General features: G+C 64.1%; 97 protein-coding genes and 1 pseudogene (2 of these 98 running past the window's edge). 63 read left to right on the top strand and 35 right to left on the bottom strand.

What is annotated here, in order from left to right; all coding sequences use genetic code 11:
* From fis to dsbD, 6 genes are all read right to left on the bottom strand, one after another.
* Positions 1-120, bottom strand: the 5' end (the start) of a protein-coding gene (gene fis, locus OCT48_RS11675; protein ID WP_263589326.1) for a DNA-binding transcriptional regulator Fis. 216 nt of this gene lie to the left of the window's left edge; the window shows 120 of its 336 coding nt (coding positions 1-120); the start codon lies at positions 118-120; the stop codon falls past the left edge of the window.
* Positions 117-1175 carry a tRNA dihydrouridine synthase DusB gene (gene dusB / locus OCT48_RS11670; RefSeq protein ID WP_263589325.1) on the bottom strand — a complete coding sequence of 353 codons (1059 nt, stop codon included), beginning with the start codon at positions 1173-1175 and terminating at the stop codon, positions 117-119. Before dusB ends, fis begins: the two co-directional genes overlap by 4 nt.
* Before the next feature lie 85 nt (positions 1176-1260).
* Positions 1261-2190, bottom strand: coding sequence for a 50S ribosomal protein L11 methyltransferase (gene prmA / locus OCT48_RS11665; RefSeq protein ID WP_263589324.1), 930 nt, complete (start codon positions 2188-2190; stop codon positions 1261-1263).
* Positions 2191-2271: 81 nt separating this feature from the next.
* Complete coding sequence (gene accC, locus OCT48_RS11660) at positions 2272-3612, bottom strand: acetyl-CoA carboxylase biotin carboxylase subunit (protein ID WP_263589323.1); 1341 nt, start codon at positions 3610-3612, stop codon at positions 2272-2274.
* Between the two features lie 28 nt (positions 3613-3640).
* A complete protein-coding gene (gene accB / locus OCT48_RS11655) occupies positions 3641-4114 on the bottom strand; it encodes an acetyl-CoA carboxylase biotin carboxyl carrier protein (protein ID WP_263589322.1) in 474 nt (157 codons plus the stop codon).
* A gap of 204 nt (positions 4115-4318) precedes the next feature.
* Entirely contained in the window at positions 4319-6151 is a 1833-nt protein-coding gene (dsbD, locus tag OCT48_RS11650) for a protein-disulfide reductase DsbD (protein WP_263589321.1), read from the bottom strand.
* Between the two features lie 192 nt (positions 6152-6343).
* Here dsbD and OCT48_RS11645 point away from each other — a divergent pair, with 192 nt between their 5' ends.
* The gene (locus OCT48_RS11645; RefSeq protein ID WP_263589320.1) at positions 6344-7654 is read left to right on the top strand and encodes a DUF2333 family protein; all 1311 of its coding nucleotides are present in this window, start codon (positions 6344-6346) and stop codon (positions 7652-7654) included.
* Between the two features lie 66 nt (positions 7655-7720).
* Here the strand turns inward: OCT48_RS11645 and ppa are convergent, their stop codons facing one another.
* Positions 7721-8251, bottom strand: a complete 531-nt coding sequence (ppa, locus tag OCT48_RS11640) for an inorganic diphosphatase (protein WP_183382008.1) — start codon at positions 8249-8251, stop codon at positions 7721-7723.
* A 222-nt stretch (positions 8252-8473) separates the two neighbouring features.
* Between ppa and OCT48_RS11635 the strand changes: the two genes are divergently transcribed.
* Complete coding sequence (locus tag OCT48_RS11635) at positions 8474-10189, top strand: bifunctional protein-serine/threonine kinase/phosphatase (RefSeq protein WP_263589319.1); 1716 nt, start codon at positions 8474-8476, stop codon at positions 10187-10189.
* Positions 10190-10300: 111 nt separating this feature from the next.
* On the opposite strand, the gene OCT48_RS11630 is transcribed toward OCT48_RS11635, so the two are convergent.
* Entirely contained in the window at positions 10301-11560 is a 1260-nt protein-coding gene (locus OCT48_RS11630; RefSeq protein ID WP_263589318.1) for a 6-phosphofructokinase, read from the bottom strand.
* Between the two features lie 244 nt (positions 11561-11804).
* Here OCT48_RS11630 and mpl point away from each other — a divergent pair, with 244 nt between their 5' ends.
* The 3 genes from mpl (at position 11805) to OCT48_RS11615 (ending at position 14504) form a co-directional block, all read left to right on the top strand.
* Positions 11805-13184 carry a UDP-N-acetylmuramate:L-alanyl-gamma-D-glutamyl-meso-diaminopimelate ligase gene (gene mpl / locus OCT48_RS11625; protein WP_263589317.1) on the top strand — a complete coding sequence of 460 codons (1380 nt, stop codon included), beginning with the start codon at positions 11805-11807 and terminating at the stop codon, positions 13182-13184.
* A complete protein-coding gene (locus tag OCT48_RS11620) occupies positions 13177-13791 on the top strand; it encodes a flavin prenyltransferase UbiX (protein WP_263589316.1) in 615 nt (204 codons plus the stop codon). The genes mpl and OCT48_RS11620 overlap by 8 nt, the downstream gene beginning before the upstream one ends.
* An 89-nt stretch (positions 13792-13880) precedes the next feature.
* Positions 13881-14504, top strand: a complete 624-nt coding sequence (locus OCT48_RS11615; protein WP_263589315.1) for a LysE family translocator — start codon at positions 13881-13883, stop codon at positions 14502-14504.
* A gap of 190 nt (positions 14505-14694) precedes the next feature.
* Here the strand turns inward: OCT48_RS11615 and OCT48_RS11610 are convergent, their stop codons facing one another.
* The 3 genes from OCT48_RS11610 to OCT48_RS11600 are packed head-to-tail and all read right to left on the bottom strand — an operon-like array spanning position 14695 to position 17932.
* On the bottom strand, positions 14695-16098 hold the full coding sequence (locus OCT48_RS11610) for a bifunctional DedA family/phosphatase PAP2 family protein (protein ID WP_263589314.1): 1404 nt from the start codon (positions 16096-16098) through the stop codon (positions 14695-14697).
* Positions 16099-16134: 36 nt separating this feature from the next.
* On the bottom strand, positions 16135-17070 hold the full coding sequence (locus OCT48_RS11605) for a diguanylate cyclase domain-containing protein (protein WP_263589313.1): 936 nt from the start codon (positions 17068-17070) through the stop codon (positions 16135-16137).
* Positions 17063-17932 carry a hypothetical protein gene (locus tag OCT48_RS11600; protein WP_263589312.1) on the bottom strand — a complete coding sequence of 290 codons (870 nt, stop codon included), beginning with the start codon at positions 17930-17932 and terminating at the stop codon, positions 17063-17065. The genes OCT48_RS11605 and OCT48_RS11600 overlap by 8 nt, the downstream gene beginning before the upstream one ends.
* A 94-nt stretch (positions 17933-18026) precedes the next feature.
* Between OCT48_RS11600 and OCT48_RS11595 the strand changes: the two genes are divergently transcribed.
* The 11 genes from OCT48_RS11595 to lipB all read left to right on the top strand — a co-directional run bounded on the left by OCT48_RS11595 (position 18027) and on the right by lipB (position 28569).
* Positions 18027-19325, top strand: coding sequence for a glutamate-5-semialdehyde dehydrogenase (locus OCT48_RS11595; protein WP_263589311.1), 1299 nt, complete (start codon positions 18027-18029; stop codon positions 19323-19325).
* A gap of 29 nt (positions 19326-19354) precedes the next feature.
* Positions 19355-19981, top strand: a complete 627-nt coding sequence (gene nadD / locus OCT48_RS11590) for a nicotinate-nucleotide adenylyltransferase (RefSeq protein WP_263592617.1) — start codon at positions 19355-19357, stop codon at positions 19979-19981.
* Between the two features lie 76 nt (positions 19982-20057).
* Positions 20058-20426: a ribosome silencing factor gene (rsfS, locus tag OCT48_RS11585; RefSeq protein ID WP_263589310.1), complete on the top strand. Its 369-nt coding sequence runs from the start codon at positions 20058-20060 to the stop codon at positions 20424-20426.
* Positions 20423-20890, top strand: a complete 468-nt coding sequence (rlmH, locus tag OCT48_RS11580) for a 23S rRNA (pseudouridine(1915)-N(3))-methyltransferase RlmH (protein ID WP_263589309.1) — start codon at positions 20423-20425, stop codon at positions 20888-20890. Before rsfS ends, rlmH begins: the two co-directional genes overlap by 4 nt.
* 33 nt (positions 20891-20923) lie before the next feature.
* Complete coding sequence (gene mrdA / locus OCT48_RS11575) at positions 20924-22849, top strand: penicillin-binding protein 2 (protein WP_263589308.1); 1926 nt, start codon at positions 20924-20926, stop codon at positions 22847-22849.
* The gene (gene rodA, locus OCT48_RS11570) at positions 22842-23996 is read left to right on the top strand and encodes a rod shape-determining protein RodA (RefSeq protein WP_412031046.1); all 1155 of its coding nucleotides are present in this window, start codon (positions 22842-22844) and stop codon (positions 23994-23996) included. Before mrdA ends, rodA begins: the two co-directional genes overlap by 8 nt.
* Before the next feature lie 46 nt (positions 23997-24042).
* Complete coding sequence (gene mltB, locus OCT48_RS11565) at positions 24043-25107, top strand: lytic murein transglycosylase B (RefSeq protein ID WP_263589306.1); 1065 nt, start codon at positions 24043-24045, stop codon at positions 25105-25107.
* Positions 25104-26078 carry a septal ring lytic transglycosylase RlpA family protein gene (locus OCT48_RS11560; protein ID WP_263589305.1) on the top strand — a complete coding sequence of 325 codons (975 nt, stop codon included), beginning with the start codon at positions 25104-25106 and terminating at the stop codon, positions 26076-26078. The genes mltB and OCT48_RS11560 overlap by 4 nt, the downstream gene beginning before the upstream one ends.
* Positions 26079-26137: 59 nt before the next feature.
* Positions 26138-27355: a D-alanyl-D-alanine carboxypeptidase family protein gene (locus OCT48_RS11555; RefSeq protein WP_263589304.1), complete on the top strand. Its 1218-nt coding sequence runs from the start codon at positions 26138-26140 to the stop codon at positions 27353-27355.
* Between the two features lie 259 nt (positions 27356-27614).
* Positions 27615-27929 (top strand): YbeD family protein, encoded by a 315-nt coding sequence (locus OCT48_RS11550; RefSeq protein ID WP_263589303.1) that lies wholly within the window; start codon positions 27615-27617, stop codon positions 27927-27929.
* A gap of 1 nt (position 27930) precedes the next feature.
* Positions 27931-28569 carry a lipoyl(octanoyl) transferase LipB gene (gene lipB / locus OCT48_RS11545; protein WP_263589302.1) on the top strand — a complete coding sequence of 213 codons (639 nt, stop codon included), beginning with the start codon at positions 27931-27933 and terminating at the stop codon, positions 28567-28569.
* A 130-nt stretch (positions 28570-28699) separates the two neighbouring features.
* Here the strand turns inward: lipB and lipA are convergent, their stop codons facing one another.
* Together lipA and OCT48_RS11535 are read right to left on the bottom strand one after the other, a co-directional pair.
* A complete protein-coding gene (gene lipA / locus OCT48_RS11540; protein ID WP_263589301.1) occupies positions 28700-29758 on the bottom strand; it encodes a lipoyl synthase in 1059 nt (352 codons plus the stop codon).
* 155 nt (positions 29759-29913) lie between these two features.
* Complete coding sequence (locus tag OCT48_RS11535) at positions 29914-30900, bottom strand: LysR family transcriptional regulator (protein ID WP_263589300.1); 987 nt, start codon at positions 30898-30900, stop codon at positions 29914-29916.
* Between the two features lie 94 nt (positions 30901-30994).
* Between OCT48_RS11535 and OCT48_RS11530 the strand changes: the two genes are divergently transcribed.
* The 5 genes from OCT48_RS11530 to OCT48_RS11510 all read left to right on the top strand — a co-directional run bounded on the left by OCT48_RS11530 (position 30995) and on the right by OCT48_RS11510 (position 39682).
* Complete coding sequence (locus OCT48_RS11530) at positions 30995-31900, top strand: biotin carboxylase N-terminal domain-containing protein (protein WP_263589299.1); 906 nt, start codon at positions 30995-30997, stop codon at positions 31898-31900.
* A 124-nt stretch (positions 31901-32024) separates the two neighbouring features.
* Positions 32025-34649 carry a DUF3141 domain-containing protein gene (locus tag OCT48_RS11525; RefSeq protein WP_263589298.1) on the top strand — a complete coding sequence of 875 codons (2625 nt, stop codon included), beginning with the start codon at positions 32025-32027 and terminating at the stop codon, positions 34647-34649.
* A gap of 240 nt (positions 34650-34889) precedes the next feature.
* Positions 34890-37529: a type I DNA topoisomerase gene (gene topA / locus OCT48_RS11520; RefSeq protein WP_263589297.1), complete on the top strand. Its 2640-nt coding sequence runs from the start codon at positions 34890-34892 to the stop codon at positions 37527-37529.
* A complete protein-coding gene (locus tag OCT48_RS11515; protein WP_263589296.1) occupies positions 37526-37990 on the top strand; it encodes a DUF6586 family protein in 465 nt (154 codons plus the stop codon). The genes topA and OCT48_RS11515 overlap by 4 nt, the downstream gene beginning before the upstream one ends.
* A gap of 105 nt (positions 37991-38095) precedes the next feature.
* Positions 38096-39682, top strand: coding sequence for an ABC-F family ATPase (locus OCT48_RS11510; RefSeq protein ID WP_263589295.1), 1587 nt, complete (start codon positions 38096-38098; stop codon positions 39680-39682).
* Between the two features lie 107 nt (positions 39683-39789).
* Here OCT48_RS11510 and OCT48_RS11505 read toward each other — a convergent pair whose 3' ends face one another.
* Positions 39790-40242 carry an ion channel gene (locus OCT48_RS11505; protein WP_263589294.1) on the bottom strand — a complete coding sequence of 151 codons (453 nt, stop codon included), beginning with the start codon at positions 40240-40242 and terminating at the stop codon, positions 39790-39792.
* 332 nt (positions 40243-40574) lie between these two features.
* Here OCT48_RS11505 and OCT48_RS11500 point away from each other — a divergent pair, with 332 nt between their 5' ends.
* The 3 genes from OCT48_RS11500 (at position 40575) to OCT48_RS11490 (ending at position 43186) form a co-directional block, all read left to right on the top strand.
* On the top strand, positions 40575-41843 hold the full coding sequence (locus OCT48_RS11500) for a GspE/PulE family protein (RefSeq protein WP_263589293.1): 1269 nt from the start codon (positions 40575-40577) through the stop codon (positions 41841-41843).
* A gap of 288 nt (positions 41844-42131) precedes the next feature.
* Positions 42132-42746 (top strand): L,D-transpeptidase family protein, encoded by a 615-nt coding sequence (locus tag OCT48_RS11495; RefSeq protein ID WP_263592616.1) that lies wholly within the window; start codon positions 42132-42134, stop codon positions 42744-42746.
* Between the two features lie 176 nt (positions 42747-42922).
* Complete coding sequence (locus tag OCT48_RS11490) at positions 42923-43186, top strand: Lpp/OprI family alanine-zipper lipoprotein (RefSeq protein ID WP_263589292.1); 264 nt, start codon at positions 42923-42925, stop codon at positions 43184-43186.
* Between the two features lie 255 nt (positions 43187-43441).
* On the opposite strand, the gene OCT48_RS11485 is transcribed toward OCT48_RS11490, so the two are convergent.
* The gene (locus OCT48_RS11485) at positions 43442-44500 is read right to left on the bottom strand and encodes a L,D-transpeptidase family protein (RefSeq protein WP_318152496.1); all 1059 of its coding nucleotides are present in this window, start codon (positions 44498-44500) and stop codon (positions 43442-43444) included.
* A gap of 192 nt (positions 44501-44692) precedes the next feature.
* Positions 44693-48142, bottom strand: coding sequence for a transcription-repair coupling factor (gene mfd, locus OCT48_RS11480; protein WP_263589290.1), 3450 nt, complete (start codon positions 48140-48142; stop codon positions 44693-44695).
* 309 nt (positions 48143-48451) lie between these two features.
* Between mfd and OCT48_RS11475 the strand changes: the two genes are divergently transcribed.
* The 27 genes from OCT48_RS11475 (at position 48452) to OCT48_RS11345 (ending at position 81134) form a co-directional block, all read left to right on the top strand.
* A complete protein-coding gene (locus OCT48_RS11475) occupies positions 48452-49915 on the top strand; it encodes a glyceraldehyde-3-phosphate dehydrogenase (RefSeq protein ID WP_263589289.1) in 1464 nt (487 codons plus the stop codon).
* A gap of 294 nt (positions 49916-50209) precedes the next feature.
* Positions 50210-51559 carry a Na(+)-translocating NADH-quinone reductase subunit A gene (locus tag OCT48_RS11470; RefSeq protein WP_263589288.1) on the top strand — a complete coding sequence of 450 codons (1350 nt, stop codon included), beginning with the start codon at positions 50210-50212 and terminating at the stop codon, positions 51557-51559.
* Entirely contained in the window at positions 51559-52785 is a 1227-nt protein-coding gene (locus tag OCT48_RS11465) for an NADH:ubiquinone reductase (Na(+)-transporting) subunit B (RefSeq protein WP_263589287.1), read from the top strand. The genes OCT48_RS11470 and OCT48_RS11465 overlap by 1 nt, the downstream gene beginning before the upstream one ends.
* The gene (locus OCT48_RS11460; RefSeq protein WP_263589286.1) at positions 52785-53606 is read left to right on the top strand and encodes a Na(+)-translocating NADH-quinone reductase subunit C; all 822 of its coding nucleotides are present in this window, start codon (positions 52785-52787) and stop codon (positions 53604-53606) included. Before OCT48_RS11465 ends, OCT48_RS11460 begins: the two co-directional genes overlap by 1 nt.
* A 2-nt stretch (positions 53607-53608) precedes the next feature.
* On the top strand, positions 53609-54277 hold the full coding sequence (locus OCT48_RS11455) for an NADH:ubiquinone reductase (Na(+)-transporting) subunit D (protein WP_263589285.1): 669 nt from the start codon (positions 53609-53611) through the stop codon (positions 54275-54277).
* Between the two features lies 1 nt (position 54278).
* Entirely contained in the window at positions 54279-54896 is a 618-nt protein-coding gene (nqrE, locus tag OCT48_RS11450) for an NADH:ubiquinone reductase (Na(+)-transporting) subunit E (protein WP_263589284.1), read from the top strand.
* A 62-nt stretch (positions 54897-54958) separates the two neighbouring features.
* Positions 54959-56191: an NADH:ubiquinone reductase (Na(+)-transporting) subunit F gene (gene nqrF / locus OCT48_RS11445; protein ID WP_263589283.1), complete on the top strand. Its 1233-nt coding sequence runs from the start codon at positions 54959-54961 to the stop codon at positions 56189-56191.
* A 171-nt stretch (positions 56192-56362) separates the two neighbouring features.
* Entirely contained in the window at positions 56363-56620 is a 258-nt protein-coding gene (gene nqrM, locus OCT48_RS11440; RefSeq protein ID WP_126482440.1) for a (Na+)-NQR maturation NqrM, read from the top strand.
* Positions 56621-56762: 142 nt separating this feature from the next.
* A complete protein-coding gene (gene sthA / locus OCT48_RS11435; RefSeq protein WP_263589282.1) occupies positions 56763-58154 on the top strand; it encodes a Si-specific NAD(P)(+) transhydrogenase in 1392 nt (463 codons plus the stop codon).
* A gap of 492 nt (positions 58155-58646) precedes the next feature.
* A complete protein-coding gene (locus OCT48_RS11430; protein WP_263592615.1) occupies positions 58647-59660 on the top strand; it encodes an IS30 family transposase in 1014 nt (337 codons plus the stop codon).
* A gap of 816 nt (positions 59661-60476) precedes the next feature.
* A complete protein-coding gene (gene rfbB, locus OCT48_RS11425) occupies positions 60477-61541 on the top strand; it encodes a dTDP-glucose 4,6-dehydratase (RefSeq protein ID WP_263589281.1) in 1065 nt (354 codons plus the stop codon).
* A 266-nt stretch (positions 61542-61807) separates the two neighbouring features.
* Positions 61808-62869, top strand: coding sequence for a TDP-N-acetylfucosamine:lipid II N-acetylfucosaminyltransferase (locus tag OCT48_RS11420; RefSeq protein ID WP_263589280.1), 1062 nt, complete (start codon positions 61808-61810; stop codon positions 62867-62869).
* Positions 62870-62906: 37 nt separating this feature from the next.
* Entirely contained in the window at positions 62907-64100 is a 1194-nt protein-coding gene (gene rffA / locus OCT48_RS11415; RefSeq protein WP_318152495.1) for a dTDP-4-amino-4,6-dideoxygalactose transaminase, read from the top strand.
* A gap of 70 nt (positions 64101-64170) precedes the next feature.
* Positions 64171-65358 carry an ATP-grasp domain-containing protein gene (locus tag OCT48_RS11410; RefSeq protein WP_263589278.1) on the top strand — a complete coding sequence of 396 codons (1188 nt, stop codon included), beginning with the start codon at positions 64171-64173 and terminating at the stop codon, positions 65356-65358.
* A 1-nt stretch (position 65359) separates the two neighbouring features.
* Complete coding sequence (locus OCT48_RS11405; RefSeq protein ID WP_263589277.1) at positions 65360-66157, top strand: amidohydrolase family protein; 798 nt, start codon at positions 65360-65362, stop codon at positions 66155-66157.
* A 32-nt stretch (positions 66158-66189) separates the two neighbouring features.
* Positions 66190-66963, top strand: coding sequence for a hypothetical protein (locus OCT48_RS11400; protein ID WP_263589276.1), 774 nt, complete (start codon positions 66190-66192; stop codon positions 66961-66963).
* Between the two features lie 44 nt (positions 66964-67007).
* The gene (locus tag OCT48_RS11395) at positions 67008-67997 is read left to right on the top strand and encodes a hypothetical protein (RefSeq protein WP_263589275.1); all 990 of its coding nucleotides are present in this window, start codon (positions 67008-67010) and stop codon (positions 67995-67997) included.
* Positions 67981-68769 carry a hypothetical protein gene (locus OCT48_RS11390; protein ID WP_263589274.1) on the top strand — a complete coding sequence of 263 codons (789 nt, stop codon included), beginning with the start codon at positions 67981-67983 and terminating at the stop codon, positions 68767-68769. The genes OCT48_RS11395 and OCT48_RS11390 overlap by 17 nt, the downstream gene beginning before the upstream one ends.
* Before the next feature lie 179 nt (positions 68770-68948).
* A protein-coding gene (locus OCT48_RS11385; protein WP_263589241.1) for an IS5 family transposase occupies positions 68949-69802 on the top strand; the annotation gives its coding sequence in 2 pieces (ribosomal slippage) (positions 68949-69291 and positions 69291-69802; 855 coding nt in all).
* Positions 69803-70315: 513 nt separating this feature from the next.
* Entirely contained in the window at positions 70316-71014 is a 699-nt protein-coding gene (locus OCT48_RS11380; RefSeq protein WP_263589273.1) for a hypothetical protein, read from the top strand.
* Between the two features lie 179 nt (positions 71015-71193).
* A complete protein-coding gene (locus OCT48_RS11375; protein ID WP_263589272.1) occupies positions 71194-72492 on the top strand; it encodes a hypothetical protein in 1299 nt (432 codons plus the stop codon).
* On the top strand, positions 72476-73360 hold the full coding sequence (locus OCT48_RS11370) for a hypothetical protein (RefSeq protein WP_263589271.1): 885 nt from the start codon (positions 72476-72478) through the stop codon (positions 73358-73360). The genes OCT48_RS11375 and OCT48_RS11370 overlap by 17 nt, the downstream gene beginning before the upstream one ends.
* A 7-nt stretch (positions 73361-73367) precedes the next feature.
* Complete coding sequence (locus tag OCT48_RS11365) at positions 73368-74084, top strand: hypothetical protein (protein WP_263589270.1); 717 nt, start codon at positions 73368-73370, stop codon at positions 74082-74084.
* Positions 74047-75189: a glycosyltransferase gene (locus OCT48_RS11360; protein WP_263589269.1), complete on the top strand. Its 1143-nt coding sequence runs from the start codon at positions 74047-74049 to the stop codon at positions 75187-75189. The genes OCT48_RS11365 and OCT48_RS11360 overlap by 38 nt, the downstream gene beginning before the upstream one ends.
* Positions 75190-75683: 494 nt before the next feature.
* A complete protein-coding gene (gene rfbA, locus OCT48_RS11355; protein ID WP_263592614.1) occupies positions 75684-76553 on the top strand; it encodes a glucose-1-phosphate thymidylyltransferase RfbA in 870 nt (289 codons plus the stop codon).
* 441 nt (positions 76554-76994) lie between these two features.
* Entirely contained in the window at positions 76995-79280 is a 2286-nt protein-coding gene (locus OCT48_RS11350; RefSeq protein WP_263589268.1) for a polysaccharide biosynthesis tyrosine autokinase, read from the top strand.
* A gap of 201 nt (positions 79281-79481) precedes the next feature.
* Positions 79482-81134 carry an ABC transporter ATP-binding protein gene (locus OCT48_RS11345; RefSeq protein WP_263589267.1) on the top strand — a complete coding sequence of 551 codons (1653 nt, stop codon included), beginning with the start codon at positions 79482-79484 and terminating at the stop codon, positions 81132-81134.
* A gap of 277 nt (positions 81135-81411) precedes the next feature.
* On the opposite strand, the gene OCT48_RS11340 is transcribed toward OCT48_RS11345, so the two are convergent.
* Positions 81412-81582, bottom strand: a complete 171-nt coding sequence (locus OCT48_RS11340) for a hypothetical protein (protein ID WP_263589266.1) — start codon at positions 81580-81582, stop codon at positions 81412-81414.
* 818 nt (positions 81583-82400) lie between these two features.
* Here OCT48_RS11340 and OCT48_RS11335 point away from each other — a divergent pair.
* The 5 genes and pseudogenes from OCT48_RS11335 to OCT48_RS11315 all read left to right on the top strand — a co-directional run bounded on the left by OCT48_RS11335 (position 82401) and on the right by OCT48_RS11315 (position 89189).
* Positions 82401-83072: a class I SAM-dependent methyltransferase gene (locus OCT48_RS11335; RefSeq protein WP_263589265.1), complete on the top strand. Its 672-nt coding sequence runs from the start codon at positions 82401-82403 to the stop codon at positions 83070-83072.
* A 102-nt stretch (positions 83073-83174) separates the two neighbouring features.
* Positions 83175-84617, top strand: a pseudogene (locus OCT48_RS11330) (IS1380 family transposase).
* A gap of 428 nt (positions 84618-85045) precedes the next feature.
* The gene (locus tag OCT48_RS11325; RefSeq protein ID WP_263589264.1) at positions 85046-86248 is read left to right on the top strand and encodes an ATP-grasp domain-containing protein; all 1203 of its coding nucleotides are present in this window, start codon (positions 85046-85048) and stop codon (positions 86246-86248) included.
* A 1-nt stretch (position 86249) separates the two neighbouring features.
* The gene (locus tag OCT48_RS11320) at positions 86250-86909 is read left to right on the top strand and encodes a sugar transferase (RefSeq protein WP_263589263.1); all 660 of its coding nucleotides are present in this window, start codon (positions 86250-86252) and stop codon (positions 86907-86909) included.
* Positions 86910-87833: 924 nt separating this feature from the next.
* Positions 87834-89189, top strand: coding sequence for an O-antigen ligase family protein (locus OCT48_RS11315; RefSeq protein ID WP_263589262.1), 1356 nt, complete (start codon positions 87834-87836; stop codon positions 89187-89189).
* A 7-nt stretch (positions 89190-89196) separates the two neighbouring features.
* Here the strand turns inward: OCT48_RS11315 and OCT48_RS19600 are convergent, their stop codons facing one another.
* From OCT48_RS19600 to leuS, 7 genes are all read right to left on the bottom strand, one after another.
* The gene (locus OCT48_RS19600; protein ID WP_412031045.1) at positions 89197-89625 is read right to left on the bottom strand and encodes a transposase; all 429 of its coding nucleotides are present in this window, start codon (positions 89623-89625) and stop codon (positions 89197-89199) included.
* Positions 89549-89989 (bottom strand): DUF488 domain-containing protein, encoded by a 441-nt coding sequence (locus OCT48_RS11310; protein ID WP_263589261.1) that lies wholly within the window; start codon positions 89987-89989, stop codon positions 89549-89551. Before OCT48_RS11310 ends, OCT48_RS19600 begins: the two co-directional genes overlap by 77 nt.
* The gene (locus tag OCT48_RS11305) at positions 89986-90957 is read right to left on the bottom strand and encodes a PA2778 family cysteine peptidase (protein ID WP_263589260.1); all 972 of its coding nucleotides are present in this window, start codon (positions 90955-90957) and stop codon (positions 89986-89988) included. Before OCT48_RS11305 ends, OCT48_RS11310 begins: the two co-directional genes overlap by 4 nt.
* 15 nt (positions 90958-90972) lie before the next feature.
* Positions 90973-91368 (bottom strand): PA2779 family protein, encoded by a 396-nt coding sequence (locus tag OCT48_RS11300; protein ID WP_263589259.1) that lies wholly within the window; start codon positions 91366-91368, stop codon positions 90973-90975.
* Between the two features lie 280 nt (positions 91369-91648).
* On the bottom strand, positions 91649-92707 hold the full coding sequence (gene holA / locus OCT48_RS11295) for a DNA polymerase III subunit delta (protein WP_263589258.1): 1059 nt from the start codon (positions 92705-92707) through the stop codon (positions 91649-91651).
* A gap of 10 nt (positions 92708-92717) precedes the next feature.
* The gene (gene lptE, locus OCT48_RS11290; protein ID WP_263589257.1) at positions 92718-93209 is read right to left on the bottom strand and encodes an LPS assembly lipoprotein LptE; all 492 of its coding nucleotides are present in this window, start codon (positions 93207-93209) and stop codon (positions 92718-92720) included.
* 19 nt (positions 93210-93228) lie between these two features.
* Positions 93229-95811 carry a leucine--tRNA ligase gene (leuS, locus tag OCT48_RS11285; RefSeq protein WP_263589256.1) on the bottom strand — a complete coding sequence of 861 codons (2583 nt, stop codon included), beginning with the start codon at positions 95809-95811 and terminating at the stop codon, positions 93229-93231.
* Positions 95812-96042: 231 nt separating this feature from the next.
* Here leuS and OCT48_RS11280 point away from each other — a divergent pair, with 231 nt between their 5' ends.
* Positions 96043-96564, top strand: coding sequence for a zinc ribbon-containing protein (locus OCT48_RS11280; protein WP_263589255.1), 522 nt, complete (start codon positions 96043-96045; stop codon positions 96562-96564).
* 42 nt (positions 96565-96606) lie between these two features.
* Here OCT48_RS11280 and OCT48_RS11275 read toward each other — a convergent pair whose 3' ends face one another.
* The 10 genes from OCT48_RS11275 to OCT48_RS11230 form a co-directional block, all read right to left on the bottom strand.
* On the bottom strand, positions 96607-97944 hold the full coding sequence (locus OCT48_RS11275) for a hypothetical protein (protein ID WP_263589254.1): 1338 nt from the start codon (positions 97942-97944) through the stop codon (positions 96607-96609).
* Positions 97945-98074: 130 nt separating this feature from the next.
* Positions 98075-99082 (bottom strand): GlxA family transcriptional regulator, encoded by a 1008-nt coding sequence (locus tag OCT48_RS11270; protein WP_263589253.1) that lies wholly within the window; start codon positions 99080-99082, stop codon positions 98075-98077.
* A gap of 9 nt (positions 99083-99091) precedes the next feature.
* Positions 99092-99826 (bottom strand): class II aldolase/adducin family protein, encoded by a 735-nt coding sequence (locus OCT48_RS11265; protein ID WP_263589252.1) that lies wholly within the window; start codon positions 99824-99826, stop codon positions 99092-99094.
* Positions 99827-99985: 159 nt separating this feature from the next.
* Positions 99986-101470, bottom strand: a complete 1485-nt coding sequence (locus tag OCT48_RS11260) for an aldehyde dehydrogenase family protein (protein ID WP_263589251.1) — start codon at positions 101468-101470, stop codon at positions 99986-99988.
* A gap of 31 nt (positions 101471-101501) precedes the next feature.
* Positions 101502-102452, bottom strand: a complete 951-nt coding sequence (locus OCT48_RS11255) for a PDR/VanB family oxidoreductase (RefSeq protein ID WP_263589250.1) — start codon at positions 102450-102452, stop codon at positions 101502-101504.
* 10 nt (positions 102453-102462) lie between these two features.
* Positions 102463-104127 carry a choline dehydrogenase gene (locus OCT48_RS11250; protein ID WP_263589249.1) on the bottom strand — a complete coding sequence of 555 codons (1665 nt, stop codon included), beginning with the start codon at positions 104125-104127 and terminating at the stop codon, positions 102463-102465.
* A 207-nt stretch (positions 104128-104334) separates the two neighbouring features.
* Positions 104335-105273: an ABC transporter substrate-binding protein gene (locus OCT48_RS11245; RefSeq protein WP_263589248.1), complete on the bottom strand. Its 939-nt coding sequence runs from the start codon at positions 105271-105273 to the stop codon at positions 104335-104337.
* A 35-nt stretch (positions 105274-105308) separates the two neighbouring features.
* Positions 105309-106076 (bottom strand): SDR family NAD(P)-dependent oxidoreductase, encoded by a 768-nt coding sequence (locus tag OCT48_RS11240; protein ID WP_263589247.1) that lies wholly within the window; start codon positions 106074-106076, stop codon positions 105309-105311.
* The gene (locus OCT48_RS11235) at positions 106073-107230 is read right to left on the bottom strand and encodes an aromatic ring-hydroxylating oxygenase subunit alpha (RefSeq protein ID WP_263589246.1); all 1158 of its coding nucleotides are present in this window, start codon (positions 107228-107230) and stop codon (positions 106073-106075) included. Before OCT48_RS11235 ends, OCT48_RS11240 begins: the two co-directional genes overlap by 4 nt.
* A gap of 188 nt (positions 107231-107418) precedes the next feature.
* On the bottom strand, positions 107419-108315 hold the full coding sequence (locus OCT48_RS11230) for a LysR family transcriptional regulator (protein WP_263589245.1): 897 nt from the start codon (positions 108313-108315) through the stop codon (positions 107419-107421).
* Positions 108316-108760: 445 nt separating this feature from the next.
* Between OCT48_RS11230 and leuC the strand changes: the two genes are divergently transcribed.
* The 3 genes from leuC to leuB all read left to right on the top strand — a co-directional run bounded on the left by leuC (position 108761) and on the right by leuB (position 112127).
* The gene (gene leuC / locus OCT48_RS11225) at positions 108761-110218 is read left to right on the top strand and encodes a 3-isopropylmalate dehydratase large subunit (protein ID WP_263589244.1); all 1458 of its coding nucleotides are present in this window, start codon (positions 108761-108763) and stop codon (positions 110216-110218) included.
* Positions 110219-110221: 3 nt separating this feature from the next.
* On the top strand, positions 110222-110866 hold the full coding sequence (leuD, locus tag OCT48_RS11220) for a 3-isopropylmalate dehydratase small subunit (protein ID WP_263589243.1): 645 nt from the start codon (positions 110222-110224) through the stop codon (positions 110864-110866).
* Between the two features lie 181 nt (positions 110867-111047).
* A complete protein-coding gene (gene leuB / locus OCT48_RS11215; protein WP_263589242.1) occupies positions 111048-112127 on the top strand; it encodes a 3-isopropylmalate dehydrogenase in 1080 nt (359 codons plus the stop codon).
* 129 nt (positions 112128-112256) lie between these two features.
* Here leuB and OCT48_RS11210 read toward each other — a convergent pair.
* A protein-coding gene (locus OCT48_RS11210; RefSeq protein ID WP_263589241.1) for an IS5 family transposase occupies positions 112257-113110 on the bottom strand; the annotation gives its coding sequence in 2 pieces (ribosomal slippage) (positions 112257-112768 and positions 112768-113110; 855 coding nt in all).
* Positions 113111-113363: 253 nt separating this feature from the next.
* Here OCT48_RS11210 and asd point away from each other — a divergent pair.
* The 3 genes from asd to OCT48_RS11195 all read left to right on the top strand — a co-directional run.
* Positions 113364-114476: an aspartate-semialdehyde dehydrogenase gene (asd, locus tag OCT48_RS11205; protein ID WP_263589240.1), complete on the top strand. Its 1113-nt coding sequence runs from the start codon at positions 113364-113366 to the stop codon at positions 114474-114476.
* A gap of 254 nt (positions 114477-114730) precedes the next feature.
* A complete protein-coding gene (locus OCT48_RS11200) occupies positions 114731-115003 on the top strand; it encodes a hypothetical protein (protein ID WP_263589239.1) in 273 nt (90 codons plus the stop codon).
* Positions 115003-115343, top strand: partial view of a sulfotransferase gene (locus OCT48_RS11195; protein WP_263589238.1) — the beginning only. The gene runs 1129 nt beyond the window's last position; the window shows 341 of its 1470 coding nt (coding positions 1-341); it begins with the start codon at positions 115003-115005; its stop codon lies beyond the right edge, outside the window. The genes OCT48_RS11200 and OCT48_RS11195 overlap by 1 nt, the downstream gene beginning before the upstream one ends.

Here is a 115343-nt window from a genome sequence, read left to right as displayed (position 1 = left end):
CAGGGGCATGTCGTCCCGCGGCAGGCTGCCGCCTTCGGTGACCTCGGCGAGATCACCGGAGGCCCGGGCATCAAGCTCGGACAGCGCGGGATTCTGGTCAAAGGCTTGGCTGCTGGTCATGCGGCACAGGTTCCATACGACGTCACGGCCTGGGCGACACGGCTGGGGGCCATGTCCGGCTCATGACGAAACAGTTCGTCAATGAAGTGGCACTGGGCATCGGCGCTGTCCAGGCCATTGAAGGTGGCACGCAGGGCGCGGCGGCCGGTGTCGTCGAAGCGGGCATCTCCGGCCAGGTACCAGCCGAGGTGCTTGCGGGCGATACGCACGCCCATGTGCTCACCGTAGAAGTCGTGCAAGGCCACCAGGTGGCCGCGCAACACCCGGGCACGCTCGTCGTCGTCGGGGGGCGGCAGCGGGCGGCCATGGCGGAGGTAGTGGTCGATCTCGCGGAAGATCCAGGGGTTGCCCTGGGCCCCGCGCCCGATCATCACCGCATCCGCCCCAGTATAGTCGAGGACCCGGCGGGCCTTCTCGGCAGAATCGATATCGCCGTTGGCGAACACCGGGATGTCCACGGCCGCCTTGATCGCGGCGATGGTGTCGTACTCCGCCTGGCCCGCGTAGCGCTGCTGGCGATGGCGGCCATGCACGGCCAGGGCCTGGATGCCCGCGTCCTCGGCCAGCCGGGCGACACGAACGCCGTTGTTGCTCTCGGCACTCCAGCCGGTGCGGATCTTCAGCGTCACCGGCACCGCCACCGCGGCGACCACCGCCGCGAGGATCTCGGCGACCAGGGTCTCGTCGCGCAGCAGCGCGGAGCCGGCGGCCTTGTTGCAGACCTTCTTGGCCGGGCAGCCCATGTTGATGTCGATGATCTCGGCGCCCATCTCGGCGTTGAGCCGCGCCGCCTCGGCGAGCATCTCGGCGTCGCCGCCGGCGATCTGCACGGCACGGGGGCCGGGTTCGCCGCGGTGGTCCATGCGCAGGCGCGACTTGCGCGTGTGCCACAGGCTGGGGTCCGAGGTCACCATCTCGCCCACCACCAGCCCCGCCCCCAGGCGCTGGCACAGCGCGCGGAAGGGGCGGTCGGTGACGCCGGCCATGGGCGCGAGCACTACCCGGTTGGGCAGGGTGTGGCGGCCGATGCGGGGTAGGGGACGGGATTCGGGCATGGTCACGGTCGGTGGCTCGAAGGGGGACACATCATACGCCCCCGGGCATCCTGGGTGAAGGCGCCGTTCGTCGGTCGCGGTGCGTTCAGGCGGTGTGCCGCCCGACGGAGCGCCGCCCGGTCAGCAGCACCCAGCCCTCACGCGCCTCCGGCTCGTCCATGGCCAGGCCCTGGGCCGCATAGGCGGCACGCACCTCCTCGGCCTGGGCCTCGAGGATCCCGGACAGCGCCAGGCGCCCGCCCGGCGCGACGCGCCCGGCGATCTCCGCGGCCAGCTCGACCAGCGGGCCGGCCAGGATATTGGCGATCACGAGCGGAAAGCTCGCCGAGGCGTCCAGTTGCTCGGGATAGCAGAGCCCGAAGGCGGTGTCGGGGATCGCGTTGCGCTGGGCGTTGTCGCGGCTGGCGGACAGGGCCTGGGGGTCGATGTCGGTGCCCGTGGCCTGCCTGGCACCCAGCTTGAGGGCGGCGATGGCCAGGATGCCGGAGCCGCAGCCGACGTCGAGCACCTCGAGGCCCGTCAGTTCGCCGGCCACGGTCAGGCCGTCCAGCCACCCCAGGCACAGCGCCGTGGTGGGGTGGGTGCCGGTACCGAAGGCCAGTCCCGGGTCCAGGTGGAGGTTGACCGCCGCCGGATCCGGCGCCGCGTGCCAGCTGGGCACGATCCACAGGCGCTCGCCCATCCGCAAGGGCTGGAAGTCTTCCATCCAGGCCCGTTCCCAGTCCCGGTCGTCGAGCAGTTCGTGCTCGATCTCGGGGCAGGGTTCCCCGGGCACGGCCTCGGCCCAGGCGGCCGCCAGGCGCTCGAGCATCGCCGAGAGGCCCTCGAGGTCGTCATAGAGGCCGGTGAGCACCGTCTCGTCCCATAGCGGGGTGGTGCCGCGCTCTGGTTCGAAGAGCGGGGCGTCCTGGGCGTCCTGGAGGGTGATGGCGGTGGCGCCTTCGGCCAGCAGCAGCTCCTCGAGCAGTTCGGCCTGTTCCGGGGCGATGCGCGCCTTGAGTTGCAGCCAGGGCATGGTGGGGCTCCCGGGGATCGGAGTGGGAAAACGACGACGGGGCGGCGTCGACCGCCCCGTGGGGGAGGATCGACGCCGCGACTAGAGTCCCAGCTTCTTCTCCAGGTAGTGGATGTTCACGCCACCCTGCTGGAAGTAGCCGTCACGGACCAGATCCTTGTGCAGGTCGATGTTGGTCTTGATGCCTTCGACCAGTAGCTCGTCGAGGGCGTTGCGCATGCGGGTCAGCGCGGTGTCACGGTCGACGCCCCAGGTGATCAGCTTGCCGATCAGGGAGTCGTAGTGCGGCGGGACCGTGTAGCCGGTGTAGATGTGGGAGTCCATGCGCACGCCGAGCCCGCCCGGCGGGTGGTAGAGGGTCACCTTGCCGGGGGACGGCATGAAGGTCCTGGCGTCCTCGGCGTTGATCCGGCACTCGAAGGCGTGGCCGGCCAGCTTGACGTCCTCCTGGCGGATCGACAGCGGCAGGCCGGAAGCGATGCGCAGCTGCTCGCGGACGATGTCGACGCCGGTGACCATCTCGGTCACGGGGTGCTCGACCTGGACACGGGTGTTCATCTCGATGAAGAAGAACTGGCCGTCCTCGTAGAGGAACTCGAAGGTGCCGGCGCCGCGGTAGCCGATGGTGATGCAGGCCTCGCGACAGGCCTCGAAGACCTCGGCGCGGGCCGCCGGGTCGAGCCCCGGCGCGGGGGCCTCCTCCAGCACCTTCTGGTGACGGCGCTGCAGGGAGCAGTCGCGATCGAAGAGGTGGATGGCATTGCCCTGGCCGTCGGCGAGCACCTGGACTTCCACGTGGCGCGGCTTCTCGAGGAACTTCTCCATGTAGACGGTGCCGTCGCCGAAGGCCGAATGGGCCTCGGTACGGGTCACGGTCACCGCGGAGAGCAGGTGGGCCTCGGTGTGCACCACGCGCATGCCCCGGCCACCGCCACCGGCGGCGGCCTTGATGATCACCGGGTAGCCGATGCGCCGCGCGGTCGCCACGATCTCGCCCTCGTCGTCGCCCAGGGGGCCATCGGAGCCGGGAACGGTGGGCACGCCGGCCTTCTTCATCGACTCGATGGCGCTGACCTTGTCGCCCATCAGGCGAATGGTCTCGGCGCGGGGGCCGATGAAGGTGAAGCCGGAGCGCTCGACCTGCTCGGCGAAGTCGGCGTTCTCCGAGAGGAAGCCATAGCCGGGATGGATGGCGCTGGAGTCCGTGACCTCGGCGGCACTGATCAGCGCCGGGATGTTCAGGTAGGACTGCGCGGAGGAGGCCGGGCCGATGCACACGGCCTCGTCGGCCAGGCGTACGTGCATCAGCTCGCGGTCGGCCTTGGAGTGGACCGCGACCGTACGAATGCCCAGCTCCTTGCAGGCGCGCAGGATGCGCAGGGCGATCTCGCCGCGATTGGCGATGAGAACCTTGTCCAGCATGAGGGAGTCCGCCAGGTTGGTGGGAAGATCAGGAGATGACGACCATCGGCTGCTCGAACTCGACCGGCTCGCCGTCCTCGACCAGGATGGCCTCGATCACGCCGTCACGGTCGGCCTCGATCTGGTTCATCATCTTCATGGCCTCGACGATGCACACGGTCTCACCCTTCTTGACGCTCTGGCCGAGTTCGACGAAGGCCTTGGCGCCGGGCGCGGGAGAGCGGTAGAAGGTGCCCACCATGGGCGACAGCACGGCCTGGCCCTGGTAGCCGGGGCCTTCCTCGGCCGCCGGTTCGGCCGAGGCGGCCGGCTGGGGCGCGGCGGGGGCCGGCTGGGCCGGCTGGGCCGGTGCCGGCCAGGCGGGGGCCTGGGGCTGGGGATAGGCGCTGCCGTTGGGGTGACGGCTGATGCGCACCGATTCTTCGCCTTCCTGGATCTCGATCTCGCTGATGTTCGACTCTTCCAGCAGCTCGATCAGTTTCTTGACCTTGCGGATGTCCATGACGATGTCTCGCTCGGGTGGATTCGGGGGTCGCCCGGCGCTGTCAACCGGGGCCAACTTGCAATAGATCGCGGCAAGATGCCGGCTCTTGGCGTCTCTATTGGCCTTGAATAGCGCTGTCGGCGGAGTTTGCCGAAAATCGGCGGCGATGTCCAGCGGAGCTCGAACGGCGTTCGCTGGCGGCCGCCGCGGCCGGGCGGTCGGTCAGCCGCGCCGGCCCGACAGCCAGTCGCGGACGCTCTCGAGGTGGCCGGCCAGCTCGGCCGCGTCGACCTCGCCCTGGATCCGGGCCTCGCGCAATTCCCGGTCGCCGTCGAAGAATAGCAGGCTCGGCGGACCGAACAGGGCGAGGTGGTCGAGCAGGGCGCGACTCTCGGCATCGGTGTCGGTGACGTCGACGTCGATGCGGCGGAAGCCCGACAGCGCCGCGACCACCGACGGCGCCGGGAAGACCTCGCGTTCCATGATCTTGCAGGAGATGCACCAGTCGGCCGTGACATTGACCAGGGCGGGCCGCGTGCCCTCGGCCAGCGCCGTCTCGAGCGCGTCCAGGCTCTCCACCACGGTGACCCGGCTCGCCGGCGCGCCGGTCTCGGTGCCGGTTGCCGGCAGGGCCGCCAGCGGGCGCAAGGGATCATGGGCGCCCCGGGAGGCGCCGATCACTAGGGTCACCCCCCAGACCAGCAGCAGGATGCCGGCGGCCTGGCGGACCCGCGGCCACCCCTGGGCCTGCTGCGGGCTCAGGGCGCCCAGGGCCAGCGCCGTGCCCACGGCCAGGGCCGCCCACAGCAGCAGGGTGACCGGCGGCGGCAGCAGGCGCTCGACCAGCCACACGCTGATGCCCAGCAGGAGAATGCCGAAGGCGACCTTGACGCCGGTCATCCAGGTCCCGGTCCGCGGCAGCAGGGTAGTGCCGAAGGTGCCGACCAGCAGCAGTGGCCCCCCCATGCCGAGGGCCAGGGCGAGCAGGGCGGCGCCGCCCATCAGGGCATCGCCGGTGGAGGAGATGAAGACCAGGGCCCCGGCCAGCGGTGCCGATACGCAGGGGGAGACCACCAGCACCGACAGGGCGCCGGCCAGGGCCAGGCCGGCAGGGCCGCTCTTCTGGGCGCGGGCCTGGAGGGCATCGATGCGTCCGGCCAGGCGCGGCGAGAGGCGCAGGTCGATGGCACCGAACATGGCCAGCGCGAACAGGGCGAAGAGCACGGCGAAGGTGATCAGCACCGGCGCCGACTGCAGGCGGGCCTGGAGGTTCAGGCCGGCGCCGAACAGCCCCATCAGCACCCCCACCCCGGCGTAGGTCAGCGCCATGCCGGCCACGTAGCTGGCCGAGAGGGCGAAGGCGCGGAGGCGGCTGGGGTGCTGGCCGACGATGATCGAGGAGAGGATCGGCACCATGGGCAGCACGCAGGGCGTGAAGGTCAGCCCCAGGCCGGCGAGGAAGAACAGTCCCAGCACCAGCGGCAGGCTGGCGTCGCGAATCAGGGCGCGGAAGTGGCCGTCCTCGCTGCGGGGTACGCCGGACCCGGCGACCGACGGCGCGTCGCCCGCCGCGGCGGCGGGCGACGCGGTCTCGGCGAAGGTCGCCGGCGCCGGCCCCTGGGGCGCCTGCAGGGTCACCCGCTCCGGCGGGTAGCAGAGCCCGGCATCGGCGCAGCCCTGGAAGGTCAGGGCCACCTCCAGGGGGCCCGAGGCGGGCGTGGTCAGGGGGACCTCGAACACCACCCGGTCGTAGAAGACGTTGACGTCGCCGAGGAACTCGTCGGTCTTGGCCTGGCCGGGCGGCAGTACCGGCTCGCCCAGGCGAACGCCCTCCTCGAGGGATGCCACCTCGAAGCGGTGACGGTAGAGGTAGTAACCCTCGGCGTTGTCGATGCCGATCGTAAGGGTCTCGCCGTCATGCCAGGCCTGGGGCTGGAAGGCCTCCCTCACCGGCAGGAAGTCCGCCTCGTCGCGGTCGGCAAACCACTGGGCCTGGGCGGCCAGGGGGATCAGCAGCAGGAGCAGGGCGGTGGCGAGGCGGCGGGCGTTGAGCACGGGGGTTCCTTCATCCGAACGGCAATGGCGCGGTTGTGACTCGTGGGGTGTCCTGGGGTTCCGCCACGGGCACCGCTATGATCAGATGCTAGGATATCGCAGCGACGTGGGGATTGTGGATGACCGCCGTCGCGCGAGGCCGCGCCGAATCGTCGCGCACTCGACTCATCAGCAGCTAGGGAAACAGGGATCATGGCTTTGACGCGAAAGGCGGCGGACAGGCGCCGCAGCAAGGTCGAGGCGCTGGAGCGCCCGCAGTATGGCTGGATCTGGAAGCCGCTTCTGGCGGTACTGGTCATCTATCTGCTGGTGGCGCTGGGACTGGGAATCTGGTGGAGCCGCACGCCGGCCCCCTTCGCCCTGGAGCCTGCCGTGGCCGAGCAGCGCGAGGCGACCCCGGCGGCCCGGGGGGCGGTGACCACGGCCGGCCTGAGGGCGGTGATCGAGACGCTGCTCGACAAGCCCGGCGGCTATCTGCGCAACGACCTCGCCCCGCCGGGGCTATGGCTCGACAACATGCCGGCCTGGGAGCTCGGGGTGCTCAGCCAGAGTCGCCGCCTCGCGCGCGCGCTACCGGCCATGGCCCGGGGCGAGGCGGGGGAGCTCGAGCGGGTCGAGGCGCAGCTGCAGCGCGATAGTCGCGACTGGTTCTATCCCTCCACCGAGCACCGTCTCGAGCTGGCGCTGAGCGGTCTCGGCGCCTACCTCGAGCGCCTGGGGGAGGGCGGTGAGGTCGCCTTCGCCGATGGCGGGCGAGGCCTGGCGCCCTGGCTGGCCGAGGTGGCCGCCGGCCTCGATGACCTGGGGGGGCGGCTGTCGGCCAGCGTCGCCCGTCCCGCGGTCCTGGCCGATCTGGACATCGAGGCCGAGGGATTGCCCGGTGAAACGCCCTGGTACCGGGTCGACAACGTCTTCTTCGAGGCCCGGGGGCAGGCCTGGGCGCTGCTCCACCTGCTCGATGCGGTGCGCCATGACCAGGCCGACGTGCTGGAGGCGGCCGGCCTGACGGGGCGCTGGGAGATGCTGGTCGCCGAGCTCCAGCGCAGCCAGCGGCGACTGTGGAGCCCGGTGGTGCTCAACGGCTCCGGGTTCGGCATCTTCGCCAATCACTCCCTGGTGATGGCCAACCATGTGGTGCGGGCCCGGGACCTGACCCGGGAACTGGCCAGGACGCTGGAGCAGGCCGTGCCGGTGAGCGTTCCCGAGGCCACCGCGCCGGCCGAGCCGACGGCGACCTCACCGGATGCGCCGGCCACTGAGACCGCGGAAGACACCGCGCCGGCCGAGCCGACGGCGACCTCCTCGAACGCGTCGGCCAGCGAGGCCGCGGAAGACGCCGCCGCGACCCCGGAGGAGGGGGCGAGCCCCGCGGCGGCCCCCTCGCAGGACGGCGCGGCGGAACCGGAGGGCGAGGCCCCGGCGGCCGGCGACGAGTCCGGGGCGCCGGCCGACGAGGCCGAGACCGAGGGGGGCGAGGCGCCGGCAACCGAGGCGTCGCCCTGACCCCCTCGACGAGAACGGGCCGCCCGAGGGCGGCCCGTTGGGTGAGCGCGACGCTGCCGCCGGCGATCAGGCCTTCTGGTAGGCGGCCACGGACTTCTCGATGGCCTTGCGGGCGGCCTCGACGCCTTCCCAGGACTCCACCTTGACCCACTTGCCCTTCTCGAGATCCTTGTAGTTCTCGAAGAAGTGGGCGATCTGCTGGCGCAGCAGCTCCGGCAGGTCGGTGACTTCCTGGATGTCATCGTACAGGCTGGACAGCTTGGGGTGCGGCACGCACACCAGCTTGGCGTCCTCGCCGGCCTCGTCGGTCATGTTGAGGATGCCGACCGGACGCGCCCGGATCACGCTGCCCGGGGCGACCGGGTAGGGGGTCACGACCAGGGCGTCGAGAGGGTCGCCGTCGTCGGCCAGGGTGTGCGGGATGAAGCCGTAGTTGGCCGGGTAGAACATCGGCGTGGCCATGAAGCGGTCGACCAGCAGCGCTCCCATGTCCTTGTCGATCTCGTACTTGACCGGAGCGTGGTTGGCCGGGATCTCGATCGCCACGTAGATGTCGTCGGGCAGATCCTTGCCGGCGGGGATGTTGTCGAAGTTCATGATCGCGTCCTTCTTGGCGGATGGCCGGGTCGAGTGGAGAAAAATCCGGCGAATTATACGAAGCCAGGTCGGCGATTACCAATCCGACATAGGTGCCGGGTCGGTCGGTGCCCGCAGCGGCGTTGCGGGACGAGCCAGTGGCGGGGGCGGCGGTGTATCATGAGGGACCGATGGAAGGGCCGGCCCGGCCGGCGAGATGCGCGACCGCAAGGAGACTTGTTCTTGGCACCCGTACAGTTGTCACTGAGTTACGGCCAGGCCTTCGTGGCGCCGGAGCGCCGCCGGCATCGCAGCTCCATGTCCGTGCGCCTCCCCGAGGCGCCGCTGCTGACGGCGAAGGGTGCCTGTGCCCTGATCAGTGACTCCACCTCCCGCAACCCCCTGGCCAAGCAGGCCGGTGACATCAGCGTGCGGGGGTTTCTGGCCGACTACTTCTCCACTCCCGACCACTGGGAGGTGAAGACCGCGGCCACCCGGGTGCTGCGCGCGCTCAACGCCTGGTGTTTCGGCCAGAGCCGCCAGGTCAGCGACGGCGGCTTCGTCAGTTCGCTCTCGGCCATGGTCTTTCGCGGCCGCGAGGCGCACCTGTTCCACGTCGGTGACACCCTGGTATTCCGGTTGCGTGGCGCCGAGTTCGAGCAGTTGTCCCGGGATCACGTGACCGATCTCGGCGGCTATCGCTACCCGTCCCGCGCGATCGGCATGGATGCCAGCGTCGACATCGACTACGCCCGGCTGCCCCTCAAGCAGGGCGACATCTTCCTGTTCACCACCCAGGGCGTGCAGGGCACCCTGATGCCTTCCGACTATGTGCGGCTGATCCGCGAGGATGCCAGCGACCTGGACGCCGCCTGCGAGCGGCTGGCGCAGACCGCCCGGGAGCGTGCCCGGGAGCGCGGCTACGGCAGCGACCAGTTCTGCTTCCAGCTGGTGCGCATCGATGCCCTGCCCGATGAGGAGCAGGACCACCCCGGCAAGGTCTACGGTGACTTGCCGATCCCGCCGGAACTGGCCGTGGGCGATCGGCTCGACGGCCTCGAGGTGCGCGAGGTCCTGTCGCGCACCGCCCAGTCCCGGGTCTATCGAGTCCGCGACGTGCGCACCGACCGCGACCTGGTGATGAAGGCCCCGAGCCCGGAGCTTTCCAACCGCAACGCCTACCTCGAGCACTTCCTGCTCCAGCAGTGGGTGGTGGAACGGGTGCATTCGCCCTTCGTGGTGCGGGTGATGGAGCCCTCCCGACCGCGGCGTTTCCTCTATTACCTGATGGCCTACGTGGAGGGCGAGACGCTCACCGAATGGGCGCGTCGCCACCCCCAGGCGGGGCTCGACCAGCGGCTCGATATCGCCGTCCAGCTGGGCAAGGCCATCCAGGCGCTGCATCATCGCGACCTGCTCCATCAGCGGGTACATCCCGACAACGTGCTGATCGACCCCCACGGCCAGGTGGTGCTGGCCGACTTCAGCGCCTGCCACCTGCGCGATGTGGACGGCCACCGCCGCTCCCGGGGGGTGCTGCGCCAGGTGGGGATCACCGAGCACAGTGCCCCGGAATATGCCCTGGACGACGAGGTGGGACGCCGCAGCGACCAGTTCTCGCTGGCCTCCACCGTCTACTGGCTGCTCACCGGGGCGCTGCCCTACGAGCTGCCGCTCAAGGAGCTGCTGCGCCATACCGATCTGGAGCGCATGGCCTACCGCAGCGCCCGGAGCCTCAACCCGGAGATCTCCCCGGCCCTGGACGATGCCCTGCGCCGGGCCCTGTCGCCGCAGCGGGCCCTGCGCTTCCGCCGGCTGTCGGAGTTCCTGCACGCCCTGCGCGTGACCGGCGAGCCGCGACGTGGGACGGCCGGCGCGCTGGGCGAGCCGACCCGGTTCTGGCGGGGCGTGGCGGGGATCCTGCTGTTGCTGCTGGTGCTCTCCTGGCTGCTTCGTTAGCTACGAGCTACGAGCTACGAGCTACGAGCTACGAGCTACGAGCTACGAGCTACGAGCTACGAGCTACGAGCTGGAAATTGGCCCGCAGCTCGTAGCCCGGCACCTCGCAGCTCAGATCTTGAACTCGGGCAGCTTGCGCTCGACCCGGTGCTTGGCCAGGCGCGCCACGGCGGGCAGGCCGTTGACGAACGGCGGGAAGTCCTCGCCCTGGATCAGCGGCGACAGGTAGCGGCGGCAGGCCTCGGTGATGCCGAAGCCGTCCTCGCGGATGAAGTCGCGGGGCATGAACTTCTCGCGGTTGGCGACCTCGGCCAGCGGGGCGGCCTCGACGGTCCAGCCGTAGGGGGCATCGCCGGTGCGCTTGATGGCCGGCATCTGGGCGTTCTGCCCGGCGACCGCCAGCTCCACGGCCTTCTCGCCCACCGCATAGGCCTGGTCGACGTCGGTCTTGGAGGCCAGGTGACGGGCGGCGCGCTGCAGGTAGTCGGCCACCGCCCAGTGGTACTTGTAGCCCAGGTCCTGCTTGATCATGCCGGCCAGCGTGGGCGCCACACCGCCCAGCTGGCGGTGGCCGAAGGCGTCGGTGTTGCCGGAGTCGGCCAGGAAGGTGCCGTCCTCGTAGCGGGCGCCCTCGGAGACCACGATCACGCAGTAGCCGTACTGCTTGACGGATTCCTCGACCCGGGCCATGACCGCGGCCCGATCGAAGGCCACCTCGGGGAAGATCACCAGGTGCGGCGGCTCGCCCTCGCCCTCGCCGGCCAGGGCGCCGGCGGCGGCGATCCAGCCGGCATGGCGGCCCATCACCTCGAGGACGAAGACCTTGGTGGAGGTGGCGCACATCGAGGCGATGTCCAGGGAGGCCTCCAGGGTGGAGGTGGCGATGTACTTGGCCACGCTGCCGAAGCCGGGGGAGTTGTCGGTGATCGGCAGGTCGTTGTCCACGGTCTTGGGGACGTGGATGGCGGTGAGCGGATAGCCGAGCTTCTCGGACAGCTGCGAGACCTTCAGGCAGGTGTCGGCGCTGTCGCCACCGCCGTTGTAGAAGAAATAGCGGATGTCGTGAGCCTTGAAGACCTCGATCAGGCGCTCGTACTGGGCGCGGTGGGTCTCGATGTCCTTGAGCTTGTAGCGGCAGGAGCCGAAGGCGCCGGCAGGAGTGTGGCGCAGCGCCGCGATGGTCTCGTCGCTCTCGCGGCTGACGTCGATCAGGTCCTCGGTCAGGGCGCCGATGATGCCGTTGTGGCCGGCGTAGACCTTGCCGATCTGCTCGGGGTGGCGGCGGCAGGCCTCGATGACGCCGCAGGCGCTGGCGTTGATCACGGCGGTGACGCCGCCGGACTGGGCGTAGAAGGCGTTGTGCTGAGCCATGGGGCTATCCTGTTGCTGGTCGCATCAAGGGAAGCGCGCGGCGGCCGTCTCGCCAGGCGTGTCGGGCGCTTCCGGTTCGGGTCCGGACAAGGCCGCCGATTCTAGCCTATCGGCCCTGCGGCTGCATCCCGTCGGCGATCCGCGACGCCCGTGGCGGGCCGCTGGAGGGTGCGCGGGGGCCATGCTAGTCTGCCGCTTTCCACCGGCCGGGCCGCCGGCACGATATTTCGGCAGCGGAGACTCCATGCATCTTCACATCCTCGGCATCTGCGGCACCTTCATGGGCAGCCTGGCCCTGCTGGCCCGGGAACAGGGGCATCAGGTCAGCGGCGCCGATGCCAACGTCTACCCCCCCATGAGCACCCAGCTCGAGGAGGCGGGGATCGCGCTGATGGAGGGCTACTCGGCCGACCATCTCACGCCGCGGCCCGACCTGGTGATCATCGGCAATGCGCTGTCCCGTGGCAATCCCGAGGTCGAGGCCGTGCTCGACGCCGGCCTGCCCTACGTCTCCGGGCCCCAGTGGCTGGCCGAGCGGGTGCTGCCGGGGCGGCGGGTCATCGCCGTGGCCGGTACCCACGGCAAGACCACCACCGCCAGCCTGGCCGCCTGGTTGCTCGAGTCGGCGGGCCTGTCGCCGGGTTTCCTGATCGGCGGCGTGCCCCGCAACTTCGGCGTCTCGGCGCGGCTCGGGGCCCCCGAGGCGCCCTTCGTGGTGGAGGCCGACGAGTACGACACCGCCTTCTTCGACAAGCGCTCCAAGTTCGTCCACTACCGGCCCGAGATCGCCATCCTGGGCAACCTCGAGTTCGACCATGCCGATATCTTCCCGGACCTCGCGGCCATCGAGCGGCAGTTCCATCACCTGGTGCGCACCGTGCCGGGCAAGGGACAGCTGCTGGTGGCCGACGGGGAGGCGGCCCTGGAGCGGGTGCTCGCCCAGGGCTGCTGGACGCCGGTATCGCGCTTCGGCGAGGCGGCCGACAGCCCCTGGCGCTTCGCCCTGGAACGCGAGGATGCCAGCCGCTTCCGGGTCATCCATCGGGAGGGCGAGGTCGAGGAGGACGCCGTGGTCGACTGGGGGCTGACCGGCGATTACAACGCGCGCAATGCCCTGGCGGCGCTGGCCGCCGCCCACGCCTGCGGCGTCGACCTGGCCCGGGGCTGTGCCGCCCTGGCGCGCTTCGAGACGCCTCGGCGGCGCCAGGAGGTCCGCGGGGAGGTGGCCGGCATCCAGGTCATCGACGACTTCGCCCACCACCCCACGGCCATCGCCGCCACCCTGGCGGGCCTGCGGGCGGCCACCACCAGGGGGCGGCTGCTGGCGGTGATCGAGCCGCGGTCCAACACCATGCGCCTGGGCACCCTGCGCGACCGGCTCGCCGACAGCGTGGCCCGTGCCGATGCGGCCTATTGGTACCAGCCCGCGGGGCTCGACTGGTCGCTGGCGCCGCTGATCGAGGCCGGCCCGGTGCCGGGTCGGAAGTACGACGACCTGGAGGCCCTGGTCGCCGCCCTGGTCGCCGAGGCCAGGCCCCATGACCGCATCGTGGTGATGTCCAATGGCGGCTTCGGGGGCATCCACGAGCGGCTGCTCGCCGCCCTGGAGGTCGCCCATGGCTGATGCCTTCCGGGCGCCCGTCACCGTGGCCATCACCGGGGCCTCCGGGGCCCAGTACGGGCTGCGCCTGATCGATGCCCTGGTGGCGGCGGACCACGAGGTCTGGGTGATGATCTCCAAGGCCGCGCACCTGGTCATCGCCACCGAGACGGAGGTCGAGCTGCCCGCCCGTCCCGATCGCCTCGCCGCGGTGCTCGGCCAGCGCAGCGGGGCGCGGCCCGGGCAGATCCGCTGCTTCGGCCGCGAGGACTGGATGGCGCCGGTGGCCTCGGGCTCGGGGGCCAGCTCGGCGATGGTGATCTGTCCCTGTTCCACCGGGACCCTCTCGGCGGTGGCCTGCGGGGCCAGCAACAACCTGATCGAGCGGGCCGCCGACGTGGCCCTCAAGGAACGCCGCCGGCTGATCCTGGTCCCCCGGGAGACGCCGCTCTCGGCGATCCACCTGCAGCACATGCTCGACCTGAGCCGTCTCGGTGCCGTGGTACTGCCGGCGGCGCCGGGGTTCTACCACCGGCCGGCCTCGGTCGACGAGCTGATCGATTTCATCGTTGCGCGCATCCTCAACCAGCTGGGTATCGAGCACAGCCTGATGCCGCGCTGGGGAGAGTAGAGGGGGAAATGGTCAGCTTTCCTGAATCATCAAGGGGTCACGTCTGACCGCCACACTAGGCGTACCGTGACGACAAGGATGTCATTTTCATGATCACGCTTTCGGTGCTCTCGGTCTTCGTGCCGACCTTCCTGCTCGTCTCGCTGACCCCGGGGATGTGCATGACCCTGGCCATGGTGCTGGGGATGACCCAGGGCGTGCGACGCACCCTGTGGATGATGGCCGGCGAGCTGGTCGGCGTGGGCCTGGTGGCGGTCGCCGCGGGGGCCGGCGTGGCCGCGCTGATGCTGCGCCTGCCGGAACTCTTCGCGGTCTTCAAGTGGGTGGGCGGTGCCTACCTGGGCTATCTGGGGGTCATGATGTGGCGTTCGCGGGGGCGCATGGCGATTCCCGAGACGCTGGATGCCCAAGTGACGGCGGGGCGTCGCGAGCTGGCCGTACAGGGGTTCGTCACGGCGGTAGCCAACCCCAAGGGCTGGGCGTTCTTCGTGGCTCTGCTGCCGCCCTTCCTCGCAGCCTCGCGGCCCCTGGCGGGCCAGCTCGCCGGGCTGGTCGCCATCATCCTGACCATTGAGTTCCTGGCGCTGGTGATCTACGCCACCGGGGGGCAGACCCTGCGTCATCTGCTGGGCAGGAGTCGTAACGTGCGGCTGCTCAACCGGCTCGCCGGCACCCTGATGGTGGGGGTAGGGCTCTGGCTGGCGCTGGGCTGACCCCTGGCGGTGCCGGGTTCAAGCTGGAAGAGTCCGGACTGCGTCCGGGAGCTTGAAGCTGGAAGTCCCCGGCTTCGCCGGGAGCCGGAAGATCGTCCGCTGCGCGGACGTAAGCTTGAAGCTGGAAGAAAACGCTTTACACCTTTGGTGGCGCATTCAAGCTGCCTTCCAGCTCCGGGCGAAGCCCGGTCTAGGCCGGGCCCAGCCAGGCCACCCGGGCGACGCTCAGTCCCAGGGAGGCCACCGCCAGCAGCGGCCAGGGGCAGGGGGCCAGGGGCGCGCGGGGATGGCGCTGCCAGGCCAGTTGCACCAAGGCGCAGACCACGAGTCCCAGCAGGGCGCCGCCGACCAGGTCGCTCAGCCAGTGAACGCCGATCACCAGTCGCGACAGCGCCATGGGCACCACCACGGCAATGGCCCCCCAGTAGACCCAGAAGCGCCGCCCCAACGGCAGCTCCTGGGCCGTGAAGGCGGCCGCCAGGCCGAACACCACCACGGCGGTGGAGGTGTGGGCGCTGGGGTAGGCCAGCGAGTCGGCCAGGTAGTCCGGCACGCTGGGCCGGGCGCGGCCGAGTGCCGCCTTGCCCAGGGTGTTCAGCAGCGAGATGCCGAGCAGGCCGGCGGCGACATGGCCGAAGGCCGCCCGATGTCCCCGCCACAGTAGCCACAGGCCCCAGGGCAGGGTCAGGGCGATCACGCCATAGAGGTCGCCGATCTCGGCCATCCGCTCGGCCAGCCATGCCAGGCCGGGGATCGCCAGCGCCGCCATGGCGGCGTCGAGACGTTCATCCATCGGCAGCGGGCCGTCGTGATGCAGCACCACCAGGGTCCAGGCCGACAGCGCCGTCAGCGAGGCCACCAGCAGCAGCCAGGTGCCCAGCGGCGGCTCCCGGTCATGGGGGCGCGCCAGCAGGCGCCAGGCCAACCGGCCACGGGGGTGGTGTCGGGACAGGCGTGCCAGTCCCCGGTAGACCAGGCCATGGCGATGGGTCTGGTGGCGCAGCCAGGAGAAGATCAGCGCCAGTACCACCACCATCACGCCGAGCCCCACCAGCCACGGCCGCAGTGCATCGGGAAAGCCCGGCAGGCGCTGCCAGGCGCGCCCCAGGAGGTAGCCCGGCAGGACATAGGCCGGTGCCCACAGCAGCGCCGAGCCGAGGTTCGCCCAGGTGAAGGTGCGCGGCGGCATGTGCATCATGCCGGCGATCAGCGGCACCACGGGGCGCACCGGGCCGACGAAGCGCCCCAGCAGCACCGAGAGCGGGCCGTGGCGCTGGAAGAAGCGGGCGCCCCGGGCGAGCCATTCCGGATACCGCGACAGGGGCCACAGGGTGGTGACGCGCTCACGCTGGGTGTAGCCGATCCAGAAGCTGAGGCCATCGCCGACCACGGCGCCGAGAAAGGCCGCGGCCAGCACCGTGCCGACGGCCACCTCCTGGTGGCCGGCCATGGAGGCGGCGGCGGTGATCAATACCACACCCGGTACCAGCAGGCCCACCAGGGCGAGGGATTCGATCAGCGCGATGGTGGCGATGAGGGCGACCAGCAGCGGCGGCGAGGGCGTCAGTTGGTAGAGGGTGTCGGCAAGGTTCACGTGACTCTCCGTTGTCGTGATCCGCTGCGGCGGGGGTCAGCCGTCGGCCAGGCTGTGGCTCAAGGCCTGCAGGCGCTGCTCGAAATGCGGCCAGGTCTCGTCTGGGCGGGGAAAGGCGAGCCGGGTGCGCAGCTGCAAGGGGCCGGTCTCCACCAGCACCACCTGGCTCAGGGCCTGGGTGAGGCGATGGCGAACCAGCAGGGCGCCGCTCTCGGTGGTGTCCGGCAGCAGCAGCCAGAAGGCGGCGTCGCCCTCCCGCCCCAGCACGTCATGCTCCCGGCAGCGGCTGATGACGCCTCGGCAGAGTCCCTCGAGCAGTGCCGTACGGGCCTTGGCGCCGAACTGCTCGCCGGCCATGTCGACCTGGGGCAGGTGGATCAGCAGTACCGCCAGGGGGCATTCGAGGAATTCGGCCCGCTCGAACTCGCCGGCCAGGCGCTCGTGCAGGCTGTCACGGGTGACGGCCCGGCACTCGCGCTCCCAGGGATCGGTGGCGCGCAGCAGCGCCTGCTGGCGGAGTCGCTCCCAGGGCACCAGGGCGGCCACCGCCACCAGGGCCAGGTAGACGAGCAGCAGATCCCGCTCCGGCTCCCCGTTGCCCAGCAGGGCCAGCCAGATCGGCGTCAATGCCAGGTTGAGCAGCATGGCCGGGCCCAGCGGCAGCAGCAACAGCGCCAGTACCGGCGGCAGGCCCACCCACAAGGCGGGCAGGCCGGCCTGGCGAGGCAGCTCCACGGCGGTCAGCAGAAAGCCGCAGATCAGCACCAGGTAGGCCGACGCCCGGGAGGGGGAGTGAGCCCCCGCCGCCAGCAGGGTCGCCACCAGCATCACCGGTGACAGCAGGGCCGGCAGCAGGATGCGGCCATAGTCGCCCATCAGGTAGAACCACAGGGCCTGTACCAGCAGCAGCAGGGTGGCAACGGCCAGGACGACGGGGAAGAGTCGCGAGGCGTGCGGGCGATGCTCATCCATGATGGACGACCTCCTTGACCTCGAGGGGCGTGTCCTGGTGCGCCAGGGCGCGCCGCTCCCTGACCAGCGAGCCCAGCCGGGGGAGGGCGACGACCCGGGCCGTGACCGGTTCCTCGATGGCGGCGAGCAGCTGACGGCGGCGTGCGGCGGCCTGTTCGGTGTCGCGGTTGATCAGCAGCACCCCCAGGGTGCGCCTGTCGAGCCGATAGCAGTGCTCGAAACGTCGGGTCAGGCGGCACAGGCGCTCGGCCAGGGGCCACAACCGCCAGCGCGACGTCCTCAGCAGCAGCAGCTCGGCATGCACGCGTTCCTGGGTGGTGCGCCGGCGCTCCCGCTGGAGATCGTGATGGAGCTGGTGGCCGGGCCAGATCGGCAGGCCCGGCACCAGGCGGGCGCGTTCGCGCATGCGGCTGCGCAGGGCCTGTAGCTCCAGCGAGCGCGACAGCCCCAGGAGCATCATGCCGGCCAGCAGCAGCCCCGCCAGGACCCATTGCTCGGTGCCCAGCAGGTCGGCCAGCAGTGCCCAGCTCAGGGTTGCCAGCAGGGCGTTGAGCAGCAGCATCCAGCGGGGTTGGGGCAGCATCAGCAGGACCGCCCAGGCCCATAGCCAGGTGAGGTGACGCTCGGGGGCCACCCACAGCACGGCCGTCAGCAAGAGGCCCGGCAGCAGCTGCCAGGGCACGGTCGCCGGGTGTCGATGACTGAACTCGAGCTGGGTCGCGGTGACACCCAGCCAGATCGTGGTCAGCCACAGCAGCAGCGCATCCTCGAGGGCGCCGGCACTGGCCGCCAGCACGGCCGTGAGGCCGGCCGCCGCCACCAGGTTGATCCGCAACAGGCCGATTTTGTACTTGCTCTGCATGGTGACTTAGTATGGTCCCTTTCCCCGGTTCGACTCGACCCCCGGTCGCGGCCGCCGATGCTGCGGCCCCCCATTCCAGGAGACACTCTACGGCATGACAGCTCACGCCACCCACTCCAATCACGCCGAGGGCGTCGGCGACGTCGACGCCTACATGCAGCGCCTGGGACAGCAGGCCCGCGAGGCGGCGACCCGCATGCGGCGGGTCGACACCGCCGCCAAGAACGCCGCCCTGCTGGCCATGGCCGAGCGCCTGGGCGAGGCGCGGGCCGAGGTGCTGGCGGCCAACGCCCGCGACCTGGCGCGGGGGCGCGACAGCGGCCTGGATGACGCCCTGCTCGACCGCCTGGCCCTGGACGATGCGCGCCTGGACGCCATGATCGAGGGGCTCGGACAGGTGGCGACCCTGCCCGACCCGGTGGGCGAGATCGACGGCCTGCGGGCGCGCCCCAGCGGTATCCAGGTCGGCCAGATGCGCGTGCCGCTGGGGGTGATCGGCATCATCTACGAATCCCGGCCCAACGTCACCATGGAAGCGGCCAGCCTGTGCCTGAAGTCGGGCAACGCCTGTATCCTGCGCGGTGGCTCGGAGGCGCGGGAATCCAATGCGGTGATCGCCGCATGCATCCGGGCAGGGCTCGAGCGGGCCGGGCTGCCCGAGGGGGCCGTCCAGGTGGTGGCCACCACCGATCGGGCCGCCGTCGGGAAGCTGATCAGCATGCCGGAGTTCGTCGACGTGATCATCCCCCGGGGCGGGAAGTCGCTGATCGAGCGTATCACCCGGGAGGCCAGCGTGCCGGTGATCAAGCACCTCGACGGCGTCTGCCACGTCTACCTCGACGCCACCGCGGACCCGGAAAAGGCGCTGGCCATCGCCGTCAACGCCAAGACCCAGCGCTACGGCACCTGCAACACCATGGAGACGCTGCTGGTGGATGCCCCCCTGGCCGAGTCGCTGTTGCCGCGCCTGGCGGCCGCCTATGACGAGCATGGCGTCGAACTGCGCGGCTGCGAGCGGACCCGGGCGATCCTCGAGGCGGTCGCCGTGGCCACCGAGGACGACTGGGCGGCCGAGTACCTGGCGCCGGTGCTGGCGATTCGCGTGGTCGACGGCATCGACGCGGCCATGGCGCATATCGAGCGCTACAGCTCGCGGCATACCGACGCCATCGTCACCGAGAACTACACCCTGGCCCGTCGCTTCCTGGCCGAGGTGGACTCCAGTTCGGTGATGGTCAATGCCTCCACGCGCTTCGCCGACGGCTTCGAGTACGGGCTGGGCGCCGAGATCGGCATCTCCACCGATCGCCTGCATGCCCGCGGGCCGGTGGGCCTCGAGGGGCTGACCACGCGCAAGTACGTGGTGCTCGGCGACGGCCAGGTCCGGCAGTGAGCGCGGTGCCCCATCCGCCCCGCGTCGCCATGCTGGGGGGCACCTTCGATCCGGTCCACCTGGGTCACCTGCGCAGCGCCGTCGAGCTCCACGAGGCGCTGGCGCTCGATCGTGTGCACATGGTACCGGCGGCCACGCCGCCGCTGCGCGACACCCCCCGGGTGGCGTCCGAGGAGCGCCTGACCCTGCTGCGGCTGGGGATCGGTGACACCCCGGGGCTGGTCGCCGACCCCCGGGAACTGCGCCGCGAGGGGCCCTCCTACAGTGTCGATACCCTGGCCGAGCTGCGCGCGGAGTACGGCCGCGAGGCCCGACTGGTGATGGCGCTGGGCCATGATGCCTTCCTGCGCCTGGCCGACTGGCATGCGCCCGAGCGGCTCTTCGATCTGGCCCACGTGGTGGTGATCGATCGTCCCGACCACGCGGCGCGCCTGCCGGCGGCGCTGACGGCGCTGATCGGCCAGCGCGAGGTCGCGTCCACGGCGGCCCTGATGGCCGCGCCCGCGGGAGGGCTGCTGCGCCTCTCGCTGCCCTCGCGGATGGCGATTTCCGCCACCGAGGTGCGTCATCGCCTGGCCACCGGCGCCAGCGTGCGCTACCTGCTGCCCGAGGCGGTGGAAGCGCACCTGCTGGCCCGGGGGTTGTATCGTCACTAGGAACTGCCACCTCGCGCTCAAGTCGGTACAATATAGATACGACGACTTCCCGCTGAGAGGGGCTGACAAGAAGGGTATGCACATCGACGCACTCAAGACTCTGGTGATAGACGCGCTGGAGGAACTCAAGGCCAGGGACATCGCGGTCCTGGACGTGTCCCGGCTGACCAGCGTGACCGAACTGATGGTGGTGGCCAGCGGCACGTCCAGCCGCCACCTGGCAGCACTTTCCGACAAGGTGATCCAGGCCGCCAAGGAGCAGGGCATGCCCCCGCTCGGCGTCGAGGGCGAGAGCGGTGCCGACTGGGTGCTGGTCGACCTCGGCGACGTGGTGGTGCACCTCATGCTGCCCGAGACCCGCGAACTCTATGACCTCGAGCGACTCTGGGCGGACCTGCCCAGTGACGGGGTCGCCCTGGAGGAAGAGGCACACGGCACCTCATGAGGGTACGCCTGTTGGCGGTGGGCACGAAGATGCCCGACTGGGTGACCCGCGGTGTCGAGGAGTATCGCAAGCGCCTGCCCCGGGACTTCGCCCTCGAGCTCGAGGAGATCGCGCCCGGGCCGCGCGGCAAGAACGCCGATACCCGCCGCGCGGTGTCGCAGGAGGCCGAGCGCCTCCGCGCCCGGCTGCGGGGCGACGAGCACCTGGTGGCCCTGGAGGTCGGCGGCAAGCCCTGGAGCACCGAGCAGCTGGCGCGCCAGGCCGAGGGCTGGCGCCTCGAGGGCCGCGACGTGGCCCTGCTGGTCGGCGGCCCCGACGGCCTCGACCCGGCGCTGTCGGCAAGCGCCGATCAGCGCTGGTCGCTGTCCCCCCTGACCCTGCCCCATCCGCTGGTACGCATCCTGCTCGCCGAGCAGCTCTATCGGGCCTGGACCCTGATGGTCGGCCACCCCTACCACCGCTGAACGGCCCTGGCTTCTCCAAGGATATCGTCCCGCATGCGTCAGCAACGCGACACCCTGAAGAACACCGAACAGGAGCTGCGCGTCTTCCGCTGGCGGGCGCTGCTGGCGGTCCTGGTGGTGATCATCCTGACGGGCCTGCTCACCGGCCGGCTGTTCTACCTGCAGGTCGTGCAGCACGAGGTCTACAGCACCCGCTCGGAGAAGAACCGGGTCCGGGTGGAGCCGTTGCCGCCGACCCGTGGCCTGATCTACGACCGCAACGGGGAGCTGCTGGCCGAGAACCGTCCCACCTACAACCTCACCCTGGTCCGCGAGCGGGTCGACGACCTGGACGAGACCCTGTCGCTGCTGGTCGAGCTGCTCGAGTTGCCCGAGGAGGAGGTCGAGGCCTTTCGCCAGCGTTCGCGCCAGCGCCAGCGCCCCTTCCAGCCGGCGCTGCTGATGAGCGACCTGGACGAGGAGCAGATCGCCCGGCTGGCGGTGAATCGCCACCGCCTGCCCGGGGTGGAGGTCGAGGCCCAACTGCTGCGCTACTACCCCGATGCCGAGGACCTGTCCCACGTGCTGGGCTATGTCGGTCGCATCAACGCCGAGGAGCTGCAGCGCCTCGATACCGGCGACTATGCCGGCACCCACTTCATCGGCAAGACCGGGGTCGAGCGCTTCTACGAGGACGAGCTGCACGGCCAGGCGGGCCTGCGCAAGGTGGAGACCAATGCCCGGGGGCGGGTGCTCCGGGAACTGGGCCGCACCGATCCGGTGCCCGGCGAGACGCTCACCCTGACCCTCGACAAGCCCCTCCAGCGGCTGGCCGTCGACCTGCTCGACGGTCGCCGCGGGGCCATCGTGGCGATCGCCCCCCAGAGCGGCGAGATCCTGGCCATGGCCTCGGTGCCCGGCTTCGACAGCAACCAGTTCGTCACCGGCATCGACGTGGCGTCCTACCGGGCCCTGCAGCAGGACCTCGATCTGCCGCTGTTCAACCGCGCGATCCGCGGCAACTACCCGGCGGGGTCGACGATCAAGCCGTTCATGGCCATCACCGGCCTCAAGGAGGGCGTGATCACGCCCGACACGACCATCTACGATCCCGGCTACTACCAGCTGCCCAACGACGACCGCCGTTATCGCAACTGGCTGCGCTGGGGGCATGGGCGGGTCGACCTGGAGCGGGCGCTGGCGGTGTCCAACAACACCTACTTCTATTCGCTGGCCCATGAGCTGGGCATCGACCGCATCCACGACAGTCTGGCGCAGTTCGGCTTCGGTCGGCGGGTCGCCGCGGATGTCGCCGGCGAGAGCCAGGCGCTGCTGCCGTCGCGCGACTGGAAGAGGGCGCGCTACAACCAGCCCTGGTACCCCGGCGAGACGCTGTCGGTGGGCATCGGTCAGGGGTATCTGCAGATCACGCCCCTGCAGCTCGCCACCGCCACGGCGGTGCTGGCCAATCGCGGCGACTGGGTGCAGCCCCGCCTGGCCCTTGAAATCGACGGCGAGCCGGTGCCCACCGCGCTGCCGGACACGCCCCCCGACATCGATCTGGCCAACGAGGCCTGGTGGGATCGCGTCTACTCGGGCATGGAGAAGGTGCTCTCGGGCGGTGAGGGCACCGCCCGGCGCTCGGGGGTCGGCCTGGAATACCGCATGGCCGGCAAGTCCGGTACCGCCCAGGTGTTCTCGCTGGGCCAGGATCAGCGTTACAATGCCGCCGAGCTCGAGGAGCGGCTACGCGACCATGCCCTCTTCATGGCCTTCGCACCGGTGGAGGACCCGCAGATTGCCGTCTCGGTGATCGTCGAGAATGCCGGGGGCGGCAGCAGCCATGCCGCGGGCCTGGCCCGCGAGATGGCCGACTTCTGGCTGCTCGAGCGCCAGGCCGGTAAGGCCCCGGTCGGTGCGGACCAGGCCGGCGATCCCGAGGATTCCGCCAGGGAGGACGGCCGAGATGGCGATGGTTGAGCTGACCCGAGGGCTGCGCGGGCGGCCCGTCAAGCCCCCCCTGAGCGGCATGTCGCGGCGGCGTAGCCTCTGGGAGCGTATCCACCTGGACCCCTGGCTGCTGGCCATGCTGCTGGTGCTGATGCTCTCCGGGCTGGTGGTGATGTACAGCGCCAGCGGCCAGCGGCTCGACGTGGTGATCGCCCAGGGCATACGCTTCGGGGTTGCCCTGACGGGCATGGTGATCATCGCCCAGTTCACGCCCGCGACCCTGCTGCGCTGGGCCCTGCCGGCCTACCTGGCGGGGCTGGCCATGCTGGTGGCGGTGGAGGTCATGGGCGACATGGGCATGGGCGCCCAGCGCTGGCTAGTGATCCCCGGGGTGGTGCGCTTCCAGCCTTCCGAGATGATGAAGCTCGCCGTGCCGATGATGGTGGCGGCCTGGCTGAGTCGACGGGAACTGCCGCCGCGCTGGCAGGACCTGGTGGTCTGCGCCTTGCTGATCGGCGCCCCGGTGCTGCTGATTGCCCGCCAGCCCGATCTCGGTACCTCGCTGCTGGTGGCCCTGGCGGCGGTGTTCGTGATCCTGCTGGCGGGGCTGTCGTGGCGCGTCATCCTGTTGCTCGGCGGGCTGGCGGCCGCGGCGCTGCCGCTGCTGTGGATGAGCATGCACGACTACCAGCGCCAGCGGGTGCTGACCTTCCTCGACCCCGAGAGCGACCCACTGGGGGCCGGCTGGAACATCATCCAGTCGACCACCGCCATCGGCAGCGGCGGGCTCTGGGGCAAGGGCTGGCTGCAGGGCACCCAATCCCAGCTGGAGTTTCTGCCGGAGCGCCACACCGACTTCATCGTCGCCGTGCTCGGCGAGGAGTTCGGCCTGGTCGGCATGCTCGCCTTCCTGGCCCTGTACCTGCTGATCGTCTGCCGGGGCCTGTGGCTGGCCGGCGTCGCCCAGGAGACCTTCGGTCGCCTGCTGGCGGGGAGCATCATCCTGACCTTCTTCATCTACGTGTTCGTCAATGTGGGAATGGTCAGCGGCATCCTGCCGGTGGTCGGGGTGCCCCTGCCGCTGGTCAGTTACGGCGGTACCTCCAGCGTGACCTTGCTGGCCGGTTTCGGTATTCTCATGGCCATTCATTCGCACCGCCGCCTGCTGCCGCGCTAGGCCGCTCCGGGCCGGTAGCAGGCAAGATGATTCAGGGAGAGACGGGATGACGGTGACGACCCTTTCACGGGGACGTAGGACGCTGGCCCTGGCGCTGGGTGGGCTGCTGGCCCTGGCGGTCACGGGCGCATCGGCGGGGGACTTCGACCCCCATCGCGGGGAGGTCCAGGCGCTGGTGGACGAGGTGGCCGAGCGTGGCGTGGCCCGTGACTGGCTCGAAGCGGCGCTGGCGCAGGCCGATTTCCGCCAGGAGGTGCTGGATGCCATGTCCGGGGCGGCCGAATACCACCTGGTCTGGCACGAGTACCGCGACATCTTCCTGGGCGAGCAGCGCATCGCCAAGGGCGCGGCCTTCATCGACGCCCATCGCGAGGCCATCGAACGCGCCCAGGCCGAGTATGGGGTGCCGGCGGAGATCATCGCCGCCATCCTCGGCGTCGAGACCCGCTACGGGGAAGTGACCGGCGATCATCGGGTGCTGGACTCGCTGTCCACCCTGGCCTTCCATCACCCCCGGCGTGGTGACTTCTTCCGCGGCGAACTGGCCGCCTTCCTGGAGATCGCCTACCGCCAGGGGGTCGCGCCGGACAGCGTCGAGGGCTCCTACGCCGGCGCCATGGGCTATCCCCAGTTCATTCCCACCAGCTATCGCGCCTATGCGGTGGACTTCGACGGCGACGGCAAGCGCAACCTCTGGACCGACCCGGTGGATGCCATCGGCAGCATCGCCAACTACTTCGCCGAGCATCGCTGGCGGCCCGGCGCCCCCGTCTACCATGAGGCCGAGGGGCCGGCGACCCCGCCCGAGGGGGTCGACTTCAACCAGGCGAAGCCACCGTCCATGAGCGTGGCCGAGCTTCGCGAGCGGGGCATCACGCCCCGCGGCGAGCTGTCCGGCGACACCCGCGTGGTGCCCCTGGCGCTGGCCATGGCCGACGGCTCGACCCGCTATCGGCTCGGGCGCGACAACTTCTACGTCATCACCCGCTACAACCACAGCTACCTCTATGCCATGGCCGTGACCGAGCTCGCCGAGGCGATCGCCGAGGCCCGGGGCCGGCCGTCCGGCTGGTTCGAGTCGACCCTCGCCGATCGGGAGGCCTCGCGATGAGGGCCTGGTGGTTGGCCGCGCTGGCGGTCCTGTGGCTGGGCGGCTGTGCCGCGGGCGGCGGCAGCCGCCCCGTCGACGTCGGTGGCCCCGCCGAGGCGCCGGCGACCACCGGTGACGGCGAGCGCTATGCCATGAGCAGCGATGCCTACCCCGAGGAGCCGCCGGACGTCAGCCGGGTGCCCGATGCCGTGCCGCGGGTGGAGGCCCCCTCCCGGGCGGGCAATCGGGCCACCTACGAGGTATGGGGCAAGACCTATCACGTGCTGCCCGACGCCAGCGGCTACGAGCGGCGGGGCACCGCCTCCTGGTACGGCAAGAAGTTCCACGGCTACGCGACCTCCAACGGCGAGATCTACGACATGTACAAGATGAGCGCCGCCCATCGCTCGCTGCCGTTGCCCACCTATGCGCGGGTCACCAACCTGGACAACGACCGCTCGGTGATCGTGCGGGTCAACGACCGTGGCCCCTTCCACAGCGAGCGGGAGATCGACCTCTCCTATGCCGCCGCGGCGCGGCTGGACATCCTCGATCGCGGCACCGGCCGGGTGCGGGTCGAGGCCATCGATGCCCGCGACTGGCTGGCCCGCCACGGCGAGCCGGCCTCGCCCGAGCGGACGACCGTGGCGACGGCGCCGGCCGCCGATCCCCGGCCGGCCGACGCCGTGCGCGGCGCGGATGACCGCGCCGCGCCGTCGAAGCCCGGGGACGCTCGCTCCGTGGAGCGCCGCTCCGCCACCAGTCGCGCCATCTACCTGCAGGTGGCCGCCCTGGGCTCGGCCGACAATGCTCGCGCCCTCAAGGCCAGGCTCCAGGCCTCGCTGGATCGCCCGGTGCGCGTGGCCAGTGCGGCCGGCATGCACCGTGTCCAGGTCGGCCCCCTCGAGAGCGCGGCGCAGCTCGACCCGCTGCGCGGCGAGCTGCGTCGTGCCGGCTTCGATACGGCCTTTGTCGTCGACGGTACCGAGTGAGCTCGGCGTTCCGTCATCGTCAATCGATCACCCTGATGCACCCGAAGAGACCACCATTCATGAAAGTCCTGCGTTCGTCCCGTTTCCGCCGGCTCGTGCCGGTCCTGTTGGCCTGCCTGTCGCTGGTGGCCTCACCGCTGCTGGCCCAGACGCCGCAGCCCCAGCAGCTTCCCCAGACCCAGACCATGATCCCGGCACCGCCGCAGCTGGCCGCGACCTCCTGGATCCTGATGGATGCCGACAGCGGTCGCGTGCTCGCGCAGCACAATCCGGACGAGCGCCTGCCGCCGGCCAGCCTGACCAAGCTGATGACCGCCTACCTGGTGGAGCGCGAGCTGAACAGCGGCAATATCGCCCCCGATGACCCGGTGCCGGTCAGCGAGAAGGCCTGGCGCACCGGTGGCTCGAAGATGTTCATCGAGGTCGGCGAGCAGGTGCCGGTCAGCGAACTGCTGCACGGCATCGTCATCGTCTCCGGCAACGACGCCAGTGTGGCCATCGCCGAATACCTGGCGGGGGGCACCGAACCCTTCGCCGACATCATGAACCAGCATGCCGCGCGGCTGGGGCTGACCAACACCCATTTCGTCAACCCGACCGGGCTGCCCGACGAGAACCACTACTCCTCGGCTCGCGACCTGGCGCTGCTGGCCCAGCACATCATCAACGACTACCCCCAGCACTATCGCATCTACCGCCAGAAGCAGTTCACCTACGGCGGGATCGAGCAGCCCAACCGCAACCGCCTGCTGTGGCGGGATGCCAGCGTCGACGGCCTGAAGACCGGCTGGACCGAGGAGGCCGGCTACTGCCTGGTGTCCTCCGCCGAGCGCGACGAGATGCGCCTGATCTCGGTGGTCATGGGCACCGCCTCCGAGGAGGCCCGCGCCCAGGAGACCCAGAAGCTGCTGAGCTACGGGTTCCGCTACTACGAGACCCTCAAGCTGTATGACCAGGGCGCCGTACTCAACACGCCGCGCGTCTGGGGCGGTGACAAGAACGAGCTGCGCGTCGGCGTCGACCGCAACGTCTTCATGACCGTGCCTCGCGACCGCAACCAGGAGCTTGCCGCCAAGCTCGACCTCCAGGCGGACCTCACCGCGCCCATCGCCGCCGGCGAGACGGTCGGGCGCATGGAAGTGCGCCTGGGCGACGAAGTGGTCGGCGAGCGCCCGCTGCTGGCCCTGGAGGCCATCGAGGAGGGCGGCTTCTTCAAGCGCCTGTTCGACAAGGTACAGCGCTTCTTCACCAACCTGCTGGGCGGTTTCCTCGACTGAGCCGGGCCGGCGCCCACAGGGCTATCGCAGTTGAGTCAGACGATGGGCGCCGGGGACAAGCCGAAGAGGAGGTCCTACGCCAGGGAAGGCGTCGGTAGCTTACATGGAGGTATTCACAGCGCCTCCTCGCAGGCTTGTCGACGGATCAGCCCCGAGAGATACCGCTATCTGCGATAGCCCTGCCGGCGCCCACCCGCGCCCTTGGTGGCAGGGCGCGGGTTGAGTAGAATGGTCGGGTATTCTTCCTGACGGGTGTGGAATGACCGACAAGACCCTGCGTGATCTTCGCCAGCCGTCCACCGGCCGTCGTGCCGGCAAGTCGCCGAAGATCACCTTTCCCTGCGATTATCCGATCAAGGTCGTGGGCGATGCCGCCGATGACTTCGCCGCCATGGTGTGTCAGGTGGTCACGCGCCACGCTCCCGACTTCGACGCACGGTGCATCCAGGTGGTGCCGAGTCGCAACGGCCGCTTCCAGTCCGTGCGGCTGACCCTGCGGGCCACCGGCGAGGTGCAGCTGAAGGCGCTGTTCACCGAGCTCAAGGCCAGCGGTCGCGTGCACATGGTGGTCTGAGGTGGAGCCGCTGCAGGTGCATCGCCTGGGCCGCCGCCCCTACGAGCCCGTGTGGCGGGCCATGCGCGATCTCACCGACGGCCGCGACCCCGCCACCCCCGATCAGCTGTGGCTGGTCGAGCATGATCCGGTGTTCACCCAGGGGCAGGCCGGCAAGCCCGAGCACCTGCTGATGCCCGGTGACATTCCGGTCGTGCAGACCGACCGCGGTGGACAGGTGACCTATCACGGGCCCGGCCAGGTGGTGCTCTACCCGCTGCTCGACGTGCGCCGCGCCCGGCTGGGCGTGCGCGACCTGGTGAGTGCCCTGGAGAACGCGGCCATCGCGCTGCTCGCCGACCATGGAGTCGAGGCCCATGCCCGCCCGGATGCGCCCGGCGTCTATGTGGGCGAGGCCAAGATCGCCTCCCTGGGCCTGCGGATCCGGCGCGGGGCGAGCTTCCACGGCATCGCCCTGAACGTCGACGGCGACCTCTCGCCCTTCGATCGCATCAATCCCTGCGGCTATGCCGGCATGGCCATGACGCGCCTGGCCGACGTGGCGCCGTCCTCGCCGGGGGTGGCGGCGGTCGCCGAGCGCCTCGCCGAACGCCTGGCGCGGGAGCTGGGGCGCGAACTCGTCGACGCAGCAAAAAGCTAGGGCTGCTCCCGAAGCACAAAAAAATCCCGAGGTCCTGGCCTCGGGATTTTTTTGTGCCTTGCCGATCCGTGGTTAGCCCCGAGACAAGCGCTGAAGCCTGCTTGGCTCTCGGCTCTCGGCCCTAACCCCCTCAGCCCACGTTGCGTGCGGGGATGAGGTTGGGGTCGGGCGCCTGGCCCGGCACCTCGGCGGGGGAGGCGAGCTCCAGGCCCAGGTTGTTGTTCTCGAACACCCGGTCGGCACGGTAGCTGGAGCGCACCAGGGGGCCGGACGGCACCTCCATGAAGCCCTTCTCCAGGCCCAGCCGGCGATAACGCTCGAACTCCTCCGGGGTGACCCAGCGTTCCACCGGCAGGTGGTTGCGGGTGGGACGCAGGTACTGGCCGAGGGTGACGATGTCGACGCCGATGGCGCGCAGGTCGTCGAAGGTCTGGAGGATCTCGTCCTCGGTCTCGCCGAGGCCCAGCATCAGGCTGGTCTTGGTGATGACGTCGGGGCGATGGCGCTTGGCGTGGGCCAGAACATCCAGGGTCTTGCGGTAGCCGGCGCGGGGGTCGCGCACGCGACGGGTCAGGCGCTCGACGGTCTCGACGTTCTGGGCGAAGACCTCGAGGCCGGAATCGACGACTCGTTCGATGGCGCTGGGCGCGCCGTCGAAGTCGGGCGTCAGGGCCTCCACCGCGACCTCGGGGGTGCGGGCCTTGATGGCGCGGATGCAGTCGGCATAGTGGCCGGCACCGCCGTCGGGCAGGTCGTCACGGTCCACCGAGGTCAGCACGATGTAGCGCAGGCCCATCAGCTCCACGGACTTGGCGGTATTCTCCGGTTCCTCGGCATCCAGCCAACCCTTGGGATTGCCGGTGTCCACCGCGCAGAAGCGACAGGCCCGGGTGCACACCGAGCCCATCAGCATGATGGTGGCGGTGCCGTTGCTCCAGCACTCGCCCATGTTGGGGCAGTGGGACTCGGCACAGACGGTGCTGAGCCGGTGCTCGGCCACGTTCTTCTTCACGGCGTCGAAGCGCTCGCCGCCGGGGATCTGGGCCCGCAGCCACTTCGGCTTGCGGCCGAGGGCCGGGCTCTCCTCGGCCTGCTGGCGTTGCTTCATGCCATCCTTGATGGCAGTCGCGCCGTGTTCGTTGCGATATTTCTCACCGCTGGACACATGCTTGGAGGTGTTGTTGCTCATGAGCTGGAAGCCTCTCCACTCGGCGGCTGGTCGCCAGGCGTGTGCGTTGCGGGTCGTCCGGTGACGGCAAGCGGGGGACGGCCGGCGACAGGCGTGGCGTGTATCGGTCTTGGCGCGCTAAGTTATCATATTCGCGGCTTGGCTGGACAGGCGGCTCAGTCCGCGGCCTTGGGCAGGCAGGCCACGTCGTGGCTGGGCAGCGGGGCAGGGACGGCACTGAAGTGGCTCTGCAGCTCGTCCAGGTGATCGCGCACGAAGCGCAGGAAGAGCTCGGTCACCGGGGTGGGGTAGCGTTCCCGATGGTAGACGGTGCACCAGGAATGGCGCAGCGGGAAGCCGGGCAGATCGAGCGGCGCGAGCAGCCCGGCCTCGAGTTCCAGGCGTACCGCCAGGCGCGGCAGCACGGCGACCCCGAGCTGGGCCATGACGCCCTGCTTGACCGCCTCGTTGGTGCCCATCTCGATGGCATGGGCCAGATCGACGTCCTGCTCGGCGGCGAGTTCCTCCAGGGCGCCCCGCACCCCGGAGCCGGGCTCGCGCATCAGTACGTAGTGACGGGCCAGGTCCTCCAGGGTCGGCCGCTCGGCCGCCAGCAGGGGGTGGCCCGGCCAGACCACCGGAATCATCTCGTTGTCGAGGATCGGCATGAACACCAGGTCCTCGTCCGGGGGCACCCTGGCCATGATCACCAGGTCATCGCGCTGCTCGGCCAGGCGCTCCAGGGCCCGGCCGCGATTGCACACGCGCAGGCGGATCTGGACATTGGGGTAGTGGGCACGGAAGCGAGCCAGCAGGTGCGGCACCACATACTGGGCGGTGGACACCGCCGCCAGGTTGAGTTCGCCGCTGATGGTGCCGTCGAGGTCCGACAGGCTCATCTGCAGCCGGGCGACCTGGCCGAAGATGGCCCGCACCGAGGCCGCCAGGGCATCCGCGGCGGGCAGGATGTGCAGGGTGCGCCCGGCATAGCGGAACAGCGGCTGGCCGAGGACCTGCTCGAGCTGGCGGATCTGGGCGCTGACTGCCGGCTGGGTCAGTCCCAGGGCCTCGGCGGCCCGGGAATAGGACTGGCGTTCATGGACGGCGCGGAAGACCTGGAGCTGGCGGAAGGTCAGACGATTGAGCAGTCGGGGTGTGGTCATGGCGTCGTCCAGTGGGGCGGGGCGCGGTAGCGTCCGGGCATGCCGTGCCGTCATGCTAGCATCGGCTTTGTCCTGCAAGCCATCCGGAGTCACCATGTCAGCATCCCCGCCTGCCGTTTCCCGCCTGCTGGTCGCCGCCGGCGGTCCCGGCGGCCTGCGCCTGCGCCAGGCCTGTGCCGAGCTCGGCCTGACGGCCATCCTGGCCGAGGGCAGCGCCGAGGCACTGGTGGCACAGGCCCGGGAGGCGGGCTGCGAGGCGCTTCACCCCGGCGAGGGGCGGGCCGTCGAGCAGCTGGCGCTGGCCGAGGCCTGCCGGCGTGCCGACCTGCGCTTCCTCGGCCCGCCGACCGAGCTGCTGGCGGCCATGGCCGAGGGCGGCGGCATGTGCCAGCGGATGCGCGAGGCCGGCCTGCCGGTGATCCGTGGGGCGGCGGGGCGGGAGGTGCGGATGTCCCTGCTGGCCGACGGCCAGGGCCGAGTGATCTACCTGGCCCCCCGCCAGCGCCTGCACGAGGCTCTCTCGGTGGCGCCGCTTGGCTGGCTGACCGCCGAGCGCAGCACCTATCTGGGGCGGCTGGCGGGCCAGGGCATTGCCGCCCTGGGGCTGACGGGCCTGGTGGAGGTACGGTTTCGCGTCGAGGGCAATCGCCTGGGTTTCGCCGCCATGGCACCGGGGCTCACCGGCGAGGAGGCCCTGGACGAGGCCCTGACCGGCCTGGATCCGGTGGTCGAGCAGCTGCGGGTGCTGCTCGGCGGGCGACTGCGGGAGCGCCAGCCGCGACTCGTGCCGCAGGGTCATGCCCGGCTGTGGCAGCTGTCATTGCCCCCGGCGGCCCTGCTGAGTGGCGGACCGGGGCTTCGCCTGGACCGGGCGCGCGGCGAGGGCGGCGCCCGCCTGCTGGCCTGGGGGCGCCTGGCCGAGGAGGCTCGATACCGGGCACGGCGGGGGCTGGTCGAGCTGCTGGGCGAGGCGGACGCGAAACACCTGGCCACGCTCTGAGGCCGGCGTGCCGAGACCGCTTCTCGCCTGGAGCCGATTTTTTCGCTATATTGCACTGCAGCAAAGACGAGTCTCACGCGGCGAATGTCCTTCGCCTTCCCATGGCCACCCATGGAGTCCAACGATGAATGCCCTGATGCCGACCCTGCCGCCAGCCGCGCTGTCCTTCATGGATCCCTTCGGTTTCGGTCGCGCCGCCTTCGACTACTGGCGCGACACTCTGGAGCGCAGCACGCTCTACCTGGATGTCATGCGCCAGCGCGGCAACCAGTATCTCGAGCATATCGAGCAGACCAAGCCCAATGTGCTGGGCTTCGAGGCCGAGGTGCTGCTGGACGGGCGTGACTTGCCGCGCCCGGTGAACTACGAGTTGCTGCGGATCCTGCCGCCCCAGGCGATGGAGACCGACCCGCAGATGCGGCCCTTCGTGGTCGTCGATCCCCGCGCCGGTCACGGGCCGGGGATCGGCGGCTTCAAGCCCGACAGCGAACTCGGCGTGGCCCTGCGCGCCGGGCATCCCTGCTACTTCATCGGCTTCCTGCCGTACCCCGAGCCCGGCCAGACCGTCGAGGACGTGGTCGAGGCGGAGGTTGCCTTCCTGCGCCATGTCATCGACCTCCACGCCGAGACCGCGGAGAAGCCGATGGTCGTCGGCAACTGCCAGGCGGGCTGGCAGATCATGATGGCGGCGGCCCTGGAGCCCGAGGTGTTCGGCCCGATCCTGATCGCCGGCGCGCCGCTGTCCTACTGGGCGGGCGAGCATGGCCGTGCGCCGATGCGCTATACCGGCGGGATGACCGGCGGCACCTGGGTGACCGCGCTGCTCGGTGACCTGGGGGCTGGACACTTCGACGGGGCCTGGCTGGTCCAGAACTTCGAGCGCCTCAATCCGGCCAATACCTGGTGGAACAAGCAGTATCGGCTCTACGCCAATGTCGATACCGAGGCCGACCGCTATCTGGAGTTCGAGCGCTGGTGGGGCGGGCATGTGGTGCTGGGCGCCCAGGAGATCCAGTACATCGTCGACAACCTGTTCGTCGGCAACCGTCTCTCCACCGCCCAGCTGGTCACCTCGGACGGTCGTCGCATCGACCTGCGCAACCTGCGCTCGCCGGTGGTGGTGTTCTGCTCCCGGGGCGATGACATCACGCCGCCGCCCCAGGCGCTGGGCTGGATCCGCGACCTCTACGAGGACACCGACGACATCATCGCCAACGAGCAGACCCTGGTGTACTGCGTCCATGACACCACGGGCCACCTGGGGATCTTCGTGTCGGGCAGCGTGTCCCGCAAGGAGCACGCCGAGTTCACCGCCAACATGGACTACATCGACGTGCTCCCGCCGGGGCTCTACGAGACCTCGATCTCGCGGGCCGAGGATCGCCCCGATGCCGAGCTGATCGAACGCGACTACCTGCTCGAGTTCGAGCGCCGCAGCATCGAGGAACTCGACCGGGAGGTCCAGCACCGCCCGGAGGACGACCGACGCTTCGCCACGGTGGCGCGCATCTCCGAGATCAACCTGGGGCTGTATCGTTTCTTCGTGCAGCCCTGGGTCCAGGCGCTGGCGACCCCGGAGGCCGCCCACTGGATGCGGCTGTTGCACCCCAACCGCATGGCCTACCGGTTGCTGTCGGATCGCAACCCGCTGATGGTACCGGTGCCGGTGATGGCCGAGACGATTCGCCGCGAACGCCACGAGGTGGGCCAGGACAACGTCTACCGGGCGGTGGAGGGCATCCTCTCCAGCCAGATCACCCATGTCCTCGACGCCTGGCGCAACCTGCGTGACCGGACCAGCGAGCGGGTCTTCCTGGACCTCTATGGCCAGCCGCTGCTGCAGGCCCTGGTCGGCCTCGGCGGTGACGCCCATGTGCCTCGCCGTCGCCCCGGCGCCGAGCCGGAGCACCGTCGCTTCGTCCAGCGCCGCCGGGAGGAGATCCATGCCCGGGTCGCCGAGGGCGGCAGCCACGAGGCGGTCATGCGCTCGGTCATCCATGTGCTGGGCGGCGCGCCCGCCAGTGACGAGCGCAACTTCAAGCGCCTGCGGGCCTCCCGGGCGGAACTCGAGCCGGGGATCCGCCTGGCCGACTTCAAGCACTTGGTGCGCGAGCAGTTCTTCATCCTCAACCAGGATCACCAGGCGGCGCTGGCGGCGATCCCGACGCTGCTGGCGGGGCAGAGCGCCGAGCAGATCGAAGGGCATCTGGCGCATATCGATCACGTGCTGGCTGCCAGCGGTGAGCTCAGCGAGCACGCCGCCGAGCGCTTCGCCCGTATCCAGTCGCTGTTCCGCCAGGCCAAGCCGGCCGAGCCCCCGAAGGAGGCCGCCCAGTCGGCCAAGACGTCGAAGACCACCCCTCGCTCGGCCAAGCCCCCGCAGGAGGCCGCCCAGCCGGCCGAGGCTTCGCAGCCCGCTGCCACGCCGGCCGAGCCCCCGAAGGAGGCCGCCCAGTCGGCCAAGACGTCGAAGACCACCCCTCGCTCGGCCAAGCCCCCGCAGGAGGCCGCCCAGCCAGCCAAGACGTCGAAGACCACCGCTCGCTCGGCCAAGCCCGCGCAGGCGGCTGACCAGCCGGCCGAGCCCCTGCAGGAGACCGCCCAGCCGGCCGAGGAGGCGGGCGAGGCCGATCCGGCGGCAGATAGTGCGGCATCGGCCGCCAGCGACAAGCCGGCCTCCAGCCGGCGTCGCAGTGCCAGCCGCAAGGCCGCCCCGCGTCGCCGCAAGCCGGGCAAGCCAGACGACTGATACGCGTTCGCCCGGTCGTCATCCCGCCCCCGCCGGCCTGCCGGCGGGGGCGTTGCGTTATTATCCCGGGCTTGTCGCCGTGGAATCAGCGGTCTAGGGTCATAGGCCCGGCCCCGTCGTGACTGGCGCGATGGCCGGCGCTGGGGTAGGGTAAGCGCATTTTTCACCCGTCGAGACTGGGCGGGCCGAAGCCGTCCGGCGCGAGCCCGCAGGCTCGCGCCTACAGAATTGTGGAGCACTATGGGCAAGTCACTGGTCATCGTCGAGTCGCCGGCCAAGGCCAAGACGATCAACAAGTATCTCGGCAACGACTTCATCGTGAAGTCGAGCGTGGGGCACATTCGTGACCTGCCGACCAGCGGCTCGGGCAAGGCAGCCTCGGACCCCAAGGAACGTGCGCGCCAGGCCGCGGCGACCCGCAAGATGTCCGCCGAGGAGAAGGCCGAGTACCGCCAGCGCAAGGCCCACGACCAGCTGATCCGGCGCATGGGCATCGACCCCGACCATGGCTGGGAGGCCAACTACGAGATCCTGCCCGGCAAGGAGAAGGTGGTCGCCGAGCTCAAGAAGCTCGCCGACAAGGCGGATACCGTCTATCTCGCCACCGACCTTGACCGCGAGGGGGAGGCCATCGCCTGGCACCTGCGCGAGACCATCGGGGGCGACGAGGCGCGCTATCGGCGCGTGGTGTTCAACGAGATCACCAGGAACGCCATCCAGGAGGCGTTCGAGGACCCCGGCCAGCTGAACATGCCGCGGGTCGAGGCCCAGCAGGCCCGCCGCTTCCTCGACCGGGTGGTGGGCTTCATGCTCTCGCCGCTGCTGTGGGCCAAGATCGCCCGTGGCCTGTCCGCGGGCCGGGTGCAGTCGGTGGCCATGCGCCTGATCGTCGAGCGCGAGCGCGAGATCCGCGCCTTCGTCCCCGAGGAATTCTGGGACGTGCACGCCGACCTGAAGCCGGCCGACGACGCCGAGGCCTCGCCGGTGCGCTTCGAGCTCACGCGCCAGGACGGCAAGGCCTTCCGGCCGACCTCCGAGGCCGAGACCCTGGAGCGCATCGCCGCGCTGCGCCAGGCTGCGCTTTCGATCACCTCGCGGGAGGACAAGCCGACCCGCTCGAAGCCCAACGCCCCCTTCATCACCTCCACGCTGCAGCAGGCCGCCAGCGGCCGGCTGGGCTTCTCGGTGAAGAAGACCATGACGCTGGCCCAGCGCCTCTACGAGGCCGGCTACATCACCTACATGCGGACCGACTCCACCAATCTCTCCGGGGAGGCGGTGGCCAGCGTGCGCGACTTCATCGGCGAGGAGTACGGGGCGCGCTACCTGCCCGAGGCACCCAACCGCTATTCCAGCAAGGAAGGCGCCCAGGAGGCCCACGAGGCCATCCGCCCCTCCGAGGTGGCCCGCCGGGCCAGCGACCTGGCCGGCATGGAACGCGATGCCGAACGCCTCTACGAGTTGATCTGGCGCCAGTTCGTGGCCTGCCAGATGACGCCCGCCGAGTACCTCTCCACCACGCTGACGGTGGAAGCCGACGGCTACGAGCTCAAGGCCAGGGGCCGCGTGCTCAAGTTCGACGGCTATACCCGGGTCATGAAGCCCATGGGCCGCAAGGACGAGGACCAGTCCCTGCCGGACCTGGCCGAGGGCACGCCCCTGCACCTCGAGGCCCTGGACCCCCAGCAGCACTTCACCAAGCCGCCGGCCCGCTACACCGAGGCGAGCCTGGTCAAGGAACTGGAGAAGAAGGGCATCGGCCGGCCGTCCACCTACGCCGCCATCATCTCCACCATCCAGGACCGCGGCTACGTCAAGCTGGAGAACCGGCGCTTCTACGCCGAGAAGCTCGGCGACATCGTCACCGAGCGCCTCAAGGAATCCTTCCCCGACCTGATGGACTACTCCTTCACGGCGCGCATGGAGGATAGCCTGGATGAGGTGGCCGAGGGCGAGCGCCGCTGGCGCGAGCTGCTCGATGCCTTCTACGCGGAATTCCGTGAGGAGCTGGCCCAGGCCGAGAGCGAGGAGGGCATGCGGCCCAACCAGCCGGTGCCCACCGACATCGACTGCCCGAGCTGCGGACGCAAGATGCAGATCCGCACCGCCTCCACCGGGGTCTTCCTGGGCTGCTCCGGCTACAACCTGCCACCCAAGGAGCGCTGCAAGACCACCATCGACCTGCTGCCCGGCGACGAGGCGGTGGCGGCCGATGCCGGCGAGGATGCCGAGACCGACGCCCTGCGGGCCAAGCATCGTTGCCCGAAGTGCGGCACCGCCATGGACAGCTACCTGATCGACGAGACCCGCAAGCTGCATATCTGCGGCAACAGCCCGGACTGTGACGGCTACGAGGTCGAGCCGGGCAAGTTCCGCATCAAGGGCTACGACGGCCCGACGATCGAGTGCGACAAGTGCGGCAGCGAGATGCAGCTCAAGTCCGGGCGGTTCGGCAAGTACTTCGGCTGCACCAACGAGGCCTGCAAGAACACCCGCAAGCTGCTGCGCAGCGGCGAGGTGGCGCCGCCCAAGATGGATCCGATCCCGATGCCGGAGCTGGCCTGCCAGAAGGTCGAGGACCACTATGTGCTGCGCGACGGAGCGAGCGGCCTGTTCCTGGCGGCGAGCAAGTTCCCCAAGAACCGCGAGACCCGTCCGCCGCTGGTCGCCGAGCTCAAGGCCCACGCCGAGGAGCTGCCCGAGAAGTATCGCTACCTGCTCGATGCGCCGAGCGAGGATCCCGACGGGCGGCCCGCCCAGATCCGCTTCTCGCGCAAGCTCAAGGAGCAGTTCGTGATGACCGACGACAACGGCAAGGCCACCGGCTGGAAGGCGACCTACGCCGATGGCCGCTGGCAAGTGGAGGACAAGCGCAAGTGACGCCCCGTTCGCGTACCAATCAGCTGCTCTATCAGGCCGAACTGCTGCTGGCGGTGCCGCCCGGCGACGACGAGCACCGCGAGGCCCGGCGCATGGCCGGCGAGGAAGGGGCCCTGGCCCTGCTGGAACTGGCCCTCGAGTCGCTGCTGCGCGAGGTCACCGAGCATGCCGCCCTCGAGCGCCACGACTGGCGCGAGCTGCTCGACCCCGAGGGGACGCCGCTGGCCGAGCTCGAGCGCCTGCGCAGCCTGGCGGCCCGGCCCGAGAGCTGGCTGGCCAGGCTGCTCGGCCGCCTGGAAGCCCTGCACGGAAGCGAGGGCGCGGCACGCCGGGCCAGCGGCGCCGCCCAGGGGCTGATCGCCGTGGGCAGCGCCGCCGCCCTGCACGAGGAGCTCCGCGACTGCCTGGCCGAGGCCAAGCGCGAGATCGCCGCGCTGCGCGAGACCAGCGAGGAGTGGTAGCGGGGCCGGCGGCGGCCAGTGCCGCTGCCCGGCTTCGCCAGGGGGTGAGAGATGCCGCCATAACCGGTACACTCTCGCCCCTTTTCCCCTTACCGGACCCCTCCCTTGATCGCTACCGCCAACGTCACCATGCAGTTCGGGGCCAGGCCCCTGTTCGAGAACGTCTCCATCAAGTTCGGCCGCGGCCACCGTTACGGCCTGATCGGCGCCAACGGCTGCGGCAAGTCCACCTTCATGAAGATCCTCGGCGGCGACCTCGAGCCCTCGGCCGGCCAGGTGATGGTCGAGCCGGGGGCCCGGCTCGGCCGGCTGCGCCAGGACCAGTTCGCCTTCGAGGACGAGCGGGTCATCGACACCGTGATCATGGGCAACCGGGAACTCTGGGAGGTCGCGGCGGAGCGCGAGCGCATCTACTCGCTGCCGGAGATGAGCGAGGCGGACGGCATGGCGGTGGCCGACCTGGAAGTGCGCTTCGCCGAACTCGATGGCTACACGGCCGAGGCCCGGGCCGGCGAGCTGCTGCTGGGGCTGGGCATCCCGCTGGCCCGGCACGGCGGGCCGATGAGCGAGGTATCGCCGGGCTGGAAGCTGCGCGTGCTACTGGCCCAGGCGCTGTTCGCCGACCCCGACGTGATGCTGCTCGACGAGCCCACCAACCACCTGGACATCAATACCATCCGCTGGCTGGAGGGGGTGCTGACGGCGCGCAACAGCACCATGATCATCATTTCCCACGACCGCCACTTCCTCAACAGCGTCTGCACGCACATGGCGGACCTGGACTACGGCGAGATCACGCTGTTCCCCGGCAACTATGACGACTACATGACCGCCGCCACCGCGGCGCGCGAGCGCCAGCACGCCGACAACGCCAAGAAGAAGGCCCAGATCGCCGAGCTGCAGGCCTTCGTCAGCCGCTTCTCGGCCAATGCCTCCAAGGCCAAGCAGGCCACCTCGCGGGCGCGTCAGATCGACAAGATCAAGCTCGAGGACATCAAGCCCTCCAGCCGGGTGAGTCCCTTCATCCGCTTCGAGCAGGGCCGCAAGATCCACCGCAACGCGGTCAACGTCGAGGCGATCACCAAGGGCTACGAGACGGCCGCCCCACTGTTCGAGCGCCTCTCGCTGACCGTCGAGGCCGGCGAGCGCATCGCCATCATCGGTCCCAACGGCATCGGCAAGACCACCTTGCTGAAGACCCTCGGCGGCGAGCTGGCGCCCGACGCCGGCGAGGTCCGCTGGACCGACAGCGCCGAGCTCGGGGTCTTCGCCCAGGATCACGGCGACGACTTCGCCAACGACGCGACCCTGTTCGAATGGATGGCCCAGTGGACCGATGGCGGCGAACAGGTGGTGCGTGGCGCCCTGGGCCGCATGCTGTTTTCCAGCGACGACATCGACAAGTCGGTGAAGGTCATCTCCGGTGGCGAGGCGGGGCGCATGCTGTTCGGCAAGCTGACCCTGACCCGGCCCAACGTGCTGCTGATGGACGAGCCCACCAACCACCTGGACATGGAATCCATCGAGGCCCTCAACCTGGCGCTGGCGAACTATCCGGGCACCCTGATCTTCGTCAGCCATGACCGCGAGTTCGTCGCCTCGCTGGCCACGCGTATCATCGACATGGGCGAGGAGGGCATCAGCGACTTCACCGGCAGCTACGACGACTACCTGAGGAGCCAGGGGCTCTAGCGAACGCGCCTGGCGGAGAGGGATACCTCGGGCGCCTGACGGCGCCATCGTGCTCTATCGAGCGCTCCCACAGGGTTGGGAGATGCCTCGGGCGCCTCACCCCGGCGTCAGCGGCGGTCGTTCCAGTGGCGCTGCATCTCGAGGAAGGTCAGCGATGCCGACCAGGTGATCAGCATGAAGCCGGTCAGCGATTCGGTGCCCATCAGGAAGCGCAGCGGCCCCACCGGGTACACGTCCCCGTAGCCCAGGGTGGTGTAGGTGATGGCCGAGAGGTAGATGTAGTCGAGGCCATTGACGATCGTGGTCCCGGCGATGCTGGCCGAGGTGGTCGCCTCCAGCCACCAGGCCGTCAGGCCGAACAGCCAGATCTCCACCACATGGGCGCCGAGCAGGCCGAACATCAGGCCCAGGAAGCGCCGCCGCCGGGTCGGGGAGGTCCGCCGCATCAGGCCGCTGAGCACGCTCGACACCTCGTAGTGCAGCAGAACGCAGATCATCACCACGATGACGGTGGCAGCCACCGCGGTCAGGTGACTGATATCGAGCAGGGCATCGGTCAAGGGCGCCTCCTTGGCGGTGGAATCGGGACGGGGGCGGCCGGCTTCCGTGGCCTCTCTCGGCTAGGGTATCAGCAGCAGTCCCGATCGGGCACGGCGAGGGGCTGCCGGGCGCGCTCGGCGTCATCGGGGTCGCGGATGTGCGGGCCAAACGGGCCGGCGGCCGGGAGGAGCGCGAATGCTTCATGGCCCTCGCCGAGGGCCAGGATGCCGAGGTCCGTCGACTGTCCCGGGACATGCAGCGCCTCGAGGACTACTGAGCAGGCGACGCCCGGCGCCGGGCTGGCTAGGCTGGGGACAGGTTCTGTCCATTCGCCCCGCTGCCAGGAGTGCCCATGCGCCAGTTCTCGCCCCCTTTTCCGTCACCGACCCCCGCGACCCTGCTGCCCAACCTCGCCACACTCATCGACAGCCCGCCCACCGACGATGAGGTGCTCGAGGCCCATGTCCTCCTCGACGACGCCCTCCGGGCCCGGGCCAGCGATGTCCACCTGGATCCCTTCGAGGGAGGGCTGCGCCTGCGCCTGCGTATCGACGGCCGTGTCGTCGATGCGGCCACCGTCGAGACTGGCCTTGGCCAGCGACTCATCAACCAGCTCAAGGTTCTCGCGGGGCTCAATCCGGTGCCGTCGTTGTCCACCGCCGAGAGCAGTTTCGGCTGGACATCGAGCGGGGAGGGCGGGGTCGCCGCCGAGGAGCGGTTCCTGCGGGTCACGGCGGTGAAGTGCGTGGCCGGCGAGAAGCTGGCGGTGCGCTTCCTGTCACCGCCTCCCGCCTTCACCGACCCCGCGGCCCTGGGCCTTGGCGAGCACGGGGTGCAGGGGCTGAGGCGCTGGCTGGATGCCACGGGCGGCATGCTGCTGGTCGCCGGGCCCACCGGTGCCGGCAAGACCACGACCCTCTACACCCTCCTCGAGCAGCTGCGCCTCACCGACAGCCAGGTGGTCACGCTGGAAGACCCGGTCGAGTACGAGCTGGCGGGCATCAATCAGGTACAGGTCGACCCGGACCACGGACACGATTTCGCCTCGGGCACCCGCTCCATGCTGCGCCTGGATCCCGACTATGTGCTGATCGGCGAGCTGCGCGATCCGGGGTCCGCCCAGGCGGCGGTCAGTGTCGCCAATGGCGGCCGCTCGCTGATGGCCACCCTGCATAGCCGCGATGCCGTGGGCGTGGTGTCCACGTTGCGCCAGCTGGGGCTCGACGATGCCGAGATCGGGGCCAGTCTCGGCCTGGTGATCGCCCAGCGGCTGGTGCGCCGGCTGTGTACGGCCTGCCGCCGGCTGGAGGCCGTGGAGCCCGAGGATGCCGACTGGCTCTCGGCGGTGGGGGCGCCGGTGCCTCGGCGCGCCTGGTCGGCGGTGGGCTGTGAACGCTGCCAGGGTCTGGGCTATCACGGCCGCACCGGGGTCTTCGAGGTCTGGCAGCCGTCCGGCGACGACCATGGCCGCTTGTTGCGTCACGCCGACGAGACCGAGCTGCGCCGCGGCCTGGTCGAGCGGGGCGTGCCCCTGATGCTGGACGACGGCCTGGCCAAGGCGGAGCGTGGCGTCACGACCCTGCGCGAGGTGTTGCGAATGGGCGCCATCCTGGCGGCCTGACCCGGCGCATCTCGTCCGGCCCCGGCCGGACGAATCACGCGCTGCCCCGGGCCCAGCGTTCGAAGGGGAGGTGTCGGGACTGTCGGTGAATGGAGACGCTGGCGGAGGTTGCGGCATGGCGGTGTCGGTTCTGAGCGACGGTGACATGCGCTCGGGATGGCTCCCGGCCGGGGTGTCTGCCGCCCCAGGGCAAGATGCATCCAACGTCCCCTGACAGGGACAGCGGAATACGCTATAAAGGCGCTCATGTTTCCCTGTCACGATGCTTCCATGACGAAGAAGGTGGAGATGCCGGTTCTTTCCCGTCGCCGATTCGGCCTGCTGGCCCTGAGTGCCTCCCTCTGGCCATGGGCGACCGCCCAGGCCAGTCCGGCCTTGATGAACGATCTGCTGGCGCAGGCCACGTCGCCGCGGTATCCCGACGAACTCTGGGTGCTGGTCGACGACCGCGAGGCGTCGCTCAGCCTCTACCGCGGCGAGGCGCGGCTGGAGCACTATGCGCCGATCTCGCTGGGGCGCGGTGGCGCCAAGCCCCAGCGGGTGCGCGGCGACCGGGCCACGCCCCTGGGCGAGTTCCGGGTAAACCGGTTCAACCGTCACAGCAAGTTCCACATCTTCGTCGGCCTGGACTATCCCACGCCGACCCATGCCCGGCTGGCGTTGGCGTCGGGGCTCTACAGCCAGCAGGACTATGACGACTATTTCTCGTACTACCGTCGCCACGGTTCGCCTCCCCAGGACACGGTGCTGGGCGGCTACATCGGCATCCACGGGGTCGGCGTCGGCGATCCCGAGATCCACCGTCGCTTCCACTGGACCGATGGCTGCGTGGCCGTCACCGATGGCCAGGTGGAGCGACTGTCGTCGATCATCGACATTGGCACGCGAGTCGTGATCCGCTAGGCTTTACATGCGCTAGGGACGTTCTAGTCAGTAGACAAGCGTTGTGTCTTGCTATAGAACAGCGTTTGACTCCCGTGACACGCAGCAGACATTGCTGCAGGAAGACCTGCCTTTGCAGGAAGCCTGTTCTGCAGGCATCACCAACGCAGTACCAAGGAAGACCCAAGGAGAACACCATGACTATGAAGACCACTCTGAAGCTGACTGCCGCTGCTGCCTCTCTCGCCGTTCTGGCCGGCTGTGCCTCTTCCAGCGCCCTGGAAGAAGTTCGCATGACTGCCGAGTCCGCTCAGGCCGACGCCGCCGAAGCTCGCAGCATCGCCACCCAGGCACAGAACACCGCCAACCAGGCACAGCGTGACGCTCAGGCCGCTCTGCAGATGTCCCAGCAGAACCGTGAAGAGATGAACCGCATGTTCGAGAGTTCCATGCGCAAGTAAGCCCGGATCACCACGCCAGGCACGCTGCCTGGCGATGTGGTATCAGAGACCACCCCTCCTGCGAGGGGTGGTTTTTTATATTGCATCGCACACCAGCGGAAGCTGGGCAGTCCTGTGGGAGCGCTCGTAGAGCGCGATGGCGCCGCGAGGCGCCTGAGGCATCTTCCACCGCCGCTGCGCGGCGGATCGCGCAGCGCGCTGCGCTCCCACGAAGAGCCTCAACACCTGCCATCTTCTGTGGGAGCGCCGGTGCCGTCAGCCCTGCGGCGGCAGCTGTTCGTACAGGCTCGGCCGGGCGGCGATCAGCTCCAGGCGGTCATACAGGGTTTCCGGGGCCGGGGCCGGTTCGGCGGGCTCGGGGGAGGACTCCAGCGCCACCGGCATGCCGCCGGGGATCTCCACCACCTCGCGCAGCCGCGAGTAGTCGACCGGGTATTCGAGCCCCTCGATGCTGGAATCGACCTGGCCCAGCGCCTTGGTGACGCGCTGGATGCTGGTACCCTGTTTCTCGTCCAGGTAGGGGTAGGCCTGGACATAGAGGGTGCCGTCGGACCAGCCCAGCTTGAAGCTCTCGTTGATCAGCCGCACCTGGGTGCCCACCGCGATCTGGTCGAACAGGTGCTCCACATCCTGCGGGAGCATCCGCACGCAACCGTGGGAGACGCGCATGCCGACACCCTCCGGCTTGTTGGTGCCGTGGATCAGGTAGCCGGGAATGCCCAGGCGCATCTTGCGGGTGCCCAGCGGGTTGTCCGGGCCGGCAGGCACCACGCCGGGCAGCGGATCGCCGGCCTCGGCGTGTTCGCGGCGGATGGATTCCGGCGGGTACCAGGCCGGGTTCTCGACCTTCTCGGTGATGGTGGTATTGCCCAGCGGCGTCTCCCAGTCCTGGCGGCCCACCCCGAGAGGGTAGGTCTGGACGATGCGCGGCTCGCCTTCCTCGGCCGGGGGATAGTAGTAGAGGCGCATCTCGGCGACATTGATCACGATGCCGGTACGCGGCGCGTCGGGCAGGATGAACTGGCCGGGAATCGTCACCTCGGTGCCTTCGCCGGGATACCAGACGCTGACGTCCGGGTTGGCGCGCACCATGGCCCGGTAGCCGATACCGTGCTCATGGCCGATATCGATCAGGGTGTCCTCCTTGTCGGCCTCGACGGTGTAGACCTCGCCGACGAGGTCGCCCTCCTCGGGCAGCAGATAGTAGCCGCGAGGCAGGTCCTCGTTGGCCTGCAGCGGGGCGGCGAGGACGGTGCTTAGCCCGAGCAGCAGGGTGGTGCGGGCCAGGGCGCCGCGTAAAGAGGGTGCGGTCATGGTGGTCATGGTCTCGGATCGGGTTTGTCATCGGGGCCGACCCCATCCGTGGGGATCGGCATTGGCGTTAGAGTGCCCCAGCCGGTGTCGGTTCGCCAGTAGGACGCTCAGTGAAAGCGAGGGGAGGAGTGAGAGGGAGGCCGTGAGGTGGCTTTCACCTCCCCCCCTTTCTCCTTGCCCCTCACCCCTGGGTCATGCCGCTTCGGCCTTGCGGTTGAGGGCATCGAGCAGCTGCTCCACGACGGCGAAGCGGGCCGCCTCGTCGGCCATGTCGGCCTCGAAGCGCAGGGTGTCGGCGCCCTCCAGGCGATAGCGCTGCGGTTCCCGCTGGATCAGCTCGACCAGGATCAACGGGTCGACCCGGGTATGGCCGGCGAAGATCACCCGGCCCCGCTCGGGGCCGGCCTCGAGGCGCGCGATGCCCAGGCGCTCGGCGCGCTGGCGCAACCGGGTCTGGCGCAGCAGGGTCTTCACCGGCGCCGGCAGCAGGCCGAAGCGATCGATCATCTCCACCTGGAGCTCCTTGAGCTCGGCCTCGCTCTCGGCGCTGGCGATGCGCTTGTACATCACCAGGCGCTGCTGGACATCATGCAGGTAGTCGTCGGGGATCAGCGCCGGCAGGTTGAGGCCGATCTCCACGCCCTGGTCCAGGGGCGCCTCGATGTTGGGCGTCTTGCCCTCGCGGATCGCCTTCACGGCGCGGTCGAGCATCTGCATGTAGAGGCTGTAGCCGATCGCCTCCATCTGGCCGCTCTGCTCGTCGCCGAGCAGCTCGCCGGCGCCGCGGATCTCCATGTCGTGGCTGGCCAGGGTGAAGCCGGCGCCGAGGTCCTCGGCCTGGCCGATGGCCTCCAGGCGCTTGACGGCGTCCCGGGTCATCGCCCGCGGGGGCGGGGCCAGCAGGTAGGCATAGGCCTGGTGGTGGCTGCGGCCCACCCGGCCGCGCAGCTGGTGGAGCTGGGCGAGGCCGAACTTGTCGGCGCGCTCGATGATGATGGTGTTGGCGCTCGGCACGTCGATGCCGGTCTCGATGATGGTCGAGCAGACCAGCACGTTGAAGCGCTTGTGGTAGAAGTCGGACATCACCCGCTCCAGGGAGCGTTCCGGCAGCTGGCCGTGGGCCACGGCCACCCGGGCCTCGGGCACCAGGCCGCGCACCGTCTCGGCGGCGGTCTCGATGGTCTTGACCTCGTTGTGCAGGAAGTAGACCTGGCCGCCGCGCAGGATCTCGCGCAGCAGCGCCTCCTTGATCACCGCCTCGTCGCGCTGCTGGACGAAGGTCTTCACCGACAGCCGGCGGGCCGGCGGGGTGGCGATGATCGACAGGTCGCGGATCCCGCTCATGGCCATGTTCAGGGTGCGCGGGATCGGCGTGGCGGTCAGCGTCAGGATGTCCACCTCGGCGCGCAGGCTCTTCAGGCGCTCCTTCTGGGCGACCCCGAAGCGGTGTTCCTCGTCGATGATCAGCAGGCCCATGTTGGGGAAGCGCATCGACTTGGAGAGCAGCTTGTGGGTGCCGATGACGATGTCGGCCTGGCCCGCCTCGATGCGCTTCAAGGCGGCGCTCTGGCCCTGGCCGGCGGTGAAGCGCGAGATCAGCTCGATGTTCACCGCGGTGTCGGCGAAGCGGTCGCGGAAGTTCTCGTAGTGCTGACGGGCCAGCAGGGTGGTGGGCACCAGGACCACCACCTGGCGGTCCGAGTGCACGGCGAGGAAGGCCGCCCGCATGGCCACCTCGGTCTTGCCGAAGCCGACGTCGCCGCACACCACCCGGTCCATGGGGCGGGGCGCGGTCATGTCGCCCAGCACCGCCTGGATGGCCGCGCGCTGGTCGGGGGTCTCCTCGAAGGGGAAGCTGCCGGCGAAGCGGGCGTACTCGGCGTCGGGCGGCGCGCAGGCGAAGCCCTCCCGGGCCTCGCGGCGGGCATAGACGTCGAGCAGTTCGGCGGCGGTGTCGCGGATCTTCTCCGCGGCCTTGCGCTTGGCCTTCTCCCACTGCTCGGAGCCCAGCCGGTGCAGCGGCGCCAGTTCCTCGTCGGCGCCGGCATAGCGCGAGATCAGGTGCAGGCTGTCCACCGGCACGTAGAGCTTGGCGCCGTCGGCGTATTCCAGCGACACGAACTCGGCGGCCTGGCCGCCGGCCTCGAGGGTCTCGAGGCCCCGGTAGCGCCCGACGCCGTGGGCCTGGTGGACGACCGGCGCGCCGGGCTTGAGCTCGGAGAGGTGGCGGACGGCCAGCTCGCTGTCGTCGGTGGCCTTCTCGCGGCGACGGCTCTGGCGCACCACCTCGCCGAACAGCTCGGTCTCGCTGATCACCGCCAGGTTCGGCGATTCCAGCCACAACCCGGCCTCGATGGCGCCCTCGGTGATGGCGGTGCGCTCGCCGGCGGCGAGGAAGGCGGCGAAGTCATCGACATGGGGCAGGGCGAGCCCCAGGGGTGCCAGCGTCTCCTCGAGGGCCTCGCGTCGGCCGCGTGACTCGGCGACGAACAGGACCCGGGTCTCGGGCCGCGCGTCGAGGAAGGCCGTCAGGGCGGCCAGGGGCTGCTTGCCGCGGGCGTTGACCGTGACCTCGGGGGGCGTCCGGGCGGCCGGCACCCGGGCATGGCGATGGGTCGGGTCGTCGGTGAGCTCGACCCGTGGGTGGCGCTTGATGGCGCCGAAGGCCTCGGCCACCGGCACGAAGGCCCGGTGGGGCGGCAGCAGCGGTCGGGTGGGGTCGACGCCGAGGTTCTCGTAGCGACTCTCGATGGCCGCCCAGTGGTGTTCGGCGGCCGCGAAGGTGCCCGGCAGCAGGGCGACCCGGGTCCCCTCGGCGAGGTGCTCGAACAGCGTGGCCGTCTCGTCGAAGAACAGCGGCAGGTACTGCTCGAGCCCGGGGGAGGGGATGCCCTTGAGGGCATCGACATACAGCGGACACTGGCGGGGGTCGACGTCGAACAGCGTCTCGAAGCCCTCCCGGAAGCAGGCCACGGCCGAGCGCGACAGCGAGTACTCGTGGGCGGGCAGCAGCTCGACGCCCGCCACCTTGTCCTGGCTGCGCTGGGTGTCCGGGTCGAAATGGCGCAGGGTGTCGATCTCGTCGTCGAACAGGTCGATGCGCAGGGGCGACTCGCTGCCCATGGGGAAGAGATCGATCAGCGCGCCGCGCAGGGCGTACTCGCCGGGCTCGAAGACCGTCTCCACGGCCCGGTAGCCGGCCCGCGACAGGCTCTCCCGGAACTTCTCCCGGTCCAGGGTCATGCCCACCTCGAGGGTCATCACCCGGCCGGCGATGTAGTCCACCGGCGGCAGGCGCTGCATCAGCGTATTGATCGCCACCAGCACGATGCCGTGCTCGCCGTCCTGGAGGCGGCGCAGGGTGCGCAACCGGGCCGAGACGATGTCCTGGTGCGGCGAGAAGCTGTCGTAGGGCAGGGTCTCCCAGTCGGGGAAGGGCAGCACCGGCAGGCGCGAGTAGAAGCCCAGCTCGCCCTCCAGGCGCTGGGCCTGGGCGGTGTCGGCGGTCACCACCAGCAGCGGCGCGTCCTCGGCCAGGTGGGCCAGGGACAAGGCCGTGGCGCTGCCGGGAGGCGTCTGCCAGTAGAGAGTGTCGCGCAGTCCCCGGGGACGCGCGGGATCGAGAGGCGAGAAAGTCGGCATGGCGTCGCTTGCACGTGTCGAATGGATGACTGGGCGCATCATACCAGCCCGACACCCTCGTGTAGTGAAGCCCCGTACTGTCGCAATCAGCCTCGTCGCGCGGGGCTGATCCGTCGACAGACTCGCAGGACCCCCTCTTCGACCTGTCCCCGGCGCCCCTCGTCATGCTCAATGGAGGTTGTCCAATCGTGTAGTGAGCGGCGGATTCCTGTAAAACCCCTACAGCGCCTGCGACCATCCCGTGATTGCCCTGGCGAACGGGGGGCCGGATAATACGATCGTTTTCCAATTCCCATAGAGAGGCCTCCCGTGAGTCAGCAACCCCTCGATACCGTCTTCCAGGAATGGCACGACAACCAGGCGATCGCCGAGCAGATGATCCCGCTGATCGGCAGCCTCTATCGTCACCACAACGTCGTGACCACCCTGTATGGTCGCTCGCTGTTCAACCGCAGCGTCATCCGGATCCTCAAGGACCATCGCTACGTTCGCAAGATCGAGGGGACCGAGCTCTCCGTCAAGGACACCTTCCCGCTCGTCAAGGCCATGTCCGAGCTCAACCTGGGCCCGGCCCACGTGGACGTCGGCAAGCTGGGCGTGGCCTACAAGAAGCGCGGCGGCGGCGACGCCGTGGCCTTTCTGCGCGAGGAGCTGGCCGAGATCGTCGACGCCCACGACCCGGATGCCGGCAACGGTGAGCCCAAGGACGTGGTGCTCTACGGCTTCGGCCGCATCGGCCGCATCCTGGCCCGAGTGCTGGTCGAGAAGGCCGGCGGCGGCAACCTGCTGCGCCTGCGCGCCATCGTGGTGCGCGGCCGCGGCGACATCGCCAAGGACCTGGAGAAGCGCGCCAGCCTGCTGCGTCGCGACAGCGTCCATGGGCCCTTCGAGGGCACCATCAGCGTCGATGCCGAGGCCCGCACCCTGACCGCCAACGGCAACGTCATCAAGGTGATCTACGCCGACTCGCCGGCCGAGATCGACTACACCGCCTACGGCATCGACCACGCCGTGGTGGTCGACAACACCGGCATCTGGCGCGACGAGGACGGCCTCGGTCAGCACCTCGCCTGCAAGGGCGTGGCCAAGGCGCTGCTGACCGCGCCGGGCAAGGGCGACGTCAAGAACATCGTCTACGGCATCAACCACCAGGACATCACCGCCGAGGATCGCATCATCTCCGCGGCGTCCTGTACCACCAATGCCATCGTGCCGGCGCTCAAGGTGCTCAACGACGAGTACGGCATCGCCCACGGCCACGTCGAGACGGTGCACTCCTACACCAACGACCAGAACCTGATCGACAACTACCACAAGGGTGACCGTCGCGGCCGCAGTGCGCCGCTGAACATGGTGCTGACCGAGACCGGGGCGGCCAAGGCCGTGGCCAAGGCGCTGCCGGAGCTGGGCGGCAAGCTGACCGGCAACGCCATCCGCGTGCCGACCCCCAACGTCTCCATGGCCATCCTCAACCTGACCCTGGAGCGGGAGACCGACGTCGAGTCCCTCAACGACTACCTGCGCCGGATGTCCGTCGACTCCCAGTACCAGAAGCAGATCGACTACGTCGACTCGCCGGAAGTGGTCTCCACCGACTTCGTGGGCAACCGCCATGCCGGCATCGTCGATGCCCAGGCGACCATCGCCAACGGCAAGCACGCCGTCCTCTATGTCTGGTACGACAACGAGTTCGGCTACAGCTGCCAGGTCATCCGTATCCTGCAGCACATCTCCAACGTCAGCTTCCTGAAGCTGCCGCGCACCCAGGGCTGATCCCCGGCCGCCCCCGCCGCCCGGCGGGGGCGCCTCTTCCTCGTCCCGGCCCCAAGCTCGCCTTTCTCAACGCTTTTTTCACCCTCTGCGACACTTCGCCCCTTGTCGCGGTGACCCCTTTGCGACCTTATGGCAGGTGGTCATCGCATTGGCTTCTCTTTATAATACCGAAGATTTTTCGGGGTGGTTCGAGCTCGCCTCGGGCCCGACTGGTAACATTCTGACAAGCAATAGAATTCTAATCCATTCGCACCCCTTTCCTTCGTATATCCGATCCATCAACTGGGCGAGACTATGATCGAAGTCAAGAAAGGCCTGGATCTCCCCATCACGGGAGCCCCGGAGCAGCGCATCGAGGATGCGCGCCCGGTGCGCCACGTGGCCGTCCTGGGTACCGACTATATCGGCATGAAGCCGACCATGGAGGTCCGGGAAGGGGACAAGGTCAAGCTGGGCCAGCTGCTCTTCACCGACAAGAAGATCGACGGCGTGCGTTTCACCGCGCCGGCCGCCGGCGAGGTCGTCGCGATTCACCGCGGCGAGAAGCGCAAGCTGCTGTCGGTGGTGATCAAGGTCGACGAGACCGAGGACGCCCTGGAGTTCACCGCCCACGGCCGTGACAAGCTGGAAACCCTGGAGCGCCAGACCGTGGTCGATCAGCTGGTCGAATCCGGGCTGTGGACGGCGCTGCGTACCCGTCCCTACTCGCGCACCCCCGCCATCGATGGAACGCCGGAGAACATCTTTGTCACCGCCATCGATACCCACCCGCTGGCCGCCGATCCCGCCGGGATCATCAACGAGCAGCCCGAGGCCTTCGAGGATGGCCTCAAGGTGCTCGCCAGGCTAACCGAGGGCAAGGTCTTCCTGTGTAGCGCCCCCGACACCCGGTTGCCCGGCGGCGACGTCAAGGGCGTGCAGGTCGAGACCTTCGCCGGCCCGCACCCGGCCGGCCTGGTCGGCACCCATATCCACCACCTCTCGCCCGTGGCCCTGCACAAGCGGGTCTGGCACATCGGCTACCAGGACGTCATCGCCTTCGGCAAGCTGTTCGCCCAGGGCCAGCTCGACGTCAGCCGGGTCGTGGCCGTCGGCGGCCCGCGCGCCGAGACGCCGCGCCTGCTGCGGACCCGCCTCGGGGCCAGCACCGAGGAGCTGCTGGCCGGCGAGGTCATCGAGCCCGAGGAGACCCGGGTGATCTCCGGGTCGGTGTTCTCCGGGTTCACCGCCGAGGGCAGCCTGCGTTACGTGGGCCGCTTCCACAGCCAGCTCAGCCTGCTCGAGGAAGGCAACAAGCGGATCTTCATGGGCTGGATGTCGCTCGGTTCCAACCGTCACTCGGTGCTCGGCATCTACCTCTCGAAACTCAAGGGCCTGCGCAACTATGCGCCGACCACGTCCACCAACGGCTCCGAGCGGGCCATGGTGCCGGTGGGAACCTACGAGGAGGTGATGCCGCTGGACATCCTGCCCACCCAGCTGCTGCGCTCGCTGATCGTCGGCGACATCGAGGCGGCGATGCAGCTCGGCTGTCTGGAGCTGGATGAGGAGGACCTGGCGCTGTGCACCTACGTGTGTCCCGGCAAGTACGAATACGGTCCCATCCTGCGTGACAACCTCACCATGATCGAGAAAGAGGCCTGATGATGGGTATCCGACAGACACTCGACAATCTCGAGCCGCACTTTCACAAGGGCGGCAAGTACGAGAAGTTCTACCCGCTCTATGAAGCGGTCGACACCATCTTCTACACCCCGCCGAGCGTGGCCAAGACCACCGCCCACGTGCGCGATGGCATCGACCTCAAGCGGATCATGATCACGGTCTGGCTGTGCACCTTCCCGGCCATGTTCTTCGGCATGTGGAACGCCGGCTGGCAGGCCAACCTGGCCATCGCCGACGGCTTCAGTGCCATGGGCGGCTGGCGCGAGGCCATCGTCATGACGCTCGCCGGCGGCCACGATCCGGGCAGCGTCTGGGCGAACTTCGTGCTCGGCGCCACCTACTTCCTGCCCATCTATCTGGTGACCTTCGTGGTGGGCGGCTTCTGGGAGGTGCTGTTCGCCATCAAGCGCGGCCACGAGGTCAACGAGGGCTTCTTCGTCACCTCCGTGCTCTATGCCCTGATCCTCCCGGCCACCATCCCGCTGTGGCAGGTGGCGCTGGGCATCACCTTCGGCGTGGTGATCGGCAAGGAGATCTTCGGCGGTACCGGCAAGAACTTCCTCAACCCGGCGCTGACCGGCCGTGCCTTCCTGTACTTCGCCTACCCCGCGCAGATCTCCGGTGACGCGGTGTGGGTGGCCGCGGACGGCTTCACCGGCGCCACGCCGCTGTCCACAGCCTTCCAGAGCGGGATGAGCGTGCTGAGCGAGCAGTACAGCTGGTGGGACGCCTTCCTCGGCTTCATCCCGGGCTCGGTGGGCGAGACCTCGACGCTGGCGATCCTGATCGGCGCCGTGGTGCTGCTGTGGACCAAGATCGCCTCCTGGCGCATCATGCTGGGCACCTTCCTGGGCATGGTGGCGACCAGCGCGCTGTTCAACCTGGTCGGCTCCGACACCAACCCGATGTTCGCCATGTCCTGGTACTGGCACCTGGTGGTGGGCGGCTTCGCCTTCGGCATGGTGTTCATGGCCACCGATCCGGTGTCCGCCTCCATGACCAACCCCGGCCGGCTGATCTTCGGCATCCTGATCGGCGTCATGACCGTGCTGATCCGCGTGGTCAACCCGGCGTTCCCGGAAGGCATCATGCTGGCGATCCTGTTCGCCAACCTGTTCGCCCCGCTGATCGACCACTTCTTTGTTCAGGCCAACATCAAGCGTCGGATGCAGCGTACCGGCGTGCCGGCCGAGGAGACCGCCTGATGGCACAGAGCAACAACTCCATCAAGAAGATCCTGACGGTGGCCTTCGCACTTTGCATCGTGTGTTCGGTCATCGTCTCCACCGCCGCGGTCGGCCTGCGCGCCAAGCAGCAGCTCAACCAGGAGCTGGATCGCAAGTCGAACATCCTCAGCGTGGCCAACCTCTACGAGTCGGGCATGGATGTCGAGGCCGCGTTCGAGTCCCAAGTCACCCCGCGGGTGGTCGACCTGCGCACCGGCGAGTACTCCGACGAGATCGATCCGTCCACCTACGACAACTTCCAGGCGGCCCGGGATCCGGCGTCCTCGCGCACCCTGTCGGGCGATCGTGATATCGCCGGCCTCTCTCGCCAGGAGCACTACAGCACCGTCTACCTGGTGGGCGACCTGGAGGATCCCGAGCAGATCATCCTGCCGATCCGCGGCCAGGGCCTGTGGGGGCTGATGCGCGGTTACATCTCGCTGGAGGGTGACGGCAACACCTTCGTCGGGATCACCTACTACGATCACAGCGAAACGCCGGGGCTGGGGGCCGAGGTCAACAACCCGCGCTGGAAGGCGCAGTGGGAGGGCAAGCAGATCTTCGCCGACGGCGACGACGTCCAGCCGGACATCGCCCTGGTCAAGGGCGGCGCCAGCGGCGAGACCGAGGTCGACGCCCTGTCCGGTGCCACCCTGACCAGCAAGGGGGTGACCAACATGCTGCAGTTCTGGCTCAGCCCCGAGGGCTTCGGCGAGTACCTCGCCCGGTTCCGCAGCGGCGTCGCCCCGGACGAGGTACAGGGCGCTGCCACCGACCTCGACGACACTGAAGGAGCCTGATCATGTCTGCCGCAACCCCCAAGGGCGTCCTGACGACGCCGATCTTCAAGAACAACCCCATCGCGCTGCAGATCCTGGGGATCTGCTCCGCGCTGGCGGTGACCACCAGCATGAGCGTGTCGCTGGTGATGTCGCTGGCGGTGATCTTCGTCACGGCCTTCTCGAACCTGTTCGTGTCGCTGATTCGCCACCACATCCCGTCCTCGATCCGCATCATCGTGCAGATGACCATCATCGCCTCCCTGGTGATCGTGGTGGACCAGATCCTCAAGGCCTATGCCTACGAGATGTCCAAGCAGCTGTCGGTGTTCGTCGGCCTGATCATCACCAACTGCATCGTGATGGGGCGCGCCGAGGGCTTCGCCATGACGAACCCTCCCGGGCTCGCCTTCCTGGACGGCGTCGGCAACGGCCTGGGCTACGGCTTCATCCTGATGGTCGTGGGCTTCGTGCGCGAGCTGCTGGGCGCCGGCTCGGTGTTCGGGTTCACCGTGCTCACTCCGGTGCAGGATGGCGGCTGGTACGTGCCCAACGGCCTGCTGCTGCTGCCGCCGTCCGCGTTCTTCATCATCGGCCTGATCATCTGGGTGCTGCGTAGCGTCAACCCGGAGCAGATCGAGGAGAACGAGTTCAAGATGAAGGAAAACACCCAGCCGAAGGAGGCCGTGTAACATGGAACACTATCTGAGCCTGTTCGTCGCCTCGGTCTTCGTCGAGAACATGGCCCTGGCGTTCTTCCTGGGGATGTGCACCTTCCTGGCCGTGTCCAAGAAGGTTGCCTCGGCGTTCGGCCTGGGCATCGCCGTCATCGTGGTGCTGACCATCACCGTGCCGGTGAACAACCTGATCCTGGAATTCCTCCTCGCCGAAGGGGCCTTGACCTGGACGGGCATTCCCGGCGCCGAGAACATCGACCTGTCGTTCCTCGGCTACCTGAGCTACATCGGCGTCATCGCCGCCATCGTGCAGATCCTGGAGATGTTCCTCGACAAGTACGTGCCGGCGCTCTACAACGCCCTGGGCGTCTTCCTGCCGCTGATCACGGTGAACTGCGCGATCCTCGGCGCGACCCTGTTCATGGCCGAGCGCAGCTACCACTTCGGCGAATCCGTGGTCTACGGCTTCGGCGCCGGCGTGGGCTGGGCCCTGGCCATCACCGCCCTGGCCGGCATCCGCGAGAAGCTCAAGTACAGTGACGTGCCCGGCTCCCTGCAGGGCCTCGGCATCACCTTCATCACGGTGGGCCTGATGTCGCTGGGCTTCATGTCCTTCTCCGGCATCCAGCTCTGAGACGGCTTCCCGGCGGCGCCGCGCCGCCGGTGACCAGGCAACGCTAGCAATAGGAAACCGACATGGTTGATACAACAGTCATCTTGCTCGGTGTGGTCATGTTCACCGTGATCATCATCGGTCTGACGGCGGTGATCCTGGCCGCCCGCAGCAGGCTCGTCAGCACCGGGGACGTGACCATCGAGGTCAACGACGACCCCGAGCACACCCTGACCACCCAGGCCGGCGGCAAGCTGCTCAACACCCTGGCCGCCAACGGCATCTTCCTGTCCTCCGCCTGCGGCGGCGGCGGCTCCTGCGCCCAGTGCAAGTGCCGCGTGGAGGAGGGTGGCGGCGCCATCCTGCCCACCGAGGAATCGCACTTCACCCTGCGCGAGAAGAAGGAAGGCTGGCGCCTGTCCTGCCAGGTGCCGGTCAAGCAGGACATGAAGATCGAGGTCCCCGAGGAGGTCTTCGGCGTCCAGAAGTGGGAATGCGAGGTCATCGAGAACCCCAACGTCGCCACCTTCATCAAGGAGCTCAACCTGCGCCTGCCCGAGGGCGAGGAAGTGGCCTTCCGCGCCGGCGGCTACGTGCAGCTGGTGGCGCCGCCCTACGATATCAAGTTCTCCGACTTCGACATCGAGGAGGAGTACCGGGGCGACTGGGAGAAGTTCGGCCTGTTCGACGTCTCCCACAAGAACACCGAGGAAGTCATCCGCGCCTATTCCATGGCGAACTACCCGGAAGAGAAGGGCATCCTCAAGTTCAACATCCGTATCGCCACCCCGCCGCCCAACACCAGCCATCCGCCCGGCCTGATGTCCACCTATGTCTTCAACCTGAAGCCGGGTGACAAGGTCACGGTGATGGGGCCCTTCGGCGAGTTCTTCGCCAAGGACACCGATGCCGAGATGGTGTTCGTCGGCGGGGGCGCCGGCATGGCGCCGATGCGCAGCCACATCTTCGACCAGCTCAAGCGCCTCGACACCAAGCGCAAGATCAGCTTCTGGTACGGTGCGCGCTCCTGGCGCGAGACCTTCTACAACGAGGAGTACGACAAGCTGGCCGAGGAGCACGACAACTTCGAGTGGCACCTGGCGCTGTCCGATCCGCAGCCCGAGGACAACTGGGAGGGCCCCACCGGCTTCATCCACAACGTCCTCTACGAGAACTACCTCAAGGACCATCCGGCCCCCGAGGACTGCGAGTACTACATGTGCGGGCCGCCCATGATGAACGCCTCCGTGATCAAGCTGCTGCTGGATCTCGGCGTCGAGCCGGAGAACATCATGCTCGACGACTTCGGCGGCTGATCGGCCCCGGCGACCTGCAGGGCTGGCCCACGGGCCAGCCCTGCTTGGTTCCGCCGCCCGATATGCCGCCTTTGGGGCGTCATATCAGGCGACGGTACCTTGGGGAGCAGGACGGCAACCGCCGTTGTCCCAAGGATGGCACCTTCTCAGCGATAGCGACGGAGCATTCCAATGAGCACCTTTCTCGTGGTACTGGCCTTCATGCTGGTCATCATGGCCGCCATGGCGATCGGCGTCATCCTCGGTCAGAAGCCCATCGCCGGCAGCTGCGGCGGCCTCAACAAGCTCGGCCTCAAGGAAGGCTGCGAGGTCTGCGGCGGCAAGGATGAGGTGTGCGAAGAAGAGAACCGCAAGCGCAGCGGTGGGGCGCGGCGCCGCAGCGACGAGAGCCGGGGGGCCGACCTGGGGTACGACGCCACCAAGCGCTGAGGCGAAGTTCGAGGTGTCAGGGACGAGCTTCGAGGTGGCGGGAGAGCCGCTTGCCGCGCGATGAGAGGTGTCGCGCCTGACGCCTCGCTCCTTGCCCCCAGCTTGTCCTCGTATCCATGGCTAACGGGAGATGGCAGGATTCATGGCAGTCCACAATTACGACGTGGTGGTGATCGGCACCGGCCCGGCCGGCGAGAGCGCCGCCATCAACGCCGCCAAGCATGGCAAGCGCGTGGCGGTGGTCGAGAAGCAGCCCATGGTGGGTGGCAACTGCACATACTGGGGCACTATCCCCTCCAAGGCCCTGCGCCACCAGGTCAAGCAGATCCTCTCCTTCAACACCAACCGCTTGTTCCGGGACATCGGCGAGCCCCGCTGGTTTTCCTTCCCCAAGGTCATGGAGCGCTCCCGGGTCACCATCGACCAGCAGGTGGCGATGCGCACCAACTTCTATGCCCGCAACCGCATCGACCTCTACGGCGGCGTGGCACGCTTCAAGGATCCCCATACGCTGGTCGTCAGGGGGGAGGGCGAGAGCCTGGAGGAGCTGGTCGCCGGCAAGGTCATCATCGCCACCGGGTCCCGGCCGTACCGACCTGCGGACATCGACTTCCGCCATCCGCGCATCTACTGTTCCGATACCATCCTCAGTCTGTCGCACACGCCACGTACCCTGATCATCTTCGGCGCAGGAGTGATCGGCTGCGAGTACGCCTCGATCTTCTCCGGGCTCGGGGTCAAGGTAGACCTGATCAACAATCGCGGCAGCCTGCTGTCCTTCCTCGACGACGAGATCAGCGACGCGCTCTCCTACCACCTGCGCAAGCATGGCGTGCTGATCCGTCACAACGAGGAGTACGAGCGCGTCGAGGGCGACGAGTCCGGCGTTACGGTGTACCTGAAGTCCGGCAAGCGGCTGCGCGCCGATGCCTTCCTGTGGGCCAACGGTCGCACCGGCAACACCGACGAGCTGGGGCTGGAGACCATCGGCCTCGAGGCCAACGGGCGCGGCCAGCTGCAGGTCGACGACCACTACCGCACCGCCATCCCGCACATCTACGCCGCCGGCGACGTCATTGGCTGGCCGAGCCTCGCCAGTGCCGCCTACGACCAGGGACTCAATGCCTGTGACGAGCTGCTCGACCGTGACTATCGCTATGTCAGCGACGTGCCCACCGGCATCTATACCATCCCCGAGATCAGCTCCTTCGGCCGCAACGAGTGGGAGCTGACCGAGGCCCGCGTGCCCTACGAGGTGGCCCAGGCGTTCTTCAAGGACACCGCCCGGGCGCAGATCACCGGCGACACCGTGGGCATGCTCAAGATCCTCTTCGACCAGGACACCCTGGAGATCTACGGCATCCACTGCTTCGGCGACCAGGCCTCGGAGATCGTCCATATCGGCCAGGCGATCATGCAGCAGGAAGGGGCGGCCAACACCCTCCAGTACTTCGTCAGCACCACCTTCAAATACCCGACCATGGCCGAGGCCTACCGGGTGGCGGCGCAGAACGGGCTGAACCGGGTTTTCTAACACCCGCCGCTATCCACAGCATGAGATGTAATCATGCTTAAAGTACCAGGTTGTTTCAGTCCAACGCTGATCAGTAGATCAGCGTTTTTTTTATATGTCTCATCTACTGAGATTAATTTTTGCATGTCCCAGCTTGCATAATGATGCAAGTTATTGATGAATTGGGCTTTTTTTTCCTCGCCGGCTCGCGATATGTATGAAAAAAACCATATGGGCAGAGATACTGTTGTCTTTGTAACCTTATGTATGTCTCGTAGGCATTATTGTATCGGGAAGGTGACAGGAACATGACGGGGATTCCCCGTCATGGATGATATTTGTTATTTACACGAAGAATTCTATTCTTCATGGCGGTAGCGTGGTGAAGAATAAAAAAGTATGGCATATCCGATGGAAGGGGCATGCCATGTTAATACCCGGTTGGTTTTGGTAACGGCGGTCTCAATGAGCAAGTGCAACACGTGACCCATCAGGTACGGTGTTGCCATGACCATTTGCTACCGCCACCTCACCGCCGAAGACCGAGCCGCCATTATGATGATGTGCGCCACGCACTCGATCCGGGCCATCGCCACTCACTTGGGCCGTGCACCGAGCACAGTGTCGCGAGAAATCGCTCGTCACACGGTCGATCCCATCAAGGGCTATGATGCCGGCCTGGCGCGTTACCGGGCCCGTCTGACGCGACATCGGTCACGTCAGCGCCCCAAGCTGCATCCCGACGGGGAGCTCTTCGAGGTGGTGGTCTATCTGTTGCGCAAGTACTGGTCACCGGAGCAGATCGCCCGCACACTGAAGCGCATGTCTCCCAACGATTCACGTCGCCAGGTCTCGCATGAGGCCATCTACAACGCGCTCTATGTGATGCCTCGCGGCAGCCTCAAGAAGGAACTCATCGCCTGCTTACGGCAGGGCAACGGCAAGCGTCGTCCACGCAGTCGTGGCAAGGATCGACGCCAGCAGATCCCCGAGCTGGTCAGCATCCATATGCGGCCGCCGGAGATCGAAGATCGCCTGATGCCTGGCCATTGGGAAGGCGATCTCATCATTGGCGCCAACAATCGCTCCGCCGTCGGTACGCTGGTGGAGCGGACCACACGGTTGGTGATCCTGGCGAAAGTGGACGGCACCACGGCGACGGCGGCGGCCGTCGGCTTCAGTGACAAGCTCAATGAAGTGCCGCGCTCTCTGCGCCTGTCCATGACGTACGACCAGGGCAGAGAGATGATGAAGCATGCCGAGATCACTCAGAAGACCGGTACGGCGATCTACTTCGCTGATCCGCATAGCCCATGGCAGCGGGGCTCCAATGAGAACACCAACGGGCTGTTGCGGCAGTACCTGCCAAAGGGCACGGATGTGTCGGTCTACAGCCAGGAAGAGCTCGATGAGATCGCTGATTCACTGAACACCCGGCCGCGCAAGACACTGGACTGGCGAACGCCGCTGGAAGTTTACGCCGAGGTGCTCAAGAAATCCGTCGGTGGACCGAGCACCCTTCAATAGCGTTGCGCTTGGAACTTGAGACCGCCCAGCCATCCGATGATTACGACCGAACCGCCCTTGCTACCCTGCCTTGAAAGATGACGAATGGAAACTTACAGATTCGTTATCCTGGAAAGAAAAAGCTTGCGCTGTCTGACATGATCCTATGCCTTCCGTCCCACCGCATTATGAGGATTGCTGGTGCATGAAGGGGAAGCCGGTCTGCTGAGGCGGTGGATAACGCCTGGGCAAGGCAGTATCGAGGTAGCCAATGTGCGATCAGGTGTCGCGCGATATACATGCGATGGCATAACACCATCAGTCATATTCCACAAAATATCTGCCTGATCAAGACGATTGTCCGTGTACATACAATCCCTTTGTCAAGCGCCTCCCCAGCGAGGTAGACAAAAGCTAGCCGTGTGTGTAGTGCATTGCGCATCGACCAGTTCGAGACACTCTTGATGCCGAGCCTGCCGGATGGAATTTGAATCCAGGGTGGCTTGAAGAGAGTACATCATCTGGGATAGGCCTGGCACATCGGATTCCCCAGGGACCCTGAAACTGGATAAGGCCAACAGCGCACTGAGACAGAAAGACAAGTGGTTGAGGCCATTGCTGTCTCACGCCGATAAGATCATGATCATTGCCCATAGCCAGTCCACAATGGATATGACGACTCCAGCTACTTAATCAGTAATGATCCGTCGACCCCATATGCAAGCATTGATGATATCGCGATGGACAAATTGATGCTTTGGAAAAGTGTTTAGTATGCGTGACAACGAGGAAGATGTTTGTACACAGGGTTGAAATAAATTGTCGCCGGAGGGAAATATGAGAATAGCAATTACAGGAGGGGCGGGGTTCATTGGTAGCAATCTAATACGGTTTATCGTTAATGCCACGGAAGACTCTGTGATAAATATCGACAAGTTGACTTATGCTGGTAATCTTGACTCATTGAAGGATGTGGAGCGCGATTCCAGATATAAATTCGAGAAAGTTGATATACTAGATAATGCCAGTCTAGAGTCGGTGTTTGAAAAATATCAACCCGATGCTGTAATTCATTTGGCGGCAGAGAGTCATGTGGATCGCTCTATAGATGGCCCGGCGGACTTCATTAATACCAATATCGTAGGGACCTACAATATTTTGGAAGTCAGCCGAGCGTACTGGAAAAATATGGAAAGGACGAGAAGGGATATCTTCCGATTCATACATGTATCAACAGACGAAGTGTTTGGGGATCTGGAAAACAGTAAATTGCTATTCACAGAAGATACGGCTTATTCACCAAGCTCACCGTATGCGGCCAGTAAGGCAAGCTCAGATCATCTAGTCAGTGCCTGGCGAAGAACCTATGACTTCCCGGCGTTGATAACGAATTGTTCAAATAATTACGGCCCGTTTCAATTTCCGGAAAAATTGATACCCCTGATGATACTGAACGCGTTAGATAATTTGCCGCTACCCATTTATGGAAAAGGACTGCATGTTAGGGATTGGTTGTACGTTGAGGATCATGCAAAAGCAATATATACAGTAATGAAGAATGGCCGTTTAGGAGAGACTTACAATGTAGGTGGTAATAATGAAAAAACAAATATAGAGGTAGTTGAAGCAATATGCTCTGCTTTGGGAGAGCTGGTTCCTAGATGCGGAGACTGTCAAGGGTTAATTACCTATGTTCCTGACCGACCGGGGCATGACCGCCGATATGCTATCGATTCCACAAAGATAAAGACAGAATTGGGATGGGAGCCAAGCGAAGACTTCAATAGTGGAATTCACAAGACAGTTCGCTGGTATCTTGACAATCTTGGGTGGTGCAGGAACGTCCTGGATGGCTCCTATCAGCGTCAACGGCTAGGACTGCAGGGTAAGGAAGTTGCATGAAGTCGAATCATAAATACGGCCGTACTAGAAACCAGCTATGCACCAAAGCACTTAATATTCACAAGCACTTCCCTCCTGTTCACGATGACCAGTTAGACTGCTTGCCGCTGCAAAGTCATGGTTGCACGCGTATATATGTTGTGATTGTTAAGTGAATAATCGTTCAAGGTTGGTCGAATAAATAACTAACCTGGAAAGGCGCATTACATCTGCGAAAGCTGCTCGCAGAAAATTGTGGGATTGGCGTGACTAGCTAAGGTATCAATATGAGAGACAGTATTATCAATCTCCATGTGTGTAGCGAAGACAAGTTCATGCCACCGTTTATTGACTTTGTGAAGGAGAACTTCCCTGATGCCAGTAATGTATACTTTATAAAAGGGAGGAGCAAACGGTCACTTTATGATCCTTTGACGCCTCAGGGAGAAAATAAAGTCACGAGAGTTCAGAAGATCCAAGAGCTGGCGATAATAATCAGATTGCTATATGTATCGAAAAGAGTCGTTCTCCATGGATTTACTAACAAGTATGTGATCATATTCTTGGCCGTGAACCCTTGGTTGCATGCTAAGTGCTATTGGTCCATATGGGGGGGCGAGCTGTATGCCTTCAATAAGAAAAAAAACCTACCGAGAACGGTGTACGACGTGTTCAAGTCCTCGGTGATCAGACGGGTGGGGCATATATTGACCTATATACCAGGTGATGTGGAACTGGCGAGGAAGTGGTACGGCGCCAAGGGCAAGCATATTGAATGCCTGATGTATACCAGTAATGTGATTACAGATAATGTTCCTGAGCCGGAGAAAGACAGCATAAAGAAATCAGAACCTCTCAAGGTCATGGTTGGTAATTCAGCAGCCATATCTAACCGTCATCTATTTGTATTCGAAAGACTGAAAAGTATGCAGGGGACGGGCTACACCGTACTGTCACCACTTTCATATGGTGACAAGCAATATGCACTCGAGGTCTGTGAGAAAGGCAAGGAAATTTTTGGAGAGCGTTTCTGTGCAATAACAGAATTTATGCAATACAAGGAATATTTGAAATTATTGAACGATGTGGATGTTGCCATATTTGCACATGAACGTCAGCAGGCGATGGGTAATATAATAATGTTGCTGGCATTGGGGAAAAAGGTATACATGAACAAGTCTTCAACCTTGGCAGGTCGGCTTGGTGATATTGGCTTGGTGGTGTTCGATGTCAATGAACTCAATCTCGATCCTATCGGTAAAGAAGAAAGTGTGAGCAATAGCCGTATCATCAGGGAAAAGTTCAATGCAACGGTCCTGAAAGAGCAGCTGCGTGCCATCTGTGATTAAAAACACCCCGTAGTAGAGATTCAATTAATCATTAAGAATGATGGTGGACTTGATGACAATACAATTCAATAAGCCTCTATATACGGGGCAAGAAGATGCACATATCTTGTCTGTCATACACGGAGGAAGACTTGCGGGCAATGGAGACTATACAAGGATGTGTCAGGAATGGTTCGAGCGAAGATTCGGGTTCACAAGAGCACTGATGACACCATCATGCACGCACGCTCTTGAAATGGCGGCCTTGTTGATTGACGTCGAGGCGGGCGATGAAATCATCATGCCGAGCTTTACATTTTCAAGCACTGCCAACTCGTTTGCACTGCGAGGTGCCAAGATTGTATTCGTGGACATACGCCAAGATACGATGAATATAGATGAAAATCTGATTGAAGAGGCGATAACCGAAAAAACTAAGGCAATCGTGCCTGTTCATTATGCGGGTGTATCATGCGAGATGGATGACATAATGGATGTGGCAGATAAGCATGGAATCTATGTGATTGAGGACGCAGCGCAAGGCATGATGGCCTCCTACAAAAGCAAGGCGCTGGGATCAATAGGTCATATGGGGGCATACAGCTTCCATGAAACTAAAAACTATACCAGTGGTGGTGAAGGAGGACTACTGATCATTAATGAAGAGTCACTTATAGAGAGGGCTGAAATACTCAGGGAGAAAGGAACCAACAGAAGCCAGTTCATGAAAGGAGAAGTTGACAAATACAGCTGGTGTGATGTTGGAAGCAGCTTTGTCTTGTCTGAGATTCAGTCCGCCTATCTATGGGGACAACTTGGCCAGGTAGAGAAAATCAATGAAAGCCGTCGTCAGTTATGGTCGTTGTATGCTAATCGCTTGTCCAAGCTGGAAAAGGAAGGGATGATTTTTCTTCCGACCGTACCTCAAGAATGCAGTCATAATGCACATATTTTCTATATAAAGACCATCGATGACTCTGTTGCCAACTTCTTGATGCAACACTTGAGCAATGCTGGTATATCAGCGGTTTCTCATTACGTACCCTTACATACCGCTTCTGCCTCAAGAGGAATAAGTCGATTCGTTGGGTGCCATGACTACACAACGTCGGAAAGCTCGAAACTGATAAGACTTCCGATGTGGTATGGGATGAACGAAGTCGATGTCGATCATATATCCGACATGATTGTGCAGTATTTTGAGAAAAATAATGATCTGAGGCCTATCACCTCAATGCCAGTACACGAATAGCCGTGATTTGATTTATACGACAATGGGCCTCATTTTTTATGCCTCGTGCAAGGATTTCAGGATGACAGGCATGGTAATTATGATCCTAGGTGGTGGCCAGATGCAGCGGCCTGCCTACCTTGAAGCCAAGAAGCGTGGCCTTGAAGTTGTCGGTGTCGATCCGAGTCGTAATGCACCATGTATTGAATTGGCCGATCATTTTTACTTTCATGACCTTCAGGATGTTTCCGGGTTGGGAAATATTGTGGAAAAACACCAGATAGATGGAGTTATGACGCTATCTGCTGATTACCCTGTGAAGGCGGTGGGAATTCTGAATTCCAGGTATCAACTTCCCGGGATTACTGAGGAGGTGGTGAGCATCGTCAGCGACAAGGGGGTGCTACGACAGCACTGCCACGGTAGTGGCATCACCTCCCCATCTTGGCTGGTTCAATATGAGTCTACGGGATTCGATATAGATAAAATTATGGCCATGATTCCCGTGGTCGTGAAACCCACCTGCAGCTCTGGTGGGCGCGGCGTTACCTGTATAAGAAAGGGAGATAGCGTTTCGCAGTTGAATGATGCACTGGCTCATGCATGTAAATTCAGCAAGAACGGAGGAGTAATAATAGAATCATACATATCAGGTAAGGAATACTCGGCAGAAACCATAACATCTCGTGGTATAACACAAGTGATTGCGATAACTGAGAAGATTACATCCGGACACCCCTTTTATATGGAAGTGGGCCACAATATTCCTTATATATTTGATGACCAGGAATGGTCGGAAGTCAAGCAGTTTCTCTACTCCGTAATCAATGGCATTGGCATCGACAATAGTCCGGCACACATTGAATTCAAGGTCGATGAAGGCGTCCCTGTTCTTGTCGAAGTGGGGGCACGGTTGGGTGGAGGCTTCATTACGACGGACCTTATCCCACTTGCTAGTGGAATAAACATGGTTTCTGCAGCCATCAGCCTTTGCATGGGGACCGAACCTCAAACGCAACGAACGCATAGTCATGCGGCGGCTATCAGATACTTGATTCCTCCGGCCGGTTTAATGAAGGGAATCAAAGGGATCGACAAAATTGCCAAGCTGAATGAAGTAGTGAAAATAAATTGTGAATATCTGCCGGATTGCCATATACCTGTGATTCGAGATGCTGACGGAAGGAAAGCATTCGTGATCGGTAAAGCCGAGAATATTGAAAGGCTAGAAGCAGTCATGAAGGTTGCTTGCGATTATGTAGAATATGAGATGAGCTAACATGAACAGCCCTTTCTTCGACTCCTTGACACACGTTTCTCCTGATGGAACCTGGTTAGGTAGAAATCATTTTGATGCCAGCCTTGATCGTCTATTGAAAGAAGCCGGCAAAATCTCCGGCTATCGTGCATGCCTGGTCAATATCCATGGCTATCAGGACAATGCTTATCTAGAAGAGGTCGCGAAAGAGTATCCTGAACTATTTGTACCCATCGCAGGTTTCGATCCATCTACTCATGAAACTCCGCACTCCATCAGGAAAGAACTATCCGAACTTTACGAAAGAAACTTTGCCGGCATAAAGCTTCACCCAAGACTGAACGGGTACGACCCGCTCGACAATAGAGCTTTATATGCAATACAGGAAGCGGCCAGATTTAATCTGGTTGTCTTTGTTGACACGCTTTTTAGGCAGCTCAGTATCACGACAAAGCATACGCCAGATGTCATCGACAAGATTGCACAAGCTTGCCCCGATACGAAGATTATATTATTGCATGGCGGTGGCACAAGCATGCTGGACGTCTATGAGATAGTTCGAATGAGAAGCAACCTGATGCTGGATCTCTCTTTTTCCATGATGAGGTACAGAGGAAGTTCGCTGGATATGGATATCAGATTCATATGCCGTACGCTGGATCAGCGTATGACATTAGGCTCTGATTTTCCCGAATATACGCCACGGGAATGTTTGGAAGTTGCACTTGGTATAGTTGACGGACTTCCAGAAGAAAAGATAAATAACATACTCCATAATAATCTTCACAACATGCTGCATGATTGGCTCTCTCGAAATTAGTTGATTAACAAAGTATTATAAATGGAGGGTTTATGAACATTCCTAAAGACATCGTCAAGATGGGGGGGATAGATGAAGCGCTGATCAGGCCTGAGATCATAAAGTATGTCAGAGAAGGGGTTCGTAAGGGAGATGTTTTTATATTCGATAGTGGTATAGACCGTAAACTTCTGGAGCGGATAAGAAATTACTTGATATCAGTCGGAAAACATTCTCTACCTGCCTATCATCCGATTGATGAAGGTTGCCCCAATTTTCACAGAGTGAATAATTGGGATGCGAGATCCTATGTAAAAGGGTGCTTTCATCAGTTTTCTTTTTTTCCATGGAATGATGACTTGTTTGGACTCTTTGAAGTATTCAAGAAGGTTTATTTGTTAAAAAATCTCATCAGCGGACTTCCTGCCGATAGTTTTCTTTCCGTAAAACCGGAACTTGGGTGTACGTCAAGATTATCGTTCCAATATTATCCATCTGGTGGAGGTGCGATGAACAAACACATGGATCCAGTTGATCGCCATCAGCTTGCAGTACCTACCATGCTTCTCTGCCGTAAGGGAGAAGACTTCTGCGTTGGCGGTGCCTTTTTTGTCAATAATGATGGTGAGATCGTGCAGATCGATGAGTACAGTGATTGGGGAGAGGTTACTTTTTTCAATGCCCAGATGGTACACGGTGTTGCCCCTGTCGATCCGCATCTCGAAAAAAAATGGGAAGACTTCAACGGACGATGGATAGCTTTGTTCGCTGTTAATAAACTGACCAGTACACAGGGGATATCCGATTCAGTAGACCTTGGATTATAATTGTTGAGTCGTCGATCGGCACCATTTATGTTTCAGGTGATCAAATGAATGAAGTACTAAATATTGATTGGCAACCTCTCGGTTTATTGATCAAACCTTCGTTATCACACCCGAAATGGTTGAGACACTATACAGGGGCATCATCAATTGTCGAGGGGCCCAGGGCTGGACTCTTCTGGTGCTACATAACAGGCAGAGATGACAAGAACCGCTCGCTTATCGGAAGGATACTGGTGGACCTGGAGGGAAAGGCATCCGTCATCGACATTGCACACAGACCCTGTCTGTCACATGGTAGTCTGGGTTCTTTTGATGAGGATGGGGTGTCATATCCCTGTGTTGTTTCAGATGGAGAGGTACTGCACCTCTTTTATACAGGCTGGGTAGCAACTTGCTCCACAGGGTTTCAGAATCATTTGGGAAGAGCTATAAGCCATGATGGTGGACAAAACTTTATTCGGATATCCAGGGCACCCGTCATGCATCGGACCGATGATGAGCCCTTTTCTATCGGCTCGACATTCGTAACACTGGAGGGTAGAAAATGGAGAATGTGGTACACAAGTTTTATCGAGTGGTACAGGAAGACAGATAGCGTTTCGGCCGGACATCGGTACTTGATTCGGTATGCGGAGTCCGAGGATGGAGAGCGTTGGCATCGTGACTATGTCGACCGCATCGGTTTCGGGCCCGAGGAGCATTCGGTCTGTCACCCGTCAGTACTAAAGCTGGAAGACACCTTTCATATGTGGTTTTGTGCCAGGGGTGAGTACTATCGAATATTTCATGCCGTTTCCCGTGATGGATTGACTTGGCACAGATTACCTTATCGGCTCTCTAGAGATGTCCTCGGTGACTGGGATCATGATTCCCAGTGCTATCCGTCAGCATTCGAGCACAAGGGATTTGTTTATGTCGTCTACAGTGGAAATGAATATGGAAAGGGTGGGCTTGGAATGGTGATGACATCAAGTGAAAACTTGAAGTCAGCCGCGAATCGCTTCTGGGAGAAGGGACATGCTGTCGCATACTGATATTGACCGAGTTTTTTTTTCTGTTACTAACCTCAGTGATCTCGATGATGAAAAGTTGCGGTCGGTCCTTGATGAGAATAGTTTTGCCATCATAACTGGGTTGATAACCGAGGATGAAATTCTTGAAGGAAAGAAGGCTCTCAGGAATGCTTTTTCAATCGATAATGACAAGCCAGCGACCGGCGAATCACCGGAGAGTATTCAAAAAAACTACCAAAAGTTATCGATAGGTGGAGGAGAGCTCAGGGAAAAGGATTTATCCAAGTGTGTGAGGACATTTTATAATCCGATCTTTTCTCCTGATATATATGGCTTGAGAAATGCTTTCAGGCAGGCCGCCATGATCCGGAATATCGTCACGGGGTTTGACAAAGACTTTGCGATTGATAGTGTTCAGGATGGATTCTGGACGGCTTCCAGGGTGCATCATTACCCCGCAGGAGGAGGTCACATGGCTGAGCACGTGGATGATTATGTACCGACGGTTGTCGAAAAATACGGAGTGGATGCGTATTTCCAGCCGCTGATAGTCATGAGCCAGAAAGGTGATGATGACTCATGTGACTATAGGAAAGGTGGAGGGTATTTTGTAATCGATGGAGAGAGAGTCTATTATGACTCCTTTCTCAAAATGGGAACTATAGTAATCTACAACACGAAAATACTCCATGGTGTGGAAGAAGTGGACCCAGATATTGCTTTCAGGCAGGACAACCTTTCTGGCCGATGTTCCGGTCTAGTGACGATGTACAGAGATTTTTCCATGAAATGATATCATCAGGTTAGATGGGTAATGCTCACCTTGTGCAGCTGCAACACGGCTCATCGCTCGATGACATTCCACATAAGGATGATGTTCGGACGTCTCCACTGTTGCTGATTTGCTGAGCTGCCTAGTCCGAAAACTCGAATTTGCTAATGTCATCTATGCCTCAGCAGCATAGGTGACCCATGGCAGGACGCTACGAGATCTCCGACAACGGCTGGGCCCTCATCGAAGACATCGTCTCGCCGCCGCAGAGGACGGGCCGTCCCCGTCGCGATGACCGCCAGGTGTTGAACGGCATCTTCTGGATCCTCTGCTCGGGCGCCAAGTGGCGAGACCTGCCAGAGCGCTACGGCCCCTGGAAGACCGTCTATGACCGTTTCCGTCAGTGGCGCGATGATGGCACCTTCGAGGCAATTCTGGCGCGCCTCCAACTTCGCCTGCGAGAGGATGGCCTGATGGATCTGGACACCTGGATGATCGATTCGACATCGATCCGCGCCACCCGGGCCGCCTCTGGGGGCGGCAAAAAGGGGGACAGCACGAACCCGTAGACCATGCCCTGGGACGGAGTAGAGGCGGCCTGACGACCAAGATCCACATGCTCTGTGACCGGCATGGTTGGCCGCTGACCTTCACGCTGTCGCCGGGACAGGACTCGGATACGCGGCACTTCATTCCCACCATGGAGAACGTTCATCTGCCTGGGGCCAAGGGCAGGCCTCGCAAGCGTTGCCGCTTCATCGTGGCGGACAAGGGCTACGATAGCGACCCGCTTCGCCGCTACTGCGACCGGCATCGCATGAAGCCGATCATTGCCCGACGCAAGATGAAGCGAAAACCGCGCCCTGGTGCTCCGAGGGGCTTTGACAAGCCCCGGTATCGGGAGCGAAACATCATTGAGCGCTGCTTCGGTTGGATCAAAGAACTACGCCGGGTCTGCACCCGTTACGACAAGTTGGCCAGCAGCTTCCGGGCCATGGTATGCCTGGCGTGCATAGACCGCTGCCTACGTGCCGACTTTCCAGACAGAACCTAGCAACTCGTACCCGACCAGCGTTAATCGACAGTGAGCTGGGTATTACACAATAGGAAAAGGGAACTTCCACAGCCGCATTCTACTGGCAATGGAAACAACATAAACTAATATCAATGAAAACTTTCTCTGAATGGCAACGAATTGACAGCCTGCAGATTGATGGCCTCGTCATGAACGCCGACTCCTCGAGTATATGCGTGTATATCCTCGGGATTGTGATGCCTGTCGTAAGCGGATGTTGTCAAACTATCACCAGATGAACAGGTTTCAATAGCCCTGTGCCTGGAATTGAGCTTGTTCAATTTCCATTTTAAGGAATCACTCATGGGTGTCGGCCAGACTTGATGTGACTTATGTAAACAGGTTGATGTCAATCAGCATGATCATCCGGTTGAAATATTTCATACGGTTTCCCTTCTTTCAGGCCCTATAGTGCTTGTGAGTATTCGGAGCCGACTGGTTTACAGCAGTGCATTAGCATAGTCAGGATTGTTTATATGTGAGAAGGTTTCAATGAAAGACGCGATCTCAAATATTCTGTATAACAGAGCCGGATTCAGTGTTTATCGATGGAGAATATTCGATTCAGTTCCACTCGTTGTTGATTTGATAGGCCCTCCGGGAATAGGTAAATCTCACTTGATCAAGTGTTTGATAAAAAAAAATGCTATCCATGCCAGTCGTCAAAAATTTGATCAAGCAAGACGGGTATGTATATCCAGAGCCTATTTACTCTCCCTGGCGGCAATGCGACTGGATGATATTGGTGTGCTCAAAAATAAATCGATAAAAATTCTGTATGATCTCAATATTCATAGTGCCGACTGGGGGGTGCTTGTCGATGAGGGACTAAGTCAACACTTCATAACTGAGTTATGTGAGATGTCCAGGGACAGACCAGACAACTTCGATTTTATCATGCGAAGGCGTGCGGTCATCAACCTGACTGCATCGCCGACTTTCATCAATAACCGAATCCGAGATAGGGCTGCAAAAACCGGGACATTGTTATCATATCACAAGGAAAAGACGGATCAAGAGCTATCAAGTTTCAATATAAAATTTTTAGAGGGAAGCGAAAAGCTGGCCTTGCTAATGAAGAAAAGAGATTTTCCCGTAATCAGCATCGATGCAAGTATGAACGACGATGCCATTGTTGACCATATTGTCCATTTTCTAACTTCTTCAACTGTAAATGAATTTATAAAATAAGAGTGCGGATGTTATCTTTCAAGGCTATGTCGATGGACCTATTCCCCAGTAATTTTGTTAAGTTGGAGCATTGTGGTAGATTGGCATGGTGATTAGTGGTCAAGCGCTATTAATAAGGAAGTGTAAGGAAGCCTTGTTCCTGATGTCATCAGGAAAACACTAAGTTAGGTGTCAAATTCATGAAAAATGAATTGAAGTTATCCTACATGTTTATGCCTGTTGCAGTCGTATCTGTCTTATCGTCTGTGTCAATCCCTCTTAGTTTGATATTCGCTTTTATTGTTACGATGGTTGTTACATCAAAGAGTATCTACTACTCGGTCCCACTGGTTTTGTTCGGTTCAGGATTTCAATTAATCGGGATCTACTCGGGAGTGCACTATGGATGGTTTATTGTTCTTTCAGCATTGCTTGGAGCCACATATCAGATTTTTTTAAGGGGAGTGCTAAGGGTATACAAGCCATTCGGCATCTTGGTTTTTTTAGTGTTAGCACTGTCATTCGTGCACCTGCTTACTGATTCTTTATATCTAGAAAGATATTTTGGCTTAATATCTGTTCTTGTCTACAGCCTTTTCCTTCTGGGCTTCTCAGAAGATCATCCTCCCCAGGATCTGGAAGATACTCTTTTATCGGCAATAGCTTTTGCTGGATTATGTATGGGGGCAGCCGTATTTTTATTATTCACTTCACAGGAACTTTCATTAGCGAGAACATCTGAGATGAGCTTTGCCGTTGGTGATACACAAAGTTCGCCTAGATTATTGACCACAGTTCTGGGATCCGTCCTTACACTAACTATGCTGTCTCTTATAATTGAACAAAAGGGAATTCTATCCAAGGTTCTTTATCTGGCATCTTCCATGTGTGTCTTGCTCGCCATGGTCTATGCCGGTTCAAGAATGCCATTAATAGCAACTGTTGTGTCTATAGCAATAGGGCTTGTTATATTTCTAGTGCGAAATTTCAGGAAACTTCCCGCACGATTTGTAGTATGGGTTTCTATTTTGGTCCTTGCGTTTTCCTCACTGATATTTTATTTCTCAATATTTGGTGTGGCCGGACTCCCTTTTGTTCCTGATTCAGTCGAGTCGCTAAGGGTTTTAAAGGATGTCAATATTGATAATAACGGTAGGCTATTAATGTGGAGCTCATACTTGGATGGCATGGATGTTCTTGACATGTTGTTTGGGATAGGGTTAGGAACATTTGGCAACCCACATTCATTCTGGATAGGAGGTTTTATAGCTTTTGGAGTGATTGGCATTTTTCCCATTATGCTATTCTTGATGGTAAAAATGTTTCAGTCCTTTTCCATAGGCGCTATTTATCCTTTGTCAACACTAATTTATATTCTCTTGTCTGTCTCGACATCAAGTGATATTGACCGGATGCAACCTTGGATCATCTTGTCCTTGGCATGCCTGCTTTATGTGACGACTTTAAACGGCTGGAAAGAAAATGGAAAAACAGAATAACACCATTAAAAGAAGTTTCGGTGCGATATATGTTGCCATGGGCCGGCCATATTTGGCAATGACATTACTCTCCATCAAGACCTTGAAGTCGGTAAGTCCTTCAATGCCAGTTACCGTAATTACTAATGTGGAACTGCTGGTCGATAACATCGATTTCTTGTCTGAAGGTCTTGATACAATCATCTTTATTGATCTTGATACGAAAGAGAATAGAAATATAAAAAGTCGTTTGCATGAATATTCTTCTTACCAGAAAGCGGTCTTCTTGGACTCAGATACACTGATAATGAAAGATCTTTCGGTCGGTGAGTTTCTCCTGGATCACTTTGATGTGGCGATGCGAGTTAATCCCTACCCTCAGGAAAGAAAGGGGAAAGGAGATGTGCCTATTTTAGGAGGTGAACTGGTTTCTAACCTTCCTCACTGGAACAGTGGAGTGATTCTTTTCAAGAAGTCTGAGGCAGTCGATCATTTCTTTTCCAAATGGAACAAAAGTTATAACAGGATCGGTGTTGAGTATGATCAAGTGTCGCTGGTAGAGGCCGTGTTTAAATCTAATGTTAGATTTCTGGGTTTAGAGAAGCGTTGGAATGACACGGATCCATTCTTGAATAGGAAAAAATGGTTAAAGAGAGTGCGAGTATTCCATTATGCATCAAACATCAGCAACGACCTGATGCATCAAATTATTGCCATGGACTCATTAATTCCCGATGAAGGTACAGGCGAGAAAAATAACGAAACCGCCGAGTTTATTTCCCGGAAAAGAAGGTCGAAACGTAAAGAACTGGGGTTGTTGAAATACTCTGTCATAAAGATCTTCTGGCAATTCAGCACGCCGGTAAAGTTGCACGCTAATTTAAGGTAGTTCGCCTGTGCCTTACATCATCGAGTTTATTGGTGTGCCGGGATCCGGCAAAACCGCTTCTTCCTTGAAGCTAGAGTCACTTTTAAAATCGGAAGACTCTGAAGTTATAAGTTATGCAGAGTTTTCAAGTGCAGGCGTCATTCTTTCCCGTATAACCAGGAAGCTCATATCCACTTTAAAATTTTTCATCACTAGCCCGCGAGAATGCATAGGCTTGGGCTCCCTGATATTTTCCAATGGGGGTGGCTATAAATTGATGGTTTGGTCTATTTTTATCAACTATGTACATTTTCTTGAATTCTTGAATAAATGCAAGCATGTGACATCACCAGCTGTAGTTGAACAAGGGGTTTTTCAGATTGGCTGGCCATTGATTTATTATTCAACGAATAAGGAGCCGTCTCTAAAGGTGTTTCATAGCCTTATTGATAATGCAAAAAAGTATATGGATCCATCGCTATACATTCTGGTCTGCATAGCCCCGCCTGAGGTTGTCCTTGCTGAAAGAATGAGAAGGCGGAGTCTAGTTGATATAAACATCAGAGAATCCATGGAGTCTTTGGAAATTCTCCGTTCTTCCATAAAGGATCTATGTTCCGCATCAGGGATCATGTTTCTTTCCAATGACGGAAGCGATAGCTCTATTGATATAACAAATACCATTATTCTTGATCTGGTGAAACCAAATGGCTCCAAAAAAAATCATTACCACTGTGACAAGTGATGGTAGTGTCATCTTTCTGGAAGGACATTTCGTATGTGCGAAAGCATCAGGGTTTGATACTATCTTGATTTGCAAGGCTGGTCCTAAGTCATCCAAGATTTCTGCGATTGAGAAAACAAAATTCAAGGAGGTGCCATTCAGCAGAGAGATAGATCTTCGAAATGATGTGTTATGTCTGATTTCCCTGGTATTCATTTTCATGAGAGAGAAACCCTTCATAGTAAATGCCGGAACCCCGAAGGCTTCATTGCTAAGCATGCTGGCAGCCTGGGTATCCGGAGTTCCATACAGAATCTACACTCAGCATGGGTTCAGGCACGAATCACTTCACGGCTTAGCACGCGTTATTCAAATTCTAATGGAGCGAATTACCTGTCACTTGGCTACTCACGTCATATGTGTCAGTCCCAGCGTTCGTCATCTTGGAATTGCATCGGGCTTTTTCTCGGAAAGCAAGTCCCGCGTGCTGGGAATGGGAAGTTGTGGTATCTCTCTTGGTAGGTTAAGGGACGGGGTATCCCATGGCCCGAGTAGCGAGGAAATCAAGGCGGAACTTGGTATGCAGCAACAAGACTTTGTCATTGGATTCGTTGGCAGGCTCATCCCCAGGAAAGGCGTTGAAGAGCTTGTGTCAGTTTTTATAGATATATCTGATTCGAGACCAAATATAAAGTTGCTCCTTGTTGGACGGGTGGAGGAGGCGCAACCAATTTCCGAGTGGTGCTTAAATATGATCCGCAATCACGACCACATTATTGAAGCGGGTTATCAAACCAATGTGGCGGCCTACATGCGGGTAATGAATCTGTTCTGCATGCCTTCTCACTGGGAGGGGTTTGGTAACACTCTAGTTGAAGCTGCATATTTAGGCTTGCCTGTTATCACCTCTAACGGGACAGGTAGTCGTGATGCTGTGAAGAACGACTACAATGGCACTGTTGTACCTGTCGGTGATAAGGATGCCTTGAAGAGAACTATTACTCGTTATCTGGATAGTCCAGATATATTGGAAAAACATAGTAAAAATGGCCCGAGTTGGGCAATGCAGTTCGATAGGGAAGTGGTTAATAATGAGCTTGTTGCTTTTTATAAGACGCTGTCGTGAGCATCTGCCGTTCAGTTTTTTCAAGAGCCTGTTTCTGGGCGCCTGAAGATAAAAGAATTTCCTGCCATCCCCGTTTTGCCATGATTGTTCCAGATGATCTTAGAATAATATAAATATCGCGTTAAGGCCAAGATGTTATTCTGGCTCAATGTGATTCGAGGTTTCCGCTTGTAGCTCATGGCTATGTGATCGTGAGTCATGTCGTGGACCATCCTCCATGTGCACCAGAATTGAGAAGACATGCCTACAGGTTGGGAACAACCATTCAGCGGATATGTGTTCATCATTATGTGCTCGACCGGGCTGGGTGTAGTTGTCACCAGGCCATTGGCACAGGATAACTAATTCAGAAATTGCCGGTGTATCGAGAAACATACCAAACTGGTAGGTGCCAGACTGGTTAGCGAATGTTAGACCTGCGTATTGCAGGTGATTTCAGGTTGTTAATTATCAGTCTGATCTATTCGTGGTTCGGTAAGGGAGGTTGCATGAAGATGAAAGGCATTATTCTTGCCGGTGGTTCCGGGACACGTCTCTATCCAATCACGATGGGTATATCTAAACAACTGCTGCCCATCTACGATAAGCCGATGATCTACTATCCATTGTCGGTACTCATGCTGGCGGGTATTCAGGATATTCTGATAATCACTACCCCGGATGAGCAGTATTGCTTCCAGAGGCTTCTAGGTGATGGAAGTCAGTTTGGTGTGAACTTCACTTATGCCGTTCAGCCCAACCCGGATGGTCTCGCCCAGGCATTTATCATCGGAGCGTCATTCATTGGTAATGACAGTGTCTGTCTGGTTCTTGGTGATAATATTTTTTATGGACAGGGTTTTTCTCCGGTGCTTAGAGCATCGGCTGGACGTGAAGATGGGGCTACGGTGTTCGGTTATCTTGTAAAAGACCCCGAACGTTTCGGGGTGGTAGAGTTCGATGAGAACAGACGGGTCATTTCACTTGAAGAGAAACCGTCCAACCCGAAGTCACGCTTTGCTGTCACAGGTCTTTATTTTTATGACAATGAGGTGATAGAGCTTGCCAAGCAGGTTCGGCCATCATCCCGAGGAGAGTTGGAGATTACCAGTATCAACCAGGCTTATCTCGATAAGAAAAAGCTTAGAGTCGAGGTTCTTGGTCGTGGGTTCGCCTGGTTGGATACTGGTACTCATGAAAGCCTTCTCGAAGCGTCCCAGTTTGTAGAGACACTGGAAAAACGGCAAGGATACAAGGTCGCATGTCTCGAGGAGATTGCTTTCAATAACGGGTGGCTAACAGTTAATGATATTTCGAAAGCAGGCAGTGATCTTTCCAAGAATGGTTATGGACAGTACCTGCTTGATCTCGTGAAAGAACTATGAACACTAGTTCAGGACCGTAGCTGACTACTCGTGAGATCAGAGATCCACATATGGATACTATCCCTGCATTTTCTCGAGGCATGGTGTAAATGTATCAAGGCGCCGTCTTCCCGTTTCGCCGAATATCCCGGCATCAATGATTTGTTTTTTGTAACCCAACATATCCCTTTTTCTACAGATAAGGCATAGCGTGTTGGGAATGGGCGAGAACTGCTGAAGCCATCAACCCTCCATTCGCTTCATTTTCATAAGCAACTACCTACTGTTGCAAATATCCAGTACGTCTCTTGAAAGGTTGATCTGATGAAGTCCGATCTGGTTGAAGTTCGTTTAGTGAGGGTCACGAATGACCACTTGGTAGGCTTCTTCCGGTACACGCACTCAGCAAAAGCCACAAGGCTATAACCTACGTCTCAGTGTTCCATATGAATGGTGGTAATTATGAACAGAATCGTGGACAAAAGCTATGAGGATATCGATCTAGGACGATTCTTTGGTCTTCTGCTAGATCATAAATGGTTGATCCTTTTCTGTAGCTTGATTTTCGCTTCGGTAGGAGCAGTGTATGCCTTGCTTGCTACACCGATCTATCGTGGCGATGCCCTGGTACAAGTGGAACGGCGAGGCACAGTCAATCCACTCGAGGAAATAGCCACAAGCTTACGGGGTGAGGACAGTGAGAGCAGTACGGCGGCGGAGGTGCAGATCCTGCAGTCGCGCATGGTACTTGGGCAGGTCGTCGATCGGATGGGGTTGGATACGGAAGTTGTACCAAAAGCACTGCCTATCATTGGTAGCTATATGCACCGCCGAGGAATCGAAAGGCCAACATTCGCCGCTGGCAACATCGATGTTTCCAGAATTTCCAGTTTTCTGCCCAATGTCATGAAGGGGGGGATCCGCCTCCCGGACATTTTTCAGTCTGATTCTGTCGTTTGGGGCGGCGAATGGCTCGAACTTGGTCGTCTGGAGGTGGCGGATTATCTGCGCGGAACCCCGCTTATCGTCAAGGCTGGAAAAGATGGTCGATACTCTCTCTGGCTAGTCGACGAGGAACCTAGCTATCTCGGCGAAGGACAGGTGGGCGAGTTGGCTAGTTTCATTGAGGGGGATATTCATCTGCGGATAGCCGGTCTCGAGGCCCCTGAAGGGGCTGAGTTCTCCCTTTTCAAGCACACGCGTGTCTCGGCTATCCGCGGCTTGGGAAGCCGTTTCAACGTTGACCAGGTCGGTGCATCGCGTGATGCCAGTACCGGTATGTTGCGCTTGACCCTTACCGGATCCGACCGAGAGGAAATAAGAAAGACGCTGGATGCGGTAGCGGAGGCCTTCCTTACCCAGAACATTCAGCGTCAATCTGCCGACCTGGAAGAAAGCCTGGCATTTCTCGAGGAGCAGGCCCCGGTGCTGCGTGCGCAGCTTCGTGCAGCTGAGGACAGTCTCAACGAGTACCGCGCGAACCAGCACAGCGTCGACCTGACCTCCGAGGCTCGGGCGGCCATCGATCAATTTGTCGAGATTGACAGTCAGTTGAACGAGTTGGCGTTCCGTGAGGCCGAGTTGTCTCAGCGTTATACGGTCAATCATCCTACCTACCAATCATTGCTCCATCAGAAACGATATCTGGAATCTGAACGAGTTGCTCTGAGTGACAGGGTCAACGATCTACCGCAAGCACAGCAGGAAGTGGTGCGACGGACCCGTGACGTTGAAGTCACCCAGGCCATTTACGTCAACGTATTGAACCGAATGCAGGAGTTGCAGATCGCCCGTGCGGGGACAATAGGCAATGTACGCATTATCGATAATACTGAAGTTGGTGTCAGTCCGATAGAGCCCCGGAAGTCACGGATCGTGATGACGGCTAGCCTGGTCGGCGGCATGCTGGCGATGGGCTTTGTGTTGGTACGTGGGTTGCTCAATCGCGGGGTGGAAGTGCCCGAGCAGCTTGAGGAGGTCGGCCTGCCGGTCTATGCCACTGTACCGCTCTCCGACGAGCAGAAGAAGCTGGTGAAGCGGGTGAAGCATCGCCGGGAGCGCCAGGCCCGCGAGGTGGTCAGTGACGTGCTGGCCGAGCGAGCGCCGACCGATACCGCCAGCGAGGCGCTGCGCGGTCTGCGAACCAGCTTGCATTTCGCCATGCTGGAAGGTCGTGACAACCGCCTGATGATCACCGGCCCCGGCCCTGGAATCGGTAAGAGCTTCATCGCCGTCAATCTCGCTGCGATCTGTGCTCAGGCGGGGCATAGGGTGCTGCTGGTGGATGCCGACATGCGCAAGGGCCAACTGCACCATGCCTTCGGCGAGCGCAGCGAGGGTGGACTTTCCGAATTGCTGGGGGGCTGTCAGGGACTCGACGAGGTGATCCGTCACAGCCGAATCGACGGTCTCGACTATGTCGGTCGGGGCATGGTGCCCCCCAATCCGTCCGAACTCTTGATGACCGCGGGTTTCAGCCGTTTTTGCAACGAGGTGAGTGAGCGCTATGACTTGGTAATTTTCGATACACCACCGGTACTGGCCGTTACGGATGCCGCGGTGATCGGTCCACAATGTGGCACCACCCTGCTTGTGGTGCAGTTCCAGGTGAATCCAGTAAGGGAAGTGCAACTGGCAGTGAGGAGGCTCGAGACAGCGGGGGTAACGGTGAAGGGGGCGATTCTCAATTCTATCCAACGTAAGGCCGCCACACGATATGGCTATTCTTATGGCTATAGCTACTCTTGAGCCTAAGCGTCGAAGCTATATACTTTATAACCGTCATGCAGGCGTATGCCAATGTTCTCAAGTCTAAAGGCTCTTTATGGCCTCCTTACCGGGGATCAGCGAAAGCGTCTCCTCCGGTTGCAGTTATTGGTTGTGTTCATGGCCTTGGCGGAGGTGGCTGGAGTCGTGGCCATTGGTCCCTTTATGGCTATGGTCGGTGACATGAGTCGTCTTGAAGGCGATGGTACCATTGCACGCCTTTATTCGATGACGGGTTTCGGTAACCCCGCCGACTTCCTGTTTAGGATGGGCGTATCCGTTCTTGCAGCGCTTGCTGTCGCGTCCTGTATCTCAATGTTTACTGTGTGGAGGCTGTCCATGTACGGCCAGCAGATAGGTGCCGAGCTCAGCACGCGTCTCTATCGGCATTATATGCAACAACCCTGGTTGTTCCATGCCACCGGCAGCAGCGCTCAATTGACGAACAAGATCTCACAGGAGTGCACTCGCGTTACCGACAAGATAATTGCGCCGTTGATGAAGATGAATGCAAGGGCTGTCATGGTCCTGTTCATGTCAGTGGCCATTCTGGTATTTAATCCAATCGTGGCGATAACCGGGGTTGTCATATTCTTTGCGGTCTATCTAGTTCTTTATCGCACCGTTCGTCGAAAGCTAGTGGCCAATGGCAAGGTGGTATCTCGCACTCAGCGTGATCGTTTTAAACTGATGGCCGAAGGGTTTGGAGGGATAAAGGATGCACTCTTGTTAGGGCGACAGCCGGTCTTCAACCAGCGGTTCGAAAAATCAAGCAGATACTTGGGTCGTGCAAGGGGGACGACTAAGGCACTATCGGAAGTGCCGCGATATGCCATGGAACTGGTAGCCTTCGGTTCGGTGATCTTTCTTGTTCTCTATCTGTTGTCAGCTCATCAAGGGAATCTGGGGGATATCCTGCCAGTGTTGTCTGTATTTTCTCTGGCAGGCCTCAAGTTGTTGCCTGCCTTCCAGCAGATATATACGAGTGTTGCGACCATCAGGGGGAATCTATCGGCTTTCGACAGCATACGAGAGGACCTTTTAAAGAGCCGTCATGCAGAGTATCAGGAACCGCTACCCGCATCGGCAGCGGGTTATGTGCGACTTCATCATGCGATCGAGATTCGCAATATCGTTTTTCATTACCCCAGCAAGCAAGAGGCTGCATTGGATCAACTCTCATTGACGGTCCCGGCCAATCATGTCATAGGTCTGGTGGGCGCTTCCGGTTCTGGTAAATCAACCGCTATTGATATTCTATTGGCTTTGATAGACCCCGATAGTGGTGAGTTTCTGATAGACGGAAAACCATTGAGTGAGGGTATGAAGCGCGCATGGCAGAACAGCTTGGGGTTCGTCTCTCAATCTATCTTTCTGGCTGATGCCACTATCCGCGAAAATATCGCCTTTGGACTTACGGATGAGCAAACCGATGACGATCGCGTGCTTAGGGCCGTAAGAATGGCTCACCTGGATGAGCTAGTAAGCCAGCTTCCTGATGGCTTGGATACGCGTGTAGGAGAGCGTGGCATCCAGTTATCCGGAGGCCAGCGCCAGCGCATTGGCATTGCCAGGGCGCTTTATGATGATGCCAGTATCCTGATCCTTGACGAGGCGACTAGTGCCCTGGATGGCATCACTGAGAAACTAGTAATGGACGCTATACATGACTTTTCAGGGAAGAAGACAATCATCATGATTGCTCACCGACTTGCAACAGTAAGGCAGTGTGATTGTATCTATCTAATGGAAAATGGTCGCGTGATAGATCATGGCAGCTACGATGAATTGGCCGAGAGGAATGTTACTTTTCAGCGTATGGCGATACATGCCTGATGTAAAGCAATGCGTCTGAGTAATGACTGGTTTTGCCAGCTCGGATCGTGAGTATACAGCCCTGGAAGTGATTGGAGAGTGTGTAATGAACTCCTGGCTTCTGCACAGCGTTTCCGGCTGATGCTGGATGTTATCTGGATGTCACTCAACCTAGATCATGATATGGCCGAACGCCGTTGAAGTACAGCATCCTCTAGTCGATAACGGCGCTGGTTTGGCCCAGCGATTGGAAACGATGTTGCCAGCTGCGCTCATCCTTCAAGGAACGAATGGAGCCCTAGACAACACCGCTCTGCTCAGGCGTGTCGGGCGTCATGAGCTCTTGGGCCAGCCCATAGGCCAGCAGCGTTGGCGTGTAAAGGCTGCTGCTGAACACCAGCCTGTGGTCGGAGCGCAGTGCCAGCGGCAGTTGAGCGCACCCCAGGAACCGCTGTCGATAGAGCAGCACGTCACTGGTCTCCCGGTTCCAGGAGTCGTCCCACTCACTGATGGCCTTGGGCGGGCATTGAACCGGTTTTCCATGCTCTGCTGTAGCCATCGACCTCAGAGACGGTGAGTTCAGGCTGGCGAGCCACCTCAGCGACCTTGGTCCTGCCTTTGAAAATGTCCAAGACCACGCTAACTGCACTCTTCCGTGGCTTGGTCGTCGCTCATCCTGTCCTGCTGATCGCTGCACTACACCTCGTGATTCCTTGAAGGGGACATTCCAACATGGCTGAGGTGGGACCGGCGTGCTCGATGGCTGGCTTCCATGACCAGGTGCACGGCAATCACATCGACACGTCTACGTCGCGGTCTCTAGGCTTGCTTGCTCAACTAGGGGCGTATGACGTGTCGGTGTGGCTGTTTGCCCGTAACCTGCGGTGTCAGGCTGATCGTCTAGACAAGCTCTGGCACTCACGGACTGATTTTTTTCTTTACTCACGTCTGGTTCAGACTGATACAGCTCATGCTCAGTAACGTGAGAGGATTGGGAGGTTAACCATGCCTGATCGTTGTATCTTTAATGGGCTGTATGTTTCATGACAACTTGGACATTGATTCCGACATTTCGGATGTCGTGAGACGGCAGGGGTGGGGCGTTCGGTGTCTTCGCGGTCTGAAGCACTTGATGGGAAATGTTCTCAAAACAATTGTAACGGCCTATTCTGCTTTATCGTGGTGAGGGATTACCTTGGTTTTGCTGGTGTGGGGGTGTGGTGAGGTCTTACTCCAGCAATTGAGTTGAAGCGTTGTTGTTTCATTCAAACTAATTGGAACAGTCTGATGGTGAATACTCCAGTGGCAGCTGTCAATCCAGAAGATATTCCGAAATCCTACTATGATTTTTCCGAGTATAACTCTAAGCAGAGGATGCTTACCTATTGGTATCAACTTTCGTTGATACATGAGTGCCATCCACAGGTGGTTTTGGAGGTCGGGCTGGGTTCGGGGCTCGTTACTGCGTACTTGCGGCACGATGGGGTTCGCGTTGAAACCTTCGATATCAATTCTCGACTGAAACCGGATCATGTTGGTTCGATTCTATCCCTGCCCGAAGGATTGCCACTTGGGCAGTTTGATGTGGTGCTGTGTTCAAGGGTTCTTCATCATATTCCTTTTTATGATTTGGAAAAGGCTGTTTGTAACCTGTCGGCGTTGACCAATAGATATTGCTTGATCACATTGCCGGTAAATGATTTGCGAATATACTTGATGACACGTGTTACATCTTCCTCGATTTCGACGTTATCCCTACCGCTACCTCTCATGCTGAAAAAGGCTTTGGCCAGGATGAAAGGGAGTGGCTGTGGAAGTGGTGCTTGGCAAATCAATTCGAGTCATGAAACATCTCAGAACAATGTTGTCGATATTATCTCGAAAAGCTTTAGCATCATAAAGATGTTTCGGATGCCCGAGGATCAGTCCCATATGATGTTTTTACTTGAAAAACAATAGATCAGGTAATGGCAATCTTGCACTAGCATAGCCAGCGGATAACGTTGGTCATCCCTTTATCCCGGGATATTCATGAAGGAGGCCTGAAAACGAAGATAGCGGATGGGTTTCTCTTGTAGAATCAGTGAGTTCCGCCAAGAACCTGATTCCAGAGGTCCATCCGCTACGGGTGAAACTGTATCCCCCATGAGGCCCTCCTTCAATGGCTCTGTCCGCGTCGAGCTGAGCGGCCATCGCACCACCAGTGACAGCGGCGCTCTGCTGCTGCGTGAAGCCCTCGACAATAGCGGCGTCATGCCCGCCCTCGAGGAACACCTGGTCGATCCACGCGATCCGCATCGCGTTCGCCACTCGCTGGCCAGTCAGCTCCGCACCGTGGTGCTGCAGCGGGCCATGGGCTGGATCGACCTGAGCGATACCGCCACGCTGCGTCACGAACCGCTCTGGCCACTGGCCTGCAGCGATGCCCGTGGGACGACGCTGTTGGCGCAGGAACGGCCGTCTCAGGCGACTCTGTCGCGGCTGCTGACGTGCCTGGGCCGCGACGACAACATCGATGTGCTGCCTGAGGGCCTGCTGCGGCTGGCGATCTGGCGATTGACCTCGCTGCGTGGCGGTGAACGACCGAGGCGTCTGACGTTGGATATCGACGGCCTGCCGATCGAGGTATTCGGCCACCAGGGCGGCTCGGCCTTTCACGGCCATGTGGGGGCACGCATCTACTCGCCGCTGATCGATTCGCTGGCCGAAACCGGCGATATGCTGGGCGGCCTGTTGCGAGAGGGCAATGTCGGGCCCGCCGAGCATGCCGATACCTGGATTCCGCACCTGGTGTGACGGCTCAACGAGGGGCTCGGTGCCGAGGTCCGGGTTCGCCTGGATGCCGGCTTCACCGACAACGACACGCTGGAAGCCATGGAGGATCGTGGCATCGAGTACTTGGGACGCCTGCGCAGCCACTCCGGTCTGCAGGCGAAGGCCGCGCCTTACCTTCGGCGGCCGCGGGGCCGCCGGCCCGAGATACCACGGGAATGGTGTTACGACCTGACCTATCAGGCCGGTTCCTGGCCGGCGCCACGTCGTGTGGTGCTGGTGGTCCAGGAACGCCCCGACGATCTGCTGCTGCACAGCTTCTTCCTGGTGACCAACCTCAGCCAGTTCGACTATCCGCCGGAGAGCGTGCTGGCCCTGTATCGCCAGCGCGGCAAGGCCGAAGCCCACATGGGCGAGGTGAAATCGGCGCTCGATGTGCATCTCTCCTCGACGGATCGCGGCGCTTCTACCCTTCAGCAGGTGATGGCCCGCAACGAGGTGAGCTTGCTGCTGAGTCTCTACGCCTATGAGGTACTGCATGGCCTGCGTCGTCTGCTGGAGATACAAACTCGGCAGGGCTGGAGCCTGACGCGGATGCGCGAGCAGGTGCTCAAGGTGGCGGCGACATTGTCGGTGCATGCTCGGCGGATCACCGTGCACCTCGGCGATGCCGCCGACAATTGGTGGCCGACACTGCTACGCGGGCTACCGCGTTTGACGGCCCTGGCCTGACATCACGAGATCACAGCTCCGCGCAGCACCACGATCGGCGGATCCCCTCGGCCGATGGAGACGGCTGCGTCTTAGCGCAGGTTTGATTCCAAATGTTTATCAAAAATGGCAAGACCAGACCATATTGGGAATAAATCTGCCGGCCATCAGGCAACCCGAGCGCGTTGAGGTGGGGCGTTACCGGCAGCCACTCAGTTCAAGATCTCTGTTCGCCCCCCTGATGAATGAGGCGGGTTTATCTGTCTTGCCATGCGAGGCCGAGGCGGTGTGCCTTGCCTACACCATGCCGGCCATGATCGATTCTGAGGGCGTGGTGATTGTGGCCTCGGAGGTAACCGCTATAGAAGTGGTTACACGGAAATACACGGCTTTCGGCAGGTCAATCACCAGTTCCTCCCTCTTATCAATCAACAGCGGCTGGGGGTGCCATGCGTGACGAAGCGACTGTCTTGTTGACCCACGGCTGGTGCCGCAGCAGTTATTCGGTACTGCGTGCCTTGGCGCAGCGGGGAGTAAAGGTGGTTGTAGCCGACACTGCAAGGATCGGCATGTGCCAGGCATCCCGGCTGGCCTATGCCCGCGGTAGGTACCACTCACCCTATGCCAATCCCGATCAGTTTGTGGCGGATATCAGCGATCTCTGCCGTCGGTTCCATGTAAGGCTGATCATCCCCGGGCATGAGGAGGGGGAACTTCTGGTGCAAGCCCGGGAGGCTGGTCGCTTACCGCACGACGTCGCCTTGCCTATGGCGGACTCAACCAAGCTGGCGCTGGTCAACGACAAGGATCGCATGAGCCGCCTGGCCAGAGAGATGCACGTATCAGTGGCGCCCATCGTCGATTACTGTACTGCGGCCGAAGCCAAGACCCTCACCGACCCAGAGCGTTGGTACGTGGCTCGTGCACGGCGTGGCAACAGTTCCAAGGGGGTTCGGTTTTCCTTGGGCGGACAGGCGTTGGCCGATGAGCTTGAGCGCATGACAGCAGACTTTGGGCTCGACCATGAACGCCCGCCGATCGTACAGGAGCGGGTGACGGGTGATGGCTGGGGGGTCTCCTGCCTCTATTGGCACGGCCGGCGGATCGCCTCATTCACTCACCGTCGTCTCCAAGAGAAGGTTACAACCGGGGGAACAAGCACCCTGCGAGTTTCTGCCTCCAACCCGGCCTTGGAGACGGATGCCCACCGCCTACTAGACAGACTGGAATGGCACGGTCTGGCGATGCTCGAGTTCAAGAAAGATACGGTAAGTGGTCGCCATTATTTTATTGAGATCAACCCACGGCTATGGGGCTCTATCGACCTCTCGCTGAGTTCCGGCGTGAACTTCGGCTGGTTGCTCTACCTGGCCGAGACTCATGGACCTGAAACTGCACTGGCGGCGGCCATGTCAGCACGTGATGGGGTGGTAGAAAGGTGGTTGCTGGGCGATATGATCCGCCGTCTAGACCTGCTGCGTCGAGGTCGGCTCGCAGAGGCGTTGCAACTGCGTGATGGGTTAAGGGCCGACGCTTTCGATGACTTCAAGCTCGACGACCCGCTCGTGCTGCTCGGCGAGGCGTTCTATTACCTGGCCAAGGGGCTGAAAACCCAGAGTATGAACCCTCTCGAAGCGGGAATGGTACGCTGAAATGGCTCCACTCGAGCGGCATCTGGACGAGCGGCCGGCGAGAGAGGTGGCCTCCGGCCTGCCCCCCGGGCAATGCAACCTGAAGCGCTTCTTCGACCTGGTGGTGTCCCTTCTGCTGCTGACGCCGCTGTTGCCGGTGATACTGCTGTCGGCATGGGCTGCGTCTCGGGCCACCGGGGCCTCCGGTTTCTTTTTTCAGGAGCGCGTCGGACGCGACGGACGGACGTTTCGAGTGGTCAAACTACGTACCATGCGTCCAGTCGCTGGCTCCACGGTGACCAGCCTGGGGGATCAGCGCATCACCTCATTCGGACGCCTGCTACGCGCCTCGAAGCTCGATGAATTGCCGCAACTGTTCAATGTGCTGGCCGGTCAGATGAGTTTAGTCGGGCCGCGACCTGACGTGCCGGGATTTGCCGATCTACTGAGCGACGAGGAGAGGTTGATCCTTTCCATTCGGCCTGGAATCACTGGGCCGGCGACGTTGAAGTATCGAAACGAGGAGAAGCTGCTTGCCAGCGTAGCCGATCCGGAGCGCTACAATCGCGAGGTGATCTATCCCGACAAGGTGAGGCTGAATCTCGACTATGTCCGGCACTGGTCGTTCACAATGGACTTGGTCTACTTGTGGCGCACGATCTTCCCGACACCCAATGAATAGACGATGGATGCCTGAGGAGTCGCTACTGAAAGGGTGCCTGAGTCATCCGAGGTGCCGAGAGGAGGGGAGAATCCGGCCAGTTTTCTAGGAAGGCGACCTGGCGTCGATGTGCGGGATGCGCGCGGGTGCAGTTAACTCCCGGAGCGGCGCGGATAATCAGCGCTTCGCTTCTAGACGGAATTCCCCGACTTCGCCTATAGCCGTCACACGCAGTCGCGCCCAAGGGAACCTCGGCCTTGCTAGCGGCAGCTGCCCAGGATGATGCGACGTGGTAATAATTACTTCGCTCATCTGCCAGCCAGCCTTGGCCAGAGAATCCCTTTGCGTTGTCATTGCAGTGTTCGCAGAGATGGAGCCGGGCTCTCAGATCCTCACCCCGATCAGCATGACGGCGCTTAGCATCCCTGGCACCAGGTCCATCATCGCCTCGCTCGCGGCTGACCTCTTGCGACAAGCAAGCTGATATTGATGGAGAAGCAAAGCGGCTCGGGCTCCACCTGATAGGGGATTGTGGAAAAGTTTACGCCAAGTGTGGTGTGCCGTGGTCTGGCCGCATTTCTGTCACTGATCGGTTCTCCTTCCCCTCTATTGTCTTGTTGGTAGCACTCACATCAGTTTCTAGTAACTCGAGAGTGGCCTGCGATGATTCACCGGGAATGCCCAGCCATTGTCTCTTCTACGGTATCCCCGAAAAAACACGAGCCTGATGCATTATCGACTCAAGGCGGTGCGAGTCTGCATCGTGCAGAGTATCTATGGAGCAATCTCTTACTTTGTGGCTTCGGATGCAAATATTGTGCTGGTCTGGACCTTTTGGGAGCCGCAGGGCGGGCGGCGGCTCTAGCCCAGAGGGCAGGACGTGACGTCAGGATCTGCAGTAGGATGCGCACTCGCTGGGGCACTTTGGCGTTGAGGCTAGTAAGTGTGACGACCGATCGCGAACCGCCGGGACGAGCCGTTGACGTTTGGGGAGCGGCCAACACGCTGCTGATTTGGGCCTTTGTCGCGTTGTTGATCCTGATGCCTTGGGCCTATGCGGCCGTACCACTGGCGGCGGGGCTGTTGGCTCTGGCGGGCCTGCTACTTCAGGGCGCGCCGGCGGGGGACTCCGAGGCTGTGCTGGACGCCGAGGATCGCCTTTGGCTGGTGACACTTCTGGCCTTTGCGGGTCTGTGGTGCTGGGACGTGGCGCGCACCGGTGTGTGGCCGGTGGCCGGGCATGGAGGCAGCTGGCTGGTGCCGCTGTGGCCGGTGCTGGCTGCTGGGCTGCTGGTGTGGCTGCGATATCATCCCCCATCACGCACTGGCTGGTGGTTGGGGCTAGTCGTGGGGGCTCTGGGGGCGGGGTGCATCGCTGTATATGAGCGTTTCGCATTGGGTGCGGATCGCGCCGATAATGGCATGAACGCCATTCCCTTTGGCAACCTGGCGTTGCTGCTCGGTGTGCTTGCGCTGGTGGCCATGCTCGGGCGTCTGGCGCATCAGAACAGAGTGCTACCCTGGCTGACTGTGGCGCTTGGGCTGGCCGCCGTCGGTGGTTTCGCGGCGTCCTTCCTTTCCGGGACCCGCGGCGGCTGGGTGGCCTTGCCGCTGCTGGTATGCATGGGCTTCAGGGGCTTCCACGGCGTCTTTCCTCACCGCTGGATGCTGGCGGCAGCGGCTGGCGTCTTGCTGCTGCTGGCCGTATTGGTGGCAATGACGACCATCACCGGCGATGGGGTCCATGAGCGTATCGTGGAGGCCGTGAGTGGTATCGAGCGTTACCTCGGCGGAGATAGTGGCAACTCCGTGGGATTGCGCCTGGACATGTGGAGTGCCGGCATCCAGCTGTTCCTCGAGAAGCCCCTGGCCGGGTGGGGAGAGGGACGGCTACAGGCTGCCTGGGACGGGATGGTCGAGGCGGGGCTGGTGCACTCAGCAATGAACCGCTTCGACCAACTGCACAGCGACCTCATCGATACCGCGGCACGTCGTGGGGGACTGGGGTTGCTTAGCTTGCTGGCTCTGTATGGGGTCCCTGTGTGGCTGTTTGCTCGTCATCTGCGGGGAAGTCAGGACGCTGAGAATAGAACGTTAGCACTTTCGGGGCTGATGATTTGCTTCGCGTTTGTCATTTTCGGCTTGACACAGTCCATGCTCAGAGATGCCAGAGGGTTGAGCGGCTATCTAGGTCTGACCGTGGCCTGCTGGGTACTGCTGAAGACAAAGTTTCTCACGAAAGATTTATCAAGAGATGCTGGAGCGCGGGAGGACCATGAAGTCTTCGATCATCGGCCATAGCGGAGGGCTAGGTGCGGTCTGTCGATAGGTCCCGTTTCGCCTGCCGGCATGCGACAGCGACTGCTGGATCAAGCGGCTTGACGGATTTCAGTACGCCATAAAACGTGACCCAGCGGTTTACACAGAGCGGTTCATACAATTGCTTGCCGAGCTTGCCCGGTTTATGGAGGCTGTTTCGTAGTGCCTTGATATCCGGGTAGTGAGTCCTGGCCACAATGGCAGGCATGTAACGGATCGCATGGCGGCGGGGTGAGCCCGGGCATGAAAAGTGACAGGCGCCTTCATGCTGGCTGGATTCCTGCAGCTTCGGTTGGAGGCCAGCAAATGCCACAATCTTGCGAGCTTCGGGTAACGGGCTGCTACGACCGAGGAGGAACGGGCTTGTCGATAATATGGCCACTGCAAGGCGGCGAGGCAGGCTCCAGATCGCCGGCATCTTCATTTTCGAGCGCACGGAGAATGGCCTCCTTCAATATCGGCAGATGTGACGCGTCCAGATTCCGCAGTGCCGAGAGCAGGGTCAGGCGTCCCTGGCGGGCGTGACGCATCAGCGGCAACAGGCAGTCGAGGTCGTCGCGGAGTTCGCCCCGGTAGCGTGCGGCAAACACGCTGGCACTGATCTCCCCCTGATGGTACTGCCGGCGCAGGGCGGGGGAGGGCGAGGCATCACGATACCAGTCGGTCAGCGCCAGGGATTCCCGGCGCTTGCCCCGCGGCCATAGGCGGTCGACCAGTATCCGGGCGCCGTCCTCGAGTTCCGGAGCCTGGTAGATGCGCTTGATCGCGATGTCGTAACTCATCCATTGGTCTCCTGATCGAGGGCCGCCTGCTCCTCCCGGGCCTTCGCCTGCCAGGGGCCGGGGAGCGCGGCTGCCCGTGCCAGGGCCCGACGTGCCGTCTGCTGGTCGCCTTCCCGGCTGGCCAGCAGGCCCAGGTTGAGCCAGGCCGGTGCCAGCTCGGGGTCGGCGGCCGTGGCGGCACGGTAGGCCGCCAATGCCCCGGGACGATCGCCGGTCGCGTGACGGGCATTGCCCAGGGCGAACTGCACCATCGCCGCGGCGGGGTGGCGTTCGGCCAGGGCCTGCCAGGCGGGCAGGGCCGCCTGACTGCCCTGTGCCGCCTCGAAATCGGCGATCGCCCGGGTGGCGGCATCGGCGTCGACGCTTGCCGGCAGCTCACCCGGTGCCAGGGCGACGAAGGCCCAGCGGTCGCTGCGGGCCCAGGTGGCATCGAAGCGCGCGAAGTCGACGGCACGCTCGGGCGTCAAGCCGGTATGCAGGGTCAGTGACTCGTCCGGCAGGTCGTAGCCGATGGCGACGGCATAGTGCCACAGCGGCCAGGCGGGGAGCGCCAGGTTCTGCATCACCACCACCGGATGCCCGGCCGCCAGTTCCTCGAGAAGGGCGCCGAACTCCCCCGGGAGCCGGAACGGGATCATCCCCTGGCGGCGTACCGTGGCGAGCATCTCCGGTTGCACGCTGCCTTCCCGGCCGGGCAGGAAGACCTGGGGGATGAGGGCGTCGACAGCGACGTCCTGGCCACCGGCGTTGAGTACCATGGCCAGGGATGCCGGCCCGCACTGGTAGTCGCGCTGCCCATGGAAGGGCACGTCGTCGAGGTGTACCCGGTCGGGTACGGCGTCACGGGTGGCGGGTGCCAGTTGGGGGGCGGTCGCGCAGCCCGTCAGCAACAACAGATAGGCCATCATCACAAGAACGCCCGCGATGCGGGCGTTCTTGCGTTGCTGTGGCCGGAAGGGGCCGGTCATTCGCTGCCTCGGGTCTCAGCGGGTGAAGGGGTAGACGTCGGTCAGGCCGAGGATATCGGTCACCAGCAGGATGACGAAGACGGCGAAGAGGGCGCCGACCACGCTGGCCCCGGCGGGCAGTTGATCGAGACGCTCGGCCATCTGGCGGGCTTCCGCGTCGGACAGGGCGGCCACCCGGGCTTCCACCTCGGTCGGCGAGACACCCTGGACCAGCAACTGCTGCTGGACGTCGTTGCGGGCGAGGACTTCGCGGATCTTGGCCCGATCGCTCTGGGCGGAGGCGGCGTCGAGCACGGCCGTGGTACCGACCAGGTCATCGCCGGCCGGCACGGGGGCGGCGGCGACCGGCAGGCTGCCCAGGACCAGGGCGGCGATCAGGAGCGGGCTGAGGAGTCGGCTGAGTCGTTTCATGCTGGCATTCCTTCTTCTGTCTCGTGTTGGTCCGGCTCGTGTCCGCTCTGCATGGGGCCTCCTTGTCCCATGTCGGCGGCGATGCCTCGACAGTATAGAGGATAAGTCACTGACGTTTCACGACTCTGTGTTGATTGCCTGGAGATTGCGCCGCGACGGAGGGGGCCGCCACGACGCTCCCGGGCGTGGATCGCGCATGAATTCCCTCATTCGATGTGCTGGCCGGGGCGGTGTCGGGGCGGCGAATTTCCCCATGCCGCGACGGGGCCGAGGCGATGGCTCAGCCAACCCGATAGGAGGAAGGCAGCTCGGCCAGCGGGCCGCGGCCGCCTGCCAGGGTCAGGGCCAGGTCGTGCAGGCCGTCCCAGAGGGGAATGGGACTCGCGCCCTTGATCGCCAGGTCCAGTCGCTGGGCGAACAGCAGCAGCTTGTGCAGGCGCTTCATGGGCAGGCGGTTGATGGCCTGCTGGTAGGCGGGGCGCCGCTTGTCGAAGATCGGGGGTTTCTGCGCCTTGCAGGCATGCTCGAGGCTCTGGCCCTGGTCCAGGTGCTGGTGGATCGACAGCAACAGCCGCAGTTCGCGGGTCAGCGCCCACAGCACGATGGGGGCCTCGACCCCTTCGCCCTGCAGCCCGGCCATGATGCGGGCGACGCGCACGCGCTCGCCCTTCAGGCAGGCATCCACCAGGGTGAAGACGTCGAAGCGGGCGCTGTCCTCCACGCCGCCGGCGACCTGCTGCGGGGAGATGCGCGCGCCGGGCGGGGACAGCAGGGCGAGCTTCTGCAGCTCCTGGTCGGCGGCCAGCAGGTTGCCCTCGGTGCGCTCGCCGAGCAGGCGGGCGGCATCGAGGTCCATCGTCAGGCCATGGCGACCGGCCCGGTCGCGCAGCCAGAAGTGGAGTCGCGAGGCGTCCACCGGCCATACCGGGACGAAGAGGCCGGCCTTGTCCAGGGCCTTGAACCAGGCGCTCTTCTGTTCCCGGTAGTCGAGCTTGCCGGCGGCGATCAGCAGGACGTTGTCGCTTGTCGCCATGCCCTCGGCGTATTCGCGCAGTGCCTTGGCGCCCTCCTGACCGGGCTTGCCGCTGCCCAGGCGCAACTCGATGAGCTTGCGCGAGGCGAACAGCGAGAGGCTGGCCGATGCCTCGGTGAGTCGGCCCCAGGCGAAGTTGGCCTCCACGTGGAGCACCTCGCGCTCGTCGATGCCCGCCGCCCGGGCGGCGCCGCGCACCGCGTCACAGGCCTCCATGTGCTGCAGGGGTTCGTCGCCGGCGACGATCACCACCGGGGGCAGTGACTTGGCCAGGGCCGGTTCGAGCTTGTCGGGAAAGACCTTCACGATACGCCCTTCATGCCTCGGCGAGCGGGCGCAGACGGTCGAGCAACCGGCGGGCGGCCTCGCGGCGCAGCCGCTCCTTGACCGCCTCGCGCTGCTCGTCGCCGGCCAGCAGGTTGTCCTTGCTGACGTCGAAGCGCTCGCTGACTTCCAGGGCCTGCTGGTCGAGGCGATAGGCCCCATCGGCGCGCCGTTGGACCGAGAAGGGCACGCGCAGCGTCATCTCGTGTTCCTGGCTGCCCGAGTCGAGCACGCTCAGGCGGCGCTCCACGAACTCCCCGGCGCCGAGGTTGAGCACCAGGGGGGCGTCGTCACGTACCTGGGTGCCGGCGGCCTCGAGCCGTTCCGTGGCCACCCGCCGGAAATCGCCCTCGCTGCCGGCGATGGCCAGTGCCTCGAGGCGCAGGGCGGACCGGCCGTAGCCGCGCAGGTGAAAGCCGCAGCCGGCCAGGGCCAGGGAGGCCCCGGCGGCGAGGCTCAGGCGAAGCAGGGTGCGACGTTGCATTGAAGCTCCTTTCCGGCCCTCAGCCGACGACGATATTTACCAGCTTGCCGGGCACCACGATGACCTTGCGCAGCGTCTTGCCCTCGACATGGCGCTGGACGTTCTCGGCGGCCATGGCCTGGGTCTCGATGGCGGCCTTGTCGGCATCGGCCGGGACCTCCAGGCGAGCGCGCAGCTTGCCATTGACCTGGACGACTAGCTCGATGGTGTCGCGGGTCAGCGCCGACTCGTCGAGGGTCGGCCAGGCGGCATCAATGGCCGGCTCGGCATGCCCGAGTTCGGCCCAGAGGGCGTGGCAGGCGTGGGGGGTGATGGGGGCCAGCAGCAGCACGCAGGCCTCGACCGCCTCGCGGGCCACGGCCAGGCCCTGCGGCGAGGCGTCGTCGAACCTGCCGAGTGCGTTGGTCAGCTCCATCACCGCGGCGATGGCGGTGTTGAAGGTGGTGCGCCGGCCGATGTCGTCGCTGGCCTTCTTGATGGTCTCGTGGGTCTTGCGGCGCAGCTCGCGCTGGGGCTCGGTGAGGGCCTCACGATCCAGCTCACCCGGCGTACCGGCCTCGACGTGCTCGGCCACCAGCCGCCACAGGCGCTTGAGGAAGCGGTGAGCGCCCTCGACGCCGGAGTCGGACCATTCCAGGGACTGCTCGGGGGGCGCGGCGAACATCATGAACAGGCGCACGGTATCGGCCCCGAAGCGGTCGATCATCGCCTGGGGGTCGACGCCGTTGTTCTTCGACTTGGACATCTTCTCGATGCCGCCCATCTCCACCGGCTGGCCATCGCTCTCGAGCACCGCGCTTAGCGGCCGGCCCTTGTCGTCGCGCTTCACCACCACATCGGCCGGGTTGAACCAGTCCTTGCCGCCGTTCGGGGTCGGCCGGTAGAAGGTCTCGGCGATCACCATGCCCTGGGTCAGCAGGCGCTGGAAGGGCTCGTCGGAGTCCACCAGGCCGAAGTCGCGCATCAGCTTGTGGAAGAAGCGTGCGTAGAGCAGGTGCAGGATGGCGTGCTCGATGCCGCCGATGTAGAGGTCCACCGGCAGCCAGTAGTTGGCGCGCTCGTCGAGCATCGCCTCCGGGTTGTCGGCGCAGGCGAAGCGCGCGTAGTACCAGGAGGATTCCATGAAGGTGTCGAATGTATCGGTCTCGCGCACCCAGCCGTCGCCCAGCTCGGAGAACGCGGGCATCCTCTTGAGCGGCGAGCCGGAGGCGTCCACGGTGACCTCCAGCGGCAGCTCGACCGGCAGCTCGGCGTCGGTGAGCGGCACGGTCTGGCCCTCGGGGCCGTACTTGACCGGAATCGGCGCGCCCCAGTAGCGCTGGCGGGCCACGCCCCAGTCGCGCAGGCGGAAGTTGGTCTTGACCTCGCCGTGGCCCTGCTCGGCCAGCCTGGCGGCGATGGCGTCGAAGGCCGCCTGGAAGTCCAGGCCGTCGAACTCGCCGGAGTTGATCAGCACGCCGTAGTCGTCATGGGCACCCTCGCTGAGGTCCGGCGCCCGGCCATCCGCGTCGGCGATCACCGGCTCGATGGGCAGGGCGTACTTGTTGGCGAACTCCCAGTCCCGCTGGTCGTGGGCGGGGACCGCCATGACCGCGCCGGTGCCGTACTCCATGAGCACGAAGTTGGCCACGTAGACCGGCACGCGGCGACCGGTGAGGGGATGCACGGCCTGGTAGCCGGTGTTCATGCCCTTCTTTTCCATGGTGGCGAGCTCGGCCTCCGAGGTGCCGCCGTGGCTGCACTCCTCGAGGAAGGCGGCGAGCTCGGGCTGGCCCTCGGCCGCGGCGCGGGCCAGGGGGTGAGCGGCCGCCACGGCCACGTAGGTCACGCCCAGCAGGGTGTCGGGGCGGGTGGTGTAGACTCGCAGCGGCTCCAGGGCGTTGTCCTCGTGGTCGGCGACGTCGAAGGCCAGCTCCACGCCCCGGGACTTGCCGATCCAGTTGCGCTGCATGGTCTTGACCTGCTCGGGCCAGTCGACCTTGTCGAGGTCCGCCAGCAGTTCCTCGGCGTAGTCGGTGATCTTGAGGAACCACAGCGGGATTTCCTTGCGCTCCACCGGCGCGCCGGAGCGCCAGCCGCAGCCGTCGATGACCTGCTCGTTGGCCAGCACGGTCTGGTCCACCGGGTCCCAGTTGACCGTGGACATCTTCTTGTACACCAGGCCCTTCTCGACCAGCTTGGTGAAGAACCACTGTTCCCAGCGGTAGTAGTCGCTGTCGCAGGTCGCGAACTCACGGCTCCAGTCGTAGGCGAAGCCCAGCGCCTTGAGCTGGTCGCGCATGTAGTCGATGTTCTGGTAGGTCCACTTCGCCGGCGGCACCTGGTTCTTGATGGCGGCGTTCTCCGCCGGCATGCCGAAGGCGTCCCAGCCCATCGGCTGCAGGACGTTCTTGCCCTGCATGCGCTGATAGCGGGAGACGACGTCGCCGATGGTGTAGTTGCGCACATGCCCCATGTGCAGCTTGCCGCTGGGGTAGGGGAACATCGACAGGCAGTAGAACTTCTCGCGGCCGGCGTCTTCCACCGCCTTGAAGCACTGGTTCTTGTCCCAGTAATGCTGGGCGTCGCGTTCGGTGTCAAAGGGCTTGTATTGTGCGTCCATCGCTGTCTTCGGGTACCTTGCTAGTCGAGAGCAGCGCCCGGGGCGCTGCACATGTCAGCGGGCCTTGTCCGGCGTCAAGGTTGGCCCGGTCGAAGCGGGCAACCCATTGATTCGCCGTCGGCATGTCGTCATAAATGGAAGAACCGTTGGGTCGCAAGGATACCCCAGCACGGCAGGCCCCGGCTATGGTGGCCTGGCCAGCAGGCCCAGTGCGGACACGAGGAGACCAGCATGAGCGAGCACAAGGAACCGCAACATCAGGACCATCGGTTGAAGGACGCCTATGAGCGGGTGCTGTCCCGTCTCAAGGAAGGCGCCGGCGAGCTCAACCGGGAGAACCTGCAGAAGGAACTCGACGAGGCCGTGGAGTTCGAGGCGGAGGTGGAGGAATTCACCCGCGATGAACTCTCGCTGCTGCGTGCCTGGGTCGAGCGGGACCTGAAGGAGATGCGCCGCTACCTGGGCGCCGGTGGCGAGGGGGTGGCCAGCTGGCTGGGCATCGACCTCTCCATGCTGTCGCGCAAGGTGGTGGAGTCATTGCTGTCCATCGCCGACCGCAGCCTGATCGAGCGCGAGCGCCTCGAGGAGGACCTGGAGGCCTCGCGGGCCGACTACACGGCCGGCGAGATGGCGGCCCCCGGCCGCATGGCCTGCACCCACTGCGAGGCCATCGTCGAACTCGAGGGCGTGACCCGTATCGAGGCCTGTCACCAGTGCGGCCACCGCTACTTCGTGCGTGCGCCGCTGGATTGAGTCCCGCGCCCCCTGTGCGCAGGGGGCGATGTCTCCGATGTTCTACGCTCTGGCCAGCCAGGCGATCATGGCCACCACCAGAACGGCCATTACCAGCGCGTAGCGCAGGTTCTCGCGCATCATCAGAGTGCCGCTGACGCCGTAGCGTCCCTGCAGCGAGAGATTGATTCCCGACAGCGGGCCGACACTGGTGCCCACCGCCCAGGCCGCCAGCGCCGTGAAGGCGAACAGCGTCTGCTGGCCATCCGCCAGGTCAAGCACCGAGGCCAGCACCGAGACGCCGATGATGGGGTGCAGCCCCGCCACGGCGCTGGCCACCACCGCCAGGAAGCTGACGATGGCCTCGCCCGCGCCGAAGGCGTCGAACAGCGTCCAGCCCCCCTCGGTGGCGGCATTGGCCAGGGTCGAGAGGCCTTTGGTCAGCAGGCCCGCACAGAGGAAGAGCGAGATCTCGCCGCGCATGGCCGGCAGCCGCGTCAGGGTGTGGCGGTGCAGCCGGCCCAGGGTCCAGCGCGGCCCCTTAGTCAAGTTGGCCACCAGGGCCGAGGCCGGCATCAGGAAGGTGATGATGCTGACGATGGACAGTCCCGGGGTCAGGCCGTAGTGGAAGCCCATCACCAGCGTCGCCATGATCACCGGCAGCAGCAGGCTGCGCGGCGACATCGAGAAGCCGGCGGTGTCGCTCAGGTCGAAGCGCCGGGGCAGCTCGATCATCGTCACCAGGCCCGCGCACAGGGCCAGGGGCAGGCCATGGGCCAGCACGGTGGCGTAGTCCATCGCCGGGGCCAGGGTCATGACGATGCCCATGGAGGCGAAGAAGGGCGACCACAGCGCCGCGCTGGACAGGCCCCGGTTGAGCCCCAGCAGCTGCGGCATGGAGAGCGGTGCCCGGCGGGCCAGGCGGTCGCCGACCATGAACACCGTCGACAGGTTGAGGATGGTGCCGAGCAGGTGTACACCCAGCCAGGTGCCGGCCAGGCCGCGCAGCCCGGTGACTGGCGCCCCGGCGGGGCGCGAGTGGCCGCGCCGGTTGCCGATCAGGCCGATGAAGCTCACCCCCACCAGCATGGCCACTACCTGGGTGTTACCGTCCAGCACGCCGGACCAGTCGACCCGGGCGCCGTAGCCGAACGCCGCGACCAGCAGCAGCCCCGCGCCCATGCCCGCCAGCATGCTCGCCTGGCGGCGGTTGCGCCGCGGCAGGTCGGGCCACAGCAGGGCAGTGCCCAGCCACAGGGTGGGGCCGGTCAGGGCCTCGACGGCAGGCCACCAGGCCAGGCTTGCGATCCGCGACAGCAGGCCGACGAGAATCGCCAGACCGGCCAGGGCATGGCGGGGGGCGACGGCCGCCTCGGTGGCGTGGGCGGTGGGCGACGACATGGCATTCCCGGGTGGCAAGAAACGTAGCATCCTAATCAAGATGGCTACCCGCCTCAAGGCGAGAGCGGTCAGGAGCCAGGGAACGCGACGACCATACCGCGCAAGCGAAGAGAGCCTGGCCGCCGCTTTCCTAGCCGCGGTGGGGAAGATGGCGCATCGGCAGCACCGGCGCGTCCCGGGACTGCAGGCGATCCTGGCTGGGGGCACAGCCGAAGAAGCGGCGGTAGGCCCGAGAGAAGTGTTCCAGGGAGCCGAAGCCGGCGCTCGAGGCCACCTGGGCAACGCTCAGGTCGGTCTGCTGCAGCAGGCGATGGGCGCGGTTGATGCGCAGCCAGAGATAGTAGCGCTTGGGGGTGACGCCCAGCTCGGCCTTGAAACGTCGCTCGAGCTGGCGCACCGAGAGGCCGACCCCCTCGGCCAGTTCGTCGCTGGACAGCGGCGACTCGATGGCCCGGCGCATCAGCCGGATCACCCGGCGCATCTGGGCCGAGGTCTCCGGCTGGCGCTCCGGGGCGGCGGCGAGCTGGACGGCGTCCCCGGGGCGTCGGCGGCGCTCCAGCAGGTGGTTCTGGAGCTCCTCCATCAGCGGCGCCTCGACCCGGCGGCCCAGCCAGGCCAGCATCATGTCGAGCACCGCCGTGCCCCCCGCGCAGGTCAGGCGGCCGCCGCCCAGGGTGTAGAGCTCGCCCACGGCCTCCACCCGGGGGTAGAGCTCGCGGAAGCCCTCCAGGTTGTCCCAGTGCACCGCCGCCCGCCGGCCGTCGAGCAGGCCCGCCGCGGCCAGCACCTCGCTGCCCATCTCGATCCCGCCCAGTTCGACCCCGGCGGCGGCGCAGTGGCGCAGCCACATGGCCAGGGGGCGGTCCCCGGTGAGCGCCTTGGTCTCGAAGCTGGCCAGCACCAGGACGCCGTCCAGCTCCGTGGGGGCCGGCCAGTCGACCTCCACCCCCAGGGGCACGCCGTTGGAGGCCGGCACCGTCGCCTCGCCGCCCAGCAGCCGCCACTCGAAGCGCGGCTCCTGGGCCAGCCAGTTGACGATGAACAGCGGGTCCAGCAGCGCCCCCAGGCCGGCGAAGGAGAACTGCGGCAGCAGCAGGATGCCGAGCCGATGCGGGGTGGGGGCTGGGGTCCTGGCCATGGTCTGATCTCACCTCCGGTAGTCGTCGCCCTCCTTGTCGAGCAGGCGCATCAGCGCCGCGAAGTGGGCCTGGGGCGCGCCCGCCCGGGCATAGTCTTCCCACTGGGCGGCGGTCTTGCGAGCCACTTCCGGGGCCACCGGCGCCAGCGGTAGGCCGCTGGCCCGGGCCACCAGGTAGGAGCGGCAGGCGCGCTCGAAATAATAGAGGTTGTCGAAGGCCTCGGCGACATCGGCGCCGGTGGCGATCACGCCGTGGTTGCCCAGCAGCAGGATCGGCGCCTCGCCGGCCAGACGTCCCAGGCGCTCGGCTTCGTCGCCGAGGCCCATGCCGTCGAAGCCGCGATCGACGGCGACGCGCTCGTAGAAGCGCATGGCGTTCTGCTCCACCGGCGGCAGCTCGGGCTCGGCCAGGCAGGCCAGGGCGGTGGCGTACAGCGAGTGGGTGTGCAGGATACAGCTCGCCTCGCGGCCCTGGCGATGCATGGCGCCATGGATCGCCCAGGCGGTGGGGTCGAGCCCGGCCGGGCGCTGGCCGCCCCGGGCCTCGACCTCCAGCAGGTCGCTGGCGCGCAGCTCGGCGAAGTGCCGGCCCGCCGGGTTGATCAGGAAGCGCTCGCCGCCTTCGGTGGTGGCCAGGCTGCAATGGTTGGCGGTGGCCTCGTGCAGGTCCAGGCGGGCCAGCCAGCGCAGGGCGCAGGCCAGCTGCTCCCGGGGCGTGCCCGGGACCTCGGGGATCTCGCTCATGGTTCGCTCCTCGCTAGGCGTTGATTCTCAACGGCCGGGCAGAGATGAGCGCCGGGGACCAGGTGGAGCGAGGGTCTTTTGCCATGGAGGGGTTCACAGCGTCCTCGCGCAGGCTTGTCGCCGGAAAAGCTCATCTCTTGATGGTTGTGAAGGACGTTCTCAGTAGTGGATCCAGCGGGTCTTCAGCGCCATGTACTTGTGCATGCCGGCCAGCTCGTAGTCGCGGCCGATACCGGACTGCTTCATGCCGCCGAAGGGGGTCTGGGGACTCACGGCGTCCACGCCGTTGACCGTCACCGTGCCCGCCTGCAGGGCGTCGCACAGGCGATGGGCGCGGCCCAGGTCGGCGGTCCACAGCGAGGCGGCCAGGCCGTACTGGCTGGCGTTGGCCAGCGCCACGCCCTCGGCCTCGTCGGCGAAGCGGCTCACCGCCAGCACCGGCCCGAAGATCTCCTCGCGGAACAGCCGGTGCTCGGGGGTGACGCCGGTGAACACCGTGGGGGCGACGAAGAGTTCGCCGCCGGCGGCGGTGAGCGCTTCACCGCCGTGGCGCAGGGTGGCCTCCCGCTGGCCGATGGCCAGGTAGTCGCGGACCTTGTCGAACTGGGCGCGGCTGACCAGCGGACCCAGCCGGGTATCCGGATCCAGGGGGTCGCCGGGCACCAGGGCCTCCAGGCGCTTGTCGAGGGCGGCCAGGAAGGCGTCGTGGATGCCGCCCTGGAGCAGCAGGCGGGAGTGGGCCGAGCAGACCTGGCCGGCGTTGGTGAAGATGCCCGCCACCGCGGCGTCCACCGCCGCCTCCAGGTCGGGGCAGTCGTCGAAGACCAGCAGCGGGCTCTTGCCGCCGCATTCCAGCCAGACCGGTTTCATGTTCGACTCCCCGGCATAGACCTGGAAGCGCTTGCCGATCTCGGTGGAGCCGGTGAAGCCGAGGGCGTCCACGTCCTCGTGGCGGCCGAGGGCCTCGCCGGCCAGGTGGCCATGGCCCGGCACCACGTTGAGCACCCCCGTGGGCAGGCCGGCCTTGTCGCACAGCTCCGCCAGGCGCAGGGCGGACAGCGACGACTCCTCGGCGGGCTTGAGCACCAGGCTGTTGCCCGCGGCCAGCGCCGGGGCCAGCTTGACGGTGGCGTTGTGCAGCGGGTAGTTCCAGGGCACCACGGCGCCCACCACGCCGAGCGGCTCGTGGGTGACGGTGGCCTGGACGCCGGCCGGGGCAGGGGCGACCCGGTCGTAGGCCTTGTCCTGCAGCTCGCCGTACCAGTCGAAGAGCACCGCGGCCTCCTCGGCGTCGTCGAGGGCCTCGGTGATGCACTTGCCGGCCTCCAGGCTGTCGAGCAGGGCCAGCTCCTCGCGGTGGATGCGGATCTCGGCGGCGATGGCCAGCATCACCCGTCGCCGGTCGGCGGGATCGACCCGGGCCCAGTCGCCGGCCACGAAGGCCGCCCGGGCGGCGGCCACGGCGCGGTCCACATCGGTCGCGTCGCAGGCCGCCACGGCGGCCACCGCCTCGCCGGTCATGGGGTTGATCGAGTCCAGGGTGGCGCCGCCCTCGGCCGGGCGGCGCCGCCCGTCGATCCAGGCGCGGCCGTCGACCTCGAGGGCGGCGGCGCGGCGTTTCCAGTCATGATGGGTCAGGGGCATGGGAAGTTCCTCGTCGTCTTGGGTCGGGTATTCAGAGGTCGAGCACCAGGCGCGCCCCCGCGGGGCGGGAGACGCAGGCGTAGAGGGTGTCGTTGGCGGCCTTCTCGGCGTCGGACTGCAGGACGTCCCGGTGGTCCACCTCGCCCTCGATCACGCCGCAGGCGCAGGTGCCGCAGGCGCCCTCGCCGCACAGGGTGGGCGGGGCCACGCCGGCGCGGTCGAGGCCCTCGAGGAGCGTCTCCTCGGGGGCCAGGGTGAGGGTCTTGCCGCTGCGCTCGAGCACGATCTCGCAGTGGCCGTCCCGGGGCGTGGCGTCCGGTGCCGAGCCCCGGAAGCGCTCCAGGCGCAGGCAACCCGCCGGCCAGGCGGCGGCTTCGGCCTCCAGGGCGGCGAGCAGGCCCTCCGGCCCGCAGGCATGCACCCGGGTGTCGGCGTCCACCTCGCCGACCAGGGTGGCCACCTCGGCGCGACCGTCCCGGGCGGAGACGTGCAGGCGCAGTGCGCCCTCGGGCAGCAGGCCGGCGAGTTCCTCGGCGAAGGCGGCGTCCGCTTCCCGGCGCACCAGGTAGTGCACCTCCGGCGTCACGCCCCGCGCGCACAGCCGCCGGGCCATGGCCACCAGCGGCGTGATGCCGATGCCGCCGCCGATCAGCACCTGGCGGCAGCCGGTCTCGTCCAGGGGGAAGCGGTCCCGGGGCAGCGAGGCGGCCAGCCGCAGGCCCGCCGGGGCCTCATCGGCCAGGAAGGCCGAGCCGCCCCGGGAGTCGGTCTCGCGCAGTACGCCCAGGCGGTAGCGGCCCTCGCTGCCGTCGTCGAGCAGCGAATAATGGCGGACCAGGCCGCCCGGGAGTTCCAGCTCCAGGTGGGCGCCGGCGGGGGCCGGCGGCAGGGACGCGCCGTCCTCGGCCTCGAGGGTCAGCTCGACGATGGCCGGGGCCAGGCGGCGCCGTCGGGTCAGGATCAACGACAGGCGATCGGACATGGCGGCCTCCTCAGCGTTGCTGGTTCTGCCAGTCGGGATGGATCCACACCGGGGCCTCGCTGGGCGCCGGGGCGGGGTGGCCGAGGATCAGGTCGCTGGCCTTCTCGGCGATCATGACGGTCGGGGCATTGGTGTTGCCGCTGACGATGGTCGGCATGATGGAGGCATCCACCACGCGCAGGCCCTCGAGCCCGTGGACCCGCAGTTCGGGGTCGACCACCGCCTCGGGATCGGTCGCCGGGCCCATCTTGCAGGTGCCGGCGGCGTGGTAGCCGGTCTCGGTGGTGGCCCGGGCCCAGGCATCCAGGGCCTCGTCGTTCTGGCAATCGGCGCCGGGGGTGATCTCCTCGCCGCGCAGGCCGTCGAAAGCCGGCTGCTCGATGAGCTCGCGGACCAGGCGCACCGCGGCACGCATGTCGGCCCGGTCGCGCTCGGTGGCCAGGTAGTTGAAGACGATCTCCGGCGCCTTCGACGGGTCGGTATCCGCCAGGCGCACCCGGCCCAGGCTGGTGGGACGCATCAGGTCGATGTGCACCTGGAAGGCGTGTTCCTTGAGGGAGTCGACGGTGCCGGGCTCGACGGCCAGGGACATGAAGGTCAGCTGCAGGTCGGGGTGCTCGACCCCCGCCCGGGAGCGGATGAAGGCGCCGGCGTCGAAGAGGTTGGTGCCGGCCAGCCCGCCGCGATCCGCGAACCAGCGCATGCCCAGCCACCACTTGCGCGGCGCCCGGGTCCAGGGCGCGTGGGACACCGGCCTGGGGCAGCGGTAGGCGACCACGGTGTCGGGATGGTCGCTGAGTCGCCGGCCGACGCTCTCCAGGCGGTGGGCCTCGGCGATCCCCCAGCGCTCCAGCTCGTCCTGGGGGCCGATGCCGGAGAGCATCAGCAACTGGGGGCTGTTGATGGCGCCGCCGGCGAGGATCACTTCCCGGGTGGCGCGGGCTTCGATCCGGTCCGTACCGCGGCGATAGGCCACGCCCCGGGCGCGGCTGCCCTCGAGGATCACCTTCTCGGCCAGGGCGCCGGTGATCACGGTCAGGTTGGGGCGCGTCCGGGCCCGGGCCAGGTAGCCCCGGGCGGTGCTCCAGCGCCGGCCCTGGTGGGTGGTGCGGTCGACCCGGCCGAAGCCTTCCTGGCGGTAACCGTTGACGTCGGCGCTTCTCCCGTAGCCGGCCTGCTCCCCGGCTTCCAGGAAGGCCCGGGCCAGCGGGTCGGACGGATTCCCCGGGCTGACCCGCAGCGGGCCGCCGTCGCCGTGGTAGTCGTCGCCGCCCAGCGCATGGGATTCCGCGCGCTTGAAGTAGGGCAGCACCTGGGCGTAGTCCCAGCCGTCGCAGCCGGCCTCGGCCCAGGCATCGTAGTCCCGGGCGTGGCCGCGGATGTAGACCATGCCGTTGATCGAGGAGGAGCCGCCCAGGGTCTTGCCCCGGGGCGTGGCGATGCGCCGCCCGTCCAGGTGGGGCTCGGGTCCCGACCAGTAGTGCCAGTTGAAGCGGGGGCCGTCGATGGCCGCCCCCATGGCCGCCGGCATGTGGATGGTCCAGGAGCGGTCCTGGGGGCCGGCCTCCAGCAGCAGGACCCGATGCCGGCCGTCGGCGGTCAGGCGGTCGGCGAGCACGCAGCCCGCCGAGCCGGCGCCGACGATGATGTAGTCGTAGTCAGGGGTAAGGTTCATCGTGACTCCAGAAGTGAGGCGGGCGCGTCCGGCACCCGGCATCGCGGGGAGTTGGGGTTGGGGGCGTGGGAAAGCGCTGATTTATGTCGTGAGCGATGAGAGGCTGGCCGCCGGAACGGAGCAACCGGAGTTGACAGATTGCTCAATGAGGATTGTGAGTACCGCCGGCGGCCAGGATATCGAGCGCAGCAATAAATCAGCCTTTCCTTAGCGGTCGGCCAGGTAGGCGTCCAGATAGGCCTCCAGGGCCGGCGTGGCGCCGTCGGCGCTGGTCACGCCCTCGAGCCACTCGCCGACCAGTTCGGGGTTGGCGTCGAGCCAGTCGCCGGCCACCGCTTCCAGGGGGCGTTCCTCGCGGCTGAACTCGTGGACCCAGGCGTTCTGCACCTCGATGGGGACGACCATCCGTTCGAGGAAGGCGGCGACGTTGGGCTCGCGCTCGAGGAAGTCGGCGTTGGCCACGGTGGAGACGGTACTGGCGCCGCCCCACAGGCCTTCGGGGTCCTCCAGGTAGTGCACGTCGTAGACGACGTTCATCCAGTGGGGCTCCCAGCCCAGGAAGGCGGTCCAGCGATCGCCGCCCATGTTGGCCTCGAGCTGGGAGAGCATGCCGGTGACGCTGGAGGCCACGACCTTCCAGTCGCCCAGCCCGTAGGTGTCCGCGTCGATGGCGTCCTGCATGATCTCGTTGCCGACGTTGCCGGGCTCGATGCCGTAGAGGCTGTGGTCGAAGCGCTCGGCATGCTCGGCCAGGTCGGCCATGGAGCGCACGCCGGCCTCCCAGACGTGGCCGGGGACGGCGAGCTTGAAGCGCGCGCCCTGGATGTTCTGCGCCACCTCGACCAGTTCGCCGGTCTCCAGGCGCGGGTCGAGCATGCCGCTCTGGGAGGGACGCCACAGCGCCATGTCGACGTCGATGTCGCCGCCGACCAGGCCCTCCAGGATGATGGCGGTGCTGGCCTCCTTGACGCTGGTCTCGTAGCCGAGGCGCTCCAGCAGTTGGCTGGCCACCTCGGTCTTGACCGTGGCGCCGGGCCAGGGCGGGGTGGCGAAGTTCACCTCGGCGGCCTGGGCCAGGCCGGGCAGGGAAGCGACCAGGGCGGTAGCCAGCAGGCCGGTACGCAGGGCGTGGGGATGCTTCGTCATGGGGAAATCTCCTCGTGTTGTTGTCTAACTGCGGCTCAGAAGCCACAGACCCCGCCGCCATCCACCGAGAGGATGGCGCCATGGGTGAAGCCGGCCCGGGGCGAGGCCAGGTAGAGCACGGCGTCGGCGACCTCCTCGGGCCGGGCCATGCGTTGCAGGGGCGCGCGGGCCCGGGCGGCGGCCAGGTAGGCCTCGCGGTCGCCGCTGGCCTCGGCGGCGGCGTCGATCATCTCGGTGGCGACGTTGCCCGGGCAGACGCAGTTGACGCGGATGCGCCCGGCGAGCTCCAGGGCCAGCGCCCGGGTCAGGTTGACCACCGCCGCCTTGGCCCCGGAGTAGACGCTGCTCGGCGGGAAGCCGATCAGGCCGGCGTCGGAGCCGAGGTTCACGGCGTTGCCGGAGGCCGCCTCCAGGTGGGGCAGGGCGGCCTGGAGGGTGAAGAAGGTGCCGGCCACGTTGACCGCCATGGTGGCGTCCCAGTGCGCCTGGGTGACCGCCTCGAAGGGCACCTCCTCGAAGACGCCGGCGGCATTGACCAGGATGTCCAGCCCGCCGAGGCCGGCCGCCGCGGCCTCCACCACGGCGGCGCAGGAGGCGCGGTCCTCCAGCGGGCCCGGGGCGGCGACCACCTCGGCCTCGCCGCCCAGCGCGTGGCGGAAGGCGTCGATGGAGGCCGCCCGCCGGGCGCCGACGGCCACCGTCGCGCCCTCCTCGAGGAAGCGCCGGGCGGTGGCGGCGCCGATCCCCCGGGCGCCGCCGGTGACCAGCACGCGCTTGCCGGCGAAGGGGCGAGAGGCGCTCATGCCTCGGCTCCGTCCTCGCCATGCAGGGCCCGGTGCACCAGGCGATGGAAGTTCAGCACCAGGTGCTCGCTCTCGTTGCTGCGCTTGGCGTCGATCATGTAGCGGCCCTGGTCGTAGCCCAGCGAGCGCAGGCCCTTCTGCGTGGTGACGTTGAGCTCGATGTCCTCCGGCCCCAGGTCCTCGTTCATCCAGCGGATGCTCGCCCGGGTCACCTCGGGCAGGGCCTCGGGAGCATGGGCGCTGTAGTAGCCGAAGCGCAGGATGCTGCGTTCGGCATCCAGGGGGATGATCATGAAGGTGCCCATGCACTGGGAGAACGGAAACTGGTAGAAGGTGTTGTGCGGCCAGAGGCCGATGTTGAAGAAGCCGTCGCCGTCCTCCACCGGGCGGCCGATGGACGCGCCATAGGCCTCGGTGGCCTGGCGGTTGGGTGGGGCGCCATAGGTCCACCAGTTGTCGTGGTGGCGCAGCTTGTAGCCGGAGAAGTCGATCAAGGAGGCCAGGTCGACATGATGGGGGCCCGAGAGCTGGAAGTGGTAGCCCTCGATGGAGTTGTCCATGATCACCTTCCAGTTGGCCGGAACGATGACGTCGTCCTCCTGGATCAGGCGCAGTTCGTCGAGGTTGGGAATGGCGTCGCGGATGGCCGCCTCGGCGCCGGGGAAGAGGTCATGCATGTCCGCGGCGTCGGGATCGAAGTTGAAGTAGACGCTGCCGGCGAAGACCTGCAGGCGCACCGGCGGGATCCGGTAGTCGTCGACGTCGAAGGCCTCGATGCGGTCGCTGCGCGGCGCCGCCTTGAGACGGCCGTCGGCGCCGTAGCACCAGGAGTGATAGGCGCAGCGGATGACGCCCTTCTGCACGCCGCGAGTCTCGTTCAGCAGGCGGTTGCCGCGATGCTGGCAGACGTTGTGGAAGGCATGCAGCTCGCCTTCCCGGTCGCGCATCAGGATCACGCTCTGGTCGAAGATCTCGCGGACCACGAAGGCGCCGGGCCGGTCGAGCTCGTTGACGTGGCAGCCGAAATGCCAGGCGCCCATGAAGATGCGTTCGCGCTCGGTCTCGAACAGCGCCGGGTCATAGAAGTAGCGGGAGGGCAGGGTCAGGGCGTTTTCGGGACGCTGGGCGGCCCAGGCCTGGGGCGTCTGTGACATGGTTCACCTCGTGCATCAGGGGATGTAATGGGCACAAGGCTAGGCTGGCGGTAGCGGCGCGGCATGAGGTTTTACGACACGCTCTTGGGCGGGAAATTGATATAAAGCGTCGTAATGGCGCCGCTAAAAATCATATATAGTGATAATTCGGGATGGTGTCGGGTAGTAATTTTTGATGTTAAGCGGCATCAATGCTCCCCGTCTCTGGCCGCGTCCTCCCTGGCTTGGTCGAGCAGGCTCAGCATGGCCCGGGCGGCGTTGGACAGGGTGCGGCTGCGATGCACCAGGTAGCCCAGGGGGCGCTGGATGGGGGGATGATCCACCGCGAGGACATGCAGCTCCCCGGCCACCAGACCCTCCGGCAGCAGGCTCCAGCCGAGGCCGATGGCGGTCATCATCTTCAGCGTCTCCAGGTAGTTGGTGGAGAGCGCCACGGGCAGGGTGAGGCCGGCGGCGGCGAAGCGACCCTCGATCAGGCCGCGGGTGAAGGTCATGGGACCGGGGAGCACGGCGTCGAAGTCGCACAGCTCGTGGAGCGCCAGCCGCCCCCTGCCGGCCAGGGGATGGTCCGGGGCGCAGACGAAGCACAGCCGGTCGATCCACACCGGCACCACCTCGAGCTGGGCGTCCGGGTGCGGGGCCAGGGTCACCACGGCGATCTCCAGCTCGCCGTCCAGCACGCCCTGATAGGCCTGTTCGGAATCCAGGAAATGCAGGTCCAGCCGGACCTCCGGATGCTGGCCGGTATAGGCCTTGAGCAGCGGCGGCAGGCGGTGCAGGCCGATGTGATGGCTGGTGGCCAGCGTCAGGCTGCCGGCCACATGGCCCTCCAGGTTGCCCAGCGCCCGCCGGCTGTCGTCCACCATCACCAGGATCTGCCGCGCCCGGGGCAGCAGCAGCCGGCCGGCCTCGGTGAGCGCCACCTTCCGGCCGATGCGGTCGAACAACCGGGCGTCGATCTGGCCTTCCAGCACGGCGATGCGCTTGCTCACCGCGGGCTGGGTAAGGTGCAGCTGCTCCGCGGCACGGGAGAAGCTGCCGGTGTCGGCCACGGCGAGAAAGGCCTGCAGGCTCTGGGTGTCCATGGCGTGTCCTCTTGGGGCTCGACAAGTATTCCCGAAAGGAATCCATTGAATAAATAACATGAATTGCTTTTATGTGCTCGTCGCGTGACACTGCGGGAAAAGCGCCGAGGGCCAAGGGCCAAGGGCCAAGGGCCAAAATGACTGCGGAAGGCGACTCGCCCGAGTGGCGCCGGGGGCAGGTCGAAGAGGAGGTCCTACGCCAGGGGTGAGGAGCACGGCTCCGAACGGGCTGGCCATGGATGGCCAGCACCGGACCTGCAAGCGGAGCGGGACGCGAGAGCGCCGCAGGGCGTCGGTAGCGCCCAGGGATGGGTTCACAGCGCCTCCTCGTAGGCCTGCCGCCGGGAAAGCCACGATACCGGTGAACTCAGGGGTTCGAGCGGCATTCCAAGGTCGACCGGATTAAGCATGAGCATAAAAGGGCCCAAGGGCCCGGGAGAACGAGATGGCAGGCCAGACACTCTACGACAAGTTGTGGTCGCAGCACCTGGTGAAGGAGCGCGACGACGGCACCGCACTGATCTATATCGATCGCCAACTGCTCCACGAGGTGACCTCGCCCCAGGCCTTCGAGGGCCTGCGCCTGGCGGGGCGCAAGCCATGGCGCCTCGATGCCAACCTGGCGACCCCGGACCACAACGTGCCGACCACCCTCAAGGAACGTGCCGAGGGCAATGCCGGGATCAAGGATCCGGTGTCGCTGATCCAGGTGCAGACGCTCGACGACAACTGCAACGAGTTCGGCATCGAGGAATACCGCATCAACGATCCCCGTCAGGGCATCGTCCACGTGGTGGGCCCGGAGCAGGGCGCGACCCTGCCGGGCATGACCGTGGTCTGCGGCGACTCCCACACCGCCACCCATGGTGCCTTCGCGGCCCTGGCCCACGGCATCGGCACCTCCGAGGTCGAGCACGTGCTGGCCACCCAGTGCCTGCTGGCACAGAAGATGAAGAACATGCAGGTGCGTGTGGAGGGGACCCTCGGCGCCGGCGTCACCGCCAAGGACATCGTGCTGGCCATCATCGGCCGGATCGGTACCGCCGGCGGCACCGGCTATGCCATCGAGTTCGCCGGCAGTGCCATCCGCGAGCTGTCCATGGAAGGTCGCATGACGGTCTGCAACATGGCCATCGAGGCCGGGGCCCGGGTCGGCCTGATCGCCGTCGACGACACCACCATCGATTACCTCGAGGGCCGTCACTACGCCCCCGCCGGCGAGCAGTGGGATGCCGCGGTGGCCGACTGGCGCGAGCTGGTCTCCGACGCCGACGCCGCCTTCGACAAGGTGGTGACTCTCGAGGCCAGCGAGATCGAGCCGCAGGTCTCCTGGGGCACCAGTCCCGAGATGGTCGCCGGCATCGGTGGCGAGGTGCCGGACCCGGCCGAGGCCGCGGACGACACCGCGCGCACGGGCATCAGCCGGGCACTGGAGTACATGGGGCTCGCCCCCCGCCAGAAGATCACCGACATCCGCCTCGACAAGGTGTTCATCGGCTCCTGCACCAACTCGCGCATCGAGGATCTCCGCGAGGCGGCCAAGGTGGCCCGCGGCAAGAAGGTGGCCGATTCCATCAAGCTGGCCATGGTGGTGCCGGGCTCCGGCCTGGTGAAGCGCCAGGCCGAGGAGGAAGGCCTCGACAAGATCTTCCTCGAGGCCGGCTTCGAGTGGCGCGAGCCGGGATGTTCCATGTGCCTGGCCATGAATGCCGACAAGCTGGGTGCCGGGGAGCACTGCGCCTCGACCTCCAACCGCAACTTCGAGGGGCGCCAGGGCTACGGCGGGCGCACCCACCTGGTCAGCCCGGCGATGGCCGCCGCCGCCGCCATCGCCGGCCACTTCGTCGACGTTCGCGACTTCGGCGACGCCGCCAACGACGCCACCCAGCAGCAGGAGGCCTGAGCCATGCAGAAATTCGAACGCCTCGACGGCCTGGTCGCGCCGTTGGATCGCGCCAACGTCGACACCGACCTGATCATTCCCAAGCAGTTTCTGAAGTCGATCCAGCGCACCGGCTTCGGCGTCAACCTCTTCGACGAGCTGCGCTACCTCGACGAGGGCCAGCCGGGCCAGGACGTCTCCAGCCGCCCGCTCAATCCCGACTTCGTGCTGAATCAGCCACGCTACCAGGGCGCCAGCGTGCTGCTGGCCCGCCAGAACTTCGGCTGCGGCAGCTCGCGGGAACATGCGCCCTGGGCGCTGGCCGACTTCGGCTTCCGGGTGGTGATCGCGCCGAGCTTCGCCGACATCTTCTACAATAACGCCTTCAAGAACGGCATCCTGCTGATCACGCTTCCCGAGAGCGTCGTCGACCGGCTGTTCGCCGAGGTGGAGGCCAACGAGGGCTACCGGCTCGACGTGGACCTCGAGCACCAGCGCGTCATCACGCCGTCCGGCGAGATCCTCGAGTTCGAGGTGGATGAGTTCCGCAAGCATTGCCTGCTCGAGGGGCTCGACGACATCGGCATCACCCTGCAGAACGAGGATGCCATTCGCGACTTCGAGCAGAAGCATCGCGAGGCGCGGCCCTGGCTGTTCCGCGAAGCGTAAGCCCGACGTATTCACGCTGCTATCGGCCGGATGACGGGGCTGATCCGGCGGCAGGCCTGCGAGGAGGCGCTGTGAACCCATCCCTGGGCGCTTCCGACGCCATCCCTGGCGTAGGACCTCCTCTTCGGCCTGCCCCCGGCGCCCCTTCGTTGCCCGGCTGTAAGGACACAAGGAAGACACGATGACACGCAAGATTCTGGTTCTCCCGGGCGACGGCATCGGCCCGGAAATCACTGTCCAGGCCGGCCGGGTGCTGGCCGCCTGCCAGGCCCGCGGGCTGGATGTCGAGGTCGAGGAGGCGCCGGTCGGCGGTGCCGCCTATGATCTCGAGGGTTCGCCGCTGCCGGAGAGCACCCTGGCCAAGGCACGCGCCGCCGACGCCATCCTGCTCGGCGCGGTGGGCGGGCCCAAGTGGGACAAGCTCGAGGACATCAGCAAGCGCCCCGAGAAGGGCCTGCTGGGCCTGCGCAAGGAACTGGGGCTGTTCGGCAACCTGCGTCCGGCACTGCTCTATCCTCAACTGGCCGAGGCCTCCAGCCTCAAGCCCGAGCTGGTCGCGGGACTCGACATCATGATCGTGCGCGAGCTCACCGGCGGCATCTACTTCGGCCAGCCGCGGGGCATCGAGGAGCGCGACGGCCAGCGGGTCGGCTACAACACCTACGTCTATTCCGAGGCCGAGATCGAGCGCATCGGCCGGGTCGCCTTCGAGATGGCACAGAAGCGCGGCAAGAAGCTCTGCTCGGTCGACAAGGCCAACGTGCTCGAGGTGACCATGCTGTGGCGCGAGGTCATGGAGCGGCTGGCGCCGGAGTACCCGGACGTCGAGCTGTCGCACATGTACGTCGACAACGCCGCCATGCAGCTGATCCGCGCGCCCAAGCAGTTCGACGTGGTGGTCACCGGCAACATGTTCGGCGACATCCTCTCCGATGCCGCGGCGATGCTCACCGGCTCCATCGGCATGCTGCCCTCGGCCTCGCTCAACGAGTCCGGCCAGGGCATGTACGAGCCCTGCCACGGCAGCGCCCCGGACATCGCTGGCCAGAACGTCGCCAACCCGCTGGCGACCATCCTCTCGGTGGCGATGATGCTGCGCTACTCGCTGGGCGAGGCCGAGATGGCCGAGCGTATCGAGGCCGCCGTGGGCCAGGTGCTCGACGACGGCCTGCGCACCGCCGACATCGCCTCGACCGGCACCGAGACGGTGACCACCGAAGCCATGGGCGATGCCGTGCTGGCGGCCTTCGAGGCGCAGTAGGGGGATAAGCGAGCTTGCGAGCGCATCCATTACGATGGCAGCGCCCCCGCTGGATGCGCTGACGCTTATCCCCCTACGGCAGGGCTATCGCAGTTAGCGTTGCCACTCGGGGCTGATCCGGCGACAGGTCTAGGTTCTGTCTGGAAAGTCGGCACGTAGGCAGCGGTCTATGCACGCCAGGCATACCATGGCCCGGAAGCTGCTGGCCAACTTGTCGTAACGGGTGCAGACCCGGCGTAGTTCTTTGATCCAACCGAAGCAGCGCTCAATGATGTTTCGCTCCCGATACCGGGGCTTGTCAAAGCCCCTCGGAGCACCAGGGCGCGGTTTTCGCTTCATCTTGCGCCGGGCAATGATCGGCTTCATGCGATGCCGGTCGCAGTAGCGGCGAAGCGGGTCGCTATCGTAGCCCTTGTCCGCCACGATGAAGCGGCAACGCTTGCGAGGCCTGCCCTTGGCCCCAGGCAGATGAACGTTCTCCATGGTGGGAATGAAGTGCCGCGTATCCGAGTCCTGTCCCGGCGACAGCGTGAAGGTCAGCGGCCAACCATGCCGGTCACAGAGCATGTGGATCTTGGTCGTCAGGCCGCCTCTACTCCGTCCCAGGGCATGGTCTACGGGTTCGTGCTGTCCCCCTTTTTGCCGCCCCCAGAGGCGGCCCGGGTGGCGCGGATCGATGTCGAATCGATCATCCAGGTGTCCAGATCCATCAGGCCATCCTCTCGCAGGCGAAGTTGGAGGCGCGCCAGAATTGCCTCGAAGGTGCCATCATCGCGCCACTGACGGAAACGGTCATAGACGGTCTTCCAGGGGCCGTAGCGCTCTGGCAGGTCTCGCCACTTGGCGCCCGAGCAGAGGATCCAGAAGATGCCGTTCAACACCTGGCGGTCATCGCGACGGGGACGGCCCGTCCTCTGCGGCGGCGAGACGATGTCTTCGATGAGGGCCCAGCCGTTGTCGGAGATCTCGTAGCGTCCTGCCATGGGTCACCTATGCTGCTGAGGCATAGGTGACATTAGCAAATTCGAGTTTTCGGACAAAGCCTAGGAGGGGGCGCTGTGAACCCCTCCCTGGGCGCTACCGACGCCATCCTTGGCGTAGGACCCCCTCTACGACCTGTTCCCGGCGCCCCTCGCCACCCAACTGCGATTGCCCTGCCCCCTACGGGCCTGGCCGCTTATCAGCGGCTCCGCTTCCTGTATACTCATGGGTTCATTCTTTTCTGGAGGACTTCACATGTTGAAAGTCGGTTTCGTCGGATGGCGTGGCATGGTGGGCTCCGTGCTCATGCAGCGGATGGTGGAAGACGGGGATTTCAACGGCATCGAGCCGGTCTTCTTCACCACCTCCCAGGTCGGCCAGGCCGGGCCCGACGTCGGTGTGGACGTGCCTCCGCTGAAGGATGCCTTCGACATCGAGGCCCTCAAGGCCCTGGACGTGGTGGTCACCTGTCAGGGCGGCGACTACACCAAGAAGGTCTACGAGGATCTGCGGGGCGGTGGCTGGAAGGGCTACTGGATCGACGCCGCCAGCACCCTGCGCATGGCGGATGACGCCACCATCGTGCTCGACCCGGTCAACCGCAAGGTCATCGACGAGCAGCTGGCGCGCGGCACCAAGACCTTCTGCGGTGGCAATTGCACGGTCAGCCTGATGCTGATGGGCCTGGGCGGGCTCTTCGAGGCGGACATGATCGAGTGGATGACCTCCATGACCTATCAGGCCGCTTCGGGCTCCGGTGCCAAGCACATGCGTGAGCTGCTCAACCAGATGGGCGCGCTGCGGGACAGCGTGGCCGGTGAGCTGAGTGATCCGTCCAGCGCCATCCTCGACATCGACCACAAGGTCACCGCGGCCATGCGCGGCGGCGACTTCCCGGTCGACAACTTCGGTGCGCCGCTGGCCGGCAGCCTGCTGCCCTGGATCGACTCCAAGCTCGACAACGGCCAGAGCCGCGAGGAGTGGAAGGGCAACGTCGAGACCAACAAGATCCTCGGCCTGCAGGACAACCCGGTGCCCATCGACGGCCTGTGCGTGCGTATCGGCGCCATGCGTTCCCACAGCCAGGCGTTCACCATCAAGCTCAAGCACGACGTGCCGCTCGACGAGATCGAAGAGCGCATCGCGACCCACAACGACTGGGTCAAGCTGATCCCCAACGACAAGGACGCCACCATCGACGGCCTGACCCCGGCCGTCGCCACCGGCACCCTGGACGTGCCGGTGGGCCGGCTGCGCAAGCTGGCCATGGGCGGCGAGTATCTGTCCGCCTTCAGCGTCGGCGACCAGCTGCTGTGGGGGGCCGCCGAGCCGCTCAAGCGGATGCTCAAGATCCTGCGCGAGCAATAACAAGGCCTGAGGCCTTATTCACCGGACGCGGGACGCCTCCCCTCGGGGAGGCGTCCCGCGTTTTCGTTGGGCGGGATCTCGGCTGGCCACCGGATCGAGGGGAGGGGCTCCGAAAATTCTGTTACGGTTCAATAACATTTTTACCAGGGGCGTCGGGAACCCGCTATTCACCGCCAGTGTCCACAAATCAGTTCGTCCACATAATAACCAGCTGTACGCAGGGTGGCTCAGTTCCAGTTCTAGGGAGAGACACCATGTTCACACGGGCTTCCCGCCTTGCTTGTCTGCTGTTCGTCGCTGCAAGTGCATACACCGTTCCGACGCTTGCCTATGTGGGACCGGGAGCTGGTCTTACCGCCATCGGCACGATGGTCGCAGTGATCGCTGCGGTCCTGCTGGCCGTGGTCGGCTTCGTCTGGTACCCGCTGAAGCGCGTGATGCGGAAAAAGCGCGCGGCGCGTACTGGTGATGCGCGAGTCGCGACCGACTCACGTGATGGCATCGACGACTCCGGCAATACCCACTGATGGCATTGGTAGCCCTCGTCGCGGGGCTCGTCGCCTTCATCGCTGTCTTGCGCGGGTTGGAAGTACAGCGCCACGCTGCCCATGCCGTAAGGACCGCACAGGACGCGATTGGAGTGATCGCAGATCCTGATTTGAGCGATGACGTCAAGGAACGACACGTCCAGCGTGCCTCGCTGTCGCTATTGAAAAGCTTCGTGATCCTGGTTGCCATCGGCTTGGCGGCGTGCTTGTGCGCGACGCTTTTTGTGGCAGGTGGCGCCCTGTTCGGACTGTTCAGTCTCGATCAGGCGATGGCGACTGCCACGAGTTGGCCCTTCATCCTGTGGTCGTCCGTTGGTGC

Origin of the sequence: Halomonas sp. M4R1S46 (assembly GCF_025725685.1) — a bacterium.
In the GTDB taxonomy this organism is placed as follows: domain Bacteria; phylum Pseudomonadota; class Gammaproteobacteria; order Pseudomonadales; family Halomonadaceae; genus Halomonas.
The sequence above is the reverse complement of the archived record's forward strand: the minus strand, read 5'-3'. Positions and strand labels throughout refer to the sequence as shown.

Bases quoted from the DNA above. Each gene is read 5' to 3' on its own strand.
- dusB (WP_263589325.1), bottom strand. From the start codon at position 1,175: ATGCCCGAATCCCGTCCCCTACCCCGCATCGGCCGCCACACCCTGCCC.
- prmA (WP_263589324.1), bottom strand. From the start codon at position 2,190: ATGCCCTGGCTGCAACTCAAGGCGCGCATCGCCCCGGAACAGGCCGAA.
- accC (WP_263589323.1), bottom strand. From the start codon at position 3,612: ATGCTGGACAAGGTTCTCATCGCCAATCGCGGCGAGATCGCCCTGCGC.
- accB (WP_263589322.1), bottom strand. From the start codon at position 4,114: ATGGACATCCGCAAGGTCAAGAAACTGATCGAGCTGCTGGAAGAGTCG.
- OCT48_RS11645 (WP_263589320.1), top strand. From the start codon at position 6,344: ATGGCTTTGACGCGAAAGGCGGCGGACAGGCGCCGCAGCAAGGTCGAG.
- ppa (WP_183382008.1), bottom strand. From the start codon at position 8,251: ATGAACTTCGACAACATCCCCGCCGGCAAGGATCTGCCCGACGACATC.
- OCT48_RS11630 (WP_263589318.1), bottom strand. From the start codon at position 11,560: ATGGCTCAGCACAACGCCTTCTACGCCCAGTCCGGCGGCGTCACCGCC.
- mpl (WP_263589317.1), top strand. From the start codon at position 11,805: ATGCATCTTCACATCCTCGGCATCTGCGGCACCTTCATGGGCAGCCTG.
- OCT48_RS11620 (WP_263589316.1), top strand. From the start codon at position 13,177: ATGGCTGATGCCTTCCGGGCGCCCGTCACCGTGGCCATCACCGGGGCC.
- OCT48_RS11615 (WP_263589315.1), top strand. From the start codon at position 13,881: ATGATCACGCTTTCGGTGCTCTCGGTCTTCGTGCCGACCTTCCTGCTC.
- OCT48_RS11605 (WP_263589313.1), bottom strand. From the start codon at position 17,070: ATGGATGAGCATCGCCCGCACGCCTCGCGACTCTTCCCCGTCGTCCTG.
- OCT48_RS11600 (WP_263589312.1), bottom strand. From the start codon at position 17,932: ATGCAGAGCAAGTACAAAATCGGCCTGTTGCGGATCAACCTGGTGGCG.
- OCT48_RS11595 (WP_263589311.1), top strand. From the start codon at position 18,027: ATGACAGCTCACGCCACCCACTCCAATCACGCCGAGGGCGTCGGCGAC.
- nadD (WP_263592617.1), top strand. From the start codon at position 19,355: ATGCTGGGGGGCACCTTCGATCCGGTCCACCTGGGTCACCTGCGCAGC.
- rsfS (WP_263589310.1), top strand. From the start codon at position 20,058: ATGCACATCGACGCACTCAAGACTCTGGTGATAGACGCGCTGGAGGAA.
- rlmH (WP_263589309.1), top strand. From the start codon at position 20,423: ATGAGGGTACGCCTGTTGGCGGTGGGCACGAAGATGCCCGACTGGGTG.
- mrdA (WP_263589308.1), top strand. From the start codon at position 20,924: ATGCGTCAGCAACGCGACACCCTGAAGAACACCGAACAGGAGCTGCGC.
- rodA (WP_412031046.1), top strand. From the start codon at position 22,842: ATGGTTGAGCTGACCCGAGGGCTGCGCGGGCGGCCCGTCAAGCCCCCC.
- mltB (WP_263589306.1), top strand. From the start codon at position 24,043: ATGACGGTGACGACCCTTTCACGGGGACGTAGGACGCTGGCCCTGGCG.
- OCT48_RS11560 (WP_263589305.1), top strand. From the start codon at position 25,104: ATGAGGGCCTGGTGGTTGGCCGCGCTGGCGGTCCTGTGGCTGGGCGGC.
- OCT48_RS11555 (WP_263589304.1), top strand. From the start codon at position 26,138: ATGAAAGTCCTGCGTTCGTCCCGTTTCCGCCGGCTCGTGCCGGTCCTG.
- OCT48_RS11550 (WP_263589303.1), top strand. From the start codon at position 27,615: ATGACCGACAAGACCCTGCGTGATCTTCGCCAGCCGTCCACCGGCCGT.
- lipA (WP_263589301.1), bottom strand. From the start codon at position 29,758: ATGAGCAACAACACCTCCAAGCATGTGTCCAGCGGTGAGAAATATCGC.
- OCT48_RS11535 (WP_263589300.1), bottom strand. From the start codon at position 30,900: ATGACCACACCCCGACTGCTCAATCGTCTGACCTTCCGCCAGCTCCAG.
- OCT48_RS11530 (WP_263589299.1), top strand. From the start codon at position 30,995: ATGTCAGCATCCCCGCCTGCCGTTTCCCGCCTGCTGGTCGCCGCCGGC.
- OCT48_RS11525 (WP_263589298.1), top strand. From the start codon at position 32,025: ATGAATGCCCTGATGCCGACCCTGCCGCCAGCCGCGCTGTCCTTCATG.
- topA (WP_263589297.1), top strand. From the start codon at position 34,890: ATGGGCAAGTCACTGGTCATCGTCGAGTCGCCGGCCAAGGCCAAGACG.
- OCT48_RS11500 (WP_263589293.1), top strand. From the start codon at position 40,575: ATGCGCCAGTTCTCGCCCCCTTTTCCGTCACCGACCCCCGCGACCCTG.
- OCT48_RS11495 (WP_263592616.1), top strand. From the start codon at position 42,132: ATGCCGGTTCTTTCCCGTCGCCGATTCGGCCTGCTGGCCCTGAGTGCC.
- OCT48_RS11490 (WP_263589292.1), top strand. From the start codon at position 42,923: ATGACTATGAAGACCACTCTGAAGCTGACTGCCGCTGCTGCCTCTCTC.
- OCT48_RS11485 (WP_318152496.1), bottom strand. From the start codon at position 44,500: ATGACCGCACCCTCTTTACGCGGCGCCCTGGCCCGCACCACCCTGCTG.
- mfd (WP_263589290.1), bottom strand. From the start codon at position 48,142: ATGCCGACTTTCTCGCCTCTCGATCCCGCGCGTCCCCGGGGACTGCGC.
- OCT48_RS11470 (WP_263589288.1), top strand. From the start codon at position 50,210: ATGATCGAAGTCAAGAAAGGCCTGGATCTCCCCATCACGGGAGCCCCG.
- OCT48_RS11465 (WP_263589287.1), top strand. From the start codon at position 51,559: ATGATGGGTATCCGACAGACACTCGACAATCTCGAGCCGCACTTTCAC.
- OCT48_RS11460 (WP_263589286.1), top strand. From the start codon at position 52,785: ATGGCACAGAGCAACAACTCCATCAAGAAGATCCTGACGGTGGCCTTC.
- OCT48_RS11455 (WP_263589285.1), top strand. From the start codon at position 53,609: ATGTCTGCCGCAACCCCCAAGGGCGTCCTGACGACGCCGATCTTCAAG.
- nqrE (WP_263589284.1), top strand. From the start codon at position 54,279: ATGGAACACTATCTGAGCCTGTTCGTCGCCTCGGTCTTCGTCGAGAAC.
- nqrF (WP_263589283.1), top strand. From the start codon at position 54,959: ATGGTTGATACAACAGTCATCTTGCTCGGTGTGGTCATGTTCACCGTG.
- nqrM (WP_126482440.1), top strand. From the start codon at position 56,363: ATGAGCACCTTTCTCGTGGTACTGGCCTTCATGCTGGTCATCATGGCC.
- sthA (WP_263589282.1), top strand. From the start codon at position 56,763: ATGGCAGTCCACAATTACGACGTGGTGGTGATCGGCACCGGCCCGGCC.
- rfbB (WP_263589281.1), top strand. From the start codon at position 60,477: ATGAGAATAGCAATTACAGGAGGGGCGGGGTTCATTGGTAGCAATCTA.
- OCT48_RS11420 (WP_263589280.1), top strand. From the start codon at position 61,808: ATGAGAGACAGTATTATCAATCTCCATGTGTGTAGCGAAGACAAGTTC.
- rffA (WP_318152495.1), top strand. From the start codon at position 62,907: ATGATGGTGGACTTGATGACAATACAATTCAATAAGCCTCTATATACG.
- OCT48_RS11410 (WP_263589278.1), top strand. From the start codon at position 64,171: ATGGTAATTATGATCCTAGGTGGTGGCCAGATGCAGCGGCCTGCCTAC.
- OCT48_RS11405 (WP_263589277.1), top strand. From the start codon at position 65,360: ATGAACAGCCCTTTCTTCGACTCCTTGACACACGTTTCTCCTGATGGA.
- OCT48_RS11400 (WP_263589276.1), top strand. From the start codon at position 66,190: ATGAACATTCCTAAAGACATCGTCAAGATGGGGGGGATAGATGAAGCG.
- OCT48_RS11395 (WP_263589275.1), top strand. From the start codon at position 67,008: ATGAATGAAGTACTAAATATTGATTGGCAACCTCTCGGTTTATTGATC.
- OCT48_RS11390 (WP_263589274.1), top strand. From the start codon at position 67,981: ATGCTGTCGCATACTGATATTGACCGAGTTTTTTTTTCTGTTACTAAC.
- OCT48_RS11380 (WP_263589273.1), top strand. From the start codon at position 70,316: ATGAAAGACGCGATCTCAAATATTCTGTATAACAGAGCCGGATTCAGT.
- OCT48_RS11375 (WP_263589272.1), top strand. From the start codon at position 71,194: ATGAAAAATGAATTGAAGTTATCCTACATGTTTATGCCTGTTGCAGTC.
- OCT48_RS11370 (WP_263589271.1), top strand. From the start codon at position 72,476: ATGGAAAAACAGAATAACACCATTAAAAGAAGTTTCGGTGCGATATAT.
- OCT48_RS11360 (WP_263589269.1), top strand. From the start codon at position 74,047: ATGGCTCCAAAAAAAATCATTACCACTGTGACAAGTGATGGTAGTGTC.
- rfbA (WP_263592614.1), top strand. From the start codon at position 75,684: ATGAAAGGCATTATTCTTGCCGGTGGTTCCGGGACACGTCTCTATCCA.
- OCT48_RS11350 (WP_263589268.1), top strand. From the start codon at position 76,995: ATGAACAGAATCGTGGACAAAAGCTATGAGGATATCGATCTAGGACGA.
- OCT48_RS11345 (WP_263589267.1), top strand. From the start codon at position 79,482: ATGAGTCGTCTTGAAGGCGATGGTACCATTGCACGCCTTTATTCGATG.
- OCT48_RS11335 (WP_263589265.1), top strand. From the start codon at position 82,401: ATGGTGAATACTCCAGTGGCAGCTGTCAATCCAGAAGATATTCCGAAA.
- OCT48_RS11325 (WP_263589264.1), top strand. From the start codon at position 85,046: ATGCGTGACGAAGCGACTGTCTTGTTGACCCACGGCTGGTGCCGCAGC.
- OCT48_RS11320 (WP_263589263.1), top strand. From the start codon at position 86,250: ATGGCTCCACTCGAGCGGCATCTGGACGAGCGGCCGGCGAGAGAGGTG.
- OCT48_RS19600 (WP_412031045.1), bottom strand. From the start codon at position 89,625: ATGCCGGCGATCTGGAGCCTGCCTCGCCGCCTTGCAGTGGCCATATTA.
- OCT48_RS11310 (WP_263589261.1), bottom strand. From the start codon at position 89,989: ATGAGTTACGACATCGCGATCAAGCGCATCTACCAGGCTCCGGAACTC.
- OCT48_RS11305 (WP_263589260.1), bottom strand. From the start codon at position 90,957: ATGACCGGCCCCTTCCGGCCACAGCAACGCAAGAACGCCCGCATCGCG.
- OCT48_RS11300 (WP_263589259.1), bottom strand. From the start codon at position 91,368: ATGAAACGACTCAGCCGACTCCTCAGCCCGCTCCTGATCGCCGCCCTG.
- lptE (WP_263589257.1), bottom strand. From the start codon at position 93,209: ATGCAACGTCGCACCCTGCTTCGCCTGAGCCTCGCCGCCGGGGCCTCC.
- leuS (WP_263589256.1), bottom strand. From the start codon at position 95,811: ATGGACGCACAATACAAGCCCTTTGACACCGAACGCGACGCCCAGCAT.
- OCT48_RS11280 (WP_263589255.1), top strand. From the start codon at position 96,043: ATGAGCGAGCACAAGGAACCGCAACATCAGGACCATCGGTTGAAGGAC.
- OCT48_RS11275 (WP_263589254.1), bottom strand. From the start codon at position 97,944: ATGTCGTCGCCCACCGCCCACGCCACCGAGGCGGCCGTCGCCCCCCGC.
- OCT48_RS11270 (WP_263589253.1), bottom strand. From the start codon at position 99,082: ATGGCCAGGACCCCAGCCCCCACCCCGCATCGGCTCGGCATCCTGCTG.
- OCT48_RS11265 (WP_263589252.1), bottom strand. From the start codon at position 99,826: ATGAGCGAGATCCCCGAGGTCCCGGGCACGCCCCGGGAGCAGCTGGCC.
- OCT48_RS11260 (WP_263589251.1), bottom strand. From the start codon at position 101,470: ATGCCCCTGACCCATCATGACTGGAAACGCCGCGCCGCCGCCCTCGAG.
- OCT48_RS11255 (WP_263589250.1), bottom strand. From the start codon at position 102,452: ATGTCCGATCGCCTGTCGTTGATCCTGACCCGACGGCGCCGCCTGGCC.
- OCT48_RS11250 (WP_263589249.1), bottom strand. From the start codon at position 104,127: ATGAACCTTACCCCTGACTACGACTACATCATCGTCGGCGCCGGCTCG.
- OCT48_RS11245 (WP_263589248.1), bottom strand. From the start codon at position 105,273: ATGACGAAGCATCCCCACGCCCTGCGTACCGGCCTGCTGGCTACCGCC.
- OCT48_RS11240 (WP_263589247.1), bottom strand. From the start codon at position 106,076: ATGAGCGCCTCTCGCCCCTTCGCCGGCAAGCGCGTGCTGGTCACCGGC.
- OCT48_RS11235 (WP_263589246.1), bottom strand. From the start codon at position 107,230: ATGTCACAGACGCCCCAGGCCTGGGCCGCCCAGCGTCCCGAAAACGCC.
- OCT48_RS11230 (WP_263589245.1), bottom strand. From the start codon at position 108,315: ATGGACACCCAGAGCCTGCAGGCCTTTCTCGCCGTGGCCGACACCGGC.
- leuC (WP_263589244.1), top strand. From the start codon at position 108,761: ATGGCAGGCCAGACACTCTACGACAAGTTGTGGTCGCAGCACCTGGTG.
- leuD (WP_263589243.1), top strand. From the start codon at position 110,222: ATGCAGAAATTCGAACGCCTCGACGGCCTGGTCGCGCCGTTGGATCGC.
- leuB (WP_263589242.1), top strand. From the start codon at position 111,048: ATGACACGCAAGATTCTGGTTCTCCCGGGCGACGGCATCGGCCCGGAA.
- asd (WP_263589240.1), top strand. From the start codon at position 113,364: ATGTTGAAAGTCGGTTTCGTCGGATGGCGTGGCATGGTGGGCTCCGTG.
- OCT48_RS11200 (WP_263589239.1), top strand. From the start codon at position 114,731: ATGTTCACACGGGCTTCCCGCCTTGCTTGTCTGCTGTTCGTCGCTGCA.